The 108,262-nt window shown below is 67.6% G+C and carries 116 protein-coding genes and 2 tRNA genes (2 of these 118 only partly in view); 61 read left to right on the top strand and 57 right to left on the bottom strand.

What is annotated here, in order from left to right; all coding sequences use genetic code 11:
• A protein-coding gene (locus VJ162_RS01770) for a Sir2 family NAD-dependent protein deacetylase (RefSeq protein WP_324661989.1) crosses the window boundary here: on the bottom strand, window positions 1-171 show its start. It extends 603 nt beyond the left edge of the window; 171 of the gene's 774 nt are visible here — the first part of the coding sequence; its start codon is at window positions 169-171; its stop codon lies beyond the left edge, outside the window.
• A gap of 78 nt (window positions 172-249) precedes the next feature.
• On the opposite strand from VJ162_RS01770, the gene VJ162_RS01765 reads away from it, so the two are divergent.
• The 6 genes from VJ162_RS01765 to VJ162_RS01740 all read left to right on the top strand — a co-directional run bounded on the left by VJ162_RS01765 (window position 250) and on the right by VJ162_RS01740 (window position 5,688).
• Window positions 250-534 carry a hypothetical protein gene (locus VJ162_RS01765; RefSeq protein ID WP_324661988.1) on the top strand — a complete coding sequence of 95 codons (285 nt, stop codon included), beginning with the start codon at window positions 250-252 and terminating at the stop codon, window positions 532-534.
• Window positions 535-680: 146 nt separating this feature from the next.
• On the top strand, window positions 681-1,832 hold the full coding sequence (sucC, locus tag VJ162_RS01760; protein ID WP_324661987.1) for an ADP-forming succinate--CoA ligase subunit beta: 1,152 nt from the start codon (window positions 681-683) through the stop codon (window positions 1,830-1,832).
• Window positions 1,832-2,704, top strand: a complete 873-nt coding sequence (sucD, locus tag VJ162_RS01755; protein ID WP_324661986.1) for a succinate--CoA ligase subunit alpha — start codon at window positions 1,832-1,834, stop codon at window positions 2,702-2,704. The genes sucC and sucD overlap by 1 nt, the downstream gene beginning before the upstream one ends.
• Before the next feature lie 346 nt (window positions 2,705-3,050).
• The gene (locus tag VJ162_RS01750) at window positions 3,051-4,046 is read left to right on the top strand and encodes a sensor histidine kinase (RefSeq protein WP_324661985.1); all 996 of its coding nucleotides are present in this window, start codon (window positions 3,051-3,053) and stop codon (window positions 4,044-4,046) included.
• 151 nt (window positions 4,047-4,197) lie between these two features.
• Window positions 4,198-4,434: a transcriptional regulator gene (locus VJ162_RS01745; protein WP_324661984.1), complete on the top strand. Its 237-nt coding sequence runs from the start codon at window positions 4,198-4,200 to the stop codon at window positions 4,432-4,434.
• A gap of 237 nt (window positions 4,435-4,671) precedes the next feature.
• Window positions 4,672-5,688, top strand: a complete 1,017-nt coding sequence (locus VJ162_RS01740) for a sensor histidine kinase (protein WP_324661982.1) — start codon at window positions 4,672-4,674, stop codon at window positions 5,686-5,688.
• Between the two features lie 19 nt (window positions 5,689-5,707).
• On the opposite strand, the gene VJ162_RS01735 is transcribed toward VJ162_RS01740, so the two are convergent.
• Window positions 5,708-6,139, bottom strand: coding sequence for an SRPBCC family protein (locus VJ162_RS01735; protein ID WP_324661981.1), 432 nt, complete (start codon window positions 6,137-6,139; stop codon window positions 5,708-5,710).
• A 60-nt stretch (window positions 6,140-6,199) separates the two neighbouring features.
• On the opposite strand from VJ162_RS01735, the gene VJ162_RS01730 reads away from it, so the two are divergent.
• The 4 genes from VJ162_RS01730 to VJ162_RS01715 are packed head-to-tail and all read left to right on the top strand — an operon-like array spanning window position 6,200 to window position 11,129.
• Window positions 6,200-7,102 (top strand): ABC transporter ATP-binding protein, encoded by a 903-nt coding sequence (locus tag VJ162_RS01730; protein WP_324661980.1) that lies wholly within the window; start codon window positions 6,200-6,202, stop codon window positions 7,100-7,102.
• The gene (locus tag VJ162_RS01725) at window positions 7,103-9,010 is read left to right on the top strand and encodes an ABC transporter permease (protein WP_324661979.1); all 1,908 of its coding nucleotides are present in this window, start codon (window positions 7,103-7,105) and stop codon (window positions 9,008-9,010) included.
• The gene (locus VJ162_RS01720; protein ID WP_324661978.1) at window positions 9,003-10,091 is read left to right on the top strand and encodes an ABC transporter permease; all 1,089 of its coding nucleotides are present in this window, start codon (window positions 9,003-9,005) and stop codon (window positions 10,089-10,091) included. Before VJ162_RS01725 ends, VJ162_RS01720 begins: the two co-directional genes overlap by 8 nt.
• 60 nt (window positions 10,092-10,151) lie before the next feature.
• Window positions 10,152-11,129 carry an aldo/keto reductase gene (locus VJ162_RS01715; RefSeq protein ID WP_324661977.1) on the top strand — a complete coding sequence of 326 codons (978 nt, stop codon included), beginning with the start codon at window positions 10,152-10,154 and terminating at the stop codon, window positions 11,127-11,129.
• A 275-nt stretch (window positions 11,130-11,404) separates the two neighbouring features.
• Here the strand turns inward: VJ162_RS01715 and VJ162_RS01710 are convergent, their stop codons facing one another.
• Genes VJ162_RS01710 through VJ162_RS01700 form a run of 3 tightly spaced genes read right to left on the bottom strand, consistent with a single transcriptional unit; the run spans window position 11,405 to window position 12,491 of the window.
• Window positions 11,405-11,740 carry a hypothetical protein gene (locus VJ162_RS01710; RefSeq protein WP_324661976.1) on the bottom strand — a complete coding sequence of 112 codons (336 nt, stop codon included), beginning with the start codon at window positions 11,738-11,740 and terminating at the stop codon, window positions 11,405-11,407.
• On the bottom strand, window positions 11,737-11,994 hold the full coding sequence (locus tag VJ162_RS01705; RefSeq protein ID WP_324661975.1) for a hypothetical protein: 258 nt from the start codon (window positions 11,992-11,994) through the stop codon (window positions 11,737-11,739). The genes VJ162_RS01710 and VJ162_RS01705 overlap by 4 nt, the downstream gene beginning before the upstream one ends.
• Window positions 11,991-12,491 (bottom strand): macro domain-containing protein, encoded by a 501-nt coding sequence (locus VJ162_RS01700; RefSeq protein ID WP_324661974.1) that lies wholly within the window; start codon window positions 12,489-12,491, stop codon window positions 11,991-11,993. Before VJ162_RS01700 ends, VJ162_RS01705 begins: the two co-directional genes overlap by 4 nt.
• A gap of 94 nt (window positions 12,492-12,585) precedes the next feature.
• Here VJ162_RS01700 and VJ162_RS01695 point away from each other — a divergent pair, with 94 nt between their 5' ends.
• The 6 genes from VJ162_RS01695 (at window position 12,586) to VJ162_RS01670 (ending at window position 18,549) form a co-directional block, all read left to right on the top strand.
• On the top strand, window positions 12,586-13,272 hold the full coding sequence (locus VJ162_RS01695) for a YqjF family protein (protein WP_324661973.1): 687 nt from the start codon (window positions 12,586-12,588) through the stop codon (window positions 13,270-13,272).
• A 40-nt stretch (window positions 13,273-13,312) separates the two neighbouring features.
• Window positions 13,313-14,002 carry a DUF2071 domain-containing protein gene (locus VJ162_RS01690; RefSeq protein WP_324661972.1) on the top strand — a complete coding sequence of 230 codons (690 nt, stop codon included), beginning with the start codon at window positions 13,313-13,315 and terminating at the stop codon, window positions 14,000-14,002.
• Window positions 14,003-14,155: 153 nt separating this feature from the next.
• Complete coding sequence (locus tag VJ162_RS01685; protein ID WP_324661971.1) at window positions 14,156-14,881, top strand: ABC transporter ATP-binding protein; 726 nt, start codon at window positions 14,156-14,158, stop codon at window positions 14,879-14,881.
• A 19-nt stretch (window positions 14,882-14,900) separates the two neighbouring features.
• Window positions 14,901-16,295 (top strand): hypothetical protein, encoded by a 1,395-nt coding sequence (locus VJ162_RS01680; protein ID WP_324661970.1) that lies wholly within the window; start codon window positions 14,901-14,903, stop codon window positions 16,293-16,295.
• A gap of 72 nt (window positions 16,296-16,367) precedes the next feature.
• Window positions 16,368-17,732 (top strand): hybrid sensor histidine kinase/response regulator, encoded by a 1,365-nt coding sequence (locus tag VJ162_RS01675; protein WP_324661969.1) that lies wholly within the window; start codon window positions 16,368-16,370, stop codon window positions 17,730-17,732.
• A gap of 34 nt (window positions 17,733-17,766) precedes the next feature.
• Complete coding sequence (locus VJ162_RS01670) at window positions 17,767-18,549, top strand: HAD-IIA family hydrolase (protein ID WP_324661968.1); 783 nt, start codon at window positions 17,767-17,769, stop codon at window positions 18,547-18,549.
• Here the strand turns inward: VJ162_RS01670 and VJ162_RS01665 are convergent.
• The gene (locus tag VJ162_RS01665; RefSeq protein WP_324661967.1) at window positions 18,536-19,840 is read right to left on the bottom strand and encodes a PQQ-dependent sugar dehydrogenase; all 1,305 of its coding nucleotides are present in this window, start codon (window positions 19,838-19,840) and stop codon (window positions 18,536-18,538) included. The genes VJ162_RS01670 and VJ162_RS01665 overlap by 14 nt on opposite strands.
• Window positions 19,841-19,970: 130 nt before the next feature.
• Here VJ162_RS01665 and VJ162_RS01660 point away from each other — a divergent pair, with 130 nt between their 5' ends.
• On the top strand, window positions 19,971-20,219 hold the full coding sequence (locus tag VJ162_RS01660; RefSeq protein WP_324661966.1) for an MTH865 family protein: 249 nt from the start codon (window positions 19,971-19,973) through the stop codon (window positions 20,217-20,219).
• Here VJ162_RS01660 and VJ162_RS01655 read toward each other — a convergent pair.
• The gene (locus VJ162_RS01655; RefSeq protein ID WP_324661965.1) at window positions 20,212-20,691 is read right to left on the bottom strand and encodes a metal-dependent hydrolase; all 480 of its coding nucleotides are present in this window, start codon (window positions 20,689-20,691) and stop codon (window positions 20,212-20,214) included. The two genes, VJ162_RS01660 and VJ162_RS01655, sit on opposite strands and share 8 nt — an antisense overlap.
• 78 nt (window positions 20,692-20,769) lie before the next feature.
• Between VJ162_RS01655 and VJ162_RS01650 the strand changes: the two genes are divergently transcribed.
• The 5 genes from VJ162_RS01650 (at window position 20,770) to VJ162_RS01630 (ending at window position 26,951) form a co-directional block, all read left to right on the top strand.
• Window positions 20,770-20,922, top strand: a complete 153-nt coding sequence (locus VJ162_RS01650) for a hypothetical protein (protein ID WP_324661964.1) — start codon at window positions 20,770-20,772, stop codon at window positions 20,920-20,922.
• 155 nt (window positions 20,923-21,077) lie between these two features.
• Window positions 21,078-21,767, top strand: coding sequence for a metal-dependent transcriptional regulator (locus VJ162_RS01645; RefSeq protein ID WP_324661963.1), 690 nt, complete (start codon window positions 21,078-21,080; stop codon window positions 21,765-21,767).
• A complete protein-coding gene (locus VJ162_RS01640) occupies window positions 21,764-22,477 on the top strand; it encodes a TMEM165/GDT1 family protein (protein WP_324661962.1) in 714 nt (237 codons plus the stop codon). Before VJ162_RS01645 ends, VJ162_RS01640 begins: the two co-directional genes overlap by 4 nt.
• Before the next feature lie 111 nt (window positions 22,478-22,588).
• Window positions 22,589-25,186 (top strand): heavy metal translocating P-type ATPase, encoded by a 2,598-nt coding sequence (locus VJ162_RS01635; protein WP_324661961.1) that lies wholly within the window; start codon window positions 22,589-22,591, stop codon window positions 25,184-25,186.
• A gap of 46 nt (window positions 25,187-25,232) precedes the next feature.
• Entirely contained in the window at window positions 25,233-26,951 is a 1,719-nt protein-coding gene (locus VJ162_RS01630) for an ABC1 kinase family protein (protein WP_324661960.1), read from the top strand.
• Window position 26,952: 1 nt separating this feature from the next.
• Here VJ162_RS01630 and VJ162_RS01625 read toward each other — a convergent pair whose 3' ends face one another.
• The 3 genes from VJ162_RS01625 to VJ162_RS01615 form a co-directional block, all read right to left on the bottom strand.
• Complete coding sequence (locus VJ162_RS01625) at window positions 26,953-28,479, bottom strand: cryptochrome/photolyase family protein (protein ID WP_324661959.1); 1,527 nt, start codon at window positions 28,477-28,479, stop codon at window positions 26,953-26,955.
• A gap of 172 nt (window positions 28,480-28,651) precedes the next feature.
• On the bottom strand, window positions 28,652-28,954 hold the full coding sequence (locus tag VJ162_RS01620) for a DUF7521 family protein (RefSeq protein ID WP_324661958.1): 303 nt from the start codon (window positions 28,952-28,954) through the stop codon (window positions 28,652-28,654).
• On the bottom strand, window positions 28,951-29,310 hold the full coding sequence (locus VJ162_RS01615; protein ID WP_324661957.1) for a helix-turn-helix domain-containing protein: 360 nt from the start codon (window positions 29,308-29,310) through the stop codon (window positions 28,951-28,953). Before VJ162_RS01615 ends, VJ162_RS01620 begins: the two co-directional genes overlap by 4 nt.
• A gap of 194 nt (window positions 29,311-29,504) precedes the next feature.
• Between VJ162_RS01615 and VJ162_RS01610 the strand changes: the two genes are divergently transcribed.
• Window positions 29,505-30,356: a halocyanin domain-containing protein gene (locus VJ162_RS01610; protein WP_324661956.1), complete on the top strand. Its 852-nt coding sequence runs from the start codon at window positions 29,505-29,507 to the stop codon at window positions 30,354-30,356.
• A 223-nt stretch (window positions 30,357-30,579) separates the two neighbouring features.
• Here VJ162_RS01610 and VJ162_RS01605 read toward each other — a convergent pair.
• The 3 genes from VJ162_RS01605 to VJ162_RS01595 form a co-directional block, all read right to left on the bottom strand.
• Window positions 30,580-30,653 (bottom strand) — tRNA-Arg (locus VJ162_RS01605).
• Between the two features lie 27 nt (window positions 30,654-30,680).
• Window positions 30,681-30,977: a twin-arginine translocase TatA/TatE family subunit gene (tatA, locus tag VJ162_RS01600; RefSeq protein ID WP_324661955.1), complete on the bottom strand. Its 297-nt coding sequence runs from the start codon at window positions 30,975-30,977 to the stop codon at window positions 30,681-30,683.
• 165 nt (window positions 30,978-31,142) lie between these two features.
• The gene (locus VJ162_RS01595) at window positions 31,143-31,379 is read right to left on the bottom strand and encodes a hypothetical protein (protein ID WP_324661954.1); all 237 of its coding nucleotides are present in this window, start codon (window positions 31,377-31,379) and stop codon (window positions 31,143-31,145) included.
• 91 nt (window positions 31,380-31,470) lie between these two features.
• Here VJ162_RS01595 and VJ162_RS01590 point away from each other — a divergent pair, with 91 nt between their 5' ends.
• The 3 genes from VJ162_RS01590 to VJ162_RS01580 are packed head-to-tail and all read left to right on the top strand — an operon-like array spanning window position 31,471 to window position 33,210.
• Entirely contained in the window at window positions 31,471-31,944 is a 474-nt protein-coding gene (locus VJ162_RS01590; RefSeq protein WP_324661953.1) for a redoxin domain-containing protein, read from the top strand.
• A gap of 39 nt (window positions 31,945-31,983) precedes the next feature.
• Window positions 31,984-32,796: an HD domain-containing protein gene (locus VJ162_RS01585; protein WP_324661952.1), complete on the top strand. Its 813-nt coding sequence runs from the start codon at window positions 31,984-31,986 to the stop codon at window positions 32,794-32,796.
• A gap of 57 nt (window positions 32,797-32,853) precedes the next feature.
• Window positions 32,854-33,210, top strand: coding sequence for a hypothetical protein (locus tag VJ162_RS01580; RefSeq protein WP_324661951.1), 357 nt, complete (start codon window positions 32,854-32,856; stop codon window positions 33,208-33,210).
• A 184-nt stretch (window positions 33,211-33,394) separates the two neighbouring features.
• Here VJ162_RS01580 and VJ162_RS01575 read toward each other — a convergent pair.
• The 5 genes from VJ162_RS01575 to VJ162_RS01555 form a co-directional block, all read right to left on the bottom strand.
• Window positions 33,395-33,465: transfer RNA gene (locus VJ162_RS01575), tRNA-Gly, on the bottom strand.
• Window positions 33,466-33,618: 153 nt separating this feature from the next.
• Complete coding sequence (locus VJ162_RS01570; RefSeq protein WP_324661950.1) at window positions 33,619-34,272, bottom strand: class I SAM-dependent methyltransferase; 654 nt, start codon at window positions 34,270-34,272, stop codon at window positions 33,619-33,621.
• Window positions 34,273-34,311: 39 nt separating this feature from the next.
• On the bottom strand, window positions 34,312-34,776 hold the full coding sequence (locus VJ162_RS01565) for a redoxin domain-containing protein (protein ID WP_324661949.1): 465 nt from the start codon (window positions 34,774-34,776) through the stop codon (window positions 34,312-34,314).
• A gap of 41 nt (window positions 34,777-34,817) precedes the next feature.
• Window positions 34,818-35,078 carry a hypothetical protein gene (locus tag VJ162_RS01560; protein WP_324661948.1) on the bottom strand — a complete coding sequence of 87 codons (261 nt, stop codon included), beginning with the start codon at window positions 35,076-35,078 and terminating at the stop codon, window positions 34,818-34,820.
• Between the two features lie 41 nt (window positions 35,079-35,119).
• Window positions 35,120-35,644: a DoxX family protein gene (locus tag VJ162_RS01555; RefSeq protein ID WP_324662963.1), complete on the bottom strand. Its 525-nt coding sequence runs from the start codon at window positions 35,642-35,644 to the stop codon at window positions 35,120-35,122.
• Window positions 35,645-35,888: 244 nt separating this feature from the next.
• Between VJ162_RS01555 and VJ162_RS01550 the strand changes: the two genes are divergently transcribed.
• The 3 genes from VJ162_RS01550 (at window position 35,889) to VJ162_RS01540 (ending at window position 38,863) form a co-directional block, all read left to right on the top strand.
• Window positions 35,889-37,355, top strand: a complete 1,467-nt coding sequence (locus VJ162_RS01550) for an RtcB family protein (RefSeq protein WP_324661947.1) — start codon at window positions 35,889-35,891, stop codon at window positions 37,353-37,355.
• Between the two features lie 184 nt (window positions 37,356-37,539).
• Window positions 37,540-37,950: a universal stress protein gene (locus VJ162_RS01545; RefSeq protein ID WP_324661946.1), complete on the top strand. Its 411-nt coding sequence runs from the start codon at window positions 37,540-37,542 to the stop codon at window positions 37,948-37,950.
• A 115-nt stretch (window positions 37,951-38,065) separates the two neighbouring features.
• Window positions 38,066-38,863 (top strand): RIO1 family regulatory kinase/ATPase domain-containing protein, encoded by a 798-nt coding sequence (locus tag VJ162_RS01540; RefSeq protein ID WP_324661945.1) that lies wholly within the window; start codon window positions 38,066-38,068, stop codon window positions 38,861-38,863.
• A gap of 29 nt (window positions 38,864-38,892) precedes the next feature.
• Here the strand turns inward: VJ162_RS01540 and VJ162_RS01535 are convergent, their stop codons facing one another.
• The 5 genes from VJ162_RS01535 to VJ162_RS01515 all read right to left on the bottom strand — a co-directional run bounded on the left by VJ162_RS01535 (window position 38,893) and on the right by VJ162_RS01515 (window position 42,611).
• A complete protein-coding gene (locus tag VJ162_RS01535; protein ID WP_324661944.1) occupies window positions 38,893-39,444 on the bottom strand; it encodes an FAD-dependent oxidoreductase in 552 nt (183 codons plus the stop codon).
• Between the two features lie 63 nt (window positions 39,445-39,507).
• Complete coding sequence (locus VJ162_RS01530; RefSeq protein ID WP_324661943.1) at window positions 39,508-39,993, bottom strand: SRPBCC family protein; 486 nt, start codon at window positions 39,991-39,993, stop codon at window positions 39,508-39,510.
• Between the two features lie 390 nt (window positions 39,994-40,383).
• Window positions 40,384-41,640, bottom strand: coding sequence for a Glu/Leu/Phe/Val family dehydrogenase (locus tag VJ162_RS01525; RefSeq protein WP_324661942.1), 1,257 nt, complete (start codon window positions 41,638-41,640; stop codon window positions 40,384-40,386).
• A 75-nt stretch (window positions 41,641-41,715) separates the two neighbouring features.
• The gene (locus tag VJ162_RS01520; RefSeq protein ID WP_324661941.1) at window positions 41,716-42,114 is read right to left on the bottom strand and encodes a pyridoxamine 5'-phosphate oxidase family protein; all 399 of its coding nucleotides are present in this window, start codon (window positions 42,112-42,114) and stop codon (window positions 41,716-41,718) included.
• 284 nt (window positions 42,115-42,398) lie between these two features.
• Window positions 42,399-42,611 (bottom strand): hypothetical protein, encoded by a 213-nt coding sequence (locus VJ162_RS01515; protein WP_324661940.1) that lies wholly within the window; start codon window positions 42,609-42,611, stop codon window positions 42,399-42,401.
• Window positions 42,612-42,792: 181 nt separating this feature from the next.
• Between VJ162_RS01515 and VJ162_RS01510 the strand changes: the two genes are divergently transcribed.
• Together VJ162_RS01510 and VJ162_RS01505 are read left to right on the top strand one after the other, a co-directional pair.
• Window positions 42,793-42,945 carry a hypothetical protein gene (locus tag VJ162_RS01510; RefSeq protein WP_324661939.1) on the top strand — a complete coding sequence of 51 codons (153 nt, stop codon included), beginning with the start codon at window positions 42,793-42,795 and terminating at the stop codon, window positions 42,943-42,945.
• A 123-nt stretch (window positions 42,946-43,068) separates the two neighbouring features.
• Entirely contained in the window at window positions 43,069-45,045 is a 1,977-nt protein-coding gene (locus VJ162_RS01505; RefSeq protein WP_324661938.1) for a PKD domain-containing protein, read from the top strand.
• A 28-nt stretch (window positions 45,046-45,073) separates the two neighbouring features.
• Here the strand turns inward: VJ162_RS01505 and VJ162_RS01500 are convergent, their stop codons facing one another.
• The 3 genes from VJ162_RS01500 to VJ162_RS01490 all read right to left on the bottom strand — a co-directional run bounded on the left by VJ162_RS01500 (window position 45,074) and on the right by VJ162_RS01490 (window position 47,981).
• Window positions 45,074-45,952 (bottom strand): class 1 fructose-bisphosphatase, encoded by an 879-nt coding sequence (locus VJ162_RS01500; RefSeq protein ID WP_324661937.1) that lies wholly within the window; start codon window positions 45,950-45,952, stop codon window positions 45,074-45,076.
• 287 nt (window positions 45,953-46,239) lie between these two features.
• On the bottom strand, window positions 46,240-46,527 hold the full coding sequence (locus VJ162_RS01495; RefSeq protein WP_324661936.1) for a PadR family transcriptional regulator: 288 nt from the start codon (window positions 46,525-46,527) through the stop codon (window positions 46,240-46,242).
• Between the two features lie 38 nt (window positions 46,528-46,565).
• Window positions 46,566-47,981, bottom strand: a complete 1,416-nt coding sequence (locus VJ162_RS01490) for an HTTM domain-containing protein (protein ID WP_324661935.1) — start codon at window positions 47,979-47,981, stop codon at window positions 46,566-46,568.
• A gap of 84 nt (window positions 47,982-48,065) precedes the next feature.
• Between VJ162_RS01490 and VJ162_RS01485 the strand changes: the two genes are divergently transcribed.
• From VJ162_RS01485 to VJ162_RS01455, 7 genes are all read left to right on the top strand, one after another.
• Window positions 48,066-48,341 carry a DUF7111 family protein gene (locus tag VJ162_RS01485; protein ID WP_324661934.1) on the top strand — a complete coding sequence of 92 codons (276 nt, stop codon included), beginning with the start codon at window positions 48,066-48,068 and terminating at the stop codon, window positions 48,339-48,341.
• Between the two features lie 67 nt (window positions 48,342-48,408).
• Window positions 48,409-48,831 carry a cobalamin B12-binding domain-containing protein gene (locus VJ162_RS01480; protein WP_324661933.1) on the top strand — a complete coding sequence of 141 codons (423 nt, stop codon included), beginning with the start codon at window positions 48,409-48,411 and terminating at the stop codon, window positions 48,829-48,831.
• Window positions 48,828-49,856 carry a methylmalonyl Co-A mutase-associated GTPase MeaB gene (gene meaB / locus VJ162_RS01475; RefSeq protein WP_324661930.1) on the top strand — a complete coding sequence of 343 codons (1,029 nt, stop codon included), beginning with the start codon at window positions 48,828-48,830 and terminating at the stop codon, window positions 49,854-49,856. The genes VJ162_RS01480 and meaB overlap by 4 nt, the downstream gene beginning before the upstream one ends.
• Window positions 49,857-49,986: 130 nt before the next feature.
• Window positions 49,987-51,051: a PAS domain-containing sensor histidine kinase gene (locus VJ162_RS01470; RefSeq protein ID WP_324661928.1), complete on the top strand. Its 1,065-nt coding sequence runs from the start codon at window positions 49,987-49,989 to the stop codon at window positions 51,049-51,051.
• Window positions 51,052-51,104: 53 nt separating this feature from the next.
• Window positions 51,105-52,043, top strand: coding sequence for an alpha/beta fold hydrolase (locus VJ162_RS01465; protein ID WP_324661927.1), 939 nt, complete (start codon window positions 51,105-51,107; stop codon window positions 52,041-52,043).
• Between the two features lie 171 nt (window positions 52,044-52,214).
• Entirely contained in the window at window positions 52,215-53,180 is a 966-nt protein-coding gene (locus VJ162_RS01460) for a DUF3592 domain-containing protein (RefSeq protein ID WP_324661925.1), read from the top strand.
• A gap of 225 nt (window positions 53,181-53,405) precedes the next feature.
• The gene (locus VJ162_RS01455; RefSeq protein ID WP_324661923.1) at window positions 53,406-53,732 is read left to right on the top strand and encodes a hypothetical protein; all 327 of its coding nucleotides are present in this window, start codon (window positions 53,406-53,408) and stop codon (window positions 53,730-53,732) included.
• Window positions 53,733-53,805: 73 nt separating this feature from the next.
• Here the strand turns inward: VJ162_RS01455 and VJ162_RS01450 are convergent, their stop codons facing one another.
• The 3 genes from VJ162_RS01450 to VJ162_RS01440 all read right to left on the bottom strand — a co-directional run bounded on the left by VJ162_RS01450 (window position 53,806) and on the right by VJ162_RS01440 (window position 55,778).
• Window positions 53,806-54,186, bottom strand: coding sequence for a Zn-ribbon domain-containing OB-fold protein (locus tag VJ162_RS01450; protein ID WP_324661922.1), 381 nt, complete (start codon window positions 54,184-54,186; stop codon window positions 53,806-53,808).
• The gene (locus VJ162_RS01445) at window positions 54,183-55,349 is read right to left on the bottom strand and encodes a thiolase domain-containing protein (RefSeq protein ID WP_324661920.1); all 1,167 of its coding nucleotides are present in this window, start codon (window positions 55,347-55,349) and stop codon (window positions 54,183-54,185) included. Before VJ162_RS01445 ends, VJ162_RS01450 begins: the two co-directional genes overlap by 4 nt.
• Window positions 55,350-55,580: 231 nt before the next feature.
• A complete protein-coding gene (locus VJ162_RS01440; RefSeq protein WP_324661918.1) occupies window positions 55,581-55,778 on the bottom strand; it encodes a DUF5800 family protein in 198 nt (65 codons plus the stop codon).
• A 164-nt stretch (window positions 55,779-55,942) separates the two neighbouring features.
• On the opposite strand from VJ162_RS01440, the gene VJ162_RS01435 reads away from it, so the two are divergent.
• Both VJ162_RS01435 and VJ162_RS01430 read left to right on the top strand, forming a co-directional pair.
• A complete protein-coding gene (locus VJ162_RS01435; protein ID WP_324661916.1) occupies window positions 55,943-57,034 on the top strand; it encodes a polymer-forming cytoskeletal protein in 1,092 nt (363 codons plus the stop codon).
• Between the two features lie 39 nt (window positions 57,035-57,073).
• Window positions 57,074-58,252, top strand: coding sequence for a redox-regulated ATPase YchF (locus VJ162_RS01430; RefSeq protein WP_324661915.1), 1,179 nt, complete (start codon window positions 57,074-57,076; stop codon window positions 58,250-58,252).
• 59 nt (window positions 58,253-58,311) lie between these two features.
• Here the strand turns inward: VJ162_RS01430 and cysK are convergent, their stop codons facing one another.
• The 6 genes from cysK to VJ162_RS01400 form a co-directional block, all read right to left on the bottom strand.
• Complete coding sequence (gene cysK, locus VJ162_RS01425; protein WP_324661914.1) at window positions 58,312-59,241, bottom strand: cysteine synthase A; 930 nt, start codon at window positions 59,239-59,241, stop codon at window positions 58,312-58,314.
• 116 nt (window positions 59,242-59,357) lie between these two features.
• The gene (locus tag VJ162_RS01420; RefSeq protein ID WP_324661913.1) at window positions 59,358-60,701 is read right to left on the bottom strand and encodes a nucleotide sugar dehydrogenase; all 1,344 of its coding nucleotides are present in this window, start codon (window positions 60,699-60,701) and stop codon (window positions 59,358-59,360) included.
• The gene (gene wecB, locus VJ162_RS01415; protein ID WP_324661911.1) at window positions 60,698-61,810 is read right to left on the bottom strand and encodes a non-hydrolyzing UDP-N-acetylglucosamine 2-epimerase; all 1,113 of its coding nucleotides are present in this window, start codon (window positions 61,808-61,810) and stop codon (window positions 60,698-60,700) included. Before wecB ends, VJ162_RS01420 begins: the two co-directional genes overlap by 4 nt.
• Window positions 61,811-62,119: 309 nt before the next feature.
• Window positions 62,120-63,052, bottom strand: coding sequence for a glycosyltransferase family 2 protein (locus VJ162_RS01410; protein WP_324661910.1), 933 nt, complete (start codon window positions 63,050-63,052; stop codon window positions 62,120-62,122).
• 346 nt (window positions 63,053-63,398) lie between these two features.
• Entirely contained in the window at window positions 63,399-64,175 is a 777-nt protein-coding gene (locus VJ162_RS01405) for a glycosyltransferase family 2 protein (RefSeq protein ID WP_324661908.1), read from the bottom strand.
• A gap of 111 nt (window positions 64,176-64,286) precedes the next feature.
• Window positions 64,287-65,420 (bottom strand): hypothetical protein, encoded by a 1,134-nt coding sequence (locus VJ162_RS01400; protein WP_324661906.1) that lies wholly within the window; start codon window positions 65,418-65,420, stop codon window positions 64,287-64,289.
• A gap of 359 nt (window positions 65,421-65,779) precedes the next feature.
• Between VJ162_RS01400 and VJ162_RS01395 the strand changes: the two genes are divergently transcribed.
• The 4 genes from VJ162_RS01395 to VJ162_RS01380 all read left to right on the top strand — a co-directional run bounded on the left by VJ162_RS01395 (window position 65,780) and on the right by VJ162_RS01380 (window position 70,424).
• On the top strand, window positions 65,780-66,919 hold the full coding sequence (locus tag VJ162_RS01395; protein ID WP_324661904.1) for a Gfo/Idh/MocA family protein: 1,140 nt from the start codon (window positions 65,780-65,782) through the stop codon (window positions 66,917-66,919).
• 249 nt (window positions 66,920-67,168) lie between these two features.
• The gene (locus tag VJ162_RS01390) at window positions 67,169-67,981 is read left to right on the top strand and encodes a hypothetical protein (RefSeq protein ID WP_324661903.1); all 813 of its coding nucleotides are present in this window, start codon (window positions 67,169-67,171) and stop codon (window positions 67,979-67,981) included.
• A gap of 8 nt (window positions 67,982-67,989) precedes the next feature.
• On the top strand, window positions 67,990-68,559 hold the full coding sequence (locus VJ162_RS01385; protein WP_324661901.1) for a hypothetical protein: 570 nt from the start codon (window positions 67,990-67,992) through the stop codon (window positions 68,557-68,559).
• On the top strand, window positions 68,559-70,424 hold the full coding sequence (locus VJ162_RS01380; protein WP_324661899.1) for a glycosyl hydrolase family 28-related protein: 1,866 nt from the start codon (window positions 68,559-68,561) through the stop codon (window positions 70,422-70,424). Before VJ162_RS01385 ends, VJ162_RS01380 begins: the two co-directional genes overlap by 1 nt.
• 6 nt (window positions 70,425-70,430) lie before the next feature.
• On the opposite strand, the gene VJ162_RS01375 is transcribed toward VJ162_RS01380, so the two are convergent.
• On the bottom strand, window positions 70,431-71,837 hold the full coding sequence (locus VJ162_RS01375) for a glycosyl hydrolase family 28-related protein (protein WP_324661897.1): 1,407 nt from the start codon (window positions 71,835-71,837) through the stop codon (window positions 70,431-70,433).
• Between the two features lie 383 nt (window positions 71,838-72,220).
• Here VJ162_RS01375 and VJ162_RS01370 point away from each other — a divergent pair, with 383 nt between their 5' ends.
• A complete protein-coding gene (locus VJ162_RS01370; RefSeq protein ID WP_324661896.1) occupies window positions 72,221-73,720 on the top strand; it encodes a lipopolysaccharide biosynthesis protein in 1,500 nt (499 codons plus the stop codon).
• Here the strand turns inward: VJ162_RS01370 and VJ162_RS01365 are convergent.
• Window positions 73,713-74,495, bottom strand: coding sequence for a hypothetical protein (locus tag VJ162_RS01365; RefSeq protein ID WP_324661894.1), 783 nt, complete (start codon window positions 74,493-74,495; stop codon window positions 73,713-73,715). The two genes, VJ162_RS01370 and VJ162_RS01365, sit on opposite strands and share 8 nt — an antisense overlap.
• 213 nt (window positions 74,496-74,708) lie before the next feature.
• Window positions 74,709-75,683 (bottom strand): ATP-grasp domain-containing protein, encoded by a 975-nt coding sequence (locus VJ162_RS01360; protein WP_324661892.1) that lies wholly within the window; start codon window positions 75,681-75,683, stop codon window positions 74,709-74,711.
• A gap of 116 nt (window positions 75,684-75,799) precedes the next feature.
• On the opposite strand from VJ162_RS01360, the gene VJ162_RS01355 reads away from it, so the two are divergent.
• Window positions 75,800-76,483: an HAD family hydrolase gene (locus VJ162_RS01355; protein ID WP_324661891.1), complete on the top strand. Its 684-nt coding sequence runs from the start codon at window positions 75,800-75,802 to the stop codon at window positions 76,481-76,483.
• A gap of 8 nt (window positions 76,484-76,491) precedes the next feature.
• On the opposite strand, the gene VJ162_RS01350 is transcribed toward VJ162_RS01355, so the two are convergent.
• The gene (locus tag VJ162_RS01350; RefSeq protein WP_324661890.1) at window positions 76,492-77,124 is read right to left on the bottom strand and encodes a PIG-L deacetylase family protein; all 633 of its coding nucleotides are present in this window, start codon (window positions 77,122-77,124) and stop codon (window positions 76,492-76,494) included.
• A 161-nt stretch (window positions 77,125-77,285) separates the two neighbouring features.
• A complete protein-coding gene (locus VJ162_RS01345) occupies window positions 77,286-78,458 on the bottom strand; it encodes a glycosyltransferase (RefSeq protein ID WP_324661888.1) in 1,173 nt (390 codons plus the stop codon).
• A 302-nt stretch (window positions 78,459-78,760) separates the two neighbouring features.
• Here VJ162_RS01345 and VJ162_RS01340 point away from each other — a divergent pair, with 302 nt between their 5' ends.
• Window positions 78,761-79,855, top strand: a complete 1,095-nt coding sequence (locus VJ162_RS01340) for a glycosyltransferase family 4 protein (RefSeq protein WP_324661887.1) — start codon at window positions 78,761-78,763, stop codon at window positions 79,853-79,855.
• Window positions 79,856-79,861: 6 nt separating this feature from the next.
• Here VJ162_RS01340 and VJ162_RS01335 read toward each other — a convergent pair whose 3' ends face one another.
• Window positions 79,862-80,797, bottom strand: a complete 936-nt coding sequence (locus tag VJ162_RS01335; RefSeq protein WP_324661885.1) for a glycosyltransferase — start codon at window positions 80,795-80,797, stop codon at window positions 79,862-79,864.
• A gap of 115 nt (window positions 80,798-80,912) precedes the next feature.
• Window positions 80,913-81,320 (bottom strand): hypothetical protein, encoded by a 408-nt coding sequence (locus VJ162_RS01330; RefSeq protein WP_324661884.1) that lies wholly within the window; start codon window positions 81,318-81,320, stop codon window positions 80,913-80,915.
• Window positions 81,321-81,735: 415 nt separating this feature from the next.
• Here VJ162_RS01330 and VJ162_RS01325 point away from each other — a divergent pair, with 415 nt between their 5' ends.
• The 4 genes from VJ162_RS01325 (at window position 81,736) to VJ162_RS01310 (ending at window position 87,280) form a co-directional block, all read left to right on the top strand.
• Window positions 81,736-83,628 (top strand): alginate lyase family protein, encoded by a 1,893-nt coding sequence (locus tag VJ162_RS01325; RefSeq protein WP_324661883.1) that lies wholly within the window; start codon window positions 81,736-81,738, stop codon window positions 83,626-83,628.
• 121 nt (window positions 83,629-83,749) lie between these two features.
• A complete protein-coding gene (locus VJ162_RS01320) occupies window positions 83,750-84,694 on the top strand; it encodes a DUF1616 domain-containing protein (protein ID WP_324661881.1) in 945 nt (314 codons plus the stop codon).
• The gene (locus tag VJ162_RS01315) at window positions 84,695-86,479 is read left to right on the top strand and encodes a hypothetical protein (protein ID WP_324661880.1); all 1,785 of its coding nucleotides are present in this window, start codon (window positions 84,695-84,697) and stop codon (window positions 86,477-86,479) included.
• Between the two features lie 162 nt (window positions 86,480-86,641).
• Complete coding sequence (locus tag VJ162_RS01310) at window positions 86,642-87,280, top strand: NAD(P)-dependent oxidoreductase (protein ID WP_407066831.1); 639 nt, start codon at window positions 86,642-86,644, stop codon at window positions 87,278-87,280.
• 37 nt (window positions 87,281-87,317) lie between these two features.
• On the opposite strand, the gene VJ162_RS01305 is transcribed toward VJ162_RS01310, so the two are convergent.
• Window positions 87,318-88,598 carry a polysaccharide pyruvyl transferase family protein gene (locus VJ162_RS01305; protein WP_324661878.1) on the bottom strand — a complete coding sequence of 427 codons (1,281 nt, stop codon included), beginning with the start codon at window positions 88,596-88,598 and terminating at the stop codon, window positions 87,318-87,320.
• A gap of 305 nt (window positions 88,599-88,903) precedes the next feature.
• Here VJ162_RS01305 and VJ162_RS01300 point away from each other — a divergent pair, with 305 nt between their 5' ends.
• Window positions 88,904-90,187, top strand: a complete 1,284-nt coding sequence (locus tag VJ162_RS01300; RefSeq protein ID WP_324661877.1) for a glycosyltransferase family 4 protein — start codon at window positions 88,904-88,906, stop codon at window positions 90,185-90,187.
• Between the two features lie 85 nt (window positions 90,188-90,272).
• On the opposite strand, the gene VJ162_RS01295 is transcribed toward VJ162_RS01300, so the two are convergent.
• Window positions 90,273-90,842 carry a metal-dependent hydrolase gene (locus VJ162_RS01295; protein ID WP_324661876.1) on the bottom strand — a complete coding sequence of 190 codons (570 nt, stop codon included), beginning with the start codon at window positions 90,840-90,842 and terminating at the stop codon, window positions 90,273-90,275.
• Between the two features lie 256 nt (window positions 90,843-91,098).
• Here VJ162_RS01295 and VJ162_RS01290 point away from each other — a divergent pair, with 256 nt between their 5' ends.
• A complete protein-coding gene (locus VJ162_RS01290) occupies window positions 91,099-92,247 on the top strand; it encodes an FG-GAP repeat domain-containing protein (RefSeq protein WP_324661874.1) in 1,149 nt (382 codons plus the stop codon).
• A 127-nt stretch (window positions 92,248-92,374) separates the two neighbouring features.
• On the opposite strand, the gene VJ162_RS01285 is transcribed toward VJ162_RS01290, so the two are convergent.
• On the bottom strand, window positions 92,375-92,956 hold the full coding sequence (locus tag VJ162_RS01285; protein ID WP_324661872.1) for a hypothetical protein: 582 nt from the start codon (window positions 92,954-92,956) through the stop codon (window positions 92,375-92,377).
• A 298-nt stretch (window positions 92,957-93,254) separates the two neighbouring features.
• Here VJ162_RS01285 and VJ162_RS01280 point away from each other — a divergent pair, with 298 nt between their 5' ends.
• Both VJ162_RS01280 and VJ162_RS01275 read left to right on the top strand, forming a co-directional pair.
• Window positions 93,255-93,851 (top strand): DUF7344 domain-containing protein, encoded by a 597-nt coding sequence (locus VJ162_RS01280; RefSeq protein WP_324661871.1) that lies wholly within the window; start codon window positions 93,255-93,257, stop codon window positions 93,849-93,851.
• A complete protein-coding gene (locus tag VJ162_RS01275; protein WP_324661869.1) occupies window positions 93,848-94,300 on the top strand; it encodes a hypothetical protein in 453 nt (150 codons plus the stop codon). Before VJ162_RS01280 ends, VJ162_RS01275 begins: the two co-directional genes overlap by 4 nt.
• Before the next feature lie 17 nt (window positions 94,301-94,317).
• Here the strand turns inward: VJ162_RS01275 and VJ162_RS01270 are convergent, their stop codons facing one another.
• From VJ162_RS01270 to VJ162_RS01255, 4 genes are all read right to left on the bottom strand, one after another.
• Window positions 94,318-95,172, bottom strand: coding sequence for a UbiA family prenyltransferase (locus VJ162_RS01270; protein WP_324661868.1), 855 nt, complete (start codon window positions 95,170-95,172; stop codon window positions 94,318-94,320).
• Window positions 95,173-95,222: 50 nt separating this feature from the next.
• Window positions 95,223-95,603, bottom strand: coding sequence for a hypothetical protein (locus tag VJ162_RS01265; RefSeq protein ID WP_324661867.1), 381 nt, complete (start codon window positions 95,601-95,603; stop codon window positions 95,223-95,225).
• Between the two features lie 184 nt (window positions 95,604-95,787).
• The gene (locus VJ162_RS01260; protein WP_324661866.1) at window positions 95,788-96,909 is read right to left on the bottom strand and encodes a pyridoxal phosphate-dependent aminotransferase; all 1,122 of its coding nucleotides are present in this window, start codon (window positions 96,907-96,909) and stop codon (window positions 95,788-95,790) included.
• Between the two features lie 72 nt (window positions 96,910-96,981).
• The gene (locus VJ162_RS01255) at window positions 96,982-97,146 is read right to left on the bottom strand and encodes a hypothetical protein (protein WP_324661865.1); all 165 of its coding nucleotides are present in this window, start codon (window positions 97,144-97,146) and stop codon (window positions 96,982-96,984) included.
• Window positions 97,147-97,261: 115 nt separating this feature from the next.
• Between VJ162_RS01255 and VJ162_RS01250 the strand changes: the two genes are divergently transcribed.
• The 3 genes from VJ162_RS01250 to VJ162_RS01240 all read left to right on the top strand — a co-directional run bounded on the left by VJ162_RS01250 (window position 97,262) and on the right by VJ162_RS01240 (window position 98,961).
• Window positions 97,262-97,942 carry a metallophosphoesterase gene (locus VJ162_RS01250; protein ID WP_324661864.1) on the top strand — a complete coding sequence of 227 codons (681 nt, stop codon included), beginning with the start codon at window positions 97,262-97,264 and terminating at the stop codon, window positions 97,940-97,942.
• Window positions 97,943-98,107: 165 nt separating this feature from the next.
• On the top strand, window positions 98,108-98,245 hold the full coding sequence (locus tag VJ162_RS01245; protein WP_324661862.1) for a hypothetical protein: 138 nt from the start codon (window positions 98,108-98,110) through the stop codon (window positions 98,243-98,245).
• A 362-nt stretch (window positions 98,246-98,607) separates the two neighbouring features.
• Entirely contained in the window at window positions 98,608-98,961 is a 354-nt protein-coding gene (locus tag VJ162_RS01240; protein WP_324661861.1) for a P-II family nitrogen regulator, read from the top strand.
• A gap of 29 nt (window positions 98,962-98,990) precedes the next feature.
• Here VJ162_RS01240 and VJ162_RS01235 read toward each other — a convergent pair whose 3' ends face one another.
• A complete protein-coding gene (locus VJ162_RS01235) occupies window positions 98,991-100,250 on the bottom strand; it encodes an NAD(P)/FAD-dependent oxidoreductase (protein ID WP_324661859.1) in 1,260 nt (419 codons plus the stop codon).
• Between the two features lie 82 nt (window positions 100,251-100,332).
• Between VJ162_RS01235 and VJ162_RS01230 the strand changes: the two genes are divergently transcribed.
• Window positions 100,333-101,457, top strand: a complete 1,125-nt coding sequence (locus tag VJ162_RS01230; RefSeq protein WP_324661858.1) for a threonine synthase — start codon at window positions 100,333-100,335, stop codon at window positions 101,455-101,457.
• 6 nt (window positions 101,458-101,463) lie between these two features.
• Here VJ162_RS01230 and VJ162_RS01225 read toward each other — a convergent pair whose 3' ends face one another.
• From VJ162_RS01225 to VJ162_RS01200, 6 genes are read right to left on the bottom strand one after another with little or no spacing between them, the layout of a single operon-like run.
• On the bottom strand, window positions 101,464-102,075 hold the full coding sequence (locus VJ162_RS01225; RefSeq protein WP_324661857.1) for a J domain-containing protein: 612 nt from the start codon (window positions 102,073-102,075) through the stop codon (window positions 101,464-101,466).
• 53 nt (window positions 102,076-102,128) lie between these two features.
• Window positions 102,129-102,887 (bottom strand): proteasome assembly chaperone family protein, encoded by a 759-nt coding sequence (locus VJ162_RS01220; protein ID WP_324661856.1) that lies wholly within the window; start codon window positions 102,885-102,887, stop codon window positions 102,129-102,131.
• A 5-nt stretch (window positions 102,888-102,892) separates the two neighbouring features.
• Window positions 102,893-103,075, bottom strand: a complete 183-nt coding sequence (locus VJ162_RS01215) for an RNA-protein complex protein Nop10 (protein ID WP_324661855.1) — start codon at window positions 103,073-103,075, stop codon at window positions 102,893-102,895.
• The gene (locus VJ162_RS01210; RefSeq protein WP_324661853.1) at window positions 103,072-103,872 is read right to left on the bottom strand and encodes a translation initiation factor IF-2 subunit alpha; all 801 of its coding nucleotides are present in this window, start codon (window positions 103,870-103,872) and stop codon (window positions 103,072-103,074) included. Before VJ162_RS01210 ends, VJ162_RS01215 begins: the two co-directional genes overlap by 4 nt.
• 1 nt (window position 103,873) lies before the next feature.
• Window positions 103,874-104,047, bottom strand: coding sequence for a 30S ribosomal protein S27e (locus tag VJ162_RS01205; protein ID WP_310899394.1), 174 nt, complete (start codon window positions 104,045-104,047; stop codon window positions 103,874-103,876).
• Between the two features lie 2 nt (window positions 104,048-104,049).
• Window positions 104,050-104,328, bottom strand: a complete 279-nt coding sequence (locus tag VJ162_RS01200; RefSeq protein ID WP_324661851.1) for a 50S ribosomal protein L44e — start codon at window positions 104,326-104,328, stop codon at window positions 104,050-104,052.
• Window positions 104,329-104,645: 317 nt separating this feature from the next.
• Here VJ162_RS01200 and VJ162_RS01195 point away from each other — a divergent pair, with 317 nt between their 5' ends.
• A complete protein-coding gene (locus VJ162_RS01195) occupies window positions 104,646-104,906 on the top strand; it encodes an HAH_0734 family protein (RefSeq protein ID WP_324661850.1) in 261 nt (86 codons plus the stop codon).
• Between the two features lie 173 nt (window positions 104,907-105,079).
• On the opposite strand, the gene VJ162_RS01190 is transcribed toward VJ162_RS01195, so the two are convergent.
• Window positions 105,080-107,407, bottom strand: coding sequence for a DUF2298 domain-containing protein (locus tag VJ162_RS01190; protein ID WP_324661848.1), 2,328 nt, complete (start codon window positions 107,405-107,407; stop codon window positions 105,080-105,082).
• 100 nt (window positions 107,408-107,507) lie between these two features.
• Between VJ162_RS01190 and VJ162_RS01185 the strand changes: the two genes are divergently transcribed.
• On the top strand, window positions 107,508-108,262 hold the 5' portion of the coding sequence (locus tag VJ162_RS01185) for a glycosyltransferase (protein ID WP_324661847.1). It continues 13 nt past the right edge of the window; 755 of the gene's 768 nt are visible here — the first part of the coding sequence; its start codon is at window positions 107,508-107,510; its stop codon lies off the right edge, out of view.

Below are 108,262 nucleotides of genomic sequence, written 5' to 3'. Positions count from 1 at the left end.
GTCCAGCCGCCGGCGGTGGAAGGCGTTCGGATCCCACTCGTTCCAGATGCCGTCCTCCCCGCGGAACGAGGGGATGCCCGAGGCCGTCGAGACGCCCGCGCCCGTGAGCGCGACGGTCGTGTCGGCCGCCCGGACCGCGTCGGCGAGCGCGTCGATATCGGTCTCGTCCATGTACCCCCGTACCGATTCAAGCGGTCTGTCTCTGTCGGTGCCGCGTGATTTAAGCCGACAGCGGCCCCGTTCTGTCGTATGTGTTACGACCGGCTCATCAACGATGACGAGGTGGCCGAGACGAGTATGGCCGCGCTCTTCCGGTCCGAACTGCGGTGTGCGCTTCGCAACGGCGCGATGGCGGCCGGCATCGTCCTCGTCGTCCTGCTCGTCGAGGGGACACCGGCATGGCTGGTGCTCGGGAGCGCCGCCGGCGCCCTCGCCCTCGGGGCGCTGTTACATCAGGCCGTCCTGCTCGCCGGCGCGGGCGTCTTGCGGGCCAGAGCGCGCTGGCGTTCGGGCCGGAGACAGCGGGCGGCATAGCCCCCGACAACACTGCCGCCCGCCGGGCAGTTTGCGGAACGTCCGGTTCTGGTCGCTGTTTCTGTACAGATAACCGCCGGTGATACCCGGCTACGTCGTCCGCGAAAGACGGATTTAAACCGTCCCGCCCAGCACGTTCGCATGACATGCGATTGCATGAATACCAGGCGAAACAGGTCTTCGCCGACGCGGGCGTTCCCACACCGGCGTCGACGTTGGCCGAGACAGTCGACGAGGCCGTCGACGCGGCCGAGGACATCGGGTATCCGGTCGCCATCAAGGCACAGGTACACGTCGGCGGCCGCGGGAAGGCCGGCGGGATCAAGCTCGTCGAGGACAAGGCGGAGGCCCGCGAGGCCGCCGATTCCATCCTCGGGATGGATCTCAAGGGCTTTCACGTCTCGAAGGTGCTCGTCGAAGAGGCCGTCGACTTCGTCAACGAGCTGTACGTCGGCGTGACGATGGACCGCGGCGAGGGCCGCCCGGTCGCGATGGTCTCGACGAAAGGCGGCGTCGACATCGAGTCGGTCGCCGAGGAGACCCCCGAGGCCATCGCCCGGGAGCACATCGACCCCGCCTTCGGGATGCACCCGTTCCAGGCCCGGAAAGCCGTCTACGACGCCGGCGTCGATCGCGAGGTCGCAAACGACGTGGCCCGCGTGTTGACGACGCTGTACCAGCTCTGGGACGACCGCGACGGCAGCGACGTCGAGGTCAACCCGCTGATGATTACGAGCGACGGCGACGTGGTCGCGGCCGACGCCGTCATGAACATCGACGGCGACGCCCTGTTCCGCCAGCCCGAACTGCAGGAGATGGGCGAGGAGGCCGAGGAGGGCGACGCGCTCGAACAGAAGGCCGACGAGTACGGCTTCGACTACGTCCGGCTGGACGGCAACGTCGGCATCATCGGCAACGGCGCCGGCCTCGTGATGACGACGCTCGACCTCGTGGACTACTACGGCGGCGAGCCCGCGAACTTCCTAGACGTGGGCGGCGGCGCGAAGGCCGACCGCATCGCCAACGCCCTCGATATGGTGTTCTCGGACGACAACGTCGACTCGGTCGTCTTCAACATCTTCGGCGGCATCACTCGCGGTGACGAGGTGGCAAACGGCATCAACCAGGCATTAGAACAGTTCGACGAGATTCCCAAGCCGGTGACGGTGCGCCTGGCCGGTACCAACGCCGAGGAGGGGATGGAGATTCTGAACGAGGACCTCGTGACGGTCGAGCACACGCTCGAAGACGCCGTCCAGCGAGCGGTCCAGTACGCGGAAGAGGAGGAGGAAGAATAATGTCCGTTCTAGTCGACGAAGACACGCGCGTCGTCGTACAGGGAATCACCGGTGGCGAAGGGAAGTTCCACACCGAGCAGATGCTGGAGTACGGCACCAACGTCGTCGCCGGCGCAGTGCCGGGCCGGGGCGGCCAGGAGGTCGCCGGCGTCCCGGTGTACGACACCGTCCACCAGGCCGCTCGCGAGGAGGACGCCAACGCCTCGGTCGTGTTCGTCCCGCCGGCCTTTGCCGGAGACGCCTGCTTCGAGGCGCTGGACGCCCCCGGACTCGACCTCGTCGTCGCCATCACCGAGGGCATCCCGACCCAGGACATGGCTCGGGTCTACCGCAAACTGCAGGAGACCGACACGCACCTCGTCGGGCCCAACTGCCCGGGCGTCATCACGCCCGGCGTCGCAAAGCTCGGCATCCTGCCCGGCAACATCTTCTCGTCGGGCAACGTCGGCCTCGTGTCACGCTCCGGCACGCTGACCTACCAGGTCGTCGACAACCTGACCGAGCGCGGCCTGGGCCAGTCGACCGCCGTCGGCATCGGCGGCGACCCCATCATCGGGACTGACTTCATCGACGCCTTAGAGCTGTTCGAGGCCGACCCCGACACCCACGTCGTCGCCATGTGTGGCGAGATCGGCGGCGAGGACGAGGAGGAGGCCGCCCGCTACATCGGCGAGCACATGGACACGCCCGTCGTCGGCTTCATCGCCGGCCGGACCGCCCCGCCGGGCAAGCGGATGGGCCACGCCGGCGCCATCGTCTCCGGCTCCGGGACCGGCACCGCCGAATCCAAGATCTCCGCGCTGGAGAACAACGGCGTCGCCGTCGGCGACACGCCGAACGAAGTAGCCGAACACGTCGAAGACCTCCTATAGGTCCGCGGCGACCGTCGGCCGGTTCCATCCGGCCGACAAGCGGAGCCGCGGACGGATTGCTATAACTGTGGAGCGACCATCGGCCGGTTCCATCCGGCCAACAAGCGGAGCCGCGGACGGATTCTTATAGCTCTGTGGCGACCGTCAGCTGGTTCTAGCCGGTCGGCAAGCAGCGCCACAGCCGTACTGCTGTAAAGCGGCGGCGCCCGCTGGTCGGTCAATGCGCGCCGCCGACCGAGGCCGGGCAGAAACGCGGCCACTTTTCAACCGTCCGACACCAGAACCGCCCGATGCCTGAACTGTCCGGCCGACGCCTTCTTTACCTAGGTTTTCGAACTGTAACTGAATGAACGAACCGGCTCCCGAGCGGCGGGTGGTAGTGGCGGAAACAGAACCCGGCGGTAGTACCGGGGTGCCGGCGGCACTGGCCGAGCGGTCGCCTGTCACCGTCGTTACCGTCGACGCCGAGGGCCACCTCGACGAACTGGTCGACGCGGACGCCCTGGTCGTCGTCGACGACCCGCCGGCGACCGACGGCGTGGCGATATTTCGCCGTGTCCGCCGGGCGGACTGGACGCTCCCGGTCGTGCTCGTCAGCGAGGCCGTCGACCCAGACCGGGTCGAAGCGGCACTCTCGGCCGGTGTCACGGAGTACCTCACGGCGTGGACCGAAGACCGCGCCGGGGAGCTGGCCGCCCGAATCGAGGCCCACGTCAGGACACCGGCGCTGGACGGTATCGCCCAGGCCGAGCGCTGGGAGGCCATCGCCAGCTCGCTCGCTCACGACGCGAAAAACCCCCTGAACGTCGTCACCGGCCGGCTGGAACTCCTCGACGTCGAGGACACACACGGCGAGGCCATCAAGCGGTCCGTCAGGCGGGTAGAGGCGCTGCTTTCTGAACTGTCGACCATCGGGAGCGCCGCCGGCACTATCAGCGACACCGAGCCCGTCGACTTAGCCGAGATGGCCAGGCGGACGTGGACCGGTGTCGGTGGCTCGACCGAACGGCTCCGCGTCGAGACCGCTGGGACGGTCCAGGCGGACCCGGAGTGGCTGTGTCTCGTTCTGGAGCGGCTCTTCGAGAACGCTGTGGACCACGCCGGCGACGACGCTACCGTCACCGTGGGTGACACCGGGACGGGATTCTACGTCGCCGACGACGGGCCGGGCATACCCACTGGGGACCGGGAACAGGTTTTCGAGCAGGGATACGGGACAACCCCGGAAGGGGAGGGGTACGGGCTGTTCGTGGCCGAACGCGTCGCAACGGCCCACGGATGGGATATCGTCGCAAGCGAGAGCGAGGCCGGCGGCGCCAGGTTCGACATCGGTCCCCGGTAGGGCCACCGAACCGTGAGACGCGGCGCAGCCGAGCGCGACAATCTGACCGAAATTCGCGCCACAGCGCACAGAACAGGTCGAATCCACGGCTTAGTGTTCGCGTTGTGAACGTTCCGGTGTAGCTATAAGGGCGGAATCTGAATATTCTGCTATGCCCCACACTTGCCGGAACTGCAAACGGACATTCGGGACCGAACTCGAACTCGAACTCCACCTCGACACCTGCTCTGCCGGTCAGCTGTACTGTGACGAGTGTGGCGGCCGGTTCACCGAGCGAGCGGCCACGGAGGACGGGTGGCACTATCGATGCCCGAACGAGGACTGTTCGGGAAGCGGTATCGACGACGACATCCACCAAGTATCCGACGCGCGCGTCGCAAAACAGTAAGACTGAGCCGGCAGTAACACCGAAAATACGTCCCAGCTCTGACCAGTTGGCCAGCGGGTGTAAATACTAGTCTCACAAATTCATCCGGAAGTGATGGACCCAGATCGTCGCTCAGCCCGCTTGCCGGCCGCTATCCGGGGAGTTGGGTGGCTGCTCCTCGTCGTCGGTGTCGGAAACTATTTTTATTTCTCTGATTCGATTCTCCGCGACGTTTTCACAGCCGATTTCGTGGTGAGCATGCTGGCGGTCGTCCCGCTTGCAACGGCGATTATCGTCGGCGGGTTCTGGCTCGATAACTCGGACATCGCCCCGGAGCGCTACCGGCGTATTGGGGGCTGGTTCAGCGGCGGACTTGTCGGGTTCCTGCTTTTGAACGTGGTGATGATTCTGACGTGGCCGACGGGAGAGCTCGGTAACGACCTCAGCTGGGCCATGTTTGCGGCTATTGTCGGCGGCTTTGGCGGCCTCATGATGGGCATCTTTGAGGCGCGTGCGATTACGCGGGCCGTCGAGGCCGAGCAACACCGGCTCCGTCGGGAAGCCCTCAAGCAGCGCAACGAACGCCTCGACGAGTTCGCGGCCGTAGTGGCTCATGACCTCCGGAACCCGCTCAACGTCGCTTCCGGTCGTCTCGAACTCGCACGGATGGACAATGACTCGGTGCACCTGGAGACTGCTATGTCGGCGCTGGACCGGATGGAGACGCTCGTTGACCGGACGCTGACGCTAGCTCGGAGCGGGCACGTCATCAGTGATACGGAGGCCGTCGACCTCGCAGAGCTGGTCGATAGCTGCTGGGAAGCCGTGCCGACGGCGGACGCGACGTTAGAAAACGAGGCGACGGCTGTCATCGACGCCGACCCGGATCGGCTGCGGCACCTGTTTGAGAACCTGTTCCGCAACAGTGTGGAACACGGGTCCACGAGCAGTCAGTCGGAGTCCGAGGACGCCATCGAACGTGGCGGCGCTTATCTGACAATTCGTGTCGGCGAGATGGCCGGGGGGTTCTATGTTGCCGATAACGGCTCCGGAATCCCGCCCGCAAAGCGTGACGCGGTGCTCGATGACGGCTACTCGACCAGGGACGGCAAAGGCGGGCTGGGGCTGGCAATCGTCCAGCGTATCGTGGAAGCCCACGACTGGGAGATCGACGTGACCGAAAGCAGCGAGGGCGGGACACGCTTCGAGATCACGGGAGCGGACAGAATCGACGAAGACGACCACACGGAGCCGACGACCCCGGTACAGTCCTGACGGCGGACACAGTCGCTGTCTACCCATCGCATCGCTGTGCGATAGTGGCAACGCGTCGGCAGGCCCGGGCACACACCGGGGCGTAGGCGGTCGCCAGCGGCGGGATTTCGAATCCGACGACGGAGCCCGGTGGCTGTGCCTCGGCGAAGTGGCCCGTCGCGGGGAGCCGTGCAACGTCCCACGTCCAGCGGTAGGGCGTACACGCCGTCACTTCGAACGGGAGCCACACCATCCCGGCGGCCCGGACCCGGCCAGTCGTCCCGTCATCGATGTATCGACTGTCCGTCTCGACGGCAGTGACTGACGGCCCCCAGTCGGGCCAGCGGTCGGTGTCGGTCAGGACCTCCCAGACGGTATCGACCGACGCAGCGACCTCGCGTCGGACGACCAGTCGCCGCCCGTCCGCTGTGCGTTCGAGTGAGAGGCTGTTCGCGCCCAAGTCAAGCGCCATTATCAGAACGGATAGAACGGCACCAAGGTATAGGTTAGTCCGGGTATAACCGCTGTCCAGATGATAGACGCCCGCGACCTTCGCAAGGAGTACGGCGATTTCGTCGCCGTCGAGGGGAGTACCTTCTCGGTGGACCAGGGGGAGGTGTTCGGGGTCATCGGGCCCAACGGGGCCGGGAAGACGACGACCCTGAAGATGCTCGCCGGCCTGCTCGAACCGACGGGTGGCACCGCCGAGATCGCCGGCCTGGACACCGAGACGGCGGAGATGCGAAAGCAACTGGGCTTTCTCCCCGAGGAGTCGCCGCTGTACGAGGAGATGACCCCCATCTCCTATCTGAAATTCTTCGCGGACCTCTACGACGTGCCCACCGACGTCGCCGAAGAGCGGATGCACGAGACCCTAGACGAGCTCCAGCTCGAACACAAGGAGCGCAAACTGGGCGACATGTCCAAGGGCATGAAACGCAAGGTGGCCATCGCCCGGTCGCTCATCAACGACCCCGACGTGCTCATCTACGACGAGCCCGCAAGCGGGCTGGACCCGCTGACGACGAACTACGTCATCGAGTTCACCGAACAGCTCGCCGAGGAGGGCAAGACAATCGTCTTCTCGGCACACAACCTCTTTCACGTCGAGTCTATCTGTGACCGGGTCGCCATCATGAATGAGGGACAGATCGTCGCTCGGGGCGACCTGGCGCAACTCCAGGCCGAGTACGGCGAGACGCGCTATCACGTCTACACCACCGTCGATGTCCCCGACGCGGTGCGTGAGAACGGGAACTTCCGGACGGAGGTCGGGAGTATGGACGCCGTCGAGGCGACCCGAAGCGCCGCGGAGGACGCCGGCGGACAGGTCGTCGACATCCGCACCGAGGAATCGAGTCTCGAAGAGGTGTTCCTCAACGTCGCCGAGGCGGGGACGCGGGGAACGCGCTACGTCGGGGAGGACGGCGAGTAGATGCAACCCGGGAAGCTGCTGCGGGTCGCGAAGTGGGAAGTGACGAAAAACGCCGGCGGCGTCGACAGGAAGACCATCGTCGTGATGGCGCTTGCAATCCTCGCGATGGGGTCCGTCGCAGCCGTCGCCGTCAGCGGGGGCGGCCCCGGGCTGAACGCGGACATCTACCGCGTCGGCGTCGAGGAGACGAACCCGTACTACGACGTCGCCGCCGACGACCCGAGTTTCCGAATCCAGGAGCCGGACCCCGAGGCGCTCGAACGGGGCGACCAGGACCTCACCTTCTACGGGCCGAACCAACTCAGCCGGCCCCAGACGGAGAAACAGCGGGCGGCGCTGGAATCGCTCCGGAGCAGTACGGAGTCGTACAACGACCGGACGATGGCCCGTGACGACAACCGGACAGCGGCCTTCCCGGTGTCGGTAACGCTGGTCTACCAGGAGCAAAACGGGAGCAGCGCACTCGACACCCGGACCGCCGGCGACCGGAACGGCAGCGGCGGCCAGTCCGACGGCGGTACCGGCACCGACGGGGAAGGTGACGGCGCCGGCGGGTCCGAGACGGCGACCGACAGCGGGAGTGCCGGTGGCGGAGGGAGCGGCGGTGGCGGGGGAGCGGGCGGCGAACAGTCAGCAGCCGGTGGCGGCGGCGCGGACCTCGGCGGCATCGGCGCCCGGCTCACCGGCGACGTCGAGAGCGGGACGCCCGGCGACATCTCGCCGCCGTTCCCCTTCGAGTCGCTGGTGCTCGCTTTCCTCTATATCGTCCCCATGAACTTCGTCATCCAGGCCTACGGCTCCTCGATGCTCTCAGAGCGGCTCAACCGGCGGGGCGAACTGCTGCTCGTGACGCCCGCCTCGCGAGGGGACATCATCGGCGGGAAGACGCTGCCGTACTTCCTGGGCGCGATGGGCGTCGCGACGGCCATCACCGCCCTGTTGCGCTTTTCCGGTATCGCGCCGAGTGGCAGTTTCGTCGCCGTCCTCGCCGTGTTACCGATCGCGCTGCTCTTCCTCTCGGCGACGTTCTGTGGCGCGATGTTTGCGCGGTCGTTCAAGGAACTGACCTTCGTCACCGTCACCATCACGGTGTCGCTGACCTCCTATGCGTTCGTGCCGGCCATCTTCACCGACGTGACGCCGATTGCGCTCATCTCGCCACTGACCCTGGTCGTGATGGACCTCACCGGCCGGGCAATCTCGCTTGGCGAGTTCGCCTTCTCGACGCTGCCGCCGCTTTTCACCGCGCTCGTCCTGTTCGGGCTCGGTGCCGGGCTCTACCGCGAGGAGGACATGTTCACCCAGCGCTCGATTCCGCTGAAGGTGCTCGACGCGCTGGCGGGCCAGATCAAATCCCGCCGGAGCGCCCTGAAGATGAGCGCAATCCTCATCCCCTTCGTCATCGTCGCCGAGCTGGGCGCCATCGCGTTCCTGTTCGTCCTCGATTCGGTGTCGCTGAACGTCTTCGGGACGAACCAGTCGCTGGGTATCGTCCTCGTGCTGGGCGTCGTGGCCATCGTCGAAGAGCTCGGCAAGAGCCTCCACATCTACGCCGGCTACGCCCACGCCCGCTACGAGCGGACGCTGCGGTCGGCTATCGGGCTCGGCGCGCTCTCCGGGCTGGGCTTTTTCCTCGCCGAGAAAGGGCTGCTTATCGTCCGGCTGTCGGACCTGGAGAGTCTGCCCATCGGCGACGCCGCGACCATGGGGGCGACGCCGCCGACCGGCGTCCCGCTGTGGGCCGTGGCCCTGCTGTTCCTCTTTGCGCCGCTGGCCTTACACGCGGTGACGGCGGCCATCTCCTCGGTCGGGGCCCGGCGCGGTCGCTGGGCGTACGTCGCCGCCGTCGGGGTGGCGGTCGTCGTTCACTTCGCCTACAACCTCACGGTGGTGACCAGCCTTGCGTGAGGACCGCCCCTGGTACCGGGACCCCCGAATCGTGGTCGCCCGGCGGGACGTGCGCTCGCTCTCCCGCGAGAAGACCATCGTGCTGGCCCTGCTCATCCAGCTGTTCGTGGCCGGGTTTTCCTCGTTTCTCGTCGTGGGGCTGACCTCCCTGTACGACCCCGGCTCGGTCTCGTCAGGTGAGGTCGAGATGGCCGTCACCGGCGACGCCCGGGACGAGCTGCTGGCGGCCGGCGCCGAACACGAGAGCGCGGCGATGACCGAGTACGACGACACCGGCGAGGCCCGCCTGGCCTTCGAGCAGCGCCGCGTCGACGCCCTGCTGAACGCCAGGTACGTCGAGTCGAGCGACGGGCCGGGACGGAAGATATCCGTCACAGCCCGCATTCCGGAGGGGTCGATTCGCTCGACGCTCATCGTCGTCAACGTCCGGCGGGTGCTTGAGACCCTAGAGCGCCAGGAACGGTTCGAGCGAGCGGGTTCACTCGATGAGAACCCGGTTCCCCTTCCCCCAGAAATCAGCGCCAGCCCCTACTTCGGCTTCACTTACACGGTGTTGATTCCCCTCCTGCTTTTCCTCCCCGCCTTTATCAGCGGGTCGGTGGCGGTCGACACCATCACCGAGGAGATGGAGCGGGGGACGCTGGAACTGCTCCGGGTCGCGCCGGTCAGCCTGCTCGATATCGTCGACGGGAAGGCCCTGGGGATGGCGCTGCTGGCGCCCGTCCAGTCGCTGCTGTGGATACTGTTGCTCTCGGCCAACGGCATCCCCGTGGCGAACGTCGCCGTCGTCCTCCTGTTTGTCACGGCTGTCGCGGCGCTCGTCGTCACCATCGGCGTCGTGCTGGGGGTGGCGACTGGCAAACGCCGCCCCGCGCAGTTGCTGTACTCCGTGCTGACGCTGGTCGTGTTCGGCGCCGCAGTGGTGTTGCCCGAACACCCAGCGACCACTATCGCGAAACTCGCCGTCGACAGCCCGACGCTGTCGACCTACGCGACCGTCGCCGGAACGCTCGTGGTGGCGGTTCTGGGGTACGCCGTCGCCCGGAAATACGTCGGCAGCGTCGACGCCAGCGCGTTCTGAGCGAATACCCCCGGCCGGCGTCGGCGGGTACTTTTTGCCGTCGGCGCCCGCCGTTCCGATATGGAGTACACCACACTCGGTTCGACCGGAATGGAGGTCAGCCGCATCTGTCTGGGCTGTATGAGCTTTGGCTCCTCGGAGTGGCGAGACTGGGTGCTGGACGAGTCCGAGAGCCGCGAGATAATCGAGCGGGCCATCGACCTCGGCATCAACTTCTTCGACACCGCGAACATGTACTCCGTCGGCGAGTCCGAGCGGGTGCTGGGGAACGTGCTTGCGGACTACGACCGCGACAGTCAGGTCGTCGCCACGAAAGGCTACTTCGAGATGGACGAGGGGAACCGCAACTCGGGCGGGCTCTCCCGGAAGACGCTCGAACAGGAGCTGTCGAACTCCCTGGACAGGCTCGGGATGGATACCGTCGACCTCTACCAGATTCACCGCTGGGACTACGACACGCCCATCGAGCAGACCCTCGGCGCGCTCGACGACATCGTCCGCCGTGGCCAGAGCCGCTACGTGGGGGCGTCTTCGATGTGGGCCTACCAGTTCGCCGAGGCGCTGCGGACGAGCGAACTCGAAGGTCTGGAGCGGTTCGAGACGATGCAGAACCACTACAATCTGCTCTATCGGGAGGAAGAGCGCGAGATGCTCCCCCTCTGTGACCGCGAGGGTGTCGGCGTCGTCCCGTGGAGCCCGCTGGCCCGGGGCTATCTCGCCCGCCCACACGAGGAGTTCGAGGCGACGACGCGGGGCCAGACGGACGACTACGCCCGCGAGCATCCCTACTTCGCCGGCGGCGGCCGGGAAATAAACGAGCGTGTCGAGGAGCTCGCGGGGGAGTACGACGCGACCATGGCCCAGATAGCGCTGGCCTGGCTGCTGGACAAGGAGTGGGTCGACGCCCCTATCGTCGGAACGACGAGCGTCAAACACCTCGAAGACGCCGTCGAAGCGCTGGACATCGACCTCGCCGACAGCGACGTCGCGTATCTGGAGGAACCCTACGAGCCGGTGCGAGTGTCAGGGCACGAGTAGGGAGGTGTGACCGGAGGGAACACCTCCAGTAGCGAGCGGCGATAGCCGCGAGCAGTAGCGAGGTTTGCGGGAGCGAAGCGACCGCAAACCTCGAAGCGGAGCGGGGAACGAAGTGACCCGCGGAGCAGTAGCGAGGCCGACCGTCGGAAGCCCTCGACAGAAGCGGGAGCGAAGCGACCGCAAACCTCGAAGCGGAGCGGGGAGCAAAGCGACCCGCGGAGCAGTAGCGAGGCCGACCGTCGGAAGCCCTCGACGGAACAGCGCAGTCGGACCCGTCACGGTACGCCGACGTGTTGGTGGCGCCGGAGGAGATACAGCGGCGCCAGCACGACCGTAAGCGGCGGCAGCAGCATCCAGTAGTACCAGCCCGAGGGCGCCCAGTCGGAGACGGCGGTGACGTACCGCCGGTCGAGGTAGACACAGACCGGCGAGCAGACCGTGAGGACGAACCCGGCAGCGGCAAGCGGCAGGAGCGGCAGCGTCGTGACCGGGTCCGGCGGCAAGAGCGCGGTCGCCGCCGCCTGAGCGACCATCACCACGACGATACCTGCGATGGGGAGCCACCAGCGCGAGGGTGGCAGCGTCCCCTCGCCGCTGGCTGTGCCGGTCACGGTATCCGACCTCCAGCACTCCCCGGCTGGTCGGTGCCAGCCTGCTCGTGGGTGTGGTGGAAAAACCGGATGAGCGGCGTCCCGTCGTCGCCGCTGACCGGCTCCAGACAGACCCGCTGGTAGCGGTCGTTGTCGCGCATGTTCACCAGCAGCCCCTCGTCGTGGACCGACACGGAGTCGAAGTCGGCGCCACAGACCGGGCAGACGACCGGCTCCGCCGAGCCGTCAGCGTCGGCCGCGGGGTCGTCGCTCACGCCCGCACCTCCGTCGCGATCTCTCGCAGCCGCTCGAACTCGTCGTCGTCGTAGGCGATGAGGCACGCGTCCGATAGCGACTCGGGCTCGAAAGCGGCGAGTTCCTCTGAGATGATACGCACCCCCTCGTCGAAGTCGAAGCCGGCGATGCCACAGCCAAGCGCCGGCAGGATGACCGACTCGCAGTTCAGCGCGTCGGCCTCCGCCAGCGCGTTCCGGGTCGCGTCGCGGATGCTCGCCGCCGTCGCCTGGCCGCCCGCGGGCATCGCCGCGGCGTGGACGACGTAGTCGGCGTCGAGTCGGTAGGCGTCCGTCGTCGCGACGCCGCCGAGCTCGACCGGCCCCTTCGCGACGGCCTCGTCGTCGATGCCGGACCCAGCCGCCCGCTTGAGCGCTCCGGCGACGCCCGCCCCCATCCGGAGGCTGGTGTTTGCCGCGTTGACCAGCGCGTCGGCGGACTGGGCGGCGATGTCGCCCTGCATGACGTCGAACTCCATACGTGACGGTGGGACCGACGGCGACATAGGTTTACTGGCGTGTGGTGGCCGTTCTCACGACAGTCCAATAGCCGTCGAGTTCCAAACACACCGTATGGACCTGCTACGGATGGAGTGGCGGGACGTTGGCTTCTGTCACTGGCCGGTCGAGCCGAGCATCGTCGCGGCGACGCTGCCGGACGGGCTGACCGTCGATATCACGGACGGCAAAGCCTGGCTCGGCGTCGTCCCCTTCGAGATGGCCGATATCCGGCCACGGGGGAGTCCCATCGGCCGCGCCTTCGGCGAGTTGAATCTCCGGACGTACGTCACCGACGGTGACACTCCCGGTGTCTACTTCTACAACCTCGACGCCGACGACCGGCTGAGCGTCGCCCTGGCCCGCCGGCTGTTCGAACTGCCGTACTACCGGGCGTCGATGACCGTCCGGCGGACCGACGACGGCGTTCGCTTCCGGAGCCACAGGACCGACGACCGCGCCCCAGCGGCCGACTTCGACGCGACCTACGGTCCCGCCGATGGGGCCGACGTCCACGAGCCGGCGCCCCGGTCGCTCGAGTCGTTCCTGGTCTCGCGCTACCGGTTCTACGTCGCCGACGACGCGGGGACCATCTACTACGCCGACATCGACCACGACCCATGGCCGCTACAGGACGGGACGGCCGAGATCCGGACGAACGACCTCTTCGCAGCCAACGGGTTCGACCGGCCCGCGGGCGACCCGGTAGTGCACTACAGCCCCGGTATCGACGTGACGGCCGGACGGCTGCGGCGGCTGTGACCGACGTGACACTCAAGAGGGCGGAGTCCTGACAGCGGATATGTCGAGGAAGCCGCTCACGGTCCATGTCGCGGACGTCTGTTTCTGTCACTGGCCGGTCGACCCCGATGCCCTGGCGCGGACGCTCCCCGACTGGCTCACCGTCGAGCGGGCGGCCGACGACGCATGGGTGACCGCCATCCACCACACCGTCGCCGGCGTCTCCGCGTTCGGGGTCGACCTGGGGAACCCGGCCGAGTCCGTGACGGTCCGGACCTACGTGCAGGGGCCCGACGGCCAGCGCGGGCTGTACTTCTTCGCGGCCTTCACCACGGACCCGATAGCCAGCGCCGCCGGCCCGCTGTTGCGCCTCAACTACCGCGACGGCCAGGTGACCCGCCGTGACGCCGACGGCGAGGGCCGGTCCGAGCGGACGCTGGACGTCGACGGCCGGCGGGCGCTCACTGTCCGGTACACGCCCGGCGAGGAAGCCGCGACGACGGCGCCGCCGGACTCTATGGCGGCCTTCTTCGTCGAGCGGTTCCGCGTCTTCGCTGAGGGGCCGCTGGGGACCAGAGTCGTCGGACACGTCGGCCACGACCCCTGGGAGCTGGGACCGGTCGAGGCGGCCGTCGAGGGCGACTTGCTGTCGGTACTGGGCCTCCCCGAGCCGGTCGGCGACCCGCTGGTCCACTACAGCCCCGGAAACGAGCTCGGGGTCGCGCCGTTCCGGCCGCTCGCGTTCGACTGAACCTAAACTGACGCCAGTCGCGTGCCCGTTCACCGCCTGTGCCGTCCTGTCCACAGACTGTGGATGGCCTAGCCGGCCGGGCGAGTCCTGCCAGTATCAATCCCGGCAACGGGGCCGAACCAGTAAAGGGAGGACTGGCCGGTAGTTCGAGACATGGCAGCTATCGAGACGACGGGCCTGACCCGGCGCTTCGGCGAGGTGACGGCGCTGTCCGGGCTCACCCTCTCCGTCGATGAGGGTGCCCTCTTTGGCCTGCTTGGGCCCAACGGCTCCGGGAAGACGACGACCATCGAACTGCTGACCGGGCAACGTGAGCCAACGAGCGGGTCGGCCACAGTCGTCGGCCACGACCCGGTCGCGGAGCCGATGGCGGTCAAGCGGGCCATCGGCATCCTGCCGGAGCGGGAGGACCCGCCGAGTTTCCTGACGCCCCGGGAGTATCTCACCTTCGTCGGCGAGGTCCGAGAGATGGACGACGTGGACGAGCGAATCGAGACGTGGGCCGAGCGCCTGGAGTTCGCCGGTGTGCTCGATGCCCTGTCGACTGGGCTGTCGGAGGGGGAGCGCCAGCGGGTGATGCTCGCCGCCGCCTTCCTCCATGACCCCGACCTCGTGTTCATCGACGAGCCGCTGGTCAACCTCGACCCCATCATGCAGGAGCGGGTCAAGTCAGTGCTGGCGGACTACTGCGAGCGGGGCAACACGCTCTTTCTCTCGACACACTACGTCGACGTGGCCGCCGAGCTCTGTACCCACGTCGGCATCGTCGAGGACGGCGAGCTAGTCGCCGAGTGTGACCCCCGCGAGATGAGCGAAGGCGAGTTGCTGGCGTACTTCATCGCCGAGGTGGGCGGCGAGGCCGCGGAGGTACGGGCGTGATGGGGGTGACTGGTCAGACGTGACGGGGGCGCTGTTTCGCTGGATGGTCTGCGAGGAGTGGCGCCTGCACAGCCACCTCTTTGGCGGCGCTCGATTCGGGGCGTTCCCGCTCGTCGTCGCCCTGCTCACGGCCGTCGGCGCGTGGCTGTTGCCGATGACCGGCACGCCGATGGCGACGGTGGCGAGCGGGCTGGTCGCGCTCGTCGCCTTCTTCGGGCTGCAGGTCGGCACCATCGGGCTGGTCGGCCGGGACGCGCTGCGGGACGTGCTGGGCGAGATGACGCTGCTCGTCTTCTCGGCGCGGACGCTCCCGCTGTCGTTCCGGCGGCTGCTCGCTACCTTTCTCCTGAAAGACATCTGTTACTACACCGGGTTCGTGCTGACCCCGGCCGTCGTCGGCTACGGAGTCGTTGCGGTCGCGTCGGGAACGACGCCGGCGAGCGTCGCCGTGTTGTGGGTCGCCGTCGTCGCCGCGTTCGCCTTCGGCGCGTCGCTGTCGCTCGCGCTCGTCGCCGTGGCGACCCGCAGCCGGCTGGCGTTCGTGGGCGCGCTCGCCGCCGGGGCGGTGGTCGTCGTCGGGCTCGGCGTCGATCCGGTCGCGTACACGCCCTACGCGCTCTATGCCGACCCGTCGATTTTCGCGGCCGTCCGCGGCGTCGCCCCGACGCTGGCGCTCGCGGCGGTCGGGGTCGCCCTGTTCCGGCCGGTCGACGACGCCGGCTCGGCCCGCCATCGGGCGACAGAGCGGCTCTTCACCGGCGTCTCGGACCCGCTGACCAGGCAGTCGCTGCTGTCGGTCGCCCGCTCGTCGGGCTCGGTCGGCAAGGTGGTCTTCTCCATGGGCGTGCTGTTTGCCGTCACGGCGCTACTGCTCGGCCGAATCACCGCCGCGACCGGTATCCAGCCACAGCCCGGGGTCGCCTTCGGGACGCTGCTGGGGCTGGGCGCGTTCACCACCTACAGCTGGGTCACCCAGTTCGACTCCCCGCGGGCGTACCTCCGGTATCCCGTTGCCTACGCCGACGTGTTCGCCGGGACCCTGCGGGCGTATCTGGCCCTCTCGCTTTCGGCCGCGGCGGGCTACCTGGCCGTCGCGACGCTGTGGTACCCCGCGGCGGAACTGGCCGTCGGCGCGCTCGTGGTGCCCGGGGTCGCCGTCTACGTCTTCGGCGTTGCGGCCTATCTCACGGGGCTGTCGCCGAACGAGCTGCTGTTCGACACGGCGCTGTTTGCCCTCTTCGGGGCCGCGCTGGCCGCGCTGGCGGTCCCGCTACTGGTCGCGTCGCTCGTCGTCTCGGTCGCCCCGACGGCCGCCGTCGGCGGGGCAGCGGGGCTCGCGACGGGTGCCGGCGCCGTCGGCTGGTGGCTGACCGGGCGGGCCGGGCCGCGATGGGAGGGGCGACTCCGCGGATAATGGTACCGAACAGACAGTTCCCCGTAGGTACAAGTGTGGAAGCGTGTTCGAATACGGTAGACGAGGAGAGCAATGTCTAAGGGAGATATCAGGGCGCTGGTGGTCGACGACAGCGAGTTCTTCGCCGACATGACTGCGGAGACGTTGAGCCAGGAACACGACATGGAGGCGGTCTCGGTCCACAGCGGGACCGAAGCCGCCGAGCGACTGGCCGAAGAGGAGTTCGACTGCGTCGTCAGCGACTACGAGATGCCGGAGATGGACGGACTGGAGCTGCTGTCGGCCGTGCGTGAGGACGACCCGTCGCTTCCTTTTATACTGCTTACCGGGCGGGGCGACGAGGAGACCGCGAGCGAGGCGATAAACGCCGGCGTGGCCGACTACCTGCTGAAACTCGAGGTCGTCGAGGACAAGCAGTACGGCCGGCTGGCAAACCGCATCGAGAGCGTCGTCGAACAGGACCGGACCAGAAAGAAGTTCGAGTCGCTGGTTGCGAACTCGCCGGACGGTATCGCACACCTCACCGGAAAAGGGGTCCTGCTGTCGGCCAACCCGTCGATGGCCGACTGGCTCGGGACGACCCCCGAGGCGCTGTCGGGCGAGCGACTGACCGACGTTATGGACACCGAGACCGCCCGCCGACGGGTCGCCGCGGCCCGAAAGGCGATCGAGGACGGCGAGACGGTCGAGACGACGGATTCGCTGGACGGGCGCCACTACCAGAACCAGTTCGTCCCCGTCGAGAGCCACCGCCAGCGGGCCACCGTCCAGCTCGTCTCCAGAGACGTGACCGAGCAAATCGAGCGCCAGCAGGAGCTGGAACGGCAAAACGAGCGGCTAGAGGAGTTCGCAAGCGTCGTCAGCCACGACCTGCGCAACCCGCTGAACGTCGCCGACAGCGCCCTGGAACTGCTTGACGTGGACGACGATGACGACCTGGTCGGGAAGATAGACCGCTCGCTCGACCGGATGGGCGAGATCATCGAGGACGTGTTGACGTTGGCTCGCGAGGGGCGGGCCGTCGACGAGCCCGAGTGGGTCGATATCGGGACGCTGGCCGAGGCTGCCTGGGCCGACGTGGAGACCGAGGAAGCGACGCTATCGGTGGCGGCGACCGGCGAGATGGAGGCCGACCCGACCCGGGCGCGGGACCTCTTTGCGAACCTCTATCGCAACGCCGTCGAACACAACGACTGCCCCGTGACGGTGACTGTCTGCGATTTCGAGGACGGGTTCTACGTCGCCGACGACGGCTGCGGGGTCAGCGACGGGAGCAGCGTGTTCGAGATGGGGCACTCGACGGCCGACGACGGGATGGGCATCGGGCTGGCCATCGTCGCCCAGATAGCCGACGCCCACGGCTGGCACCTCGAGCTCACCGACAGCGACGCCGGCGGCGCCCGGTTCGAAATCACCGACGTGGCGCGGCGCGAGTGAGGGGCTTTTGACCCCTGACTCCATAGCGGGGGCCATGACAGTCCGGGGCGTCCTGCTGGACCTCGACGGAACGGTGTATCACGAAGACAACCCGCTGCCCGGGGCGCCGGAAGCGGTCGACCGCCTGCGCGAGCGGGACCTCTCTATCCTGTTTTTCTCGAACAATCCGCTCCACGGCGGCGAGGAGTACGTCGAGCGCCTGCAGTCGCTGGGCGTCGATGCCCGGCCCGGGGAGGCCTGCTCCTCGGCCGTGGTCACGCGGGCCTACGTCGACGACCACCACGCCGGCGACGACGTCTTCGTCATCGGCTCGGACTCGATTCGGGACCGTATCGACCGCGGCCAAGCGACCGTCGTCGACGAGCCCCGCGAGGCCGACGTGTTGCTCGCCTCCTGGACCGACGAGTTCCACTACGACGACATGGTCGACGCCCTGCGCGCGCTCGACACCGGCACCGTCTACCTGGGGACGGACCCCGACCCGACCTTCCCCGGGCCGGACGGCCACCCGGTCCCGGGGACCGGCGCCGTGCTCCGGGCCATCACGGGCGTCACGGAGCGCGAGCCGGACCGGGTGCTGGGCAAGCCGTCCGAGGTCGCCATCGAGGCGGCACTCGACCGCCTCGACCACGACCCCGAGGACATCCTCGTCGTCGGTGACCGCCTGGAGACGGACATCATGCTGGGAGAGCGCGCGGGGATGGAGACGGCGCTGGTGATGACCGGCGTCACCGACGACGCCAAGCTCGCCGCCAGCGAGGTGAAACCCGACCACGTGCTGGACTCGCTGGCCGACGTGGACGCTATTCTGGAGTAGCGTCGGTCGCTCGAACCCGGTGGACCGCGCCGCCCGAATCCCCGGTCGAACAGACAAGCAACTCGCCAGCAGGCGTCCGGCCGAACGAGAGCACCCGCGGGCCGATGCCGGAGATGGGAACCGACGACAGCGACCAGCCGTCCTCGCCCTCTGTCGCGACGAACAGCTCCCCCTCCGCGACGTAGTCGGCAAAGACGTACCGCCCCTGCAGGCGCGGGATGTCCCCCCCGTCGTAGACGTGACCGCCGATAACGGAGACGCCGGTGATGCCGTCGCCCTGGTGGGGGTACTCGATGATAGGGTCGACGAGCGGGTCGCCGTCGGGGCCGGTCGTCGGGCACTCCTCGCTTCGGAAACAGTGTGCGCCCTCGCGGACGTTCCACCCGTAGTTGCCGCCCCGCTCGACGACGTTTATCTCCTCGTAGCTGGCCTGACCCACGTCGGCGACAAAGAGGCGCCCGTCCGGGCCAAAGGAGAACCGCCACGGGTTGCGAAAGCCCCAGGCGTAGTGTTCGTCTAGGCCGGGTTCGCCGACCAGCGGGTTGTCCTCGGGGATGCCGTACGGTCGCCCGCCCTCCCCCTCCGAGGTGGTCGCGTCGCTCTCGCCGCCGTCGACGTCGATGCGGAGGAGGCTCCCCAGCAGGTTCTCGGTGACGTCCTGCCCGTTGCCGCCCTCGACCGCGTCGTACCAGTCGTCGACGTGGCCCCGGCCCTGGTCGTTGCCGCCGCCGCCGTCGCCGACGGCGACGTAGAGGTAGCCGTCCGGCCCGAATCCGATGGCACCGGCGTTGTGGTTGGCCTGTGGTTCCGGGATTTCGAGGAGGACGCGCTCGCTTTCCTCGTCGAGCCGACCCCCGGAGAGCTGGAACTCGGAGAGGACGAACGTGTGTGAGTAGTTCGACGGCATCCGCTCGCGCAGGGGCGCGCTGTAGCGGACGTACATCCGGCCCGACCCGTCGGACTCCGGGTGGAGCGCGATGCCGAGCAGCCCCTTCTCGCCGCCCGGCTCGGCCATCCGGTCGGTCAGGTCGGCGGCCACAGCGGGGGACGCCCCGGCGGATTCGACGTACGACACCTGCCCGAACTGGTCGGCGACGAAGTACTCCCCGGGGCTCGGGGCGGTCACGTCGACCGGGGCCCGAAACCCGCTGGCAACCGCGTCTCCGGCCAGTTCAACTCCCCCGAGAGGCCCTGCCGGTGTGCCGGTAGATTCGGACGACGAACAGCCCGCCAGTGCGGCCACGGAGAGGGCCGAACCGGCGAGAAACTGCCTGCGAGTCGGCGTGTACATACCGGTACGTGCGGTGGCGTAGCCTTGAACCACCCGACTCGTGGCGCCGCCGGTCCCGAAATAAACGCTGAACAACGGGAGAGTGTACCCCTGTCGAATTCTTTATTGGCCGGGTTGTGTAACCGACAGTATGGTCGACAAGGCCGAACTCCGCGAGCAGTTCACCGAGGCGTTTCAGGACGCAGATTACCCCATCTCCAGCCCGATGGACCTCGTACCGGCCCTGCCAAGCGGCCCGTCGACGAAGTTCGAGTCGGGGGAGTTCTCGATGACGGCGATGGAGCTGAACACCAAACTCGACGGGGAGTTCCCCTACGAGAGCGTCGACGACTTCGTCGACGACGTGATGGCGTCACTGGAGTCCCAGGACCTCATCTAGCGACGGTCAGCACCGCGACCGTGACGGCGATACCGAGCGCCAGCAGCGCGTAGTTCGCCAGCGTGTTGTCCGCCCGGCAGAGGTCAGCGGTGTAGTGCCGGTCCGAAACCGGCCAGAAGGGCGTGATTCCCATCGGTGTGAGGGCGTCTGCGAGCAGATGTGAGACGATAGCGGCGGTGCCGGCGGCCCCGACGACGGCGAACGCAACGGCCGCCTCGACACCCGCGCTCCGCCCGAGCAGCCAGCCGAGAGCGCCCAGCGTCGCGCCCACCGTGAGGGCGAACCCGAGCGTGTGCGTGCTCCCGCGGTGGGCCACGCCGGGGAGCCGCTGGTCGATATCGGGAAGCGAGGCGAGTGAAAGCGAGACCGCGCCGCCACCGACCGCGAGCGTGGGCCGCCCCAGCAGTAACAGCGCCAGCCCCAGCGGCGCGTAGACGACGAGTGCGGCCCCCTGATGGCCGAGCCGGTACATACCACCCGGTTGGGCTCGACAGCCCCTAACCTGTCGGTCGGTACCGGGGCTTATGTGGCCGGCGCGGCAAGTAGGCCCATGTTACTGCCGACCGTCGTCGAGACCCTCATCGCGACTTTCGGCCCGTTCCTCATCCCGGCGACGCTCTTTGCGCTGGGGGCTGTCGGCTATCTGTTCCTCTATCTGCTGACTCGGGCCCGCCGGGAGACGTACGCCGACGACGGACTCTGATACTGGTGGCAGTACCAAGCAGACGGAATTCGCCACCGCGGATGTCGCTACGAACGTCCGGCAACCAGTATGGGCCGCGACAGCGATAAATGTGGGCCGTTCAATATTTGTTTTGGACCAGTATACTTTTGAGTTAGACTAGTCTAAACCAGTGTATGTTAAGTGCGAAGATGGAGGACTATCTGAAGACGATCTACCGGCTCGAACGGGAAAACGAGCCGCCCGTGGCGACCTCGACTATCGCCGACACGCTGGACGTGACACCGCCGACGGCCACGAGCATGGCGGAGACGCTCGCCGACCGGGAGCTCGTCGAGCGCGAGAAATACAAGGGCGTCACGCTGACACCCGAGGGCGAGAAGGTCGCACTGGAGGTCATCCGCCACCACCGGCTCCTGGAGACCTTTCTCACCGAGGAGCTGGGGTACGACTGGTCGCAGGTCCACGAGGAAGCCGAAATCCTGGAACACCACATCAGCGAGGAGTTCGAGCGCCGCGTCGCCGCCGCCCTGGACGACCCCGACGTCGACCCCCACGGGGACCCGATTCCCAGCGACACGCTGGACCCAATCGACGACATCCCGGCGTCGGCGCTGGCCGACCACGGCGAGGAGAGCCGGCTGCTGGTCGCCCGCGTCCGTGACCGCGACCCCGAGGAGCTGACGTATCTCGACGGCGCGGGCATCCGTCCCGGCGTCGAACTCGTCGTCGAGGAAGTGGCGCCCATCGGGATGGTGACGGTCCGGCTGACCAGCGGCGAGACGGTGGCGCTGCCCGACCACATCGCCGACGCCATCCAGGTCTGCAACCCCGAGGACGCCGTCGAAGAGGTGACCGAGGCGTGAGCGAGGTCACGTGGCTCGGCGTCGTCGCCATCGCCGCTGGCGCACAGCTGGCCGTGCTGCCCGGCGAGAAGGTCCAGTTCATCATCGCGGGCCTTGCCACTCGATACCACCCGGCGATGGTCGTCGCCGCGGCCGGGACCGCCTTCGCCGGCTGGACGGCCCTGGAGATCTGGCTCGGCAGCGCCGTCACCGACCTCCTCCCGGGCATCTACCTCGACGCGATGACCGCCGCACTCTTTGTCTTCTTTGCCTACCTGCTGGTCAGAACCGCACCGCAAGAGGGTGCCCCCAACCAGGAGGCCGCAACGGGCGCCCTGACCGACGGCGGCGAACTCGACGTGTCCGTCCCCTACGTCGACTGGCAGGTCCCGAACAAGCTCGGTGGCTTTCTCCCCATCTTCGCGTTGATGGCCTTCGGCGAGTTCGGCGACAAGACCCAGCTCATCACCATCTCGCTGGCCGCCCAGTACCCCGCCTTCGGGACGGCTATCTGGACCGGCGAGATGCTCGCCATCATCCCGGTGAGCATCGCCAACGCGCTGTTTTTCCACAGGTTCTCTCACCGCTTCGACCTCCGGAAGGCCCACTTCGTCGGCGCCGTCCTGTTCCTCTTTTTCGCCGCCGACTTCGCCCTGAAGGTCGCCTTCGGCGTCTCGGTGTGGGAGACCGTCGTCGCCGCCGTGGCGAACGCGTTGCCGCTTTCGGTTTAGGACCGAACACAGCCACGCGACCTCACTTTCGATTCAAAGATTTCTATCGTCCAGTGTTTACCGAACAGAGGGACAAACCGCATCAACGGGCAGCCCCTACTAGAGGACAAGATGAGCGACCACACTATCCGCCTAGAGCTTACGGGGATGAGCTGTGCGAACTGTTCGGGGACCATCGAGAACCGCGTCGGCGACCTCGACGGCGTCTCGTCGGTCGACGCCAACTACGCGACCGACGAGGGAAGCGTCACCTACGACCCCGACCAGGTCTCGCTCGGCGACATCGTCGCCGCCGTGGAAGACGCCGGCTACGGGGTCGACACCGAGACGACGACAGTCGGCATCACCGACATGTCGTGTGCGAACTGCGCCGAGGCGAACACGGAGGCGCTCGTCGGCGTCGAGGGCGTCGTCTCGGCGGACGTCAACTACGCCACCGACGAGGCTCAGGTCACCTATCTGCCGTCAGTCGCCTCGCTGTCTGACCTCTACGACGCCGTCGAGGACGCCGGCTATTCGCCGGTCCGGGCGGACGCCGACTCGGGTGACGACAGCGGGAGCGGGCAGTCCGCCTCGGAGCGGCGGGACGCCGCCCGGAACGAGGAAGTGCGGAGACAGCTCCGGCTCACGCTCTTTGGGGCCGCGCTCTCGCTGCCCTTGCTCCTCTTTATGGCCGACCACCTGCTGTCGCTGGGACTGTTCGAGGCGGCGATTCTGGGCGTGCCGCTTGGCTGGGTCCAGTTCGCGCTCGCGACGCCGGTCCAGATAGCGCTGGGGAAGCCGTTCTACGAGAACGCCTACAAGGCCCTCGTGAAGAACCGGCGGGCCAACATGGACGTACTGATCGCGCTTGGCTCCTCGACGGCCTACGGCTACTCCGTCGTCGCCCTGCTCGATATCATCGCCAGCACGGGGCTGTACTTCGACACGGCCGCCTTCATCCTCGTCTTTATCACGCTTGGCAACTACCTCGAAGCCCGCTCGAAGTCCCAGGCCGGTGCGGCCATCCGCGAGCTGCTGGAGATGGAGGCCGACACCGCGACGGTCATCAGGGACGGCACCGAGGAAGAGATCCCCCTCGCCGACGTGGCGGTGGGCGACCGGCTGAAGGTCCGCCCCGGTGAGAAGATTCCCACCGACGGCGTCGTCCGGGACGGCGGCAGCGCGGTCGACGAGTCGATGGTCACGGGCGAGTCAGTCCCCGTCGAGAAGAGCGAGGGCGACGAGGTCATCGGCGCCACAGTCAACCAGAACGGTGTCCTCGAAATCGAGGCGACGAAGGTCGGCTCCGAGACCGCGCTCCAGCAGATCGTCGAGCGGGTCAAACAGGCCCAGTCGCGCCAGCCCGACATCCAGAACGTGGCCGACCGCATCTCGGCGTACTTCGTCCCGGCGGTCATCGCGAACGCCCTGCTGTGGGCGGTCGTCTGGGCTCTCGCCCCCGAGGCGCTGGCCGGCTTCGTCGAGGCGCTCCCCGTCTGGGGGCTCGCGGCCGGGGGGCCCGCCGCCGTGGGCGTCGGCGAGTTCGCCGTCGTCGTCTTCGCCTCGGCGGTGCTCATCGCCTGTCCCTGCGCGCTGGGGCTGGCGACCCCCGCCGCGACGATGGTCGGAACGGCCATCGGCGCCCGCAACGGCGTCCTGTTCAAGGGCGGCGACGTGCTCGAAACTGTCCGTGACATCGATACCGTCGTCTTCGACAAGACCGGGACGCTGACCGAGGGCGAGATGGAGCTGACCGACGTCGAGGTCGTCGGTCCGGCGGCCGACGGCGGAGCGCTGGCTGAACGCCCCGAACTCACCGAGGCGTTCGTCCTCGAACTCGCCGCAAGCGCCGAGAGCGGGAGCGAACACCCGCTCGCGAAAGCCATCGTCGAGGGCGCACGCGAGCGCGGCATCGACTTTTCCGACGCCGACACGTTCGAGAACGTCCCCGGCCAGGGCGTCCGGGCGAGGACCGAACACGGCGAGGTGCTGGTCGGGAACCGCAAACTGCTGGAGGAAAACGGCGTCGACACCGAGCCCGCAGAGGAGCAGATGGACGCACTGGAGCGGGAGGGGAAGACGGCGATGCTCGTCGCACTGTCCGCGCCGAGTGGGGATAGCTTCGAGCTGGTCGGCGTCGTCGCCGACGCGGACACCGTCAAGGACAGCGCCAAGCGAGCCGTCTCCGACCTCCGCGAGCGGGGCCTCGACGTCTGGATGATAACCGGCGACAACGGCCGGACCGCCCGCGCGGTCGCCGAACAGGTCGGCATCGACCCCGACAACGTTCAGGCCGAGGTGCTTCCCGAGGAGAAGGCCAAAGCGGTCGAGGGGATTCAGGACGGCGGGAGCCGCGCGATGATGGTCGGCGACGGCGTCAACGACGCGCCCGCGCTGGCGACGGCCACCGTCGGCTGTGCCATCGGTTCGGGCACCGACGTGGCAATCGAGGCCGCCGACGTGACCCTGCTGCGTGACGACCCTGCCGACGTGTTAAAGGCCATCCGCATCTCCGAGGCCAGCCTCCGGAAGATAAAGCAGAACCTGTTCTGGGCGCTGGGGTACAACACGGTGATGATTCCGCTGGCCTCGCTCGGGCTGCTCCAGCCGGCACTCGCGGCCGGAGCGATGGCGCTGTCGTCCGTGTCGGTGCTGGCAAACAGCATCGTCTTCCGTCGCTACACGCCCGAGGAAGACTACGAGCTACTGGGTGCGTTGCGGCCGTAAGCGACCTTCCAGTACGTTCATCTGCCCGGAAGCCTGACACCCGGTAGTGAGTCAGTCACGGGCCAGCGGCGGCGCACGCAGACAGCCCTCGGGCCTGGGTGTCCGCCTGCGGGCGCTGTGGCGCGCCCTCGTCGTCGCCTGGCAGTTCGTTCCGTTCGTCTGGGGCTGGGCCAGGGACCGCAAGCGGTTCCTGTTTTTCGGCCGCTCCCGGGAGGTTACGAGCGACCAGCGCGTCCAGCGGGCGCGGCGGCTCAAGACGACGTTTCTGGACCTGGGTCCGGCCTTCATCAAACTGGGGCAGATGCTGTCGACACGGCCGGACGCGCTCCCGCGAGAGTACATCGAGGTGCTCTCCGAACTCCAGGACAAGGTGCCGCCCGAGCCGTGGGACACGATCGAACCGGTACTCGAAGCGGAACTCGGCGCACCCGTTGCGGAGCGGTTCGACGGCTTCGACACCCAGCCTATCAGCGGCGCCTCGCTCGGGCAGGTGTACGAGGCCGAAATCGACGGGGAGCGGGTCGCGGTGAAGGTGCTGCGGCCGGGTATCCGGGAGCGCGTCGAGTCGGATCTGCGCGTGCTGGAGACGCTGACGCCGCTGCTGGCCCGCGGCGCCGACCCGGCCCAGGCCTACACGCTGGAGAACCTAAGCGAGGAGTTCGCCGCCACGATCCGGGCGGAGATGGACTACGCCCACGAGGCACGAATGCTGCGGGAAATCGGCGCGAGCTTCGCCGACAGGGGGGACGTGGCCATCCCCGAGGTCGTCGAGAGCCACTCGACGGACCGCGTGGTGACGATGACGTATCTCGACGGGGTGAAAATCGACGACGTGGCCCGAATCGACGAGATGGGCGTCGACCGCGGCGAGCTGGTCCAGCGGCTCGAAGAGGTGTACATCCGGATGATAGTCGAGGACGGCCGCTTCCACGCCGACCCCCACCCCGGGAATCTGGCAGTCCAGGAAGACGGGACGCTGGTCTTCTATGACTTCGGGATGACCGGCCGGCTCGGGGCCCGCACCCGCGAGCAGCTGATGGAGTTCTACGTCGGGCTGGCGACCGACGACGTGGACCGCGTGATGGACGCCTTCGTCGCGATGGGGGCGCTGGACCCGGCGGCGGACCGCGAGGTGATGGCCGAGGCATTCGAGATAGTCATCGAGCAGTTCCGCGGCGAGGACATCAGCGAGTACCGCGTCGAACAGCTCGTCGGGCAATTCGAGAGCCAGCTCTACGAGTTCCCGATGCGGCTCCCGCAGGACCTCGCGCTCGTGGTGCGCGTGACCACGGTGCTTGAGGGGGTCTGCCGGACCCTCGATTCCGACTTCGACTTCATCGAGGTGATAACCGACTACGTGATGGCCCAGGGCGGGACCGACGCGGGCGACGCCATCCGCGAGGAGATTCAGGAGACAGTCACCAGCGGCGCCAGGTCGCTGGTGACGACGGCACCGCGTGCGGAGCGGGCCCTCGATATCGCCCAGCGGGGGGAGCTGACACTGGAGACCGTCCTCAGGGACGGCGACGGGCTGGCCCGGCAGATGGCAAAGCGGCTGCTCGTGGGCTTTGTCGCGGCCGCCGGCATCCCCGTGGCGGCCTTCTTTTACGTCGACGCGACGCTTCCCTCGGTCGCCGTGGCGCTGGGCGTGACCGGCCTCTCGCTTTCGGTACTCGTCTGGTCGTTCCGCCGCTCGCGCGGCGACAGTCTCACCACGCCACAGTTCACGCGCCACGAGATGCGCCAGCGGGAGCGAGAGGGGTAGCTCACAGCTCGCCCTCGCGAGCCATCGCCCGAATCTCGTCGGCCCGCTCGCGGATCTCGGTCCACTCCTCGTCGCTTTTGCCGTCTACGTGGCTGTACATCAGCCCCATCCGGTGGTTCGAGCGGAGCGTGTCCTCGTTGCGCTCCAGGAAGTCCCAGTACAGCGCGTTGAACGGACAGGCTCCCTCACCGGTGGTCTTTGTCTTGTAGTACGGACAGCCCGAACAGTAGTCGCTCATCTTGTCGACGTAGTTGGCCGAGGCGGCGTACGGTTTCGTCGCGAAGACGCCGGCGCCGTACAGCCCCATCTCGACGACGTTCGGCGTCGTCACCCAGTGGAAGGCGTCGACGTAGGCCGCGTGGAACCACCGGTTGAGCTGGGCCGGCTCGACGCCGTAGACGAGCCCGAAGTTCGCCAGTAGCATCAGCCGCTCGATGTGGTGGGAGTAGCCACGCTTTCGGACCCCCTCGACCACGTCCGAGAGACAGGCCATGTCGGTGTCGCCGGTCCAGTAGAACTCCGGAAGCGGTTCGGCGGCGCCCAGCTGGTTCGCCGTGGCCAACTCCGGCATCTCGCGGCGGTAGACGTGGCGGAGGAACTCCCGCCAGCCGAGCACCTGTCGGACGAACCCCTCGACGCTGTTGAGCGGCGCCGAACCGTCCTCGTAGGCCGCGATGGCGCGCTCGATTACCTCGTCGGGCGCGAGCAAGCCCAGGTTCAGCGATGTCGACAGCAGGCTGTGGCTCATGGCCCACGCCTCGCCCCGCATGGCGTCCTGATACGGGCCGAAGTCGGCGAGCCGGTAGGTGACAAAGTGGTCAAGCGCCCGCACTGCCTGCCGCCGGGTGACCGGCCAGCGGAACGGTTCGGGATCGGCCCAGTCGCCGCCGTACGGCGGCCCGTCGTAGCCGCCGGCGAACGTCTCAGTGACCCATCTGGCGGTCTCCTCGGTCGTCTCGTCCATCTCGAAGGTGGGCGGGTCGGCCGACTCCCAGTCCTCCGGTGGCGTCTCGCGGTTTTGATCGTCGTAGTTCCACTCCCCGCCGACCGGGTCGCCATCGTCCATCAGGTAGCCCGTCTCGCGCCGCATGAACCGATAGAAGTCCTCGTGGCGATAGCGGCCCTCGCTCGCCCACGCGTCGAACCGGTCTGGCGAACAGAGGAACCGCTCGTCGGGAACGAACTCGACGGTTCCGCCCGCACCAGAGACCAGCGCTTCGATGCGCTCGCGGGCGCCGGCCGTCTGTGGTTCGGTGGTCACCAGCCGGTCGTCGGGATACTCGTCGAAATGGGCGGCGAGCCCGTCCGCGAACGTCTCGACCTGTCGGTAGTGGACGGTTCGGCCCGCCTCCCGCGCCGTGTCCCGGAACTGCCGCATCGCCGCAAACACCAGCGTCAGTTTGTGCGGGTGGTACGGCAGTCTGCGGGCGAACGACTCGGCCTCGATGAGAAGCAGTGGCTCGTCCGGCCGGCGGGCCAGAGGCCCCCGGCGCCGAACGAGGTGGTCGCCCCGGAGCCACACCGTCATCTGTGCCCTCGCATGCGTTCCGTTTCCGGTTCGACCATTATCAACCCACGTCCGAACCACGTAGGTACCGGGACCCGTCAAGAGCTGACGACGGTTTCACGCTGCGTTTTGTCTGCCCGTCACGTGTGCCCGGACCGGGAGAACGGTTGCAGCGACAGTCTGCAAAGCACGGTCACCGGTCGAGCAAGGCGCCGCGGCCGGCGGCGTACAGCGAGTACGCGATGACGGCGAACCCCGCGGCGGTGACAGCGGTCTCGAAAAGCAACGCCGTCGCCACCGAGAACCCGAACAGCTGGTCCGCGACACCGGCCAGCAGCGACCCGGAGGTGACCGTGCCAAAGCCGACAGCGAGGTACGTCAGCGCCCGGGAACCGGTTTTCCTTGCGGCCTTGGCGGCGAAGTAAGTGATGAGGCCGCCAAGCAGTAGCGTCACAGTCTTGAGTCCGATGACGATGGGCGAGATTTGACCGTTCATAGTTCCTCACTAACGCGCGACCACAGGAGCGCTAGCCGCTCGTCTGCTGATTTCCGGGGGCGGAGACACTCGACGTCGAACGCGTCTTCGCCCGTGAGCGGAACGAAGACGCCTGTCGTGTCGCGGACGTACGTGGTCGTATGGTGGCCGTCCGGACGCAGTTCCGTCTCCTCGGCCACCAGCCCCGCTTCGCTCAGTTGCTGGAGCTTGCGGTACGTGCTGGTCTGTGGGAGGTCACACGCCTCCGCGACGGCTCTCGCGGGCAGTGGCTCGTCGACGGCCGCGAGGATATCGCGACAGTCGGGGTCCGCTAACGCCTCGAACAGGGCTTGGTCGTCGGTCTCGTCTCCACTCACGGGGGCCTCCTGTGGGCGGCGGGGACAGTCCGTTTCGCGTGCTATCGGAGGGCACGGGTGTGAATCTACCGGTCACGTAGAGGGACTCCCCGGCTTGTGGTACGTGGATGAGATAGTAAGCACCGTGTCCCGATTTCCAGAATGTGGAAATCGAGGGGTGTTTTAGGCAGTATTCGGCCCTATCTGTCGGCGTGATGCAACGACCCTCCACCCGCCGCACGTTCCTCCTGAGTACAGCGGCGACCGGCGTCGCCGCCACCGCCGGTTGCCTCGCAACCGGAACCTCGGACGAAGACGAGTCGACCCCGACCGGAACGCCGGAGCGGACACCGCCCGAGGACCTCGACGCGTGGCTCGAAGACGCCAACGGCTACGACGGCGACACACGCCGGTTCGGGCCGAGCGAACGGCCGACCGTCGCCGTCGGCGAGGAGACCGACGACGGCATCGCCTTCTCGCCGGTCGTCATCGAGGTCCCGCCGATGACCGAAGTGGAGTGGGACTGGACCGGCCACGGCGGCCAGCACAACGTCGTCGCGCTCGATGGCACCTTCGACAGCGGGAACACGAACGCACAGGCCGGCACGAGCTACGAGTTCTTCTTCAAGGAACCCGGCGAGTACGCCTTCGTCAGCGAACCCGACGACGGGATGCGAGGCGCCGTCGTCGTCGCCGAACCGCCGTCGACCGGGTACGACGCCGTCGACGAGTGGCTGGCCGATGTGAGCAACTTCGACGGGACAGTCACCGACCGAACGGGCAGCGCCACCGCCACCGTCCGCGTCGGCACCGAGGGCAACGGCGGGACGTTTGCCTTCGACCCGCCCGCGCTCCGCGTCACCACTGGGTCGACCGTCCAGTGGGAGTGGACCGGCGAGGGTGGCGGCCACAACGTCACCTTCGAAGACGCCGACATCGGCTCCGGTGGGGCCACCCCGGAGCCGGACACCGCCTTCGAACACACCTTCGAGGAGGCGGGCCAGTACCGCTACTCCTGTCTGCCCCACCAGGGAGTCGGGATGAAAGGCGCTGTCATCGTCGAGTAGACGGCCGCGGCTCGTCCCGGTGCATATTGTGCGCCCGTCCGCTCGTCGCAAAACGGGCGTGGCGGGAGTGAGCGAAACCGGCGGTTTCGCGAACTACGCCACGGCCGCGAACCCACGAAGTGAGGGCGGGCGTGGCGGGATCCGGACCCAAGGCGAGACTCGCTGCGCTCGTCTCGCGTGACTAGAATCCCGCCATGCCGGTTCGCTCTCTGCGGTCGCTGCACGGGCGTGGCGGGATTCGAACCCGCGCTCTAGGGGTTAGGAACCCCTCACCCTCGTCCACTAGGCCACACGCCCGCCGGGATATAAAAGCTGGAAATCCGGTTAGTTGCTGCTGGATTCGGTCGTCGTCTCGTCGGTCGTGACCGAGTCGGTCTCGGAAGCGGTTCCGGCCTCGTCGGCGCTCGACGACTCGCTGGGGGACGCGCCCTCGCGCATCTCCTCGAGCTCCTGCTCGACTTCCTCACGCCCCTTCTGGAACTCGCCCATCGCCTCGCCGGTCGAGCGAGCGAGCTTGGGAATCTTGTTGGCGCCAAACAGGAGCACGGCGATGAGGAGGATAACTAGCAGCTCCACCCCACCGGGAACTCCGGGGAACAGTGGTACGATGGTCCCTGACATTGTGATGGGTACTTACGTGGTTGCTATTATAGTCTTTTTGTCTGGTCCCCCGGTTTCGGAACTGTCTTTTACAGGGGTGAGATCGCCGATATCGGCGTTTCGGGCGAGCAGTTCTATCCCGCGATATCAACCTTTTGTCGGACCTGGTACTGACACCGCACCGCCTCACTGCTGGACGAGCCGGGCGGTGACGTCGTCGAGCCAGTCGGGCACGTCGAGGTCCGCGAGCGTGCCGTCGCGCCAGGTCGTCACGACCTCCGTCGCGCCGTCGCGCGTGAGGTCTATCTGCCACTTGCGACCGTCCTCGGCCGTGATGTTGAAGCGGGCGCCGCCGTTGGCCAGCGTGGAGACGTGTTCGACCGTCACCTCGATGCCGGTGTAGACCTCCATCGTGTCGGGCATGGTGGTCCTATATGCCGGCGGCTATTTAAATGACACCGCGGGCGCAGGCCGGACCACGGCACTCATCCGTCTCGGACCCGGAAGCCGGGGTATGATTGCAGTCGGCGACGAGGCCCCGGATTTTACCGCACCGCTCGCAAACGGCGACGTAGCCGAACTGTCCCTCTCCGACGCCGTCGCAGACGGCCCGGTCGTGCTGGCTTTCTTCCCGGGCGCGTTCACGAGCGTCTGCAGTCACGAGATGGACACCTTCGACGACCGCCTCGACGAGTTCACCGACGCGGGGGTCACCGTCTACGGGGTGAGCATCGACACGCCGTTCGCCCAGAACGCCTTCCGCGAGGAACTCGGGCTCGGCTTTGACCTGATAAGCGACAGCAACCGCGACATCGTCGACGCCTACGACATCTCGATGGACTTCACCGCCCTTGGCGTCCACAACCTCGCAAAGCGGGCGGTGTTCGTCGTCGACGAGGACCGCACCGTGACCTACGCCTGGGCCAGTGACGATCCCGGCGTCGAACCCGACTACGACGAGGTCATCGAGGCCGTCCGAGACGCCTGAAAGCCCGGCTTTTTCTCGCTGGCCACACTTGATGAGGCTATGAGCGAGACCGACGAGGAGACGGGTGGCCGCATCTACGACCCCGGCGCCGACCACGCGTTCCCCGACGAGCGCGTCAACGACGTGCTCGACACGCTGGCCGCCGACGAGGAAGTGCAGGCGTATCTCGAAGCGCAAAACGTCAATCCCGTGGCCCGCAAACGCTACAACGACCACGGGACCAAACACATAAGCATCGTCCGCAACAGGGCGCTGTGTCTCTACGACCTGCTCAAGCGGGGCGGCGTCGAGTTCAACGGCGCGGCCCAGCAGGACCTTGCGGAGGCCGACGAAGCAGTCATCGTCGCGCTCGCGGCGACGCTGCACGACATCGGCCACGTCGTCCACCGCGACGACCACCCCTACTACTCGATTCCGCTGGCCGCCGACCTGCTCGACCGACTGCTCGAAGGGTACTACGACGTCGGCGAGCGCGTCCGGATGAAAGGCGAGGTCCTCCACGCCATCCTCTGTCACCACACCGAGGAGGAACCGCTGACGCTGGAGGCCGGTGTCGTCCGCGTCGCCGACGCCCTGGACATGGAGCGGGGGCGCTCGCGGATCCCCTATGAACACGGCGGCCGCGGCATCAACACCGTCTCCAGCCAGGCCATCGAGACGGTGACGCTCGAACCCGGCGACGACTACCCCGTGCTGGTCGAAATCGAGATGAACAACGCCGCCGGGGTCTACCAGGTCGACAACCTCCTGAAGGCGAAACTCCACGGCTCCGGGCTGGAGGGGATGATCCGCATCGTGGCGCTCAACAGCCACGAAAACGGGGACCGCATCGTCGAGCGGATCGAGCTCTGAGCGGGAGAACGTGTGAGCGACATAACTGTTTAGTACCGCCGAATCCTACCTGTGTGCATGAGTCTCATCCCCCTCGACGAGCCGCGGGGTGACGGGCCGAGCGACGGCCGAGACGGGTCGGATGATACGCCTCTCTTTGACCGGTTGCTGTCCGGGCTACGGGCCGTGGTACTGGCGTTTCCGGGCGGTTCGACGCTGGTGAACGATTCGGCCAGTGACCGGCCCGAGCCGACGGTCGAGGACGCCGACCGCGACGCCGCTCCCGACCGGACCGCGCCGGCCGCGCTTCCCGGCGGGTCAGAGAGCACGGTCGACGTGGTCAGTACCGAGACGGACGACACCCTCACCGTCGAAGCCGTCGACAACCCCGACGCCACCATCAGCTCGGACACCTGGGAACCAATCGAGCGGTAGTCACGACACGTCTTTTTGCCGCCGCCACGTTGTTGTAGTCGCTCCGTACATTTGTTCCTCGCAGGATGTGGCGGCCGGGATTTGAACCACCCGAAGACGGTCGCTGGCTTCGCTCGCGCTGCGTCTTCACTACTTCAAACCCCTTTGTACAGCATTTCCGACTCACGAATTGTTCGTCGGAAAATGCGGCGACCGGGATTTGAACCCGGGCCATGAGCTTGGAAGGCTCAGGTCCTACCACTAGACCACCGCCGCGCTCACTCCGTTCGCGCGGCGAGGTTCGCAGTTCCAAGGGAACTGCTCACCACCGCCGCTCGTCGCGTTGTCGGCGCCGGCCGCAGCTCCCGCAGGGTTGCTCACCACCAGCGCACTCTCGAACGGGTGTGCTCGGAAATAGAGCCAAGGTGATTAAGGACTTTTCCCTTCGGACCGGACGACGGCGTAGCAGTTGCCACTGGAGACCTCGAACGAGACCGTCGCCAGGTCGCTTTGGTTCAGCGTCCGTCGGAACTCCGCCGGGGCGTAGATGTGGTAGAACCGTGGCACCGTCTCGCCGCCGGGCAGCGTCCAGTCGACGGTGGTGTCGAAGCCGGTCTCGGCGTCCTCGGGGGCGTCGAAGCGGTCGTGGGCCGTGCTCCAGACGCTGACCAGCGCGCGGCCGTCGGGGGAGAGCACCCGGGCGAGTTCGTCGAGGCTCGCGCGCCGGTCGGCGGCCGACGGGAGGTGGTGCAGGGTCGCAACGTAGACAGCCAGGTCGATACGGTCGTCGGCCAGGGGCAGGCGGGCGGCGTCCCCGAGTGCGAGCGCGGCGCGGTCACCGACGCGCTCGGCGGCGGCCGAGAGCAGTGCCCGAGAAGCATCCAGCCCGACGACCCGGTCGGCCGCGTCGGCGAGCAAGGCGGCGTGGCGGCCGTTGCCACAGCCGATATCGAGCGCCGTCCCGCCTTCGGGGGCGTCCGCGACGAAGGACTCGACCTCGGGCCAGGCGTACTCGCGGGTCTTCGAGAAGTGGGTGCCGATGCGCTCGTAGGTCTCGCGGACGCCGGCCCGGGAGCGGTCCATGTGACCCCGTGTGCGAGGCGGGCGCTTACCGCTTTCCACTCACAGCCGCGCGACGGCCGACCGGATTGGCGCGATGTCGGGCGCCACCGTGTCGCGGTCCGGCTCGGGGTCCGCCCACGCGAACTCGACGCGACACCGACGGTCGACGAGAAAGGCCGCCCGCCGCGTCGAGCCGTCGGGGCGCTGGACGCCGAACTGACCGTCGACGCCGGGGTGGTCGACCAGCAGCGGGAACGGCAGGTCGAGGTCGGCGGCAAACTGGCGGTGGTCGTCCATACTCCCGGGCGCGACGCCGAGGACGGCGATGGCGTCGGTCAGGTCACCCCAGTCGGTGTCCCGGAGCGCCTCCAGATACGCGGTACAGCGTGGCTCGAAGTCCGCGGTGTAGAAGGCGACTACCACCGGAGCCTGCCGGGCGGCCGCCGAAAGCCGGTAAGCGCCGGTCGTTGCTCCGTCGGTCCCGTCGAGGTCGAAGTCCGGCGCCGGCTCACCCGTTTCGAGCATACCGTCGAAAGACGCTGCCGGGAAAAAAGCCGTTTGCCGTCTCAGTCAGCTATCGTCTCGTGGTCGGCCGCCTCTTTTCGGGGCTCGACCGGCGTCACGAGCTTGTATCCGCCGTAGAGCGCCAGCACGAGCAGCCCGGCCAGCACCAGCCCGGTCCGGAGCGCCGGATCGACCATCGGCGTCGCAACGATTTCGCCGGCATCGTTGGTCACCGGTGCCGCACCGTAGGGCGACCCGACGAGTATCTCGACGAGGCCCAGCCCTGCGATGCCAAGCAACATCAGTCCGCTGCTCAATGCCATTGCCGCTTTGTCGATAGTGTTAGTCATTTTTTGTCACCTCGTTAGCCCAGTAGGTACCGGAGCCGCGGGTGTTGCTTGACGAACTCCAGCCGCTCGATGATGGCGCCGAGACCGTAGTACCGGCCCGCACCGACCACGATGATCGTCACGAACAGCAGCAGCCCCATCAGGTCCGCGTTGACCAGCCCGTGGCCGAACTCAGCGTTCCCGATCCAGAACAGGGCCATGAAGAAGACCCCGCCGGCCGCGGCCAGTCGGGTGAGCACGCCGGCCATCACCGCGAGCCCGATGAGCGTCTCGAACAGCGGGACGCCGGGCTCGATGAGCCACGCTAGGTTGTTCCCCATCCACACCGGAATCGGGCCCAGCGCCGTTCCAGTCATCTGTTTGAGGTAGGCCGTTCCGTAGGTGTAGGACAGCCCGTCCTCGATGAGCTTGGTGACGCCGGCGTGGAAGAACCACCACCCGGTCACAAGCCGCAGGAAGGCCAGCCAGTAGGCCGTCCACGGCCCGTCCAGTGCGAGCTCGAAGTCGTCGGTCAGGGGGTTAGTTGCTTGGTAGGACATCGGTGCCTCACATGAGAACATGTGCGTCCCATCAGTATATACGGAGACGGGGGTTCCCAGAGAGTGAGAACGATTTTGAGGAGGTAAGAACGTTCATGCCGCCGGATTCGTTGTCGACTGACATCGACCTTTGAGCGGCGCTACCGGCGACAGTGGCTACCGAGAGAGCGGGTCGTGGTCGGCGTGTGTCTTCGGGGACCGGACCACCGTGAGGTTCAAACGCCCCTCGGAACTACCACGGGTAATGGCAATCGAGCTTTCGGGCGCCCACACCACGGCGCGCGTGCTGGTCGACGACGAGTCGCTGGTCGAGGAGGGGTGTATGGAGCAGATACAGACGCTCATCGACCACCCGGCGTTCACCGAGCCGGTCCGCATCATGCCCGACACACACTGGGGGGCGGGCGCGCCCATCGGCTTCACGATGCCGCTTGCCGACCGCGTCGTCCCCAACATCGTCGGCGTGGACGTGGGCTGTGGGATGGCGGCCACGAACCTGGGCCAGCGGCTCCCGCTCGACGACGCCGAACGCGAGCGCCGCGTTCGCGAGGCCGTCCCGATGGGCCGGTCGGTCCACGACTACGACGACGCGCCCCATCTGGTCTCGGAGTTCCCGTTCGAGCGGGCCAACGAGGTGTTCAAGCAGTTCGACCGGGCCTTCGCCGAGCGCTTTGGCGAACACATCGACCCCATCGAGTTCGATTTCGACGGCTACGACGCCGACTACTTCGAGTCACTCTGTGACCGCGTGCTGGCCGACCAGCGCCAGGGGATGGACCACATCATCAAGAGCGCCGGCACGCTGGGCGGAGGGAACCACTTCGTGGAGTTTGCGAAGGGCCGGGAGTCGGGCAACTACTGGCTCGTCGTCCACAGCGGCTCCCGGTACCTGGGGATGTCCGTCGCCCAGTACTGGCAGGGAACGGCCACCGACCGGCGGGCCATCGGCGATATCCGCGCCGAGATTCCCGACGAGTACACCGAGTACCTGAAGTTCGACCCCGACACCGTCGAGTCGCGTGAGCTCTACACCTGGGTCACCGGCGGGATGGGCGAATCCTACATCGACAAGGAGCGCCTGCGCCGGGAGCTTTCGGGGAGTGACATCGAGGACGCCTTCGACAGACTCGGTCGCCTTCAGCAGGCAGTGCGGGACGACCTCGGCGAGGACGACCGGGACGAGGACCTCGACTGGCTGGAGGGTCGGGAGGCCCACGGCTACTACGTGGACATGCTGTTTGCCCAGCAGTACGCTCGCTGGAACCGGGAGCTGATGAGCGACGCCATCTGTGACGTACTGGGCGTCGAGCCGGTCGAGCGGTTCCAGTCCATCCATAACTACATCGACTTCAGGGACCTGACGATCCGGAAAGGCGCGACGCCGGCCCGCGAGGGCCAGCAGCTCGTCGTCCCGTTTAACATGGCCGAGGGGTCGGTCATCGCCCGCGGCAAGGGCAACGACGACTGGCACCGGACCGCGCCCCACGGCGCCGGCCGGGTGATGAGCCGCCGGCGGGCCCACGACGTGGTCGACATGGACGAGTTCGCGGCGGCGATGGACGGCATCTACTCCGAATCGGTCGTCGAGGGCGTTCGCGACGAGGCGCCGATGGCCTACAAGGACGCCGAGCGCATCGCCACAGCGCTCGAACCGACAGCCGAGCTGGTCGAGTGGCTCGACCCGGTTCACAACCTGAAATCGACCGACTGAACGGGTCCGGCGGCGCGGCCGCGGTTTCGTGGGCCGGTGAGTGACGAACGCTCTGCACGCTTCCCCACGGCCCCGGATTGGCACGCCAGCCGACAGGCGTGCCGAGGGCCGATGTTCGGATTGGGAACGGGCTCGTTCGACCGCGCGCGACAAGCGATATTTGCGCCCGGCCCGTAGAGCCGATATGACCATCCTGGTCGCCGTCGCCGACGACGAGGCCGCGACCCGCGTCATCGAGACGGCCGTCGCGCTCGGTACGGGACTCGATACGTCGCTTTATGTCGTCCACCTGGTCGACGACGCCGACGCGGACCGGACCGCCGAGCGGATGCGCGACGCGCTCACGGAGCGACTGACCGACGAGCCGGTCGAGGCGACCGTCGCCCTGGAGTACGTGGGCCGCCACGGCCGCCGGTCCGGCGCTCGCATCGCCAGCGAACTGCTCGAAATTGCCGAGGACGTCGACATCACCCACATCGTCATGGGCCACGAGGCGAAGGGGCTGGGCGGTCGGCTGCGCAGCGGCGACGCCGCCTTCGCCGTGGTCAACGAGACGACGGTGCCGGTCACCGTCGTCCCGCCCGTCGAGGACTGAGTCGGCCCGACCCCACGGCGTGGCCGTGTCGCTGTCGGGAGTGTCGCGACAGGTGCCGCGGTGACACGGCCGTGTGGGACACAACATCTATGCGTCGGCCTCGCGTCTTTTGCCCGTGGCGTTCAGACGGCTCCTCCGCGGGACGGTCCCGTGGTCGCAACTGGAGGGCGTCAGCCGGGCGGTGCTGTCCCGGTACGACGAGCCCGCCGGCCGCGTCCGGTTTCTGGAGGCCGACAACTGGCTCTCGACGCCGATGGTCGTCGAGGACCGCTGGTTCGTGAAGGTCGTCACTCCACAGAACTCGCTGGTCCACGCGCTCCTGACAACGGGGCGTAACATCGGCGCCTTCTCGTCGGGGACCGAGGGCTTTTTCGAGCACTTCGGGACGCCCTACGGCATGGCCGAGCACGAGCTGGCGGCGACCGAGCGGATGCGCGAACTCGGCGTCAACGCGCCCGAACCTATCGAGGCGTTCGAGTACGAGGGGCTGGGCGTCATCGTCCTCGAGTATCTCGACGATTTCCGGACCCTCGATGAACTGCCGACCGAGGCAGTCGCCTCACACGCGGAGACCGTCTTCGAGTTCCTCCACCGGATGCACGAGGCCGGACTCGCCCACGGCGACTTCCGCTCGGAGAACGTCCTCGTGGCCGACGACCGGCTCTACTTCATCGACGCGACCAGCGTCCGGGAGGCGGCCATCGACGACGCCCGGGCCTACGACGTGGCCTGTGCGCTCGGCGCGCTGGAGCCACTCGTCGGCGCCCACACCGCCGTCGAGGCGGCCAGAACGTACTACACGACCGAGGAGTTACTGGCCGCAGAGGAGTTTCTGGATTTCGTCAACATCCGCCCGGACCACGACTTCGAGGCCGCCGTCATCCGCGGCGCTATCGAGCGGTCGGCCGATTGAGCGGGCTCGAAAACGGCGGGGCGGTCGGCTTACTCGGCGTCGGCCGGCACGTCGAAGTCGTGGAAGTGCTCGCCTTCCTCCTTCGAGAGGATATCGAGCGCCGCTGCGCCGCCGTCGCCGGCGGAGATGACCGCCTGCCACTCCTGGTCGCGGACCATCGCGCCAGTGGCGTAGGCGTCCTCGACGCTGGTCTCCATCGAGAGGTTCACGTCGACGAGGTCGCCGTCGAAGGCACAGCCCAGTTCCTCGGCCAGCGAGCGGTCGGCACCGGTCGCGAGCACGAGGTAGGTCGCTTCGGCCTCGCCGTCCTCGGTCGTGACGGTAAAGCCGTCGTCGCCCTGCTCGACGCCCGTGACCTCGCTTTCCGTGATGTCGACGCCGAACTCCTCGACCTGCTCGCGGGAGGCCTCGACGAACTCGGTACCGTCCATCGAGTCGATGCCGAGGTAGTTGAACAGGTGGGCCTTGTGCATCCACGTCTCGTCGGTGTCGTAGACGACTGTATCGAGGCCGTTTTTCTCCGTGAACAGTGCCGCGCTGAGGCCGGCGGGACCGCCGCCGACGACTACTACATCAGTCATATAGCATCTGTACTCGGCCGACACTGAAAGGCTTGTCCGAGGCGGCAGTATCAGCGACGCCGTTTAGGCTTCCAAGAGCTCTCTGGTCTTCCGGTGGCGGAATCGAAACATCGGCTCCATCCCGACAAATCCCAGCGGTCCGGCGACCTCGCCGAGGCGTCCGCCGGGCAGTTCGTACACTACCCGGTCGTGGACGACGGTCGCGAGGTCGCCGGCCGCGCGGAACTGATGGGTGTGTTCCCACTCCGGGAAGGGCCCCTCGCGCATCACGTCCCGGAACATCGCCCCGTCCTCGCGCTCCTCGCGGGCGACGATTTCGGAGACCCACCGCTGGCGCGGCCCGACGCCAAAGGGCCGTATCGAGGAGACGACGACCGACCCGGCAGTCAGCTCCGCCGGGTCGGGCTCGCCGTCGGGTCCACGGCTCTCCTCGACGCGGAGGTGCATCCAGTCGGGCGTCAGCGCCACGAGACCGTCGGCCGTCGCGTGAAACTCCCAGACGTCGTCGAGGGGTGCCGACACGCGGACCTCGCGCTCGAAAACGGGCATAGTATTGTGTTGGGCCGAGTAGAACAAAACTCCGGCGGTCGGCTAGTAACTGTCACAGAGTTCGTTCGTGCCGCCAGCAAGGACTCTTACAGCCAGAAAGCCCCCGCGCTCTCGACTCGCGCGGCTCGCTGTGCCCCTCGCCTCCCGCTGGTCGGCTGCGGTGCTTACTTCGCCGTGCTTCGTCGAGAGCACGGCCCCTTTCAGTCCCACCCATGCCGGCTGCCCAACCGGCTATGGGCGGGACTGAAAGGGGCGGCCTGCTAACCGACGGCGGGCGACGCAAGCACTGCAGGGAGCGTAGCGACCGAAGCGCACAGCGAGCCCCCCGAGGTTAGCAGGCCGGGGCTTTCTGGCTCTCAGTACCAGTGTATGTAGAACAAGAAACCGTTACTAGGGCCAGATACCGCTCTCCTCGGCGGCGTCGACGACGCGCTCGATGGCGACGACGTACATCGCGGTCCGGAAGTTCGGCGCGTCGGTGCGCTCGTAGGTGTCGACGAGGTTGTCGAAGGCGTCGGTGATGATGGTCTCCAGTTCGTCGTTGACCCGCTCTTCGGACCAGTAGAAGCGCTGGCGGTTCTGGACCCACTCGAAGTAGGAGACGGTGACGCCGCCGGCGTTGGCGAGGATGTCGGGGAAGACAGCCACGTCGCGGTCGGTCAGTACGTCGTCGGCCCGCGGTGTCAGCGGGCCGTTTGCGGCCTCGACGATGATGTCGGCCTCGACGTCGGGAGCGATGTCGCCGTCGATAGCGTTCTCCAGTGCGGCGGGGACCAGCAGGTCCACGTCCATCGTCAGCAGCGCCTCGTTGGACATCGCGTCGGTCGCGCCCTCGAAGTCCGCCAGCGAGCCCGTCTCGCGCTTGTGGGCCTTCGCGGCCCGGGGGTCGAAGCCGTCGGGGTTGTAGACAGCGCCCGAGGAGTCCGAGGCGGCGACGATGTTCGCACCGAGGTCGTCGATGAGCTTCGCGGCGATAGAGCCCGCGTTACCGTACCCCTGGATGGCGACGGTCGCGTCCTCGATATCTTTCCCCAGATAGTCAAAGGCCTCGCGCGCGGTGAGCATCACCGACCGACCGGTCGCCTCGACCCGGCCCGCGCTCCCGCCGGACTCGGGCGCCTTCCCCGTGATGACGCCCGGCTCCGTGGTGTTTTCCAGCGTCTCGTAGGTGTCCTTTATCCAGTTCATCTCCCGCTGGCCGGTGTTGACGTCGGGCGCGGGGATGTCCTTGTCCTCGCCGATGAGGGGCCGGAGTTCTTTCGCGAACGAGCGGGTGATACGCTCGATTTCGCTCGCGGAGTACTGACGCGGGTCGATGCGGATACCGCCCTTGCCACCGCCGTAGGGGATGCCGACGGCGGCGCACTTGTACACCATCCACCCCGAGAGGGCCTTGACCTCGTCGCGCGATACTTGGGGGTGATAGCGGATACCGCCTTTGTAGGGGCCGCGGTCGCCGTTAAACTGGGAGCGAAAGGCCCGGACAACCTCGATAGAGCCGTCGTCTAGCTCCACCGAGAGGTTCGCCTCCAGCACCCGCTCGGGGTGTTTCAGGCGCTCTAGGACGTCGGTGGGGTATTCGAGGTAGGCGGCTGCGTCGTCGATCTGCTCCTGCAGACTCTCAAACGGGTTTACCTCGTCGGACATACCCTAGCCGTGAGCGAGAACGGACAAAAGGATGCCGCCGGCCATGGGCGTATTCGCCACAGGGGAGCCGGACGCTCACCCCCCGTGGAACACGTCGTCGGCGCGAATCCGGAGGATGACCCGCTCGCTCTCGATGGGCTGGGGGTACTCGTTTTCGCCCATGTAACGGGCCGCGAGTTCGTCGATGTGTTCGCGGGCCCCCTCGGTGGTCACCGCGTCTACCTCGCCGGTGACAGCGAGGAACCGATAGGGGTCATCGGGGTCGGTCATGCTGACCGACACAGTCGGGTCCCGGTCGACGTTTTTGGCCTTCCGCCGGTGGCGCTCGGTGTTGACGAGCAGGCGGTCGCCGTCCGGGTCGTAGTCGACCCACACCGGCGTCGTGTGTGGTCGGCCGTCGGGGAGCATCGTCGTCACGTGCGCGAACGTCGGCTTCTCGAAGAGGTCGTGGTACTGCTCGGGGATCGACGCCATGTGTCAGCCATCGTGAGGGAGGGTGTTAGTTGTATGCCGCCACAATCGACGCCGGCCCGCCGCATCGTCCGCTCGTTCCGCCGTTCGAGCGGCTGAGAGGGGTCGGCGCCCGATACCGCCACATTTCGCTGCGTCCGTGAGAGTGGGGCACCGAAAGTCCCCCTCCGAGCCCGTTGACAGGCTGTGTGCCAGTGTCCGTTGGTGGAGCACAGCTTGTTTACTCGCTTGAATGGGGAAAACATCCGCTCGGTTTGTCTGTACATCTACCGATTACGCACACAAAATCACTCGAGATACCCCAAGTCCCGTAGATTCTCGACTATTTCATCGTCAGTAACTGTCTCGTCAATCGCTTCATCAAGATCGTCTCGGCGCTGTAACAGTACCTGAATCAGTTGCCTCGCATTCCGCGCCTTGTAGATGGTTTCTGAACTATCTACGTCTTCTTCGATACCCGCTAGCAGTTCGTCAATCGTTTTGAGAATTGTTTTTGGCATACCTGTATCACATACCCGGATAGTGCTGGATAATCAATGCCTTTTTGATTTTCCTCAGGAGCGAGTGTTATGTTCCATCTTTAGTAGACTATTCGTCGAGAGCGTGACACTCAGGTAAGAGGCCTCCTCGCGGACAGAAGCGCCCGACAGTGGCTTCCACACCGGACGCGTAGGATGGGGCATGATGCCGCCACTCCGTCGCCGCTGTCCGCAGTGTGGACATCGGGACTGGACGCCCCGCTTCGAGGCGGTCCGTGTCGACGGGACTCACCGCATCGTCTGTCCGGCCTGTGGGCACCGGTTCGAGCCGGTCGAGAAGCCCTGGCTCCGGTGACGGGGGCCGGCTGACCGCCGCGCCGATTGGTGTCGCTCCCGTGAGCAAGTAGCCACCGGAGTGAGTATCACCGGTAGTAACGGGGCCGGGCCATTGATAGTCGCTGCCCGGCAACTGGCGCGTATGCGAAGAGCCAGTGACGAGTGTGTGGCGGCGTCCCCGCGACGGGTTCGCGCCGCCGGCTGGCTCCTCAGTTCGCTCTGCGTGCTCGCGGTGCTGCTCGCTGTCACCGGCCCGGTGATGGCGGCCGGAACACAGCAGTCGGGGGAGAACGACACCGCGCCGCCCACCTGGGAGAACGCGACGAAGGCTGGCCCGGAGGAGATCGAACTCGCGTTCACTGACAACAGCACCATCGAACGGGGGACGGTCTCGGCTGACGACTTCACCCTCAGCGCCGGAAACGTCTCCAACGTCTCGGTCGAATCCACCGGCGAGGGAGCGACCGTGGCGTTGCTCCTCGAAGACCGACTGGACGTGAACAACGTCACGGTCGGGTTCGGCGACGGCGGCGGCATAGCAGACACGGAAGGCAACGAGCTGACGACCGGCACGAAGTCGGTAACCGGGATGGACACCGTCGTCCCGGACTTCGAGCGTTTCGACCTGACGCGCGTGAACGCCTCGGCCGTCGAGCTGCGCGTCGAGTCGAACGAGCCCCTGACCGAGTTGACTGTGGCCGTCACCGGCCCGGCGACGGACGAGCTCACGCGAGCGAATTTCACCGCCGTCGACGCCGCGAACACGACGTTTGTCACCCGGTACACGGTCCCGGAGTACGGGGCCTACAGCTTCGTCTGGGAGCGCGCCGTCGACCGCTACGACAACCAGCGGATCATGTCCCGGATGCGGCAGTTCCGCTACGAGGACTCGGCGCCCGAAATCGTCTTCGACGGCCCGGAGACGACGACAGTGGATACAACGGTCAACTTCAGCGCCGCCGAGACAGTCGACGAGGACGGCATCGAGGGGTACCGGTGGCGTATCGACGGTGGGACCGTACTCTCGGGGGCGTCGGTCCAGGTCGCGTTCGCGACGGCCGGGCGCCACGATATCACGCTGGAAGTGACCGACAGCGAGGGCCACACGGCCGTCGAGAGTAGAGCGATACGGGTGCGCAAGACCGCGGACAGCCCGGTCACCGTCGCGCCGCGCAATCAGACACACGCGAACGCGACCGTCCGGGGGACCGGGCTAGTCCAGCAGGTCCGGGCCGAGAACGGCAGCCTCGCCGGGACCGACAGCGTCACACTCGACCGGCTCAGTGCCGCGTTCCCGGCGAACACGTCGGTGTCGCTCCGGTTCCGGGCGACCGACGGCACCCCGGCGTCGTTCGACGGCCGGTCGCTCGGGCTGTTCAAGATCGGCCACGACGGGCCCGCAAACCGCGTGAGTCTCAGATTCGGCGTCGACAGAGCGACCCTGAACAACTCCGGGCTATCCCCCGGAGACGTGGCCCTGCACCGGAACGCCGACGGCTGGACGGCCCTGCCCACGTCCGTCGTCAGCCGGTCCGACGACCGAGTGGTCTATCAGGCCACGGCGCCGGGGCTCTCACAGTTCGCGGTAGGGTCCGACGCGGCGAGCAACGGTGGGGCCGACACCGACGCCTCGGCTACTGACGCACAGTCGGGCGACGACGGGCCGGCGACGGGCACCGAGCGGTCCGACATCACCGTCACGAACGTGACGGTCAACGAGACAGCGCCGACTGTGGGCGACACCGTCCGCATCGAGGTCACCGCCACGAACCGGGGCGGCGCCAACGGGACGTACCCGTTCAGCGTCCGGCTCAACGACAGTAGTGTCGCCACCCACGAGATATCGGTCCCGGCGGGGACCACGCGGACGGGTAGCTACGAGCAGAACCTCTCGACGGCGGGGGAGCTGTCGGTGGCGGGGACGCCGGTCACGAACGTGACCGAAGCGAGTGGCGGGTCGCTGCTGCCCGCGTCGGTCGCCGGCCCCCTCGCGGGACTGCCGGACCCGCTGGCCCTGTGGCCGGGCGGCATCGTCGGCACGGTTCTGGGCGCCTTCGTCGGGGTCGTCGTGACCGTCTACAGCGTGCTGAAGGCGCTGGCGATATATCTCGGCTACTGAGCCCCCGACAGTACGAAAAGCGGCGCCGTTACCGTGCGACGGACGACTCGATGCGGTCGATGAGCGCGTCGTTACCCAGATACAGTGGCGTCCGCTCGTGGAGCCCGTCGGGCTCGGCGTCCAGCAACGACCCCTCGCCGTCCGAGGAACTCCCGCCGGCCGACTCGACGATGTAGGCCATCGGGTGGCCCTCGAACTGGAGGCGGAGCTTCCCCTCCGGTCGGGACGAGAGAGCGGGATAAGCGAAGACGCCACCGTAGTTCAGGACCTGATTGAGGTCGGCGACCATCGCGCCGCCGTAGCGGAGCTTGAGCTCCTGGCGAATCTCCTCGGCGACCGACTCGAAGGAGTCGGTCCAGGAGTCGACGCCGCCGCCGAAGCCGAAGACGGTGGGGTCCTCGGGGACGGTGACGTCGTTGTCGACGAGACGCTTCTCGCCGTCCTCCAGCAGGTACTCACGGACGCGTCCGTTGCGGGCCACCAGCATCGACGTGACCGGGCCGTAGACGACAAAGCCCGACGCGACGAGGTTCCGGCCGCTCGTGGGCGGGCGCTCCGAGTACACCGAGAAGATGGTCCCCATCCCGCTGTTCGGTTCGAGGTTCGAGGAGCCATCGAGCGGGTCGACGGCCAGGTGGAGCCGCCCGGTGGAGTCGACTACGTCCTCCCGCTCCTCGCTGGCGTAGCTCGCCACACCGTCGATGGCGAGCAGCCGCTGCTGGAACAGCTCGTCCGCTCGCAGGTCCGCGGCGAGTTGCTCGTCGCCGGTCGGGTTTACCTTGTCGCTGTGGCCCCGGTCCGTGGAGATTGCCGTCCGAACGTCGGACGTGGTTTCCGCGATGGTGTCGATGACCTGTGCGACCGTGGTGTCGGCGTTCGTTGCCGAGGCGTCGAGTGATTCGCTCATTGGTTGGTGGGGGCCCCGAAGGGTCGGGTAGGGGTGTAGGGGTGCGTCGTATATCCGTTCAAGCGCCCGGCATAAGTATCTTTACTCTGACAATTACTACGAAGCGAGTAAATATCTACTCCGGGGCCACATCAGTGGGTTACAGCACGTGATTCGTTCGCGTCCGATTGAGAAGTCAGAATTCGTATATTTCGGAGTCCGGCGGTACGCCGCCCCGTTGACGGCGCTAGAGCCTGTAGCTATCGACGCCCGCAGTACAGGGAGTGCCAGTGCAGAGCGCCCGGTCGTCAGCCCTCTCCGAGGCTCTCGCGCATCCACTCGAACTGCTCGCGGAGCCGTTTTTCCCCGGCCTCGGTCAGCGAGTACTTGTCCGCGATGCCGTCGGTCCGCACCGCGACGAATCCGGCGTCTTCCATCGCGTCGAGGGCCCCGTAGAAGCTCTTGGGGTCGATGCGCGTGTCGTAGCGGGATTCGAGCCGCGTCTTCAGCCGCTGGCCGGCCAACTCGCCGTCCTCGGCCGCCGAAAGCAGGACACAGATGTCGCGTCGCCGACCGCTCTGGAGCCACTTCGCCATACGGGCCCCACGGCCGGCCCCGCCTCGGTCTTTTCGACTCACGTTTGCCCGCACCGATAGCTGCCCAGTCGATCGCGTTCGACCGTCTCCGGCCCGTCGAGGTCGGTCCGCTCGGTCACGTGCCAGAGCTCTACCGTCCGCATCCCGGTGTCGTGGCTCCGGTTCCAGCGGGCACAGAGGAACCGGGCCAGCGACTCCCGGAGCCGCGGCTCCCATTTCGCGTCGGCGAAGAACTTCCGCCAGCCGGCGCTGCCGTGGACGGCAGCGACCTCCGGCGGCCGCGACGCGTCGAACGGCTCGCCGGTGATGGCGTCGACGCGCTCGCCGGAAGAGAGCGTGGCCGGCGCGACCAGCCACCACGTCGACAGCGGCGGCGACGGCGCGAACATGTCCCAGGAGCGCTCGGTCACCTGGTCGGGAGTCCCGGCCGGCGCGCCGACCAGCCCGAGCCCGACGGCGTTGACGACTAGCAGGGCCGCGAGACAGCAGGCGGCGAGGCCGCGCGCGCCTCGTTCGAGCGGGGGCACGCGCGCCGTGAGCGGCGTCCGTGGGCGGCGTGGCAGCCGCCAGGGGATGGCCGTTCGGGCCTCGACGCGGTCCCAGACCCGTCCCGGGAGCAACGGGACCAGCGCCACAAGCGACACCAGCGGGAAGACGCCCAGTTGCATCGTCGCCAGCATGCCGGCGTGTACCGCGGCGAAGGCGCCTACCAGCGCCGCCCTGGCGCGACCGCTCAGGCCGACCAGCAGCGGCGACAGGACCAGCAGCGCGAGCCAGCCCCAGGCCGCGAGTCGGAGCGCGGGCGTCCAGCCGGCGACGGCGTTCCCGAGGCCGACGGTGAAGTGGTCGAGCTGGAAGGCATAGCGGACCGCGTCGCCCCGGAGCCAGACGTCTGCGCGAAGTTTCACGGCCGCGTTCGTCGCGTAGACGGCGACGACCTGGGCGAGCAGGCCGGCAGTTGCGAGGCCGACGACGCTGTCGGTGGGTTCGCTGTCGCGGGTCCCGCTATCGACGGCCCACCGGCTCCCAAGCGGGAGCAAACAGCCCCAAAACAGCAGGCGACGGAGGAGCACGTCGCCGCTGTTGAGGACGAGCGGGTTGCGAAGCTGGAGAGAGACCAGCAAAACGAGCGAGACGACGGCGGCCAGACGGGTCCGATAGCCGACAAGCAGCGCCAGCGCGGCGACCGCGGCCAGCGCGAACAGGCCAAGCTGGAACGGGAGCGCACCGGAGAGGGCGTGCAGCGACGCGGTCGCGTACCCGGGATAGAGCGCCGCGAGCAGCGACCGCGGGAGCACGCCGCCGTCGGTGTAGAAGGCCCGGGCGTCGGGGACGCGCCGCGCGAGGTCGGCGAGCACGACGAGCGCCAGCGCGATTCGGAAGGCCGCGAGCGCCCGGCGGTCGACGGCCAGCCGGCGGGCGAGGGCCGCACGCATCGGGCCGCGTTCGGTCACGATACCGGAGCCACAGCGGACGCGACCATAAGTCTTCCACCGCCGACCGACAGCTTTCAAGCGGTTCAGTCCCAACACCGGGCAATGACAGCGACCGAAGCGACGGCCGACGGCATCACGGCAAGGTACACGGAGACCGAAACGGAACGGCTGCTCACCTTCGAGGGCGAGACGGGTACCGCCGCAATCGCCCAGAACGTCGAGGGGTACGCGATGCTGAAGGTCCGGCCGAGTGCCGACGGGGACGAGCTCGAACGCTACTACGGCTTCGACATGGCACTGGATCACGCCGCCGAACTGCTCGGTGTGGCGCCGAACTCGCTGCCGGTTCCCGAGGCCGCGAACGACATGGGAATGTAGTCTGAGTGGAAGGAACGGCTGCCGACGCGGGGCAAGAATCAAACCGGATGGCGTGGTAGCGTTCACCATGAGTGTCGAGCAGGAGCAGGACGAACGCACCATCCGCTGTCTGGTCGCGAAAGTGGGGCTGGACGGGCACGACCGAGGAGCCCACGTCATCGCCCGCGCGCTACGGGACGCCGGCTTCGAGGTCATCTACTCGGGGCTCCACCGGTCACCCGACGAGGTGGTACAGGCCGCCGTCCAGGAGGACGTCGACGTGGTCGGCATCTCCATCCTCTCGGGAGCCCACAAGACGCTGGTGCCGCGGATTCTCGACGGGCTCAAGGAGTACGGCGCCTTCGACGACCGGCTAGTGCTGGTGGGCGGTATCGTCCCCGACGACGACCAGGGCGAGCTGCGCGAGCTGGGCGTCGACGAGATATTCGGTCCGGGCGCGTCGATGGAGGAGATGATACGGTACATCCGCGAGCAGTCCCCCGAGCGATGAGCGAGCTGGTAGCGGACCTGCTCGCCGGCAAGCACAGCGCGCTGGCCCGCGTCATCACGAAGATAGAGAACCGCTCGCCGGGCTACCGCGAGGTCGTCTCCCGGCTCCACGAACACGCCGGGGACGCCGAGGTCATCGGTGTCACGGGCAGTCCCGGCGCCGGCAAATCCACGCTCGTGGACAAGGTGGCCGCCCGCCTGCGCGAGCAGGGCCACACCGTCGGCGTCATCGCCATCGACCCGTCCTCGCCGTATTCGGGCGGCGCGGTACTCGGGGACCGCATCCGGATGGCCTCGAACGCGGGCGACATGGACGTGTTCTTCCGTTCGATGTCCGCGCGGGGCTCGCTGGGCGGGCTGTCGACGGCCACCACGGACGCTGTCACCGCGCTTGACGCCTTCGGGAAGGACTACGTCATCGTCGAGACGGTCGGCGCCGGGCAAAACGAGGTCGACATCGTCCGTACCGCTGATACCGTCGCCGTCCTGGTGCCGCCGGGCAGCGGCGACGACGTGCAGATGCTGAAAGCGGGTATCCTGGAAATCGGCGACGTATTCGTCGTCAACAAGGCCGACCTGGACGGGGCCGACCGCACCGTCCAGCAGCTCCGCGAGATGCTACAGGGCCGGTCCAGCGCCGGTCACCACGGCGCCTCGGGCACCGAGATGGTCGAGGCCGCCGGTGGCAACGGGACGGACGAGGCCGACGGTTGGGAGCCGCCCATCGTCGAAACGGTCGCGAACCGCGCCGAAGGCGTCGAGGCGTTCCTCGGGGCCATCGACGACCACGGCGACTACCTGGACCGAACCGGGGGGCGCAAACAGCAGGCCCGGGACCGCTTCGCGGCCGAGATACGGACGCTGCTGCGCGAGGACGCCAACGGCCTGCTCGCCGACGAACTCGAACGCCAGGGCGGTCTCGACGCGCACGTCGACGCCGTCATGGCCCGCGAATCGGACCCCTACACCGTCGTCGACGAGGTGCTGTCGCCACTGCGGGAGTGCTTGGACGACGAGGGAGCGTAGCCAACTGCACCGGCGGCAGATGCCGCTCAGATGGTCGCCGGACCCCGGTCGCGTTCACACACCAGGTGTCTCGTTGGCGGAATTTGACGATTTCCGGTCTGTTTTAATAACACCTCACATACATGGGACAATGACTTCGCCTTCGTCCACGTCCGGAACGCTGCCCAATATCGTCAGAGAGAGCGAAGGCGCAGTACTCTCGGCGCTAGCGGAGGCCGACATGGGCGTGTTCGTGCTCGGTCCCGACTTCTCCGTGCAGTGGGTGAACGAGACCGCGGGGGAGTATTTCGGCATCGATCCCTCGAAGGCTCTCGGCGCCGACAAGGCGTCACTCATCCAGTCCGAGATCAAGCACATCTTCGAGGAGCCCGAACGGTTCGCCGACACCGTGCTCTCGACCTACGAGGACAACAGCTACGTGGAGGAGTTCGAATGTCACGTCCGCCCTGGCGCGGATCGGCGGGAACGGTGGCTCCGCCACCAGAGCCGCCCGATAGAGACGGGTGCGCTGGCCGGGGGACGCGTCGAGCAGTACACCGATATCTCGGAGCGAAAGGAGCGCAAACGTGAGCTCGAACGCCAGAACGAGAAACTGGAACGGTTCACGTCGGTCGTCAGCCACGACCTGCGGAACCCGCTGCTCGTGGCCGCGGGCCGACTCTCCCTGGCACAGGAGACCGGTGAGAGCGAGCACGTCGCCGAAGCGCTGACAGCCGTCGAACGCGGCCAGTCGCTCATCGACGACCTGTTGACACTCTCCAGACAGGGCGATGTCGTCGGCGAGGTCGAGCCCGTCGACCTCCCGTCGCTCGTCGACGACTGCTGGCAGACCGTCGAGACGCGAACGGCGACACGCACCGTAGCGACCGAACAGACGGTTCGGGCCGACCGGTCGCGCCTCCAGCAGATACTGGAAAACTTCATCCGAAACGCCGTGGAACACGCCGGTCCGGAGGTCGAAATCACTGTCGGCGACCTCGAAGACGGCTTCTACGTGGCGGACGACGGCCCGGGAGTGCCGCCACGGGCGCGGGAGGACGCGTTCACACCGGGGGTCACTACGACGGAGGACGGCACCGGGTTCGGCCTCGCCATCGTCGAGGAGATAGTCACGGCCCACGGCTGGCAGATTCGTCTGACTGACAGCGAGAGCGGCGGCGCTCGCTTCGAGATAACGGGCGTCGAGACCGTCTGACCCCGACCCCGCTCCCCCCACGTATAAACACGTCCCGGCCCCTACAGACGGGTATGAAGCTCCGCAACGCGCTCGGCGCCGCGGTCGGTGCGGTCGGCGCGACGGCGCTCGCCAATCGAGCCCTCAAGTCGCGAGCCGGCGACTTCGAACCGTTCCTCCGTGGCGACCACCGGACCTACCGCTGGCGGGGGTTCGACGTGGCCTACACCGAGGCCGGCGACCCCGAGGACCCGGACCTCGTCTTGTTGCACGGTATCAACGCCGCCGCCTCCAGCCACGAGTTCCACACCGTCTTCGAACGACTGGCCGAAGAGTACCACGTCATCGCGCCGGACCTGCCGGGCTTTGGCCACAGCGACCGACCGCCGCTGCTGTACTCGGCATCGCTCATGACCACGTTCGTCCGTGACTTCCTCGAAGACGAGAGCGAGGACGCGACGGTCGTCGCGTCGTCGCTGACCGGCTCCTACGCCGCCATGGCCGCCCGCGAGGTCGACATCGGGGAACTGGTTCTCATCTGTCCGACTGACTCCTCGATGGGCGACCGGTCGGTCCCGCGGCGGTCACTGGTCCGTGCCCCCGTCATCGGGCAGGCCATCTACAACCTCGTCGGCTCGAAGGCCTCGATTCGGCACTTCCACGCCGACCACGGCTACTACGACATGGCGAACCTCACCGACGACGTGGTCGAGTACGAGTGGCAAAGCGCCCACCAGCCCGGTGCCCGGTTCGCGCCGGCGTCGTTCATCTCGGGCTTTCTCGACCCCGAAGAGGATCTGGGCGACGTGCTTTCGACACTGGACGTACCGGTGACGCTGGTCTGGGGTGAGGACGCCGACATCACGCCGCTTGCCGACGGCCGCGTGCTGGCCGACGAGGCCGACGCGACGCTGGTCGTCTTCGGCGACTCCCTGCTGTTGCCCCACGTCGAACACCCCGAGGAGTTCGTGGACGTGGTGCGGGGCGAGACGGTGACGGTAGAAGTCGAATAGCCCCCGCATGAACGAGGTGACAGCACAGCGTCAGCAAGACGGACTCGAAAGCGGTTTGTCGCGGGTGGTGCCTGATTCGACCCGTCGCGGTGTCGTCCGAGTGCCACCGAAGTTGCTGACACTGAAACTCGGCTGCAGATTTATCAGTAAACGTCCCGATCTCTCGACAAAATGCAGTTTGCCGTGCGTGAAACGACGGTCACACTCACGCCGCTGATGCTGATCGCGATTGTGCTCGGAGTCGGTATCGCCGGCTACGGGGGGTACGACTACGTCCGGCAGACGACCGCCGTTGATGATGCCGTTGCCGTCGAGACGACCGTCACCGACGCGAACATCGAGAGGTCGTCCGGCCGTCGACTCTACTATCGTGTCACCGTCGAGCACACCTACCGGTATCGCGGCACCGAGTACACGAGCAAACAGGTGTTTCCCGGAAGAACCAGCCCGATATACACCGTTCGGGCTGACGCAGAGCGCGTGATCGAGCCGTACGAATCCAACACGACGACGACTGCCTACGTTGATCCAAACGCCCCGGCGAGGGGATTTCTCGAACGGCAAACGACGCTGGCGCCGTTCAGATTCGTGGGCCTCGGTGGCCTCGTGGTCCTTCTGACGACGCTTCACGCCGTCGGTGCGCGTGATCCCGGCCAGAATACGGAGTTGCGCCCAGCGAGCGCACACGAGCCGACGCGCTATGAGACACTGTTTGGAGTCGACCGTGGCACTGTTTGCCGAGTCAGCAAGCGTCTCCTAGTGGTTGCACCGGCTACCCTCTTCGTCTCGCTTGTTGCGACGGTGGCGCTCCTCTATACGGCGGAGGGATCGTCAGTAGGGGCAACTGATCCGGCCGGAATCGCGTTGCTCGTCGCTCTCGTCGCCGGGTTCGCGCTGCTAGTTGCCCTCACACTCTATGGGATATGGTCGTTTACTGAGTACCGGCGACTCCGTGAGCGGATTCCGGAACCGCGACCACCGAGCCCGTTTCGGCACCCCTCCCGGCTCGTTACCATCCTCTACACCAGTGACGGACTCGATGCCTACGGGCGACGGGTGAAACTGACCGGCTTCGCGCTCGCTGTCACCGGGCTCCTCGCGGGAATGTTCGCGTATATCCTCGTCACAGCATCGTAGCCATCGACGTAGATCTGCCGGCCAGTTTGCCCGGCAAACAGCTTAGCTAGCTCTGTGCGGTGCTCACAGCGGCGCTTTCGCCGGCGGCACGCTCTCCTGGGGAGAGTGAGCGATGTGGACAGCGCAGTCACCACACCGGTCGCACTTGTTATCTCCGTCGTATCCGAGACGCGGTGTCCATACTGAGCGACAGAATTTTACGCGGTTGTAGACATGATGTGTGACATGGTCGCCCTCCGGAAGAACAGTCCCACTCCCTCGCTCCCCGAATCGAGTGTCGTCCTCATCGGCCTCGTGCTTGCTATACTCGGCCTCATGTTCCGGGATTCCTTTGGAATCATGTCGGTCCTCGCTGCCCTGGGAATCGGGCTCGTGATAGCTGGAACAGTCTATATCGCTGTCGAAGGTCCCGAGCTAGTCCGACTATCGATGGCGTTTGTCTCGCTCGTCGCGCTGCCACTGCTCTCGTATGGCAGCGTCGTCCGATGGGTGGGCGGAACCATGCTCGGCGGCGTCGTCGTCGGTGCGGTATACACTCGAATCGCGGAGTAAGCGGAGACGTGTCGCCGGTACTGAACCGGGAGAAAGCGACGAACAGGCGCGGGACGGCCCAGACAGCGACCGACTACTGCGGCCGGAAGACGACGGCTCGCTCGCCGGTCGTCTCGCGCTCGCCGACCTCGATACCGACCACATCGTCGATAGCCACGTCGTCGGCGCCACGGACCAGCCCGGTGATGGAGACGGGACCGAAATCGGCGATAGCGGTGACGTAGGGCGCGTCGTTCTCGAACTGGGGCGTAGCCACGGTGATAGTGGTGTGGGTGGCGACCGTCCCGCTGTCTGGCAGTGGCTCGTCGTGCAGTTCGCGGGAGCCACAGTCGGGACAGATGCGGCGGGGCGGGAGCCAGCCGTGGCCCTCGTCGCACTCGACGTAGTAGCCGTTGCCGTCCTCGATACTGTCGAGCCAGTCGTCGTACTCGCCGTTTCGGGTAGTCTCGGTCATTCTTTCACCTCCAGGACGTGGACCGTGGTGGAAGCGACGGTGCCGCCCGCGTTGTGCGCGACGCCGACAGAGCCGTCGGGGACAGCGTCGGCCCGCGGGTGCGAGCCCTCGAGCACCCACGCGATGGTGGCCAACTGGGCGACGCCGGTCGCGCCGACCGGGTGGCCCTTGGCCTTGAGGCCGCCCGAGAGGTTGACCGGCATCTCGCCGTGGCGGGTCGTCTCGCCGTCGGTCGCCGCGTGGATGCCCTCGCCGGGCTCGTACAGCCCGAGCGACTCGATGGCAAGCACCTCCGCGATGGTAAAGCAGTCGTGGACCTCCGCGACGTCCACGTCGTCGGGCCCGATGCCGGCGTCGTCGTAGGCCTCGTCGGCGGCCTTGTCGGCCGCCGGTGTCTGTGCGAGGTGGGGGCGGTCCTGCAGGGCGAGGTTGTCGCCGCCCTGGCCCGTCCCGCTGATAGCGACCGGGGCGTCGAGGTCGTGTTCGTCGGCGTACTCCTCGGTCGTCAGCACCGCCGCGGCGGCGCCGTCGGTGATGGGACAGGAGTCATACAGCCCGAGCGGCGACGCGATGGTCGGCGCTTCGAGCACGTCCTCGACGGTAATCTCCTTTTGAATCTGGGCGTGGTCGTTGACCAGGGCGTGCTCGTGGTTCTTGACGGCGATATGTGCCAGATCCTCGTGGGCGCCGCCGAACTCGTCGAAGTACGCCCGCGCCATCAGGGCGTAGGCGCCGGGGAAGGTCATCCCGGCGCGGATCTCGTAGAGGTCGTCGGCGGCGATGGCCAGGGCGTCTGTCGCCGCGGCGGTACCGATGTTGGTCATCCGCTCGGCCCCGCCGACGACGACGACCTCGCTCTCCCCGTTGCGCAGCGTCTTGACGGCCTCCCGAACGGCGGCGCCGGCGGAGGCGCAGGCGGCCTCCAGCCGCGTCGCGGGCGCGTCGACGCCGATGGCCTCGGCCATCAGCGGCCCCTGGTGGCCCTGGTGTTCGGCGAGTTCGCCCATGAAGTTCCCGTAGTACAGTGCGTCGACGTCGTCGGGGTCGACGCCCGACTGGTCGAGGGCTTCGAGTCCGGCCTCGGCGAAGAGGTCGCGGCCGGTCCGCTCGGGATGTTTCCCGAACTGTGTCACACCGGCTCCCGCGATACGTGGGTCTGTCATTGTCTCCGCGTGCGTTCCGAGTACTTAAAATCTTGCCGCCACTGTGGGTTTTTGCCACGATTTCACGAGGGAATAACCGCAAGACTGCGCCCGATTAGTTGGAGTTTCGATGGATGTCCACGACGGTTTCGGACCGCCGAGGGAACGGGTTCAGACTGGTGGCTGTAACAGACTGAAGTGAGTTGTCACCCCAGCGTGGCGAATCTCTGTCCGAACTTGCCGTCACCAGTATCAGTCGACGATCTCCGCGATGCGGCGCGGTTCGCCCGACAGCGACGGGTCGGGTTCGACGATCTGGAGCACCTCGTGGTCGGTCACGTCGGGGTATGACTTCTGGACGGCGTCCTCGATGAGGGCCTTCTCTAGTCTGAACTCCGTGCCGTCGTAGACGACGTCGACGCCCTGGTCGTCGAACGAGAGAACGGTCATAGCCGTACTACAGGATGTCCGGATAAAAACGTACTCGCTCGCGGGTGATTTGCCAGACCAGCACACGCGACTCGGACCGGTTCGCCGGCCTGCGTCAGACATCCGTCAGACGCCCGTCGTGCGCGGCCTCAGGCTTTAAGACCGTCGAAACACCTATGTGACGTGTGCAATTCGGCACCGACCCGCTCTCCGAACTCTCGATCCCCGACGGCACGACCGTCGAGGAACACGACCTTGTGACCGACGGAGACGTCGTGGTCGGCGGCCAGAGCACAGTCGAGTTCGGCGTCCGCGGCCGGTCGGTCATCGCCGACGAGCGGGTCCGGTTTGGCGGTCACATCGAGGCCGAGGGCGACTGTCGGCTCGACATGTGGTGTGACGTGGCCGACAACGTGCTCGTCGGCGAGGACGCCTACATCGGCGAGCGCGTCCACATCGGCGGCGAGCTCCGCGTCGCGGGCGACCTCGACATCGGCGACGACGTGGACATAGAGGAGGGGTTCGAGGCCAACGGCTGGATCGTCATCCGCAACCCGATGCCGACCGTCGTCTTCCTCTTTGTCTACCTCTCGCAGTTGCTTCGCATCGGCGAGGACGAGGCCGCCGAAGAGGTCCTCTCGGAGATGCTCGGCGACGACGACGAGCACGAGCCACTCTTGATTCCCCGCGGCGCCAGCGTCTCAGACGACGCCTGGCGGGTGTCGACGCCCGCCGTCGTCGGCGACGACTGCCGCCTGCACGGCAACATCCGCGCGGAGTCTCTGGAGGTCGGCCGTGACAACGTCGTCTTCGGCAGCCTGCGGGCCCGCGGGGACATCGTGCTAGGCAGGGGCAGCGAAATAAAGGGCGACGTGACGACCCGGGACGGCGACGTCCGCATCGGCCCCGGGGTGAAGGTGTGGGGCGACATCTCCGCCAACACTGTTGCGCTCCACGAGAACGCAACCATCGACGGGAAGATTCGAGCCAGCGAGGAGATGCGGATGCACACCGACGAGGTGCTCTCCCGCCCCGACGAGGACGCCGAGGCGATGGCGGAGATGGCCGAGGAACTCGAAGCGGACGGGGACACGGAACAAGCTGACACTGACACTACGGAGACGGACAACGCAGACGACGCCGGCGCAACTGGAGACGGCGCCGGCGACGCGGCGACCGACGACGACGCTGACACCGACACAGCGGCCGGAGACACTGCTGATGCCGAGGCGGCTGCCGACGACGCGACCGACGAGGAGCAGGCCCCGGCGGAGTAGACCGAAACCCCCTTTTCGCGGAGTGCGGTAGGTCGTCGCATGCTCTCTATCGCGCTGGCCGGCAAGCCAAACGCCGGGAAGTCTACTCTTTACAAGGCCGCGACCATGGCCGACGTCGACGTCGGGAACTACCCCTTCACGACCATCGACGCCAACCGCGGCGTGAGCCACGTCCGCACGGAGTGTCCCTGTCTCGACCGTGACGAGCGCTGCGGGGGCGACAACTGCCGCGACGGGAAGCGGTACGTCCCCGTCGAGCTCATCGACGTGGCCGGCCTGGTCCCGGGCGCCCACGAGGGCCGCGGGCTGGGCAACCAGTTCCTCGACGAGCTCACGAACGCCGACGTGATTCTGAACGTCGTCGACGCCTCGGGGGGAACCGACGCCGAGGGCGAACCCGTCGAGGTCGGCGAACACGACCCCGTCGAGGACGTGGACTTCGTCGAGGAGGAGATGGACCTCTGGCTCGCCAGCATTGTCTCCCGCAACTGGGAGTCCATCGAACGGCAGTCCCGCTCGCCCGACTTCGCGCTGGACGAGTCACTGGTGGACCTGCTTGCCGGCGTCGGCGCGAGCGAACTCGACGTGGCCCGGACGCTGCGTGAACTGGACTACCCCGAGGACCCCATCGCCTGGACCGACGAGGACCGCGAGGCGCTGGCTCGCGAGATACGCCAGCGCACGAAACCCATCGTCGTCGTGGCCAACAAGGCCGACATCGCGCCGGAGGGGAACGTCGAACGGCTGCGGGAGGCCGCCGACGTGGTCGTCCCGGCCACCGCCGACGGCGAACTCGCCCTCCGCAACGCGGCCGAGGCCGGCGTCGTCGACTACGACCCGGGCGACGCCGACTTCGACATCGTCGGCGACGTGAGCGACCAGCAGCGACAGGGGCTGGACCGGATTCGCGAGGTGATGGCCGACTACGGCGGGACGGGCGTCCAGGGCGCCATGGACACCGCCGTCTACGACCTGCTCGACCACATCACCGCCTACCCCGTCCAGAACGACACGAAGTGGACCGACGGCCAGGGCAACGTCCTCCCGGACGCCCATCTGCTGCCGCGGGGCTCGACGCCGAAGGACCTCGCCTACGCCGTCCACTCGGACATCGGCGACGGCTACACCCACGCCGTCGACGCCCGCGAGGAGCGCCGCATCAGCGACGACACCGAACTCGAAGAGGGCGCCGTCGTCAAGATTATCTCCGACGGGTAGGCGAGCGGGCGTTGTGCGGACCGGTCGGTAGGTCGGCCACGAACCGTCGGCGACGCCCGTTAGCCGGTCTCGTACAGGTCCGTCGAGAGGTATCGATCGCCCGGGTCCGGCAACACGACAGCGACCAGTTCGTCCGGGTTCTCGGTCGCGTAGTCGGCCGCGGCGGCCAGTGCCGCACCAGAGGAGATCCCGACTAGAACCCCTTCGGTACGTCCGAGCTTGCGGGCCGCCGCTTTCGCGTCGGCGCCATCGACTGACCGCACTTCGTCGACCAGTTCGGTGCGGAGCACGTCCGGGAGGAACCCGGGCCCGATACCCTGGATGTCGTGGCTGGCCGAGCGCTGCTCCGAGAGCGTCGGTGACTCGGCGGGCTCGACCGCGATAGCGGTAAACAACGTCTCGCCGCGTTCCTCCTTCATGTACTCGGCGACGCCGGTGATGGTCCCGCCGGTCCCGACGCCCGCGACGACGGCGTCGATTTCCCCGTTTGTCGCCCGCCACAGCTCCGGCCCCGTCGTCTGCCGATGGGCCGCAGGGTTGGCCTCGTTGTCGAACTGACTGGCCAGTATCGCGTTGTCGTGCTCGTCGACGAGCTCCGCTGCACGCTGGTTCGCCCCGCCCATCCCCTCCGCCGCGGGCGTGAGTTCCAGCTCCGCCCCGAGCGCACGGAGAATCGCCCGCCGCTCCTCGGACATCGAGGACGGCATCGTGAGCACGCAGTCGTAGTCCCGGGCGGCACAGACGGCCGCCAGGCCGATACCGGTGTTCCCGCTCGTGGACTCGACGACCATCCCGCCCGGTTCGAGCGCGCCGTCGTCCTCGGCGGTATCGAGAATCTCGCGGGCGATTCGGTCCTTGACCGAATACGGGTTCTGCCCCTCGACCTTCCCGAGGAGGTTATCGGCGAACGAAGAGAGACGGAGCAACGGGGTCTCCCCGATTAACTCACCTATCGACGACGTGACGTCCATCTCCGTGTGTTGTGCCATCGTAGAGAGTTGAGCGACGAGTTGGAAAAAACGGCCGCGCGATTCCCAGCGACTGAAACCCGGAATGGGCTGTCCTCGCTGTGCAGCTGGGGCGGCGAAACCGACCGTAACGCTACTCAGAGCCGTCGCACATCCAGCCCCGCGTCGTGCCAGGACTCGTCTGTCAGGCCACGAGCGTCGACCACGACGTTGTCGTCCATCTGCTCGGCCACAGCGTCGGGGTCCAGCTCGGCGAACTCGTCGTGGTCGGTCATGAACACCAGCGCGTCGGCGCCGTCGAGGGCGGCCGACTCGTCGTGCAGGTCCGCCGTGGCGTCGCTGACGTGTGGGTCGTGGACGCGCACGTCGACGGCCGGTTCGCCGCCGTCGGTGGCCACTTTCGTGGTCGGTTCGGTGACCGCCTCGACGAACCGTTTGGCCGGGCTGTTGCGGGTGTCGGCGACGTTCCCCTTGTAGGCCAGCCCGAAGACGGCGACCCGCTTCCCGGCGAGCGAACCGAGGCCGTCTTCGAGGAGCTCCCGGACGTAGTCGACCATCCCGTCGTTGACCACCCGGGCGCGCTCGATAAGGTCGACGTGGTCGGAGTGGTGCTCCAGGTACAGCGGGTCGACCGGGAGGCAGTGGCCGCCCACGCCGGGCCCCGGATTGAGGATGTCGACCCGCGGGTGTTCGTTGGCGAGTTCGAAGGCCGGCCGCGGGACGACCCCGTGGTCGCGGGCCACCTTCGCGAGTTCGTTCGCGATGGCGATCTCGGCGTCGCGGTGGGTGTTCTGGGCGAGCTTGGCAAACTCCGCCGTCGCGGCGTCGGGCGCGGCGTGAATCTCGCCGTCGACCGCCCCCGCAAAGAGGTCGCGAGCCGCCGCCGTGGCCTCGTCGTCGATGCCGCCGACGATGCGGTCGTTGTGCCGGAGCTCGTCGAGTATCGACCCCGGCAGTACGGTCTCGGGGCAGAACGCGAGGTTGAACGTCTCCCGGAGGAGGTCGCCGTTGCGTTCGAGCGTCTCGGCGACCACGTTCGCGGTCGTCCCCGGGGGCACCGTCGACTCGACGACGACGGTGTCGCCCGGCCGGAGTTTCGGGGCGATACCCTCGGCCGCCGCCCGGACGTACGAGAGGTCGGCAACGTTCCGGTCGTGGTCGAACGGCGTGGGCACGCAGATGAGGTGGTGGTCGCTCTCGGTCGGCCGCTCGCGGAGCCGCAGCGAGCCGGTGTCGAGCGCGCGGTCGACGTAGTCGTTGAGGTCGGCCTCCCGGAAGTCGGCGCCCTCGGCCCGGAGCCGGTCGAGTTTGTCGGGCTGGGTGTCGATACCGTAGACGGTGTGACCGCTGTTGGCAAACAGCGCCGCGGTCGGCAGGCCGACGTAGCCCAGCCCGTGGACGGAGACGGTGGTCATACCGTCTCCGCCGTGGACGGAGTCGGTGGTCGTACCGTCTCCGCCGTGGTCCGAACCGCTCGTCATACCGTGGCCTCCCCCGAGACGGCCGGCACGTCGACCCCGAGCGTCCCGAGGATGCGCTCGGCCGCGTGGCCGTCGCCGAAGGGGGCCTCCCAGTCGCTGGGCCCTCGCTTTACCTCCGCGGCGGCGTCGGCGATGCTCCCCGGCGTCGGGTCGGCGAGCACGTTCGACCCCACAGTCACAGTCTCGGGCCGCTCAGTGCTCTCCCGAATCGTCACGCAGGGCGTCCCCAGCACGCAGGTCTCCTCCTGGACGCCGCCCGAATCCGTAAAGACGACCGCGGCCTCGCTCTCCAGCCGGAGGAAATCCAGGAAGTTCAGCGGCTCGACACAGTCGATGGCGTCGGGGACATCGAGGTCGAAGTCGTCGATTCGCTCCCGTGAGCGCGGGTGAATCGGGTAGACGACCCGGTGACCCCGGTCGTTGGCATACTGTGCGACGCCGTCGAGCAGCCCCTGGAACCGCTCGGGCTCGTCGACGTTGCCCGGGCGGTGGGCGGTCAACAGGGCGAAGGGCGCCCCCTGGAGGTCAAGGTCGGCGAGCACGTCGCTCTTTTCGCGGGCCAGCCTGACGTGCTGGTTCACCGCGTCGACGACGGTGTTTCCGGTCACCTCGATACGGTCCTCGGGAATCGCTTCCGTGCGGAGCCGGTCGGCCGCCTCGTCGGTCGGGGCAAAGAGGTGTTCGGCGGCGTGGTCGACGAGCACCCGGTTGAGTTCCTCGGGCATCTCCCGATTGAAGCTCCGGAGTCCGGCCTCGACGTGGGCCAGGGACGTGTCGCGCTTGCTCGCGACGATGCCGCCCGCAAAGGCCGAGTTCGTGTCGCCCTGGACGATGACGACGTCGGGGGACTCCCGTTTGAACACCTCGCCCAGGCGGGTCACCATCTCGCCCGTCTGGGCCGCGTGGTCGCCCGAACCGACTTCGAGGTTGTACTCCGGCGTCGGCAACTCGAGGTCGTCGAAGAAGACCCCGTCCAGGCGCTCGGAGTAGTGCTGGCCCGTGTGCACCACGCTGTAGTCGACCGCGGCGCGGTCACAGGCCCTGATTATCGGCGCGAGTTTGACGATCTCGGGGCGCGTTCCGAGCACGAAGACGATTCGGGGCGTCATGGGAGAACCAACCCGCCCTTTTTCTATTTGTAATGGACTCTATAGCGGACAGCACCGACACCGGAGAGGAAACCGTCTGATAACACGCCAGTGTGGCACGTAGTACACGGTGACTTCTCGATTTCAGTGACGGCTTAGGATAGTCTACGTACCACTTCGGGTCAGGTTAGGGCAGACCGGGACGGGGACCGATACCGGATAGTGACCCGCTGGACCCGTTGGGCCGCGAGAGCGCACACCGGTGGCCTGTCGGTTCGTACCGGGAGGGGCCGACGACAGACAGGAACTCGCGTCACCGCACCGTCGACGTCACTCGCTGGCCGGGGCCAGGGGACCGATAGCCAGGGCGGCGCCGAGCAGCCCGCTACCGATCAGGAGGAGGACCGTGACCAGCATCGGCACGAGCGCCGACAGCAGCGTGAACCCGGTGATCGAGACGCGAGTGAGCAGCCCCCCCAACAGCAGACAGAGGGAGCCGGGCACACCGAGTACCCGGCCCGGTCGGTCCGAGAGGACGCGGCCGAAGATGTTCGAGACGAGGACGGTCCCGTGGGCGACGGGGTTGTGCGTGTTGGCTTCGGCGACGTCATAGGTCACGTCGACCGGGGTCTCGGCGAAGCTGTAGTTCTCGTCGGCGGCGTGAAACAGGATGTCGAGGCTCGCGTCCATCCCGTCGCTCAGGTCCGCCCGGCAGGCGAGCAACTCGATGGCCTCGGCGTTGTACGCCCGGAAACCGCTCTGGGTGTCGGCGACGCGCTCCGAGGAGTAGCCAAGCCACAGCGCTGCGCCGGTGAGCCCGTTGATAACGCCCAGTCCGACCCGGCGATACAGCGGCATGTCCGTCTCCGCGCCATCGACGAAGCGGCTCCCGATGACGATATCGCCGTCGGAGGAGCGCTGGGCGGCGACGAGGTCCAGCGCGTCGGTCGGGTCGTGCTGTCCGTCGGCGTCGACGACGACGAGGTGGTCTACGCCGTGGTCGTGAGCGGCCGCAAACAGCGTCCCCAGCGCGGCACCGTACCCGCGGTTCTCGTCGTGCTGGAGGACTGTCGCGCCGGCTTCGGTAGCCACTGCCGCCGTTCGGTCGTCGCTCCCGTCGTCGACCACTAGCACGTCGGCCGCCGACTCGCGTGCGGCACGGACGACACCGCCGACAGTGTCGGCCTCGTTGTACGCGGGGATACCGATTACCACGTCGCTCGTCAGCCGGCGTTCGGTCGGGTTGGAAGTTGTCGTACTCATAGCAGTTGCCGTGACGACCGACACCACGGCCGTGGAAGAACTGACAGTTCAGTAAGACATTGTTACGGGCTTCCTGCGGGCTGACCGAGCGTAGCTGACGAGCAGCCGGCGTTTCGACGGCGGTGAGTGGTCGAGTTAGCGGCCTCCAAACTGCGAGCGGTGGGTTCGTTCACAGCGAGACGCGCTCGTGACCGCTCCGCGAGCGGGACCCGTCCCGGGTCAGGTGGCACACAAACGACCACTACCGGGCGGTGAACAGTGCAAAAGAGCCGCGTTCGTTGGGGTGTCTCGCATCCGTCTGGTCCACACACGGTCGCTCGTCGGCCACTGGCGGGGCGGCGGGCGTTCAGACCCCGCCGTCGGCGTTCCCGTCGAACGGGCCCTCCCCGCTGGCCCCGAACAGGTGGCTAGCGTAGCCCCGCACCATCCCGACCACGGCCACGGCCTGGCCGACCGTCCGGAGGGCCGTCGCCGCGGGCGTCGGGCCGGTGTAGTGGCTCGGGACGAGCGCGAACCGCGCCATCCGGCGCGGGACGCTCTCCCCGCGAATCGCGTAGTAGGGGATGGCCTCGCGCCCGTGGCGGTACTGCTTCTCCAGATAGCCGCTAAGCGAGTCGGCGAAGGGGTGGTCGACGACCAGGTCGGGGCTGTACCAGACGGCGTAGCTCTCACAGAGGCGGTCGATCAGCTCCGTCTCCTCGTGACCGTAGGGGAGCCGCTCGTCGAAGCCGCCGATGTCCTCGATGACCTCGCGACGGACCGCCATGTTACAGCCGACCACGGTGTCCGTGTGGTGGCCGTCCTCGCCCTGGTCGTAGGCGCTCGACGAGACTGGCCGGATGTACCACGCGCCCGTGTCGCGAATCCGGCCCGTCACCGCCTCGTGCTCGTCGAGCAGCGCCGCGACGCGCTCGAAGTAGTCCCCCTTCGGGACGGAGTCGTCGTCGAGGAAGACCAGTTTGTCCGCAGTGGCCTCGCGAATCCCCGCGTTGCGGGCCGCCGAGGCGCTGCCGTCGTCGCGCACGATAAGCTCGGCCTCGACCGGCGAGGCCCGCAGCTTCGACTCCCACCCGAAGGTCCTGTCGGCGTCGAGCGTCGGGATGATGACCGCGATGTCCGCCATGGGAGTCCCACCGGGGCCCCGGCGTTTGGTTAGCCACGACCTGAACGCGAGTTGGGTGCCAGCTGGCGACCCGACCGCGTCGCCGCACCACAGCGCAGCGAGGTGGGGCCGCTAGCTCGCCCCTTGCAGGGGGCGGTCGTGTCGGAGTGCCCGTATCTGCTCGACGAGCCCGGTGTCGATCCCACGCTCGCCCCAGTCGCTCTCGCGTGGAATCGTCGCGACGTAGGTGTCGGTCGACCGGAGCAGGTCGGTCAGAATCCGCTCCTCGCGGTCGACGACGCGGTGGAACCGGTCGAGGGCTGACCCGCCCGGAACGAGCGAGTCGTAGGCGGCGAAGGACTCTTCGAGGCGGTGGTTCCACTCGTAGTAGTTGACCGCCCGGAGCGCCGACAGCGCCCTGTCAGCGGCCATCGGTTCGACGGTGACGCTGTCAGCCGTTGGAGCGGCGCGGAGAACGACGACGGCGTCGACGCCGGCCCGCGCTCGCTGCGCCGTGTCCCGGAACAGCGCGTCGAGGTGGACGAAGCTCCGGCCGCTGTCTTCGAGGAACTTCGCGTCGAGGAACCGGAGCCCTCTGTCGAAAACCGACGAGCCGGTGGCGAGCTCCTCGGTGATGTAGCGGCTAACCGCCGCCCGCATCCGGTCTCGCGGGCCATCGTCCCCCAGTTCTATCTCCGGGAACGAGTCGACGTTGTGGGGCTGGAGGTTGACGGCAAGCGGGAACCCGAGCGCCTCCCCGTCGGCCCCGACCCAGAGGCGGTCGTCGGCAAGGTAGTTCCCGCCGGCCCGGAGCAGGGACAGGAGCGTGTTGGTCTTCCCGGCGCCTCGCCAGGCGGGAAACAGGGTGGTGTGTCCGTCGAGTTCGACGCCGGACGCGTGGACGAGCGCCCTGTCCTGTTCGACCATGCGACTCCGTATCGCGAACTCGACTGGGTACATCGCGTAGAACGGCTCCCAGTGGGGGCTCACGTAGAGGTGGTCCCACCCCGGGTCGACGAGCATGAAATCGGACCCCTTTCGGACGACGAACTGGTCACCGGTCCACCCGTAGTGGTCCGTCGGGTCACCCAGGACCACGTCCGGGTCCGGGGCTTCCGTGGTCCGCTCGACGACCATGTCGGGGTCGGGACAGCGGTCGGTCCGGAACGTCGCGTACATCTCCCGGAACTGGGACGTAGAGCGGCCGCCGTCGCCCCTGACTTCGAGGGTGAACTCGCCGAAGAAGTCGAAGTAGCTCGACGCCATCAGTTACCCCTCGGTACGGACGGAAAGCGGGGCTGGCTGTGTCGCTGTGGCTTGTCGCTGAGTTTTGAGAGGACCATAGCGCTATATAGTGACCGGAGTGTGCTACGTCTGCCAATTAGTTATGCTGTGTTGATGGGAGTAAGAGGCCCGTAACTCGTGGCAGACGACCAACTGGCGCCACAGGCGCGTAGCGGTTCGGCAGACGGCGGACAGTGGGTGGGCGTGAACCGGTGACCGTCCGACACTCGGCCGGGACAAGACGGAACGCCGTCAGCCGCCATCGTGGTGACCGATTCGGGCGTATACGGCCCGTAGTAAGCACATACTGAAACCCGGAACCGGTGTCTGTCTATCGGAAGATGGGATACGACATCGGATTTATCGGCACGGGGGCGGACCCGGACGACCCGGACCAGGACGGGTTTGCCATGGCTTACCGGCACGCGGCCGGCTACGAGGCGCTCGGGAACTGCCGGCTGACGGCGTGTGCGGACATCGTCCGCGCGAACGCCGAGCGCTTCGCCGACGAGTACGGCATCGAACACGTCTACGAACAGTACGAACGGATGCTCGCGGAGACACAGCCAGACGTGGTCAGCGTCTGCGTGCCGCCGGGTCTGCACGCGGACATCGTCATCAGCTGTGCCGAGACGGGCGTCCCCGACGCCATCCACTGCGAGAAACCAATGGCCAAGACCTGGGGCGACTGCCGGGAGATGGTCGAGGTCTGCGAGTCCGAGGGGGTACAGCTCACGTTCAACCACCAGAAGCGCTTTGGCGGCCCCGCCCGCGAGGCCAAGCGGCTGCTCGACGATGGCGCCATCGGCGACCTGGAGCGAGTGGAGTTCGGCGAGGAACACCTCTATGACACCGGCACGCACGTCTTCGACATCTGTTCGTACCTGACCGACGACGAACCGGTCGAGTGGGTCATGGGCCAGGTCGACTACCGGGAGGAGAACGTCTGGTTTGGCGCCCACAACGAGAACCACGGGCTGGCGACCTGGACCTACGAGGACGGGACCCGCGGGCTGGCGATGACCGGGCAGGGGAGCGACTACGTCGGCTGTTATCTCCGCCTGCGCGGGAGCGACGGCTGCATCGAACTCGGGGCGGCCGACGGCCCGCCGCTTCGGGTCCGCCGAGGCAACGGGTGGAAGCGGGTCGACACGAACCGGGAGGGCATCCACAGCACGTCGCCGAGCCGACTCGGTCGCGTACGGAACCGACTCGTCGAACGGCTCCCCTTCCTCTCCCCTGACGACGGACCCAGCGCGACCTACACCGAGCGGGCCATCGCCGAGGTCGTCGGGGCCCTGGACGCGGGCCGGCCCCCCGAGATCGGCGGGCGGACCGCGCTGCGATCGACCGAGCTCATCTTCGCGAGCTGGGAGTCGGCGCGCCGCCGTGCCCGCATCGATCTCCCGCTGGACATCGACGACAACCCCCTCGAAAGCATGGTCGAGACTGGCGACCTCACCCCCCGAGCGGCCGACTGACTGTCGGTAGTACCGCCCTACTCCGGCCACAGGCGTTGTGGGCCGGTATCTGGTAACTACGCACCCGGACCTGCGCAGTAGCTGGACTCGGGGGAACCTGTCAACACAGTTTGCCGTTTTGGTAAGCAACTGCGTGTAACAGGTGAGTATCTGACGTTGACTCATGGACTTCTGGCAGTGAAAGGCCCGTACAGGGCCGGCAGCTGGTAATAATAGTTAATTAGGACTGTACTAACCGTGGGTTTGCGAATGGACGACAACAGCGAACGGAAGAAGACGGGGCTTACCGGACTGCTTGAGCGAGGTAATCAACTCCTAACCCGTGATTCGGGAGGGAGTTCGAGCGAGGATGGGCTACTGATGGACCGGCGGACGTATCTGGCGGCTGCGGGTCTGACGACCGCCGGGATAGCCGGGTGTACCGGCCTCGACGGCGGGGGGACCGTTCAGCCGGTGTCGGCCTTTGGCTACGGCGGGGGACAGACGCTACAGCAGACATCGTCGATGACCGTCTCGGAGTCGGAACCCAACGACCGCCAGGGGAGTGCCGACGCCATTTCCCCCGGAGCGACGGTCACCGGGACGCTTTCTGTCAACGACAGCGACTGGTACGTCGCCGACCTGTCGGCCGGTAGCGACATCGCTGTCGAGTTCTCGCGCGAGGCCGCGACCGGCGTCACCGCCGTGATACTGTACAATCCCGACGGGGAGTTCAGCAACCTCAGATACGTCTCGACCGACGACCAAGTCTCGATGGCCCAGACGGTCGAGACGAGCGGGACGTACTTCCTCCAGATCGTCGACACGCAGAACAGCGACGGCGGCTACACGCTGTCCGTCAGCGACGGGACGACGACGCCGACGGAAACCGAGACGGCGACACCCGTCGTGACCGACACCGCGACCCCGACGGAAACCGAGACTACGACGTCGACCCCCGAACGGACCGAGACGGCGACGCCCGTCGTGACCGACACCGCGACCCCGACGGGGACGGCCACCGAAGACGACTACGGCGAACAGGGCTATGGCGACTACGGCTACGGCGGCATCGCGACATAGGAGTATTCATGACTAATAGATACACGACCCCGAACGAAGGCACGCTAGACTGGCACGTCCCGCTGAACGAGAACTTCGAACAGCTCGACCGCGACGTCGAGCACCGCGACGAGGCGTCGAACATCGACCAGTACGAGCCGGTCGCCGGCGCGAAGTTCTTCGCGACCGACTCGGGCGCGATATACAGCGGCGACGGCTCGGCCTGGACGCTCGTCGGCTACGCCACGCGGGCGGTCGGCGGCGACATCGGCCACTACGTCAACTACGCCGACGGACTGTCCGACGAGCCCGTCAACGACTTCCTCTTCGGCGAGGGCGAGGCACTCGAAGTAACTCGACTCGCCTTCCCGGTAAAGGGAGTCCCCAACGACGAGTCGGTCGCCGACGCGGTGTTGCGCGTCTACGAGGGCGACACGCTGCTCGTCGAACTCGAAGGGAACAGCTTCAAGACGGCCGCGGAGGCCGACTCGGCGCCGTGGGTCGCGGAGAGCGGACCGGTCACCGTCACCGTCACCAACCAGTCCGGAGCGTCCATCGCGGGGGTTCCGAAAGTGTGGGCCAACATCCGGAGTAACTGATGGCGACACTCAACGTTCAGGACTACGGCGCGGCAGGCGACGGGGAGACCGACGACACGGCCGCGATAAACGACGCCATCGCCGACGCGGGGACGGGCGACACCGTCCTGATACCGGCGACAGCAGACCACTACCTCGTCAGCTCGGGGAACCGCGCGGCGGTCGATTTCACCGGCGTCGCGGACGACGTGACCATCACCGGCGAGGGGCCGGGGTCGCGCCTCAAGATGGACGACGTGACCGACGGGAAAAACCAGTGGGTCCTCGGCGCGGAGGCCGACAGCGGGACCCTCTCGGGCATCACTGTCAAGCGGCTCACGCTCGACGGGAGTCGCGAGGACAACGGGGACCAGTCCACCAGCGGCTTCAACCTCTATCCGGGCGGGGGCGGCCACGACATCCGCATCGAGGACGTCGTCGCCGAGAACTGCGCCGGCACGGGGATGAGCTTCAGCGGCGTCGGCACGGTGACGCTGCGCCGCATCACCTCGCGTGACAACGGCCAGCACGGGTTCGACCTCTCCGGCGCCGACGAGGACCCGGACTTCGACGCCCGCTCGCTGAAGTCCGTCGACAACGACGGCACCGGCATCGACTTCCACAACGGGAACCACGTCGTCGAGGACCTCTACTGTGACAGCAACCGCAGCGGGACGAAGATGGGAGACACGGGCGGTGACGCGGACAGCGTCGTCCTCCGGAACGCCAACCTCCGGAACGCCCGCGAGAACAGCGGCTTCAGGGAGACGATGCGCGACAACGCCGGCACCGACGTCACGCTCGACAACGTGCAGGTCATCGACGCGGCGCTGCACGGCTTTCGCCTCTCGAACTCGGCGAACTACACCGTCACGGAGATACTCACCGACGGGACGGGCTATGGCCCCCAGAACCGGGCGCCCATCTACGTCACCGACTCGGCGTCCGTCGACGCCGACATCGTCCGGTCACAGAACGGGCGATACGGCCCCGGCGTTCGTGACGACTCGCCGGAGTCAAGCGCCATCGCCGAGTACTACCACTACAACAACCCCGACGGCGCCGTCGACGGCGATGTCGACATCGGGAGCCAGTACAACGAGGAGTCGGAAGAACTCGACGTGCCCGGCCCGAACGACGTGGGCGCGTTCAGCTCGTCTTCGGAGCCAGTCGAGGAAGAGGAGACGGACCTGACCGCGAAACCGGCCACCTACCGGACGAACTTCTCGACCTACGAGACGGGGGCAGTCCCGGGTGACTGGACGCCGGAACACGCCTCCAGCGAGGACGACTGGGCGGCTGTCGCCGAGCAGTCGCCCGCCGGGAGCGCCGTGTTGCGCTTCGATTCGGACACCAGCGACCGCCACGCGCTGTCGTACGACCAAGTCGGAACGGCGGCGGACGCCGAGGTGCTTGGGCTGTTCCGCGTGAGCGACCTCTCACAGAGCCCGACGGCCGGCGGTCGACTCTTCCTCCGCGGTTCGGGGAGTTCGGGCGACGAGAGCGGCTACCTCTTCAACGTCCGGAACAGTCGCTTCGGGGTCTGGAAGTACGACGGCGGGAGCTCCGACCAGATCGTCGAGTGGGGCGAGCCGTCGGACGACCAGTGGTACTTCGCCCGGTTCCGCGCGACGGGCGACCGGCTGCGGGCCCGCGTCTGGCCCGCGGACGCCGACGAGCCAAGCGACTGGGGCGCCGATGTCACCGACGGCTCGCTCACCTCGGGCTGGGTCGGCGTCGGCTCCTACAGCGAGTTCGCCGACGACTGGGGCTACCTCTCGGTCGGCGTCGGCGGGGAGAGCGCTCCGATGCCCGACCTCTCGACGGCAGAGCCCGGGCTCAGCGCCGTCATTCAGACTGTCGACGGCACTATCCAGACCGGGTAGGAACGGTCAGCTCAGCGACCGGCTGAACGCGCCGACCGACGACGCCCCGGGCGTCCCGAAGATGTTGCGACCGGGGTCTACGTTCTCTATCTTGTCGAAGTTGAGCACGCCTGACTCGGCGATGAACGGCCCCTCGTCGTTCTGGAAGTGGTCGAACGTCCCGACGTTCATGACGGCATCGCTGCCGACGTAGATCCCGCCGCCGTTGTCGGTCCCGACGACGACGATGCGGCCTTCCCTCTTTTCGCCGGTGTGAGCGTTGCGGGAGAACACGACGCCGGCCCGGGAGTTGTGTACCTCCGTCTGTCTGACCTCGACGTTGTCGAAGTCACAGGCGATCTCCGTGTTGTCACCGGAGACGCGGATCCCGCTTATCTGTGGCTGCTCGACGAGGACGTTCCGCAAGACGACGTGCTGGGTGTCGGGGACGTCGTCGGTGCCCGTGTGGTTCGAGCGCCAGCCGCGGTTGCGGTCCCGGACCGAGTGGTGGTTGCGGACTTCGAGGCGCCTGACGTGGTGTTTCCACTTGTTCCCCGAGCGGTTGTTCTCGGTGTAGACGTTCTCCAGGCGAGCCGTCCCGCGGCGGTGGTCGATACCCGTCCCGCCGTTGTCGACCGCGCTGATGGACTCGCCGACGAAGCCCGGGTCGACCGCGGTGTCGCCGGCGACGGGGTTGAACCCGTGGCGACCGGCCCGGCGAGCCGTGACGTTGCGGCAGGTGACGCCGCTCTCCTCGAACCGCAGCGCCGTGGCCGAGCAGTTTCGGACGACGCAGTTCTCGAAGGCGATGTCGTGGCCGCCCCCGGCGTCGCCGCGCCGCAGGAGCACGCCGGTGACGGACTCCTCGCCGTCGAGCGCGGCGGCGCCGTCGCCGGGCGGGCGCCCGCCGTCGATAGTGAGGTTGCGAAAGCGAAGCCCCTCGAAGGCCCGCGTGGCCTCCAGTTTCAGCGCCCAGTTCGACGTGTCGGCGTCGTACGACCCCGGGTCGACCTGGAGCGTCTGAGCGCCGGCTTCGGCCCGCTCACCGAGGACGGTAATCCCGCTGAGGTCCGACTCCGTCCCGAGGCGTATCCCCGTCTCCTTGCCGGTCCCGTCGAACGACAGGAGATACGAGTCGGCCGTCGCCGGCAGGAAGACAGTCTGTCCCGACTCAGCGGCCCGAACCGCCGCTGTTATCGCCGCCGAGTCGTCGGTCTCCCCGTCGCCGACGGCCCCGAAATCGCGGACGTCGACCACGTCCTCGCGGTCGGCGAACGCCTCCCGTCCCTCGGTCTGTGTCGGCATAGCGGGGCCGTCGCTGTCGTCGGGCAACGGTGTGTCTTCACGGCCGTCGTCGCGAGAAAAGAGATACCCCAAAAGCCCGACAGAACCGATTCCTGTGGCTGTGGCGATGAGCTGCCGTCGCGTGACCATTGCCTGTGTCCGCGACCGCACAGCGTATAATTATGCCCCGACTACGGCCGACCCAACACTTGGCGGCGTTAATTTTTGCGTGACTCGTGTCTGCCGTCCCGACAGCGTGGCCGCCAGGCTGTCGCGAGCTCTGGCGGCACCCATGGCGTCGTCGCTCGCCGCCGTACTCGGGAAAGACGGGGTGGCCAGCGAGACGAAGTAGCCCGCGAGCGTGTAGAAGCTACATAACAAGGGGACGAGTTCCGCATCGGGTAACCGATGGAGTACGCAACCGAGGTGGGGTGTCTCGATACTGCTGGCTGTAGCATTTCGAAGGGCTTTGCCGCCCCGAGGTGGCGGATAGCTGCTCGAACGGACAGCCGCCAGTACGGGCCGGTGGTAGGATGAGCGGCCGGCTCGACCGACTGCTCGAGTGGATCGTCCCGTCCGGGTCGGTGCTGCAACGGACGGTCAAAAGCGGGATATGGGTCGGCATCACGAAGGTCGCGATGCGCTCGTCACAGCTGATAATGCTTGTCGTCCTCGCCCGGCTGCTGTCGCCGGCGCAGTTCGGGCTGATGGGCATCAGCCTGTTGATGCTCTCGGGGACGCGGAAGTTCTCCCGGTTCGGGCTCGACGCGGCGCTCATCCAGAAAAAAGAGTCAAACGTCGACAGCTATCTCAACACCACCTGGTGTCTGGAGTTCGGACGGGGACTGTTGCTGTTTGGCTTCCTCTTTGCCGCGGCACCGTTTGCCGCGTCCATGTTCGGGGAGCCAGACGCGGCGCCGCTCATCCGCACGCTCGGACTGGTACCGCTGATTCACGGGCTCCGGAATCCCGCCGTCGTCTACTTCGAGAAGGACCTCGCCTTCCACAAGAGCTTCCTGTACAAGGCAAGCGGCGGGCTCACCCAGCTCGTGGTCGGCGTCGGCTACGCGCTGTACTCGCCGACGGTGTGGGCACTGGTGTTCGCGTCGCTGGCGAAGCCGGCGACCAGAACGACCGTCTCTTACTTCCTCGACGACTTCCGACCGCGGCCGTTCCCGAAGCTCGGGGCGGCAAAGGAGCTCATCCAGTTCGGGAAGTGGATGACCGGCAGTTCGATACTGGGGTTTATCTCGAGCGAGGGCGACGACGCCTTCGTCGGCTGGTTCCTCTCGGCGACGGCACTTGGCTTCTACCAGTACGCCTACCGGATGGCCGACATGCCGGCGACGCAGCTCTCGGGCGTGCTCTCGCAGGTGACGTTCCCGGCGTACTCGGCGCTCCAGCGTGACCTCGGCGAGGTCAGACAGGCGGTGATACAGACGACCCGGCTGACCGCCTTCTTCGCGTTCCCGATGGCCTTTGGTATCGCGCTGGTCGCGCCGAGTTTCGTCCCGGTCGTGCTGGGCGAGCAGTGGCTCCCGATGGTGACCGCGATGCAGATACTGGCCTTTTTCGGCCTGTTCCACGCCGTCACGCGCAACTTCGGCGAGCTGTGGAAATCACAGGGCCGCCCGGACTTGCAGGTCAAGCTCGGGCTGGTTCGCATCGCCTGTCTCGCGCTTACTATCTGGCCGGCTGCGACGCTGTGGGGCATCGAAGGGGTCGCGCTGGCGGTCACCGGCATTTACCTGTGCCCGATGCTCCCGCTCGATGTCCACATCACTGCGAAGATGCTGGAGACGACGTCCGGGAGGTTCTACCGCGAGTTCCTCTACCCGCTGGTCGCAGCCGCCACCATGTTCGGGAGCCTCTGGTACGTCCGGTCGATGACGGAGTGGTCGGCGCTTGTCGAACTCGCCGTCCTCATCCCGGCAGGCGCGGTCATCTACGCCGCCCTGTCGCTGTTGCTCGAACGGCAGTTCGAGTGGGGTATCGGGCGGATCTTCGGTATGGTCGTTCGGGGAATCAAGTAAGCGACCGCCGGCCGGGGGTGTCCGGATGCCCGGCGATGTCGGACCCGTCCGACCGGCGGCGGGCGCGTCGTCGCTTCTCCTGCCACTGCTCGTGGCGGGCGAACACGCGGACAGGAATCGAATCCAGCGAGAGGAGCTTCGCGATAGCCAGTCGGTGGCGGCCGTTGAAGTTGAACAGCAGATCCCCCGAGCGGCCGATGGTGACGTCGACCTCGTAGTGTTCCGGCACCGGCAGCGGCCGGCTGTACAGCGGGACGTCGCCCTCTGACTCGCGGAGTTCGCGCTGGGTCCGGTACCCCTTCGTGCGGATGTGTTCGTACAGCGTGTCGACCTGGTCCAGGCGCTCCCGCATCCGCTCCTCGTCGGGGTACTGCCCGACGACGCCCGGGTTGTCCCGAATCCACTGGTACCAGGCAGTGTCGCGCCAGGGGACGCCCTCGCGGAAGTGGGCCGCCATCGCGCGGTACAGCGCGTGGTCTTCGAACCGGCCCCGGACCGGCTCCGCGAACTCGCGCGTGTACCAGATATCGTCGTATATCTCACAGCGGTCCCACTCGCCGCCGACGACGTGTGACCCGTACGACGAGAGGTCGAACTGCGCCCGCAGCGACGGGAGCGCGCAGTATTCGATAGCCGCCGGATCGACGTGGATGACGTCGTAGGGCCCCGGCGCCAGCCGCCCGTACGCCGTCACGTACCGGAGATGGCGGGCCGCGGTCCCGGCGGCGTGTCGGGCGAGTCGCAACCCCTGACGCGGTTTTTCCGTGAGAGACATGCTCGTATGTACGCAGAGACCCCCCAGACCCACTATAGTATAATCTAAATATCCTATATATGCGGACGGAAACCACAGTATACTCCCGAACGGGGAAAGACACTCCCGAACGGAAATCGAGGTTACTGTCGGGAGGCGGGAGTTCGATACCGGAAGCTACTGCGAACCGAACGGTGGCAGAATCGAGTGGCAGACTGTCCCACCCCGACGAGGTCAGGACTCGCCGGCCCGCGAGCGATACTGGTCGCGGTCGACGAAGACGTGGGTGTCGTACCGCAGGAAGTACACCCCCGACTCGTACCCCTCGGGGGCAGAAACCGGCTCGCCGAGGGCGTCACGGATCAGGAGGTCAAGCTCGTTGACGCCCGCCTCGACGGTGAGACACGCCGTCGACGAGAAGCGGGGGTTTATCTCGATAGTGTAGGGCGTCCCGTCGTCGGCGACTATCTGCTGGACGTTCATCGGCCCCGCCGGCGAGAGCGTCGCGGCGATGTCGCGACAGGCCTCGCGGACGGCCGCCTGGTCCCGGGTGACGCCTTTCACCGTCGACCCCTGCTTCTCAATCGCCTCCTTGGGCACGACGCTCAACAGCCGGTCGTCGGCCGTCGAGACGACGCTCGTGGTGAACTCCGTCCCCTCGATGCACTCCTGAAACAACACCTGCTCCGCCGGCCGCTCACTCTCTCGCAGCGACCGCTCCAGGTCGGCGGGCGTCTCGACCCGCTCGACACCGCGGCTCCCGCGGCCCCGCCTGGGCTTCCGGATGAGCGGGTAGGCGTCCTCGGGGACCGCGGCCGCCTCACTCGCGAGCCACGTCCGGGGCAGGTCGTGGCCGGCGGCGGCGAGCGTTCGATGGGTCGCGTACTTGTCGAGCGCGGTCTCGATGACGCCCGGCCGCGGGGCGACGACGGGCACGTCGTCGGGGAGCGCGTCGAGTTCGGACAGCTCCTCGTCGACGGTCGGAACGACGACGTCCACGCCGTAGTCGTCGACGACAGCCCGGAGCCTGGGCCCCCACTCCTCGGCGTCGGCGGGCGGTATCGCCTGCCCGGCGTCGGCGAGATACAGCCCGGCCGCATCGGCGTCCATGTCCACCCCGACGATATCGTGTGTCGTGGTCTCGCACAGCGCCCTGACAGCGCCGGTACCGCTCGCACCGCCGACACCGGTGACGAGAACAGTTGCCATGTGACAGCGTCCGTCAGACGGCCGGTTAGCTATGCCCTTGCTTCGACCGCTCGCCCGGTCGCCCGCAGCCGGCTAGTGGGCGCTTACTTTTCAATCGCGTTCGCGTTCGTCACCGCATGGGTGACAGCCCGGTCCGCGCCGTCGCGTTCGACCTCGACGGCACGCTGTTTGACGACCGGCAGTACGCCAGAGCGGGCCTGGTCAGCGCCGGCGCGGAACTGCAGCGACGGACCGGCGTCGACCTCACCGCGGAGCTGCTTGCGGCCTATTTCAGGGACGGCCACCGAGAGGCGACGTTCGACGTGGTGCTCTCGACCGCCGGCCTCGCCGACGACCACGTCCCGGCGCTCGTCAGTGCCTACCACGACTCGGAGGGGACGCTCGTCCCGTATCCGGACACCGAGAGGACACTCGAAACGCTGGCAGACGACTACCGCCTCGGCGTCATCACCGGCGGGACGAACGGTCGTGAGAAGCTCTCGCGGCTGGGGCTGGACGGCCCCGTCGAGGAGGTCATCGTCACCGCGGAGCGGGCGGACTCGAAGCGGTCACCGGAGCCGTTCGTCGAGATGGCCGAGCGCCTGGGCGTTCCCGAGCGGTCGATGGCGTTCGTCGGCGACCGACCGGGGCTCGATTTCCCCCAGCCCAACCGGCTGGGGATGTCGACGATCCGGGTCATGCGCGGTCAGTACGCGGACGCCCTCGCCCGGGACGGGGCTGTGCCCGACGCCGCCGTCGACTCGCTGGCAGCCGTCCCCGAGGTGCTCGCCCGGTTCGAGGGCCCGTCAGACCGGCTGTGACCACGCTGTCAGTGCATGTCTTTGAAGTTCGACTTGTACATGTTGTTGATACGGATGACCTGAAAGGCCTCGGCGTACGTCGAGTTGGCCTGGCGCCCCCGGAACCGCGCCAGCCCTTTCATCGCCTCGGCTTCGAGGTACTTTTTCTCCTGTTGGGACTTGTGCGAGCGGATGGCCTCTATTTTCCCCTCGATGACGCCTTCGGGGACGGAGTTGTAGTACTGGGGCCCAAAGGAGGACCGCGTCGAGGGCGCCTCGAAGGCGAGCACCTGGTTTACGTCTCTGGACGCCGTGATGGAGGCCTTGGCCGCCCGCCGGTGGTCCTGGTGGGTGTCCTCCTCGGCGTGGATGTACACCCGGTCCGGGTCGATGTCGTCGAGCTTTGTCTCTAGCTCGTCGACTGTCGACTGGTTGTACGGGACCTTCGTGTCCTCGTAGTCCAGAAAGTGGACGTCGTCGACGTTCAGTATCTCCGCCGCACGCTCCGCCTCGGCGCGGCGCTGTTCGCGCTCGGCGACCTTGCCGCCTTTCGTCAGGATGATGAAGCGAACGGCGTCACCGCGGTTCCGATGGACGGCGATCGAGGCGCCGGCCCCGATCTCGATATCATCGGGGTGTGCCCCAATAGCAGCTACGTTCATCGACTGTGACTGCCGATTGAATCCGCTTTGTTAGTATTTATCTAATGGCGGTAATACGTCGTCTTCGGACGCTCTGCTTGGACCGTCAGTTGGTTACCACTCCGACACTGCGATGTCCGCAGGTAGCCAAGCGTCACGGGGCGGCCGGGTTCGAGCGCGGCTCAGTCGTCGGCGACGGCGTCGATGTACGACTCGTACCTGTCGGCGCCGGCGGCCATCGAGAAGTGCTGGGCGCGCTCGCGGCTCCGTTCGGGCGGGGTCGGGTCGTCGAGCGCGGCACAGATCGTCCCGGCCATCCGCTCGGCGTCGCCGACCGGCGTGAGCCGGCCGTAGCGGCCGTCTTCGAGAATCTCCCGCGGTCCGTACTGACAGTCAGTCGAGACGATGGTACAGCCACAGGCGAGCGCCTCGATGAGTACCGTCGGAAGCCCTTCGACTTTCGAGGGCATGGCGAACACCGAGGCCCGGGCCATGTACGCGTAGGGGTTGTCGGTGTAGCCCGTGAACGCCACCGAGTCCGCGACGCCCAGGTCGCCGGCCAGTCCCTCCAGCCGGTCGCGTTCGGTCCCCTTGCCGACGATGACGAGCCGCGTCGCGGGGCGGCGCTCGTGGACCGCCGCGAACGCCCGCAACAGCGTCCCGAAGCCCTTCGAGGCCTTCAGCCGGCCGACGGCGACGATTGGGTCCAGCTCCGGGTCATCCAGCCACTCGTGGTCGACCGGTTCATCGGCGCCAGACCGGATGGCCCCGATGTCGACGGGGTTGTTGAGCACCGTCGTCCCGTCCGGGTCGAGGCCGGTGTGTTCGACCACCGTCTCGGCGACGCCCTCGGAGACGCCGACGACGTCGTCGGCGTACGGGTAGACGCGGGCCGCGAGCGCCGCCGTGACCCGGTCTTTCCGCGTCAGCTGGTGGGTGAAGGGGCTGTGTTCCGTTATCGCGACGTGGACATCGGCCCCTGTCAGCCGGCCCGCGGCGACGGCCGCGAGGTTGGTGTGGGTCCGGCTGGCAAACAGCACGTCAGGCCGGGCCCCATCGAGATACGACACCAGCCGCGGGATCGCGGCGAGAATGCCCGCGGCCGGCACCTCCGGGATGTCTAGTTCGACAGTGTCGACTGCCTCGTCGATGAGCGGGACGAACTCGCCCTCCAGATGGCCGGCGACGAGGTCGACCTCGTGACCCCGGGCCGCGAGGCTGTTGGCGATGTTGACCGTCACCCGCTGTGCGCCCCCGAAGTCCGGCGCGGGCGTGAAGAAAGCGACGTGCCGATTGGGGACCGTCTCCGACCCGTCGGCAGTCGTCGACCTCGCCGTTTCGGCGGTGTCACTCATCGGCTGCCGGCCCCCGCCCGCCGAAGGCGCTCTTCCGGGGACGCGAGCCACCCACTGCCCCGGTACCGTCGTCCCTGGACACTCGTATGCATACTGACGGCTCGGTGCCCGTGCAGCCAAAGTTACACAGCTACTAATCTCGGCGCGGTCACCGGCGGCAAAGCAGACACAGGCGGACACCCCGTATAACCGTGCGTAACAAAGGTCGGCGCCAGCGGACCGACCGACATGTCACAGCTATCCAGCGGCAAACGGCGGCTGTCCCCACAGCCCGCGCCGTCGCGAACGCCCGGGGTCAGAGGATGACCCGGGAGATACTGGCCATCGGGCCGCGGTCGCCGCCCATCACCGGGCCGGGGCTGAAAAACAGGTACATCCAGGCCGGGCTGGAGGCCCACGGGCTCGATGTCACGTGGGTGAACACGCTCGAAACGCATCCGCGGACAGTCCTCGAAATCCTGTCTGAGACACTGTCGTACGACGCGTACCTCCTGAGCGCGTCGACGAAAGTACGCCTGGGCGTGGCGCCGCTGCTGGCGACGAAACTCCGGTCGCCGGACGTCCACGGGGCGCTGTTCCCCGCCGGGGGCGAGTTCGCCGACGAGCTGCGGGCGCTTCCGGGCCCGGTCCGGCGGTTCTACCTGCGGACGTTCTCGGCGTTCGACGGCGTCTACCCCCAGACCGACGGGCTGAGCGACGACCTCCGGGGGCTGCTCGACGACTCGGTCCAGGTCCGGACGGTCCCGAACCTCCGGCCGCTGCCGGAGTCGGGGTCGGCGTCAGAGCGGCCCTCTGGCGCTCTCAGACTGGCGTATGTCGGGCGGATCAAGGAGTCGAAAGGCATCGACGACCTGCTTGCCGCGTACGAACGGGCCAGCGACGCCGGGGCCGACGTAGTCTTAGACATCTACGGTCACTTCCTGCCCGACGACCCCTACGAGGACCGCTTTCTCGACCGGTGCAGCCGGCTGCCCGGCGCCCGGTTCCACGGCAAGCTCCCCAACGAGGCCGTCATCCCGACCTTGCAGGACGCCGACGCGTTCGTGTTCCCGACCGTCTACGACGGTGAGGGGTTCCCCGGGGCCCTGGTCGAGGCCTTCGCCGCCGGCTGTCCCGTGCTCGCGACGGAGTGGAACTTCAACGCCGACATCGTGACCGACGGCGTCGACGGGCGGTTATTTTCTCCCCACGACGTGGCGGCGCTGTCGGACCACATACGGGCACTGGCCGCCGACCCGGCGCTGCTGTCCGACCTGCAGGACGGGGCCCGGGAGACCGGCCGGCAGTACAGCGTTGAGCGGGTCACTGCCAGTATCGTCGAGCATCTCGACGCGAGCGGCTGGGACCTCCCCGAACCGACCGTCGAGCGGTCCGAAGCCGTAGCGACGAAACAGTGAGGGCAGTCAGCCTTTGAGTCCCCGTACCCGCCGACCGAGGTCGTGGGTCCGTTCGCCGCCGAGGGCGGCCAGGAGATACGTCGCGAACTGCGGTTCGTACGGATACGCACGGACCGCGCTGTACAGCAGCGCCCGGGCGCGGTCGTACCGCCCGGCGTGGACGGCGCTCTTGCCGGCCCGGAACGCCGCCCAGGCCCGGAACTTCCGGCGGAACCGGTCGCCGTATTGTGCGGCCAGCGGCTCGAACTCCTCGACGAACAGCTCGTACCCCCGCTGAGTCTTCCCGAAGTCCTCCGTTAGCCGCCCCGGCGAGTCACAGTCGTAGACGACCAGCGGTTCCGGAACCCGGGTGAACGCGGTCTCCCGCGAGAGGTTCACGAACCACTCCAGGTCGGCCCAGCAGGGAAACCGCTCGTCCAGCGGGACCCGCTCGGCGACCTCGGTCGCGACCAGCGCGACGGACATCGAGCCGACGACGTTCGCACACAGCAGCGCCTTCGTCATGTCGCCGTCGACGGGCCGGGGAATCTCGATGCGCTCCTCGTCTGGCAGGACCCGTCTGATACCGCAGTAGGCGACGCCGGCGTCGTCGGCTTCAACGGCGTGGACCTGGCGGGCGACCTTCTTCGGGAGCCACTGGTCGTCGTCGTCGAGGAAGGCGACGTACTCGCCGTCGGCCGCCTCGATACCGGTGTTCCGGGCGGCGTTGGCCCCCCGGTTCGTCCCGTGGCGGACCACGCGATGGTCGGCAAGCGAGCCGAGGTCGATGTCCGCCAGGACCTCCCGCGCCGGCGTCTCCGAGTGGTCGTCCACGACGACCAGCTCGACGTTGTCGTAGGTCTGTTCGCGGACGCTCTCGACGGCGTCTCGGAGGTGGTCGGGTCGGCCGTAGGTCGTGACGACGGCCGTGACGAGCGGGTCGGTCACGGGTCCGTCCCCCATCGGCGATGTCGTTCATCGGTCCTGTCACACACCGTCCGGCGCCCCGCTAATCGGGGTCGAGACGTGGTCGCCATCGGCTGTACTCAGCCGTCCCGGCCCCGTAAGTATGCGACGGCTACGCCGGGGTCGAAACGCCGGCCCTGATTCGGAGGTAGACGAAGTAAGACAGCACCGCGAAACCGGCCCACGTGATGGCGTTGACGACCCGCCACCACCGCGCAGTGACAGTCCGCGGGGCAAACAGTAGCCGGTTGCACAGCAGGCCGATAAACGACACCATGAAATACAGGCGCAGGGACAGCAGGGACAGCGCGAACAGCAGCGCCAGCGTGACGGCCATCCAGAGGGCCTGCCCGTAGACCAGCAGCGTCGGGTCGCCCGCGTCGTCGCCGCCCGGACCGTGGGTGGGGAGGGTGCCTCCGGCGGGCGACTGTCGGGTAGCCCCGCTCTCCTCGCCCGACACCGACTGGACGGCCGCGACACAGCGTGTCCAGAGGGCCGTCACGTAGTTGACTACACTCACTGGCACCCCGCTCCCGTCGAGTCTACTATCTCTCCCATCGCCTGGCTTCTCGTGTGGCCGGTACTCAGTTAGTTACGTACTACGCACGCCTCCGGGTCCGGCCACAGCGCTGACAAGCCGGCCGGCGGGGCGACACCGACCGGTTCATACCGGAGGCTGTAACAAACAGCGGGAATTCGCCGCTCCGGAGTGACGACTATCGTTGCGAAGTACAGCCCCCAGTATCAGGAGCGCCCTAACAAACTGTCGGCAGGCGTATCCCCACGAGCATGGGTGAACTGCGTCCAGCCGCCACGTCGTCGGCCCGACTGCGGGCGACGGTCGGGGCGGCAGTCGGTGGCCGGCAGTCGGACCGAACGGGTGGACTCGCGCGAGCAGCCCCGAACCGAGACAGCCCAACGCGGGGCCCAGAGCGATGAGCGGCGGACAGTCCCGGCTCTCGCAGCTCACGGACGCCGAGACCGCGCCGCTGCTGTACGAGACGGTCCGGAACATGGAGGCCGGCCAGCTGCTGGGCGTCGCCGACCGGACGCTCCGGCAGCTGGTGGTCCCGTCGCTGCCGGTCGACGCCGACCAGTGGTACGAGCGACAGGTCCCGAGCGGGCTGGCGATACGACCCGAGAGTATTCGGGGCAACACGACGACGCTCCGCCGGTGTCTCGAAGCGGCGACCCGCGAGGCCTACCGCGAGCGGGCCGACGAGACCACAGACGGGACGGTAACGTTGCTGGGGCGGTCGCTGTCGGTGGCCGGCGAGGACGGCGTCGGCTGGTTCGACGACGCGGTCCTGGAGCCCCCCGCGATGTGGGCGCTCAAGTTCCACGGCTTCGAGTTCCTGTCGTGGGCGACGCTGGGCTACGACGGCCCGGCGGCGTGTCCGGCGGTCGTCGAGACGCTCGCCGACTGGCTCGCCGACTGGGACGGCGACGAGGCGACGGCTATCGGCGCGCCGGGCTATCTCCGGCGCGCCTGGACGCCCCACGCCGTCTCGCTTCGCGTCCTCAATCTCGCCCGCTTCTGTGCGTGGGTCCGCGACGACACGGCCGTCGAGGCGCTCGCCGCCCGGCTGGTCTACCGGAACGCCGCCTTCCTCGCAAACCACGTCGAACACGACGTGGGCGGCAACCACCTGATAGAGAACGGCGCCGCGCTGGTGCTGGCAGGGGCCCTCTTCGACGGCGAGGGCGAGGCGTGGCTCCAGCAGGGGGTCGACGTACTGGTCGAAGCGAGCGAGCAGTTCCTCGCCGACGGCGGCCACTTCGAGCGCAGCCCGATGTACCACAGTATCGCACTCGTGCGGTATCTGACCGCCGTGGACCTGCTTCGCCGAGAGGGCGAGTCGATACCGCCCGAACTCCGCGAGGTCGCGAGCAGAGCCACGGAGTTCCTCCGGCGACTGCGCCCGCCCGACGGCCGGATACCGCTGCTGAACGACGCGGTGTTCGGGGAGGCCCCGCCGGTTTCGGCCGTGCTCCGGTACGCCGACGCCGTCGGGGTGGACGCGACGGCGCCGGCCGGAACCTCCCTGTCGACCTCGGGCTACTACTGGCTCGGCGACGGCGACGACCGGCTGCTCGTCGACGGCGGCCGGCCCGGGCCGGCCCACCTGCCGGGCCACACCCACAACGACGCGCTCTCGGTGTCGTTCTGGGCCGACGGGCGGCGCCTGCTGACCGACACGGGGACCCCCGCCTACGCCCCGACGAACCGACGCGAGTACGCCCGCAGCGTCGCCGCCCACAACACCGTCCAGTACGGCGACACCGAGCCGATGCCTACGGGCGGGAGCTACCTGCTGGGCCGGCGGGTCGAGCCGTCGGCGACGGTGCGCGAACGCGACGGAGTTACCCTGTTCGACGGGCGCTACAGCCGCGACGCGACGCCACGATACACCCACCGACGCCGCATCTACCACGCCGACGACTGGTGGCTGGTCTGGGACACGGTCGACGCCGACGAGGCGGCGACGATGACGAGCCGGCTCCACGTCGCGCCCGATATCGACCTCGACCACGTCGACGACGGCAGCCAGCCCCGGTTTCACCTGGCCGACGACGGAGCGGCCCTGGCGTCTGTCGTCCCGCTGGGCGCCGAGCGGGCGACCGTCTCGACCAGCCAGTACTTCCCGGCCTTTGGCCGTGCCGAGAGCCGACCGAAGCTGTCGCTGCAGTCCGAGGGGAGCGCGGTGCAGTTCGGCTTCCTCCTCGGGACCGGGACCCCGCGGTCGGTCGCCGTCGACCACGACGGGGCCAGGGTGGCCGGCCTCTCCGTCGACGACGAGTACCGCACGCTCCCGCCCACAGAGTAGCGGCGCCGGGCTGGTGGCGTGTTGGTAACAAGCTCGGAATCAAGCGGTAGGCGGCATTTTCTTATGCCCCTTTCCGCGGTGTGGTCACCCAATGGCTCATGGCCGACGTTGGGGGACCAGAGTGGTATCGACACTCCTCGACCTCGCTGTCGTCTGTGGTATCGCGCTGCTAACGTATGCGGGCTGGCGGCTACAGGTGAACCCGGCGGGGCCGCTTCGCGTCCTCTTGGGGGGCGCGTTCGTCCTCCTGGGACCGGGGTATGCAGTGACCGCGGCGCTGTTCCCCCGCCGGGCGTCGGCCGTCGCTGGCGGCCGGCTTGCGCTTTCGGGGCTCGAACGGTTCGTCTGTACGGTCGGGCTCAGCATCGTCACCGTGCCGTTGCTCGTCCTGTTCCTGAACTACACGCGGTGGGGTATCACCACGTCGTCGGTCGTCCTGACGCTCGTGTGGTTCGTCGTCGCCGTGACGGGACTGGCAGCCGTCCGGCGGCTGCGCGTCCCGCCGGCGGAGCGCTACCGGGTCACGGTCGGGGACGCGCTCGCCGGACGCACCGGCGCGGGGCCGGCAACGGCTGTCATCGGAGTGCTGTTCGTCCTGTCGCTGGCCGTCGCCGGGACGGCGCTGGCGACGACGGACGGCGGCCAGCGCTACACCGAGTTCTACCTCATGGCTCAGGATGACGAGACGGGCGAACTCGTCGCCGACGACTACCCCGAGGCGATCGCACCCGTCGAGGCTGCCCCCATCTACGTCGGCATCGAGAACCGCGAACGACGGCAGATGAACTACACCGTGCTGGTCGAGTTCCACCGGGTCGAAAGCGTCGACGGCGAGCGGACCGTGACTGCCCGCTGGCGGGAGGAGCGCTACGGGACACAGCTCAGGCCCGGTGCGGTAAACGGGACCGGGGTTCGCGTCTCGCCGCCCGACGCAGCCGCCGGCGACCGGCTCCGACTGACGCTCCTCCTCTATCGGGGGTCGCTGGAAGGGAACCCCAGAATCGACGACGCCTACCGGTCCGTCCACGTCTGGATTACCGTCCCGCCAAGCGGGGGTGGCGTGTAAATGTGTCCCGCGACCGACGGAACCGGCGACCGATGGCTCGCCGCGGGCGGGTTCGCGCTCGCCTTCGCGCTCACGGTCGTCCTCGCGCTGACGCCCGAAGCCGCTGGCTACGAGCCCTCCATCTACGGGGCCTACCCGTGGTACTTCTGGGCGCTCGCCGTCGCCGCCCTGCTCGTCGGGAGCGTCGTCGTCGTCCGGAGCGCCCGGGCGGGGACGAACGACTGGCTGTTTGGCCTCCTGCTCGTCCTCACCGTCGTCGGGCTGCTCGTCTTCCTGCCGTACTTCCGCGGATACGTGATGTTCGGCCGGGCAGACGTGCTCTCACACGTCGGGTTCATCCGGGATATCCAGCAGACGGGTCGGGTCAGCCCCGGGAACATCTACCCGAACGTCCACCTGCTGGTCCTGAGCCTGGCGTATGCCACCGGGGTCGACCCGGGGACGATGCTGATGGCGGTCGCGGGCATCGGCTCGCTGTTCAGCCTGCTCTCCTTCGTGGCGCTCGTCAGCGCCGTCTTCGACCGCCGCCGGGCGCTGCTTTCGGTCCCTTTCGCCGTGGCGCTGGTCGCCGCCCAGTCGGTCCCCTACGTGTTCAGCGTCCTGCTGGTTCCCTTTGTCCTCTATCTGTTCGTCATGGAACGGCGGACGCGAGCCGTCCACGTCCGCGCCGCGCTGGGCCTTGCGCTGTTCGGCCTGGTCATCTATCACCCCATCACCGTCCTGTTTCTGGTGTTGGTCCTCGGGGTCTACGGGGTCGCCCGGCTGTTGCACGCCCGGGGCGTCCTGGCGAGCGCCGAGCCAGTGGCCGGTCCGGTGGGCCCGACGCCCGTCTCCCAGCTCCTGGTCGCCGTCTTCGCGGTGTGGTATCTGGACTTCCCCAAGATAGTCGAGCGGTTCGGCATCGTCTTCGAGACGCTCACGTCCCCCGGCGGCGTCGGGTCCTCGGCCGCCACCTACAGCGAGACGGTGGCCGAGTACAGCCCGGCGCTCGTCGATATCGTCCGCATCGCCGCTCTCAGATACGGCGCGTCGGCCATACTGCTCGCTTTCGGCGGCTGTTTCGCACTCGCCGTCCTCGTCGCGACCCTTCGCTCGCGGGCGAGCGGGACCGTCTTCCGGTCGACGTTTGTCGGCGCGCTGGGCCTCTTTACCGCCTTGTCGGCGCTGTTCTTCGTCGTCGACCTGCTCGTGGGCTTCGGCCGTCCGCTGGTGTTCGCGGAGCTGTTCGGGGCGCTACTGGCCGGCTCGTTCGTCTACTTCCTGGCCGAGCGGCTGGAGACCGGGCCGACGGTCTATGGCCTCTTGTACGTCACCATTGCGGTGCTCGTAGCCACCAGCACGATGGGGCTGTACGTCTCACCGCTGACCGTCGGCCAGAACGAGCAGGTCACCGAGGCGGAACTGGAGGGGTCGGAGTGGTACATCGAGAACCGCGACGCGGGGAACGGCCTCGCCGAGTTCGGCACCGAGACCCATCGGTTCCGGGACGCCATCCACGGCCGCGAGACCTACGCCGACGACCAGGTGGTGACCAGCGGCACCGACCGGATTCCGCGTCACTTCGGCTACACCGAAAACGACACGCTCGGCGCCAGCTACGACGGCGACAACTACCTGGTGCTGACGGCGGCCGGGCGCACCTTCTACGGGAGCGTCTACCCGGACTACCGGGAGTTCTGGAAGTACGAACCGTCCGACTTCGATCGCCTCGAACGGGACCCGACGGTGTCGTCAGTGTACGACAACGGGGGGTACGACGTCTACCGCGTGAACGCGACGGGGTGAGGGCGCCGACTCCCGTCGGTCGGGGGTGACATCGATGTCACCTGGTCGGGTCGGTGTTCGCTGAACTATATCACGAGCAGGGGTCAATACCCGATGCAACGACGACAGGTCCGGGTACTCTCGCAGTACCGCCCGCCAGCGATTGCGAACCCAACTACCACAATGAACGTACTGCTACTCGGTGCGAGCGGACGAATCGGACAGCGAACTGCCACTGAGCTCCTCTCCCGCGGGCACGCCGTCACCGGCGTCTCCCGGAGCGGGACAGTCGAGGGTGTCGACGACGACGCGTTCGTCGCCGTCGCGGGGGACGCGACCGACCCCGACGACGTGGCGAAGCTCGCGGCGGGCCACGACGCCGTGGTCTCGGCGCTCGGCCCGAGCGACGGTGACTCGCCAGATGTCCTCACGGCGATGATGGAGGCCGTGGTCGCGGGCCTGCGCCGCGCGGACGTCGACCGGCTCGTCTGGACCGGCGGCGCCGGCGGGCTCAGCGTCGGCCCGGAGACGCTGCTCATCGAGACGGACGACTTCCCCGAGGAGTGGGAACCGGTCGCGCGTGCGGCCATCGAGGCGTACGACATCCTCAGTGAGGCGGAGGACCTAGAGTGGACGTACGTCGCGCCGGCCGCGCTGATCGAACCCGGCGAGCGAACCGGCGAGTACCGGACCGCCGACCGCGAACTCGTGACCGACGAGGAGGGGGACAGCTACATCTCGATGGAGGACTTCGCCGTGGCGCTGGTGGACGAACTCGAAGCGGCAAACGCCGTCCACACCTACCTCGGGACCGGCTACTGACAGCGGCCCGGTTCCTATCGGCCATACAGGTGACTCGTCACGGCCGCGTGTGCGGCGTCCCAGCCGACGCGAACCCGTCGGCGGTCGCGAGCGCGGTCCGGAGGTCGCTGACCAGCGCCTCGCTGCGCATCGTCACGTTGTCGGCGACGTGCTGGGAGAGAGCCGCCCCCTCGTCCAGCGCGTCGTCGGTGACCGATACGAGCGTCTCGACGGTCGCCTCGTCCCACGGAATCGCGTACTCGGCGATGTCGAGCGTCCGGAACGTCCCCGGCGTCTTCGGCCCCCACTCGGACCGGTAGACGCCGATAGTGGGCGTCCCCATAGAGAGGGCGAAGATGGCCGCGTGTAGCCGCATCGTCACGAGCAGGTCCATCCCGGCGTAGTGGGCCCGGAGCGCGTCGGGATCGTAGCTCTCGACGTAGCCCACGCCGATGTCGTCGAGCCGGTCGCGGTGCCGGGCGGCCCACGCCTCGTCTATCTCGGTCTGTATCGTCAGCGTGACCTCGTGGCCCGAGTCGACGAGCCCCGCCAGATACGTCAAGAAGGTCTCCTCCATCCGCGCGCCGGCCGCGTCCAGCTCCCCGGTGTCGCCCAACGTCGAGAACCGCGGGACCGCGGCGATACGGCTCGAATCGCCGTCCGAGGGCTCGCTCGCTTCCGGAGTGCCGTTGAGGAAGGCGGTGTCGACGCCGTTGACGAGCTGTGTCGGGAGGCCAAACTCCGAGAGGTAGTCGAACGTGACCGCGTCCCGCGTCATGACGAACTCGGCGTCCGAAAGGAGGGGAACGACCAGCCGCCTTGCGACCCCCTCCAGCGCGAACGTCGTCTGTGGCAACAGGCCGTAAGGGACGCCGTTGCGGCGCGCGACCTGCAGCGGATACAGCATCGCGAGCAGGTACGGGAGACTGCCGTGGCTCGGCGAGTGGTGGATGGCGTTGCCGCCGTTGAAAAGCAGCGCGTCCCCGTCGGTTATCCGGTCGTACAGCGCCGAGTGGACCGACCGGCCCCCGGCGACGCCGGCCAGGTCGACGCCGTACTGGAACCCGTCGCGCGCCAGCGCGGCGAGCTGGGCCGGCCGGGACTGGCGCTCCGGGTCGTAGGTTATCGGGCCGCCGACGAGGGCCCCCTCCCCGAGCGTGTCGAGTTCCTCGGCCATCCGGCGGTACTCCGGCGACTCCGGGGCGAACCGCGAGACGGCGGTCACGTCGGCTCCGGGGCAGGCCCGGGAAAGCAGCGCGAGTGACCCCTCGTTTATCGCGAAATCCCCCGCGTTGCGACAGCCGTAGGCGTAGGCCAGCGTCAGTGAATCCAGGTCCATCGTGACGAGGGGTTGACGGTCCACCCAGTTTAGTAGCCAATCGGTAACGGGGTGGGGGCGCTCCCTGGCCAGTTCCTGTCCCGACAGTCGGCCCGGAAGGCGGTGCGATTCGACAGAGCGGCCGTTCCGCGGCGCCCGCAGTCGCGGCCAGTGTGCGTATAGAACCCATACTAACGTGGATATCGACGGTGCGTTTCGACGTCAATGGCACGTGTACTGACAGCGGTCGACCGCCCGCCGACGGCGTCGCGCCCGACGGGTGACGGCGAGGGAGTCCCGGCCGACTCGGAGGCGCCGAGGTGACGATGGCCGAGCGAAACAGCTACGTCTTCGTCTCGCAGCGCTATCCCCCGGAAAAAGGCGGGAACGCCTCGCGGATTCGGGACCTCGCGGTCAACGTCGCCGACGAAGCGCGCGTGACCGTGCTGGCGCCGCCGACAGCATACCCGCCGGGGAACTTCGAACGGAGCTGGGCGCGCAGCGAGACAGAGCGCGTGGACGGCGTCGTCGTCCACCGCCTGTGGTCCTGGCAGCCACAGGTCGAGAACCCCGGACTCGTCCGCCGGCTCCCGTACTACCTGCTGTTTGCGCTGCACGCCGCCCTCTGGCTCGTCTGGCACCACCGCTCGACCGATGCGGTGCTCACGTCGACCCCACCAATCACGACCGGTATTCCGGGGCTTGTGGCCGCCGCGCTGGGCACGCCCTGGGTCGTGGACGTGCGGGACCTCTGGATAGACAACTCCGTGGCGCTGGGCTACGTCGAGGCCGACAGCCCGCTGGTCCGGGCGAGTCGGCGGTTTCAGAGCCTCGTCCTGCGGACGGCGGACCGCATCACGGTCACGACCGAGTCGCTGGGGACCGCTATCACCGACACGTACGGCGAGGAGCTAGACGACCGGGTTCGGCACGTCCCCAACGGCGTCGACACCGGTCGGTTCGCACCGCGTGCGGACAGCGCCGAGACGGCGCGAGACGGTGGCGAACAGGACGCGGCGCCGCCGGTCATCGTCTACACCGGCAACCTCGGCAGCGCACAGCCACTGGAACCGTGCATCCGCGCGATGGACGAACTCGACCACGACGCAGTCCTGCGGTTCGTCGGCGACGGCGACGAGCGCTCCCGCCTGGAGGCGCTGACCGAGCGACTCGACCTGAGCGACCGGGTGGAGTTCGTCGGGCTGGTCGACCGCGAGGCGGTGCCGGCCCACATCAACGACGCCGCCATCGGGCTGGCGCCCATCAAGGACACCCCCGAGCTGGCCTACGCGATGCCGACGAAGGCCTACGAGTATCTCGCCTGCGGGGTCCCGGTGGTGGTCACCGGGCGCGGCGAAGTGCGGCGGTTCGTCGAGGCCTCCGGCGGCGGTCGCCACGCCGACGTCGACCCGGAAGCCATCGCCGCGGCGTTCGACGACATGCTCGCCGCGCCCGAGCGCCGCCGGCGACTTGGCGCGGCCGGTCGCGAACACGTGGTCGAACAGTACGGCCGCGCGGGCATCGCCGACCGGCTCGGGGACCTGTTGTCGGGACTCGTCAGCACGGACGAGGCGGACCCACCGCCCCAGCGGTCGGCGGTGCAGTCCTGACTGTCGCCGCCGGGGCGTTCATACCGGGGCTGTGCGTTCGTCAAGATACTCGCGGTAGCGAATCAGTTTGTCACCGCCACCAGTATCAGTCGATATCGTGATTCACGCCGCGCGTGACGTAGCGCCCGACCCCTGCGACGCCCGGGAACCCGTCGGCCCACCAGACGGCGATGACGAGGGCGAGAAGCGCCAGCCGACCGGGACTCGCCAGCAGGAACGCCACCGGTGTGGCGACTACCTCCGAGAGGTTCGCCACCACCGGCTCGGCCCCGTCGTACTCGGGGAGCGGGAGGAGCGGCCACAGGAGGAAAGTAAGCGAGTCGAAGTCTCCGGACGGCAGCTTCGGGATGGTGTCACCGACCAGGTGGCTCCCGTAGCCCACGACGAACGCCAGCGCCGGGCCACTGCGGCCCCGCCGAGTAGCGACGTAGAGTACGACGGCCGACAGCGGGACAGCGGTAACGACCGAGTGCGCCAGGCTGCGCCCTGCGGGCAGGACACCCAGCCCCCACGCCAGCGGTTTGTCGACGAGGTCCGGAAACTGCGTCCCGACCGCCGCGGCGACGGCCACCGCGCCGGTGACCCGGTTGGCGCGCAGCCGCCACAGGAGCGAGACGAGGAGATAGCCGAACGCGAGATGCGTCCACGGCCACATTATCGTCGCCCCCGGCGGACCCCGGCGGTCGACGCGGCGACTCGGTGGACGACCCACAGCTGCTGGCAGGGCATGAGCGGCGGGTGCCGATGCGGACGGTTTGTTACGCAGTCCGGAACCGGCCGACGGGATGCGGTAAACCGCCGCTGGAGGGCCGGCGGCAGGGCTGGGCGCGGGTTCCGGGTTCGCCCCGTGACTGGAGCGGTTAGCTGGTGGTTACTCATACCCCGCCTGGGCAAACCATGGGCCACTACACATGAGCGGGTTCAGCCACGAGCGGATCGACGCGCGGCCGCCCTGTACGAAACTCGGCTTCTGTCTCACGACGGACCTGACGGGCAACGGCCGCGAGGACGTCATCGTCGGCGGCGCCGGCGAGGGGGTCCCCGGCAAGGGTCTCGTCTGGGGCGCCGAGCGACGGGGCGTACCCACTGGCGCGATCCGGTCGGCGGTCGGCATCGAGAAAGCCAACCTCTTCTGGTACGAGAACCCCGGTTTCGAGCGCCACGAGATATCGTTCACGCCGGCCCTGGACGTGGGCGGCGCCGTCGGCGACATCACCGGCACCGGGCGGCCGAACGTCGTTGCCGGCCAGGGTATCAACAACACTGAGCTGTACTGGTTCGAGCCCCGCGCGGACCCGCGCGACCCGTGGGCGCGCCACCTCATCACAGACCGCTTCGAGAAGTACCACGACGTTGCCGTCGCCGACGTGGACGACGACGGCGAGCCGGAAGTCGTCGGACTCTCACAGGAGTCCGAGACCGTCTTCTACTTCGATATCCCGGACGCCCCGCGGCAGTCGCCCTGGGGGGAGGAACACCTCCACATCGTCGACGAGGGCCGGGAAGTCGAGGGCGTCGCGGTCGTCGACATCGACGGCGACGGGCGGACGGAACTGATCGCGGGGCCGAACGTCTACCACCGCGACCCCGACGCCCCGACCGGCTGGCGCCGCGAGGCCATCGTCACCGGCTGGGACAACACGCGGGTCGCCGTCGCCGACGTGGACGACGACGGCGACCTCGAAGTCGTCCTCTCGGAGGGGGATTCGCCCCACCTGGGGACCCACCCCGGGCGGGTCGCCTGGTTTGACCCGCCCGACTGGGAGCAACACACCATCGCTGACGGGCTGTTCTGTCCGCACTCGCTTGCCGTCGAGGACTTCACCGGCGACGGCCGGCCGGATATCTACGTCGCCGAGATGGGGCTGGGCAAGCACAGCGACCCGCGCCACTTCGTCTTCTACAACCGCGGCGGCGAGTTCGAACGCGAGACGGTCGCGACGGGTATCGAGACTCACGAGGCGAAGGTCGTCGACCTGACCGGCAGCGGGCGACCGGACCTGGTCGGGAAGTCCTACGGCCCTGACCACCACGTGGATGTCTGGTTCAACCGGCTCTGATACGGAGTCACCAGATAGCTCGGGTTCGACTATCAGATCCGGAAAACTACGTGTGGCGATACTCGAGCTGTGTCCGACAAGTCGCTCCGAAAAATTTGAAAGTTTAAATCACGGATCCGTAATGAGGTTAGTTGCTCCCGTATGGCCCGTCTGCATCCGTGACGGCAAACGTAATTTCCCCACCCGGTAAGCTAGCCACGTTGCGCGTATCGATCATCACGCCGACTAGAGTTGAGTCTCCCGAGTTGAGACCGCCGCCACTAGCGTTGGTGGTGTCGTATCCACCGAAATCGTCCCAGCTTGGATAAAAACTATCTTCGGGATAGTTCCCACTGTACTCTTCGTAGACTTCTTTGGGAACAAACTGCCATCTGTCTGGGTTGGCCAGTCCGGACTTGTCGATAGTGATATCGAGTTCATTCGGACCGTTGTTCATCATCTCGAACACGCCATCGAAAGTCGTCACGGCGTCCGCGTTCACGCCTTTGCCACCGTTACCGTTGTCACCGAAGCTCAGCACTAACTGCTTGCCGTTGTTTTTGGCGTACGGTGAGTCCGCTTCCAAGCCCAGGTACGCTTGCTGGTCGCCCTCCACGTTAACGTTGACAGTACGCGTCGCCTCGACACTTGCAAACGCACCAGTACCCACTGCAGCGGCCGAGCCAGCCGCGAGCGATCCTGCGCCGATCAGGAATTTGCGTCGTTTCATTGTTGTATCCTGCACGCCCCGTCCAGCAACGCACAGCACGTCGTCGGGGGGCGTACGCAGTCCTGTCTACCCACTGTCACCCCATTGGTATACGCCGGGGCCGAAGCGCAAACCCCGTTTGCGGGCCTGAAAAGGTTCTTTGCGTGACGACACGACTCCTTCAGACTTGTCGATAAGCGGTTACCGAACAGAAGTCGCAGTTAGATGGCGTCTAAGGTAGACGCCCTTTGCACCTAACTAAACCCGTACGACGCAAGCACAGATGCGAGGCACACTGCGGGAGCGGTGGAGGGGAGCCATGAGCGACGGAAAATTCAGAGACACCACCGGTCGACAGCAGCACCGAGCACGCCAATCGCTATCCGAGGCGACAGTTTTCGAGGTACTGAGCAACGGCCGTCGGCGATACGTGTTCCACTATCTCAAACAGGAGGGGCGGCAGGTGTATCTGCGCGAGCTGGCCGAACACGTCGCGGCGTGGGAGAACGACAAACCGATCGAACAGCTGACCTCCGCGGAGGCAAAGCGCGTGAAAACCGCGCTGCACCAGCACCATCTGCCGATGATGGACAGCAACGGGTTCGTCGAGTACGACTCGATGCGGGAGACGGTCACGCTCGACAACAGCGTCGCCGACCTAGAAGTGTATCTCGACGTCGTGCCGGGCATCGATATCCCGTGGAGCCGGTACTACCTCGGTCTCTCGGTCGTGGGCGTGCTCGCGCTCGGGTGTGCACTGGTCGACACGGGTCCGTTCGCGTGGGTTTCGGGGCTCTCTGCGGCGACGTTCATCGCCGTCGTCGTGCTCGTTTCGGCGCTGGTCCACACGTACCTCAACCACACGCGACTTCGGCTCGGCGGGACGGGCCAGCCACCGGAGGTGAGCGAGAGATGAACGTGGTGCGTGCGCTCGCAGTCGCCGGCATCGTCGCTTCGCTCGTGCTGGTGGCACCCCAGACGGGCGCGTTCACGTCGGCGACGGCCGACCGGTCCGTGTCGGCCTCCGTCACTGACGACGAGAGCGCGTATCTCGGTATTCAGCAGTCACCGGTGTCGGTCGCCGGGAACCGGAGCCAGGAGGCGGTCCTTTTGACGGTGACGAACCGCCTTCCGAGGCCTCTGGACCTGAGCGTCCACATTACAGAGCACAATCCAAACAGTGGACCGACGGTAGCGAGGGCCAACGGGTCAGCCAGGCTCGGCGCCGGTGGGGAGTCGACCGTCACCGCCGCGGTCACCTGTGGGAACAGCACCGGTTCCGAGACGGCCACGGTGACCCTCGACGCGTCGGGGGACGGCGTTTCGATGACGGCGAACCGCTCGGTCGCAGTGGACTGCGTCTGAGCGACTGCCCCGCCGGCTCAGGCCAGCGGCCGGAACCACACCGCGGCCACCAGCACGGCGAGGAAGAGATACGAGCCACGGATGAGCAGCATCGTGGCGAGTTCCGCCTCGGCCCGGTAGGCCACGGCGAGGACGGCGCCGAAGACGAGGGCCCCGCCGGCCGCGGTCAGCGGAATCCCGGGCAGCGCCACTGCCAGGGCAACGACGCCGATCATCGCGAGGGCGAACAGCCCGAGCGCGAGCTGTCTGGCCCGCCGGGGGCCCAGAACGACGGCGACGGTCCGCTTGTCGATGGAGCTGTCGTAGTCGAAGTCCGTCTCGTCGTCGATTATCTTGATGCCGGTCAGCAGACACAGGAAGACGCCGGCCAGTCCCAGCACCCGCGGGCCGAAGTCGGTCGCCTGGGCGTAGTAGCCCCCCAGCAGCGCCAGCGCGATACCGCCGGGATACCCCATCGTCGCGCCGACGGGATTGAGGTCGAGCTGTGGCGCGTGCGTGTAGCCGATGACCCAGGTTGGCGCCGTCACCAGCGCCGCGAGCGGGGAGACGAGCAGCCACAGACCGACGGTGCAGGCCAGAAAGCCCGCGGCGCTTCCGAGCAGGGCCCCGTGACAGCCGCCGACCGTCAGCGGGTGGTCGTCGTCCTCGCCACGGACGTGGAAGTCGACGTAGCCGTCTTTCACGTGGGCCGTGTAGACGGCGAAAAACATCGCCAGCACGTGCAGTCCGGCCACTGTGAGGTCGACGCTCCCGGCGAGGACGGCCCCGAACAGCGAGGTGGCAAGCGGGGGCAACATGAAGACCGGGTGGACCTGAGAGGCGAGCGCCTTCCCGGCGCCGACGACGCCGGGTTCGTGTCGGGCCACTGCCATACCGATGCGAGGGACGGCAACGACAAAAAGACTCGTCCGCCAGTGGCCAGTTACTGCCAGTTGTCCCGGTCGAGGACGAACGGCGAGATGTGAGAGGCAAGGTCGCGAGCGGCGCGCTCGGTGGGCGTGTGGAGTTCGCCCGACACCGCGCCCGCCTCGCCGCCGACCCCCTCCGTCTCGGAGACGGGGTCGGTACCGTCGGGGCTGGTTTCGTACCCGCGCCGCGAGCGAACCCGGTCGCGGAGCCGCTGGAGCGTCCGCTGTGAGAGCTGCGCGTCGAGGTGCTGGAGGTCGTACCTGACGATGTAGCCGCGGGTCGCCGCCCGGACGGCGATGACCGGCTGCCCGCGGGCCGCACACCGGTCCCAGATGCGCTGTTGCTCGGCCGTCGTCGTGTACACCGGCACGTTCGGCGGTGCGAGGTGGTCCATTGGACTCCGATAGCGGTCGGAGCGATATCTGTCCTTCGCCTGACAGCGGCTGTTAATGGTGTTTCGGGAGTGGAGTTGGACAGCCCGACGGCACACGCGGCGTCGACTCGTGCTGTGAGTCCGCCGGCCGGGACTGGTCGGTGCCGCCCCGAGGAACCGGCGGCTCAGTGTCCGCAGATTCGGGCTATTCGAGGGCCGCAGTCGCCTCGGCCATGATATCGATGGCCTCACGCAGGGTCTCGGTGTCCGTGGCGTAGGAGATACGGGCATAGCCCGCGCCGTTCTCGCCAAAGGCGTCGCCGGGGACGACGACGACGCCCCGCTCGATGACCTCGTCGACCCACCCCTCGGGCACCTTCGGCATCGCGTAGAAGGCGCCTTTGGGCGTGGGACACTCCAGCCCCATCTCCTCGAAGCCCGACAGGAGGATGTCCCGGCGCTCCTCGAAGGCGTCGCGCATCTCGTCGACGGGGTCCTGTGGACCCGTGAGCGCGGCCTCGGCGGCGTACTGTGCGGGCGCGGAGGCACAGGCCTGTGCGTACTGGTGGACGCGGAGCATCCGCTCGATGCGGTCGGTCGCGCCGGTGACCCAGCCGAGCCGCCAGCCGGTCATCGAGTAGGCCTTCGAGCAGGCGTTGACGACGACGACGTTGCCCGACTCGTCGAACTCCGCGGGCGAGCGGTGCTCGCCGTCGAACACCTGGTGTTCGTACACCTCGTCGGAGATACACAGCACGTCGTGTTCGGCGGCGATGCGGGCGAACTCGCGCATGTCCTCGGGCGACTGGACCGCCCCCGTCGGATTGGCCGGGGAGTTGACGACGAAGGCCGCGGTGTCGTCGGTGATGACGTCCTCGACGGTTTCGGGCGCCATCGTCAGGTCCTCGCGCAGCCCGACCGGCTTCGGCGCCCCGCCGGCCAGGTTAGTCAGCGCGTCGTAGGAGACGAATCCGGGGTCTGGGAAGATCACTTCCTGGCCCTCGTCGACGTGGGCTTCCAGGGCGATGTGGAGCGCCTCGCTCCCGCCGGAGGTGGCGATGACGTCTTCGGGGTCCACGTCGAGGTCGTTGTCCCGCTTGTGTTTCGCGGCGATGGCCTCGCGGAGCTCGCGGGTCCCCTTGTTTGACGTGTAGGCGTCGACGTCGCCGGCCCGTATCGCCTCGACGGCGGCCTCGCGGGCGTGGTCGGGCGTCGGAAAGTCCGGCTGGCCCAGACCGAGGTTGATGGCGTCCTCGCCGGCGGCCTCGAACACTTCGCGGATGCCCGAGATAGACACCGCTTCGACGCGACTGGAGAATCCTGTCATACCTCCTCTGGGGGCGGCCGGGCCGATAATTCTTCCCGATTCGACCGCTCTGTAGCCCGTCTCGCGCCCCAGCTACGCCTCGCGGTTCGCCGTCCGAAGCTGTTCGACGGCGCTCTCCAGCCGTCGCAGCGTCGCGTCGGCGTCCGTGTAGCCGCGGTCGTACTCCTCGTAGGCCGAGTCGGCCTCCGAGAGGAACGCTTCGACTGCCGATTCGAGGTCGTCGGAGCTGTCGCTCATACCAGCCCGGACGCGCTCGCGGTAGAAAACACCCTCACTTCGCCACGGCGTCGCGACCCCAGCGAGCTTGCGAAGTGCGTCATCGGTTTGTACACGGAGCCCGGACGACACGTCGATGGAACTGACCTACGACGGGCGGGGGGTAGTCCTCGGCGACGTGCTGGTCGTCGCGGACCTCCACGTGGGCCGGGGCACCGGCGGGGAACTCGAGTTCCCGGTCGGCTCGGGGAGCGACATGGTCGAGCGGTTCCGGGACCTCCTCAAACGCCACGGCCCCGAGGAGGTCGTACTGGCCGGCGACCTCCTGCACTCCTTCCAGACGGTCCCCAGAACCGTCACAGACACCGTCGATGGACTGCGAGCCGCCTGCCGCGAGGCCGGCGCCCGTCTCGTCGTCACCCCGGGGAACCACGACACGATGCTCGACTCGGTGTGGGACGGCCCCACCGAGCGAGAGTACCGCGTCGGTGACACGCTGGTCCTGCACGGCCACGAACCGCCGGAGGGCGACGCCGACCGCTACGTCGTGGGCCACGACCACCCGACCATCGAGATCGAGGGCCAGCGCCGGCCCTGCTATCTGGTCGGCGAGAGGCAGTATGGCGGCGGCGACGTGGTGATGGTCCCGTCGTTCAACAAACTCAACGCCGGGGTTCGGGTCAATGCGATGTCCGCAGGCGAGTTCCAGTCCCCGCTGGTGACCGACGTGGACCGACTGGCGCCCGTGGTCTGGGACGAGAGCGCGCGTGAGAGTCGAGCGTTCCCGCCGCTTGGGGAGTTTCGGCGGCTGTTGTAACGGTCGCCGGCGTGTCCGGCCGCCGTCGGTAGTGGCATAGCCGACAGTTCTTCGACAGCGGATAGCGCCGCGTCGGTGCTCGACCGGAGCGGTGCCGGAACAGCCCGGGCAGTCACCTGTGACAGGTTCGGTAAGTATTTGGGCTATCGGGGGAGAACAGCGAACATGATTCAGACAGGACCGGCACTCGCGCTTATCGCGACGACACTCGTCTGTATGGTGTTGCTGTATTTCGCGACCATCAAATACGTCTCGGACGTGTTACTCGACGACGACCACGGCGACGGCGACCACGCCGCGTGAGCTATCCCGCGTGACTCCCGGCGGGACCGTCGACTGAGCCCCGCCGGAGACCGCTGCCGAGGCTGCTGAATATTCTAACGGAACGCTGCTGGGATAGCGGCGCTTCTCCAACCGTGTTCAAGGACTGGGCATGCGTATAAGGGTAGTCTTGATTACTTCGGCATCTCACCACTCATTCGAGATGGATACTGCACATATCTCGACAGCAGAGCCAGAACAGGACAGCCTGTCAGTTCGGTCTGTGAGAGAGGCCCCGGCCCCCGATGCCGGCGGTCGACCCGCCGAGACGGATGCTCCGACCTGTCGCCGGCGGGTCGGGCCGAGAGTGCGCGCTGACGGCGGCCACAGTGGAGGCCCGAGCGATGACTGAGTCGGAGATACAGATGGTGGTCGCGATAATCCGACCGGAGAAGCTCGGCGCCGCAAAGCAGGCCCTGGCCAGGGTCAACGCCTCGTCGCTCACCGTCACCAACGTCTCCGGGCGGGGGTCCGAATCGGTCAAGACCGAGCAGTGGCGCGGCGAGGAGTACACCGTCGACCTCATCGACAAGGTGAAAATAGAGTGTGTCGTCGCGGACATCCCGGCCGAGGACGTGACCGAAGCCATCGCCGAGGCGGCAAAGACCGGCAATCCGGGCGACGGGCGGGTCTTTGTCCTACCAGTGGAGGAGGCAGTGCGGATACGGACCGGCGAGCGGGGGCCGGAGGCCGTCTGACCGCCGCGGCGGTGGGGCGACGCGGCGAGCTACTGGCACAGCGCCGCGGCAACCCGCCCGCTCTCCAAGGCGCCCTGTATCGAGGACCAGCGGGTGTAGTCACCGGCCAGGGCAACCGGTCCCGCGGGCGCGTCGGGGTCCGGGACCGATTCGCGGAAGCCGGGGGGCTGGGCGAACTGCGCCAGCGGGACGCGGTCGGTCCGAAGGAGCTCCAGCGCGTCGAAGCCGGCCGACGGGTACCACGAGGCGAGCGCGTCGTACACGTCGGCCGCGAGGTCCTCGTCGTCTGCGTCCTGTGCTCCGAGGAAGGTCGCGCTGTATAGCTCCATCCCCTCGGGGGCGTACTCCGGGGCGACCGCCGACAGCGGCGCGACGGTGTTTGGCCGGTCGTCGGCCGCGTTGAGCACGATGCGTTTACCCATGCTCGGGGCCTTACTCGTCGGCAGCGAGAAGTACTGGGTGACACAGCCAAGCGTCTCCGTCGGGATGGTGTCGACGCCGGTCAGGTCGGCGGCCGTCACGGGGTCCGTCGCCACGACACACGCGTCCGCCGTGACAGTCTCGCCGGCCGTCTCGACGGTCACCGTGTCGTGTCCGGCCGCCGCGTCGACGGTCTCGACGGTGCGGTCCGTCTCGATTGTCGCGCCGGCCGCCGCGGCCCGGTCGGCGAGCTGTTCGGGCATGGCCTGCATGCCGCGAGCGGGGACGAATATCTCGCCCTCCGAGAGCATCTTGTAGGTGTACTCGAAGACGGCGCTGTCGGTCGAGAGCGACCGGTCGAGCGTGATACCGCCGTAGAAGGGGGCGGCAAAGCGCTCGACGAATCGCTTCGAGAACCCCCGGTCGGCCAGGTAGTCGGCGATGGACTCGCCGCCGCCGTCGAGCAGCGCCTCCGGGTCTTTCGCGGTGAGTTCGCGCTGGAGTTTGAACACGCGGAGCTTGTCGGCCGTGCGAACGTCGCGGTTGAATATCGTCTGTGGGGCCGCGGTCGGGTTGCGAAGCGGGTCCGACAGCACCGAGCGGTGGTTCGGGCGGGCGATGGTCGCCCCCGGCGTGAACGGCCGCGGCGAGAGGGCTTCGACGTCGAGTTCGCGCTCGACCGCGGGATACGCCGAGAACAACACCTGAAACCCGCGGTCGAAGGTGTAGCCGTCCTCGTGGGCCGTCCGGACGCGGCCACCGACGCCGTCGCTCGCTTCCAGCAGCGTCACGTCCTGTCCCGACTCGGCGAGGTGGCGGGCCGCGACGAGCCCCGCGAGGCCGCCACCGACGACCACGGCGTCTGTCATGGCCGGGAGTTCGGACGCCCGGGCCAAGAGCGTGCTGGAATATACCGCACGACACTTGTGGGAGCCAGCCCGACGTGGGACTATGCAGACGACAGCGGCGGTTCGTGGCCTCTCCTGTACGGCGTGTGGCGAGTCGGTCGACCCCGGTATCGAGCGCTGTCCCGACTGCGGGGGCGTCCTCGTCGTCGACTTCGACGCCGACGCGGTCGATGGGCCCGCCGACGCCCACCCGTTTCCGCCCGGGACGACCGTCAGCATCGACGAGGGGGCGACGCCGCTCGTGCCCGTCCCCGAGCTGGCCGACGAACTCGGCGTCGGCGGCGTCGCCATCAAAGACGAGGGGCGCAATCCCACGGGGTCGCTCGCCGACCGGAAACTCTCACCGGCCGTCTCGGCCGCCGTCGCGGACGGCGCGGAGCGGGTCGGGACACCCTCGCCGGGCAACGGGGCCCAGTCGGCGGCGGCCTACGCCGCCCGCGCGGGCGTCGACTCGAAGGGGTTTGTCCCCTCGCGGTGTCCGTTCCTCAACAAGGCGATGGTGAACGTCCACGGCGGCGACATGTACGTCGTCGAGGGGCGCTACGCGGACGCCGTCGAGGCATTCGCCGACAGCGACGAACCGCTCACCTCGGTCGCGCCGGGCCACCCGTTCCGTATCGCCGGCGCCAAGGCGCTCGCCCTGGAGTTGCTCGCCGACCGCGAGAGCACACCTGACGCGGTCGTCCATCCGACCGGCCACGGCGAGACGGTTCTCGGGCTCGAACGCGGGTTCGCCCTCGCCGCCGACGCGGGACTCGCCGACGCAGTCCCGCGAATCTACGCCGCACAGCCGGCCGACTGCGCGCCCATCGCCACGGCGGCCGCCGACGGCGAAACCGAGCCGGGACCGGTCGACCACCCCGACACCATCGTCGGCCCGCTGGAAGTACCGGACCCCGCGGCCGGGCGCGCTGCTCTCGACGCTATCGCCGCTACCGGCGGCGACGGCGTCGCAGTCCCCGACAAGGAGATACTGCAGGCCGCTGTCGACGGCTGTGAGATGGGGCCCGAGGTCGGCGCGACCGGCGGCACCGGGATCGCCGGCGTGCGAGCGCTTGCCGACCGGGGCGCCTTCGACGCCGACGAGGAAGTCGTCCTCGTAAACCCCGTCGCCGGCAGCAAGGAGGCCGACCTCCTGCGGTCGCACTTGATGAGCCAGGGGATGTGAGCCGCGTTACCCCGCGTGCTGTTTCGCCAGGGTGTAGGCCTCCCGGACCCGTTTGAACTCCTCCTCGTCGCCGCCGTGGTCCGGGTGGACCTGCTTGACGCGGGCCCGGTAGGCTGATTTTACCTCGTCGACGGTCGCCGTCTCCCGCAGCCCGAGCTCGGCGAAGGCCTTTCGCGTGGGGTCGGCGGCGGGCTGTGGTTCCGGTTCGGGTTCCGGACCGACGGAGACGTCGGGCGTCTCGAAGGGGAGGCGCCGGCCCAGGGCGGCACCCGGCAGTTCGTGTTCGACCAGTACGGGCACCGTCGGCGAGCGCTCGATGCGGTAGAACGCCCGCGCGTCGAAGGTGATGGCGACGCCGCGGTCCGGGAGGTAGAAGGCGACGTCCTGGCCGGCGACCGGATGGTTCTCGGCAAAGGACTCGTCGATGGCCGTCAGGTACTCGCGTATCTCGGCCCGCCGGCGCTCCTCGCCGCCCTCGCGAACCCCGCTGTCCCGTCGCTTCGCGGGAAAGAGCCTGCCGGCAACGAGAAAGAGGACGACGACGACCAGACTGCCGGCTACCCCAAGGAGCAGTCCAAACACCAGCCACGCCGGAACGCCGCCCGGGTCTGCCTGCACGGGCCACCGTTAGGCCCGATGGCCTAAGAATCGTCCGCTTTCAGCGGCCCCGCTCACCCGATGTATCGGAGGTCTTCGTCGGCCGGCGACGGAGCCGACTGCTCTTCCATCTGCTGTATCTTGCGGACGACTTCCTCCATCTCGTCGGCGCGCTCTTCGAGCGGGTCAAAGGGGACCTCGAAGCCGACGACCTCCTGGAGAATCTCCAGGACCGCCTGTGCGCTCTTGGGGTCGACCAGATAGCCGGAGGTCTCGCCCATCAGACACGCGGCGGGGCGGTCGCGGCGCTCGCTCAGGCCCAGAAGCAGTCCGGAGACGCCGACGATGCCGCCGGCGGGTTCGTCCTCGCGGAACTCGACGCCGGCCGCTTCGAGGCGGTCGCCGAAGTCGTCGGTCGTCGTCGCGCCGAGCACGTCGTACTCCTCGATGAGCTCGCCCGTCGGGACCCCGCCCAGGGCGTACACCTCCTCGACGCCGAACTCGTCGCCGATGTCGAGGAAGGCAGTCGTGAGACCGTAGTGGCCCCCGTTGTCCTGGGCCTGGTGGTCGCCGGTGAGCACGAGCATGTCCCGTCCGTCCTCGGGGGTGACGGCGTGGAACTCGGCCGACGCAAGCTGGGTTCGCCCGTCCTCGACGCTGACCTGCGGGGGGAAATGCGTCGAGTACACGCGACGGACGAGCTCGCTGTCGAGCTCTTCGAGCAGGTGCTCGGCGGCGAGCTTGCCGACGTGGCCCACGCCGGGCAGCCCCTCAACCAGCACCGGCTCGTCGAGCGTCGGGTCCGCAAGTACCTCGATATCGAATTCGTCCATACCCCCTATTCCCGGCGTCGGCGCTTAAGAGAACGTCGATACTCGCCGTGGGGGTCAGCCGGGTCGAAGGGTGCCGGGGCGCTGTTTATCGCTTCGGCGCCACAGTCGGGACAGGTCTGCGAAAGGGTGTACACCGGGCGGTCGTGTTCGGCCCGCCAGACCGAACACACCCGGATGTCAGACTTCATTCGTCGTCTTCGTCGCGGTCGCGATGGAACTCGGCGCTGCCGCCCTCGGCCTCGACGACCGTGCGGGCGCGGGCGGCGCTCTCTTCGAGCGCGCCCTCCGCGGTCTTGTAGTCGGGGGCCTGCACCTGGATGCGGTACTCGGGCGAGCCGACGTAGGTGACCTCAAGCTGTATCTCGTCGGGCACTTCGCCGTTCCCCTCGGCGGCTTTCAGCGCGTCTTTGATGACGTCGACCCCCTCGCTGTCGGGACAGGTCAGGTCGACGTATCCCGTGACGTTGACGTAGGGGACCGAGACGTTCGAACGGGCCGTCTCGACGATGGCCTCGGTCTCGTCGGCGTCGAGGTCGGTGTCTTCGAGCGCCGACTCGCCGTGGATAGCGGCGGCCTCGAAGCCGTCGTACAGGGAGCCAAACTCGCTGAGCAGAGCGTTGGCGATGGCGCTGTATGCCTCGTCGGCGATGTCCTCGCCGAAGGCAAGCTCCATCCAGTTGTCGGCCTTCTGCTCGTTTTTCCACTCCTGTATCTTCTCCTTTCGCTGGTGGTCGTTGACGTCCTTGATCGAGAGGTCGATCTGCTGGGCGTCCTCGTCTACGTCGAGCACCTTGGCGACGACCGTCTGGCCGGTGTTGACGTGGTCACGGACGTTCTTAATCCAGCCGCTCGCGACCTCGGAGATGTGACAGAGGCCACGCTTGCCCTCGTACTCCGCCAGGTCGACGAAGACGCCGAAGTCCTCGATCTCGTCGACCTTGCCGACGACGAGTTCGCTCGGTTCCGGCCACCCGCTGTATTTCATGTTACCGGGCCTCGACGACGGCGGTCACTTCGCCCTCGATGTCGGCCTTGCCGCCGGTGGGGCGGGCGAGCGTGTGGCCACACACCGCACAGGCGACCTCGCTCGCGGCCTTCTCGAAGAGAGTCTGTTCGTTCTCGCAGTCCGGACAGGCGACGGTGACGAAACTACCTGCCATAGTTACTCCTGGAACTCCAGTCGGCCGGCGCGCCATCCCTCTCGGAGGTGGGCGCTCCCACACTCGGAACAGCGGTACTTCAGGTCCGTCTTCTTCGTGGGCTTGTCCCCGCCGGGGACCTTCGAGAACTTCCCGTCGTTCCCGATACCGGAGTTGCGCTCCCGCTGGCGGTCAATCCACTTCATGCCGTTCTGTCGGCCGGTCCGAACTTTCTCGACCTCGTGTTCGTGGTGCTCGTTACAGTGCGGACAGTACGTGTTGAAGCGTCGTGGCATCTCCATAGATATCGACCTTACAGGTCGGTTCGATATGGCTGCTTAAAACCCCGACGGTTCGGAGTTTCCACCCTCCGGTCGTGGTGCCCTCATGGGGTCCGACCCGTCTCTCCCGATTCAGTACAGCAGCGGCTCAGCAGTGTTAGAGAGACGGGGTAGGCCAGTCAGCGGTGACCCGCGTGTTGGACACGCGGACTGAAAGGTGCTGTCGGACCGTGCCGTCCACGTGGTACTCTCGCCCCCCGACGTAAAGCCCCTCCGGTCGACGCCCCAGCGTGGGCTCCTTCGAAGTGAATAAGTACGCCGTTTGCCAACTGGGAGGTATGAAGAAGCTCATCATCCGCGGGGACCCCGGCCTCCGGAAGGGCGGCCGCATCGAGTACGACGGCGAAGAGTACGAGGTCTTTGCGGTCGCTCGGCAGGGCGACTGGCACGGCCCCGACCGCGTCCAGCTGTGGTGTACCATCGGGAGCGAGGACGAACAGGAGACCTTCGCGAAACAGGAGTACATTCCGAACCACCTCGACACCGACAACATTGACGCCGAGGCCGTCACCGTCCTGCGCGAGCGGGCGGAAGCGTAATCCGCCGACTCGCTTGCGGCTTTTCACGACGGGCCACACCGCGGCCCTCTCACGGGCGCGGAGCCCAGTCCGAGCCATCGGCTGGACCGTCGGTTCCCCACGACGCGCGGTCACAGCCCTTGTATCGCACTGATACGGGAACTCCCGCTCACGAACACCGTCGACCGGTTCGGCTAGGCCGCCACCAGCGCGCTCTGATTGACGCGGTAGATGACGACCTGACCCGAGCGGTGTACCTCCGTCACGCCGTTTCGCTGGTTGACCGTGATGGTCCCGTAGCGGGCACGTTCGGCCGGCCCGTTGTAGACGTACTCGACGTCATACGTCCGTAGCAGCTCGCGCTGTCGGTCGGGGTCGCCCCGGTAGATGGCCTCGACGTCGTTGACACGCTCGTTGTAGATGCTGTTGTTGCGGTACTGGGCCTCGTGGACCCAGCCGGCCACCGTCGGAATCCCCGTCAGACTCGACGGGGCGCTGGCGCCTTTCCCCTCCGCGGGCACCCAGTAGTAGCCGGCCGGCGCCGCGGTGACGATGTTCGGCCGGCCGTCTATCTCGCGGTCCATCCAGCGGATGGCTTCGGCCTCCCCGGAGTGGGATTCGTCGAGGTACGCGGTCCCGTCGAGGGTCGCCTCTCCGGCGCGGCCGGCGTGGTTGGGCAACGCGATGGCGGCATACACCGAGGTCGAACAGACCAACAGGACGACAAAGACCGTCGTCCCGTTCCTGACAAGCCGGCGGGTCGTCTCGTCGTCCGGGCGCCAGCGCGTCAGCAACCACGCCAGTATCGGCCCGACGGCGGCGGCCCACAGCACCCACACCTGCATGTACGTCTTGAACACCGTGTTCATCCGCCCCACGTTCTCCTTGATGAAGACGAACTCTACGAGGATGACCAGGCCGGCACCCGCGACCAGCAACACCGTCTCGAAGCCGACCGAGCGCTCGCCGCCGTCGGCCAGCGCCGGAAGCGGCCCGGAGCTCGGCCGGCCGGTCGGCGACCGGGCGAACAGCCACGCGCCGACCAGCAGCGGGAGGACGAGCCCGACAGCGGCCACGTCGAGTATCGTCCCGAGTGCCACGCTTCCGAGAAAGCCAAGCCCGACGAAACGCGCCCGTCTGGTGTCGAGTGTCCGGCCGACCTGTGCGTACAGGTACAGGGCAAATGGGACGACGAAGAGCCCGTGAATCCCGACCAGCTCCGCGATGCTGCTGCGGTCGGGGAGATACGTGACCTCGCGGCCGCTGCCGACGCCCAGCCAGAAGGGAAGCGACCACAGCAGGCCCAAGATGGCGACGCCGGCGGCGACGGCGACGGCGAGTCCGATTCGGGACCCCTCGGCGGCCGCCCCGTCCCTCGGGAGCGGGTCACGGAGCGAAGCGGGCAGGAGCGTTCGCGGACTGGCCGGCGCCATAGCGACGGTCACCATGGTGAGCCCGGCGATAGACGGGAACGACCACGTGTTCGTCACCGCCATCAGCCCGCCGACAGCTGGAATCGCCCCAAAGAGGAGTGCCAGCCGCCGCCGGCGCTCCTCGGCCGGCGTCTGGTAGTAGCTGAAACACAGCGCCGCCGTCAGGACGAGAAAGCCCGTACTCATCATGTGAGCGTGGAGGTCCCCGTTGAGCCAGGCAAAGAGCGGGAACTCGTTGACGCTGTACCCCCTCGCGGGCGTGTACGTCGCGAAGTCGGAGGGGTCGTCCGTGATGACGCGGCTGGCGTCCCAATAGTAGAACTCGCCCGGGCCGTTTGCGAGCCCGCTGAGTTCGTAGCCGGCCGCGCCGGCGACCCACCGGGCGACGCCGTCCGGCAACAACCAGAGCAGCGCGCGGGCCGGGGTCGTGAGGTTGCTCGCGACGCCGACGAAAAAGGCCGAGAGCCCGGCGGCGAGGCGGCGGGGGATGTCCCGGGCGGCCGCGACGGCGCCAGCCAGCCCGTAGACACCCGTCACCAGCGTGGCGTAAAAGCCCGCCAGCGCGAGGTTGTAGGCGTACTGGCCGGCCGTCCCGGTCAGCCTGGTGAGAATCGCCGTCAGCAGGTGCCCACCGTAGTAGTAGGCGACCGGCTCGCCGGCGAACCACATGTCCTCCGGTGGGAGGGTATCGGTCCGCAGCAGCGACTGGACCAGCCCGAAATCGAGGAACTTCTCGCCGGCCAGCGGTGAGATGGCCGGGTCGAGTGCGCGGATCCACACCACGAACAGGAAGACGGCGGCGAAGACGGCAGCGACCTCACCGAACGAGCGGAGATCGACCGGTTCGCGGCGATAGGCCACCGCAATCGCGGCAGCGACCAGCGCCGCCACCCCGAGCCAGATGCCGGCCGTTATCGAGAACCGACCGAGGAAGTACGTAGACAGCCACAGCACCACCAGAGCTACGGGTAACCCGAACGCGATACCGCGGTCGGCAAAGCGGGGAAACAGCGCCGACGCGACAGTCGCACCGACGTAGGCCAGGAGAAGATAAAGAGCGAGCCAGAGGGCAACGAGACCGTACTCCATCAAAGGATAAGAGTTGGGGGACACCGTATACGTTTTTTGATTCACCCCGCCCCCACGCGTTCCGAACTGTTTTTACTCGCTGACGGTACAGAGTGATACGATGTCGACGACCGTCGGTGTAGTTGTCCCGGCCTTCCGTCCTGACGTGGAGGAGCTGCGGCGGTACGTGACCGCCATCAAGGAGACGCTGGACCCGGAGACGGTCGTCATCGAACTCGACGCACCCAAGGAGGGCGTCAAAGCACAGCTCAGCGACCTGCCGGCCGTCGTCGAAACCGTGCCGTACCGGCGCGGCAAGGGGGCCGCAATCACGGCCGGGTTCGAGGTCCTGGAGACGGACGTGCTGGCGTTTGCCGACGCCGACGGCTCGACCCCGGCCGACTCGCTGGCCTCGGTGGTCGACCGGGTGAGCTCCGGGACGGCCGACCTCGCCGTCGGGTCGCGCCGTCACCCCGACTCGGAGGTCGCCAGCCACCAGACGCTCGCCCGCCGGTTCCTGGGCGACGGTTTCGCGTGGCTCGCCGGCTCCCTCCTTACGGTTTCGCTGCACGACTACCAGTGCGGCGCAAAGGCCATCAGCGCCGGGGGGTGGGAGCAGGTCCGTTCGCACCTCTACGAGCCCGGCTTCGCCTGGGATGTCGAACTCGCCGCCATTGCGGGCGCGCTCGACCTCCGCGTCGCCGAGGTGCCCATCAGCTGGGAGGACCGCCCCGGCTCGACCGTCTCGCCGGTCCGGGACTCGGTAGCGCTGTTCCGGGCGTTGCTATCTGCCAGGCACCGCGCGAAACAGCTGAGCGACGACCGGCTCCACACGGTCATCGCCGCGGCCCGCGAACAGCCCACCGCCCTCATCGA

The sequence above is a fragment of the Haloarcula sediminis genome, assembly GCF_035656455.1.
GTDB classification, from domain to species: Archaea; Halobacteriota; Halobacteria; order Halobacteriales; family Haloarculaceae; genus Haloarcula; species Haloarcula sediminis.
The sequence above is the reverse complement of the archived record's forward strand: the minus strand, read 5'-3'. Positions and strand labels throughout refer to the sequence as shown.

What these genes read in the sequence shown, in the direction of transcription:
- VJ162_RS01765 (WP_324661988.1), top strand. Translation starts at nt 250, where the DNA reads ATGTGTTACGACCGGCTCATCAACGATGACGAGGTGGCCGAGACGAGT.
- sucC (WP_324661987.1), top strand. Translation starts at nt 681, where the DNA reads ATGCGATTGCATGAATACCAGGCGAAACAGGTCTTCGCCGACGCGGGC.
- sucD (WP_324661986.1), top strand. Translation starts at nt 1,832, where the DNA reads ATGTCCGTTCTAGTCGACGAAGACACGCGCGTCGTCGTACAGGGAATC.
- VJ162_RS01750 (WP_324661985.1), top strand. Translation starts at nt 3,051, where the DNA reads ATGAACGAACCGGCTCCCGAGCGGCGGGTGGTAGTGGCGGAAACAGAA.
- VJ162_RS01745 (WP_324661984.1), top strand. Translation starts at nt 4,198, where the DNA reads ATGCCCCACACTTGCCGGAACTGCAAACGGACATTCGGGACCGAACTC.
- VJ162_RS01740 (WP_324661982.1), top strand. Translation starts at nt 4,672, where the DNA reads ATGCTGGCGGTCGTCCCGCTTGCAACGGCGATTATCGTCGGCGGGTTC.
- VJ162_RS01735 (WP_324661981.1), bottom strand. Translation starts at nt 6,139, where the DNA reads ATGGCGCTTGACTTGGGCGCGAACAGCCTCTCACTCGAACGCACAGCG.
- VJ162_RS01730 (WP_324661980.1), top strand. Translation starts at nt 6,200, where the DNA reads ATGATAGACGCCCGCGACCTTCGCAAGGAGTACGGCGATTTCGTCGCC.
- VJ162_RS01725 (WP_324661979.1), top strand. Translation starts at nt 7,103, where the DNA reads ATGCAACCCGGGAAGCTGCTGCGGGTCGCGAAGTGGGAAGTGACGAAA.
- VJ162_RS01715 (WP_324661977.1), top strand. Translation starts at nt 10,152, where the DNA reads ATGGAGTACACCACACTCGGTTCGACCGGAATGGAGGTCAGCCGCATC.
- VJ162_RS01700 (WP_324661974.1), bottom strand. Translation starts at nt 12,491, where the DNA reads ATGGAGTTCGACGTCATGCAGGGCGACATCGCCGCCCAGTCCGCCGAC.
- VJ162_RS01695 (WP_324661973.1), top strand. Translation starts at nt 12,586, where the DNA reads ATGGACCTGCTACGGATGGAGTGGCGGGACGTTGGCTTCTGTCACTGG.
- VJ162_RS01690 (WP_324661972.1), top strand. Translation starts at nt 13,313, where the DNA reads ATGTCGAGGAAGCCGCTCACGGTCCATGTCGCGGACGTCTGTTTCTGT.
- VJ162_RS01685 (WP_324661971.1), top strand. Translation starts at nt 14,156, where the DNA reads ATGGCAGCTATCGAGACGACGGGCCTGACCCGGCGCTTCGGCGAGGTG.
- VJ162_RS01675 (WP_324661969.1), top strand. Translation starts at nt 16,368, where the DNA reads ATGTCTAAGGGAGATATCAGGGCGCTGGTGGTCGACGACAGCGAGTTC.
- VJ162_RS01670 (WP_324661968.1), top strand. Translation starts at nt 17,767, where the DNA reads ATGACAGTCCGGGGCGTCCTGCTGGACCTCGACGGAACGGTGTATCAC.
- VJ162_RS01665 (WP_324661967.1), bottom strand. Translation starts at nt 19,840, where the DNA reads ATGTACACGCCGACTCGCAGGCAGTTTCTCGCCGGTTCGGCCCTCTCC.
- VJ162_RS01660 (WP_324661966.1), top strand. Translation starts at nt 19,971, where the DNA reads ATGGTCGACAAGGCCGAACTCCGCGAGCAGTTCACCGAGGCGTTTCAG.
- VJ162_RS01655 (WP_324661965.1), bottom strand. Translation starts at nt 20,691, where the DNA reads ATGTACCGGCTCGGCCATCAGGGGGCCGCACTCGTCGTCTACGCGCCG.
- VJ162_RS01650 (WP_324661964.1), top strand. Translation starts at nt 20,770, where the DNA reads ATGTTACTGCCGACCGTCGTCGAGACCCTCATCGCGACTTTCGGCCCG.
- VJ162_RS01645 (WP_324661963.1), top strand. Translation starts at nt 21,078, where the DNA reads ATGTTAAGTGCGAAGATGGAGGACTATCTGAAGACGATCTACCGGCTC.
- VJ162_RS01635 (WP_324661961.1), top strand. Translation starts at nt 22,589, where the DNA reads ATGAGCGACCACACTATCCGCCTAGAGCTTACGGGGATGAGCTGTGCG.
- VJ162_RS01625 (WP_324661959.1), bottom strand. Translation starts at nt 28,479, where the DNA reads ATGACGGTGTGGCTCCGGGGCGACCACCTCGTTCGGCGCCGGGGGCCT.
- VJ162_RS01620 (WP_324661958.1), bottom strand. Translation starts at nt 28,954, where the DNA reads ATGAACGGTCAAATCTCGCCCATCGTCATCGGACTCAAGACTGTGACG.
- VJ162_RS01610 (WP_324661956.1), top strand. Translation starts at nt 29,505, where the DNA reads ATGCAACGACCCTCCACCCGCCGCACGTTCCTCCTGAGTACAGCGGCG.
- tatA (WP_324661955.1), bottom strand. Translation starts at nt 30,977, where the DNA reads ATGTCAGGGACCATCGTACCACTGTTCCCCGGAGTTCCCGGTGGGGTG.
- VJ162_RS01595 (WP_324661954.1), bottom strand. Translation starts at nt 31,379, where the DNA reads ATGCCCGACACGATGGAGGTCTACACCGGCATCGAGGTGACGGTCGAA.
- VJ162_RS01590 (WP_324661953.1), top strand. Translation starts at nt 31,471, where the DNA reads ATGATTGCAGTCGGCGACGAGGCCCCGGATTTTACCGCACCGCTCGCA.
- VJ162_RS01585 (WP_324661952.1), top strand. Translation starts at nt 31,984, where the DNA reads ATGAGCGAGACCGACGAGGAGACGGGTGGCCGCATCTACGACCCCGGC.
- VJ162_RS01580 (WP_324661951.1), top strand. Translation starts at nt 32,854, where the DNA reads ATGAGTCTCATCCCCCTCGACGAGCCGCGGGGTGACGGGCCGAGCGAC.
- VJ162_RS01570 (WP_324661950.1), bottom strand. Translation starts at nt 34,272, where the DNA reads ATGGACCGCTCCCGGGCCGGCGTCCGCGAGACCTACGAGCGCATCGGC.
- VJ162_RS01565 (WP_324661949.1), bottom strand. Translation starts at nt 34,776, where the DNA reads ATGCTCGAAACGGGTGAGCCGGCGCCGGACTTCGACCTCGACGGGACC.
- VJ162_RS01560 (WP_324661948.1), bottom strand. Translation starts at nt 35,078, where the DNA reads ATGGCATTGAGCAGCGGACTGATGTTGCTTGGCATCGCAGGGCTGGGC.
- VJ162_RS01555 (WP_324662963.1), bottom strand. Translation starts at nt 35,644, where the DNA reads ATGTCCTACCAAGCAACTAACCCCCTGACCGACGACTTCGAGCTCGCA.
- VJ162_RS01550 (WP_324661947.1), top strand. Translation starts at nt 35,889, where the DNA reads ATGGCAATCGAGCTTTCGGGCGCCCACACCACGGCGCGCGTGCTGGTC.
- VJ162_RS01545 (WP_324661946.1), top strand. Translation starts at nt 37,540, where the DNA reads ATGACCATCCTGGTCGCCGTCGCCGACGACGAGGCCGCGACCCGCGTC.
- VJ162_RS01535 (WP_324661944.1), bottom strand. Translation starts at nt 39,444, where the DNA reads ATGACTGATGTAGTAGTCGTCGGCGGCGGTCCCGCCGGCCTCAGCGCG.
- VJ162_RS01530 (WP_324661943.1), bottom strand. Translation starts at nt 39,993, where the DNA reads ATGCCCGTTTTCGAGCGCGAGGTCCGCGTGTCGGCACCCCTCGACGAC.
- VJ162_RS01525 (WP_324661942.1), bottom strand. Translation starts at nt 41,640, where the DNA reads ATGTCCGACGAGGTAAACCCGTTTGAGAGTCTGCAGGAGCAGATCGAC.
- VJ162_RS01520 (WP_324661941.1), bottom strand. Translation starts at nt 42,114, where the DNA reads ATGGCGTCGATCCCCGAGCAGTACCACGACCTCTTCGAGAAGCCGACG.
- VJ162_RS01515 (WP_324661940.1), bottom strand. Translation starts at nt 42,611, where the DNA reads ATGCCAAAAACAATTCTCAAAACGATTGACGAACTGCTAGCGGGTATC.
- VJ162_RS01510 (WP_324661939.1), top strand. Translation starts at nt 42,793, where the DNA reads ATGATGCCGCCACTCCGTCGCCGCTGTCCGCAGTGTGGACATCGGGAC.
- VJ162_RS01505 (WP_324661938.1), top strand. Translation starts at nt 43,069, where the DNA reads ATGCGAAGAGCCAGTGACGAGTGTGTGGCGGCGTCCCCGCGACGGGTT.
- VJ162_RS01500 (WP_324661937.1), bottom strand. Translation starts at nt 45,952, where the DNA reads ATGAGCGAATCACTCGACGCCTCGGCAACGAACGCCGACACCACGGTC.
- VJ162_RS01495 (WP_324661936.1), bottom strand. Translation starts at nt 46,527, where the DNA reads ATGGCGAAGTGGCTCCAGAGCGGTCGGCGACGCGACATCTGTGTCCTG.
- VJ162_RS01485 (WP_324661934.1), top strand. Translation starts at nt 48,066, where the DNA reads ATGACAGCGACCGAAGCGACGGCCGACGGCATCACGGCAAGGTACACG.
- VJ162_RS01480 (WP_324661933.1), top strand. Translation starts at nt 48,409, where the DNA reads ATGAGTGTCGAGCAGGAGCAGGACGAACGCACCATCCGCTGTCTGGTC.
- meaB (WP_324661930.1), top strand. Translation starts at nt 48,828, where the DNA reads ATGAGCGAGCTGGTAGCGGACCTGCTCGCCGGCAAGCACAGCGCGCTG.
- VJ162_RS01470 (WP_324661928.1), top strand. Translation starts at nt 49,987, where the DNA reads ATGACTTCGCCTTCGTCCACGTCCGGAACGCTGCCCAATATCGTCAGA.
- VJ162_RS01465 (WP_324661927.1), top strand. Translation starts at nt 51,105, where the DNA reads ATGAAGCTCCGCAACGCGCTCGGCGCCGCGGTCGGTGCGGTCGGCGCG.
- VJ162_RS01460 (WP_324661925.1), top strand. Translation starts at nt 52,215, where the DNA reads ATGCAGTTTGCCGTGCGTGAAACGACGGTCACACTCACGCCGCTGATG.
- VJ162_RS01455 (WP_324661923.1), top strand. Translation starts at nt 53,406, where the DNA reads ATGGTCGCCCTCCGGAAGAACAGTCCCACTCCCTCGCTCCCCGAATCG.
- VJ162_RS01450 (WP_324661922.1), bottom strand. Translation starts at nt 54,186, where the DNA reads ATGACCGAGACTACCCGAAACGGCGAGTACGACGACTGGCTCGACAGT.
- VJ162_RS01445 (WP_324661920.1), bottom strand. Translation starts at nt 55,349, where the DNA reads ATGACAGACCCACGTATCGCGGGAGCCGGTGTGACACAGTTCGGGAAA.
- VJ162_RS01440 (WP_324661918.1), bottom strand. Translation starts at nt 55,778, where the DNA reads ATGACCGTTCTCTCGTTCGACGACCAGGGCGTCGACGTCGTCTACGAC.
- VJ162_RS01430 (WP_324661915.1), top strand. Translation starts at nt 57,074, where the DNA reads ATGCTCTCTATCGCGCTGGCCGGCAAGCCAAACGCCGGGAAGTCTACT.
- cysK (WP_324661914.1), bottom strand. Translation starts at nt 59,241, where the DNA reads ATGGCACAACACACGGAGATGGACGTCACGTCGTCGATAGGTGAGTTA.
- VJ162_RS01420 (WP_324661913.1), bottom strand. Translation starts at nt 60,701, where the DNA reads ATGACGAGCGGTTCGGACCACGGCGGAGACGGTACGACCACCGACTCC.
- wecB (WP_324661911.1), bottom strand. Translation starts at nt 61,810, where the DNA reads ATGACGCCCCGAATCGTCTTCGTGCTCGGAACGCGCCCCGAGATCGTC.
- VJ162_RS01410 (WP_324661910.1), bottom strand. Translation starts at nt 63,052, where the DNA reads ATGAGTACGACAACTTCCAACCCGACCGAACGCCGGCTGACGAGCGAC.
- VJ162_RS01405 (WP_324661908.1), bottom strand. Translation starts at nt 64,175, where the DNA reads ATGGCGGACATCGCGGTCATCATCCCGACGCTCGACGCCGACAGGACC.
- VJ162_RS01400 (WP_324661906.1), bottom strand. Translation starts at nt 65,420, where the DNA reads ATGGCGTCGAGCTACTTCGACTTCTTCGGCGAGTTCACCCTCGAAGTC.
- VJ162_RS01395 (WP_324661904.1), top strand. Translation starts at nt 65,780, where the DNA reads ATGGGATACGACATCGGATTTATCGGCACGGGGGCGGACCCGGACGAC.
- VJ162_RS01390 (WP_324661903.1), top strand. Translation starts at nt 67,169, where the DNA reads ATGGACGACAACAGCGAACGGAAGAAGACGGGGCTTACCGGACTGCTT.
- VJ162_RS01385 (WP_324661901.1), top strand. Translation starts at nt 67,990, where the DNA reads ATGACTAATAGATACACGACCCCGAACGAAGGCACGCTAGACTGGCAC.
- VJ162_RS01380 (WP_324661899.1), top strand. Translation starts at nt 68,559, where the DNA reads ATGGCGACACTCAACGTTCAGGACTACGGCGCGGCAGGCGACGGGGAG.
- VJ162_RS01375 (WP_324661897.1), bottom strand. Translation starts at nt 71,837, where the DNA reads ATGGTCACGCGACGGCAGCTCATCGCCACAGCCACAGGAATCGGTTCT.
- VJ162_RS01370 (WP_324661896.1), top strand. Translation starts at nt 72,221, where the DNA reads ATGAGCGGCCGGCTCGACCGACTGCTCGAGTGGATCGTCCCGTCCGGG.
- VJ162_RS01365 (WP_324661894.1), bottom strand. Translation starts at nt 74,495, where the DNA reads ATGTCTCTCACGGAAAAACCGCGTCAGGGGTTGCGACTCGCCCGACAC.
- VJ162_RS01360 (WP_324661892.1), bottom strand. Translation starts at nt 75,683, where the DNA reads ATGGCAACTGTTCTCGTCACCGGTGTCGGCGGTGCGAGCGGTACCGGC.
- VJ162_RS01355 (WP_324661891.1), top strand. Translation starts at nt 75,800, where the DNA reads ATGGGTGACAGCCCGGTCCGCGCCGTCGCGTTCGACCTCGACGGCACG.
- VJ162_RS01350 (WP_324661890.1), bottom strand. Translation starts at nt 77,124, where the DNA reads ATGAACGTAGCTGCTATTGGGGCACACCCCGATGATATCGAGATCGGG.
- VJ162_RS01345 (WP_324661888.1), bottom strand. Translation starts at nt 78,458, where the DNA reads ATGAGTGACACCGCCGAAACGGCGAGGTCGACGACTGCCGACGGGTCG.
- VJ162_RS01340 (WP_324661887.1), top strand. Translation starts at nt 78,761, where the DNA reads ATGACCCGGGAGATACTGGCCATCGGGCCGCGGTCGCCGCCCATCACC.
- VJ162_RS01335 (WP_324661885.1), bottom strand. Translation starts at nt 80,797, where the DNA reads ATGGGGGACGGACCCGTGACCGACCCGCTCGTCACGGCCGTCGTCACG.
- VJ162_RS01325 (WP_324661883.1), top strand. Translation starts at nt 81,736, where the DNA reads ATGAGCGGCGGACAGTCCCGGCTCTCGCAGCTCACGGACGCCGAGACC.
- VJ162_RS01315 (WP_324661880.1), top strand. Translation starts at nt 84,695, where the DNA reads ATGTGTCCCGCGACCGACGGAACCGGCGACCGATGGCTCGCCGCGGGC.
- VJ162_RS01310 (WP_407066831.1), top strand. Translation starts at nt 86,642, where the DNA reads ATGAACGTACTGCTACTCGGTGCGAGCGGACGAATCGGACAGCGAACT.
- VJ162_RS01305 (WP_324661878.1), bottom strand. Translation starts at nt 88,598, where the DNA reads ATGGACCTGGATTCACTGACGCTGGCCTACGCCTACGGCTGTCGCAAC.
- VJ162_RS01300 (WP_324661877.1), top strand. Translation starts at nt 88,904, where the DNA reads ATGGCCGAGCGAAACAGCTACGTCTTCGTCTCGCAGCGCTATCCCCCG.
- VJ162_RS01295 (WP_324661876.1), bottom strand. Translation starts at nt 90,842, where the DNA reads ATGTGGCCGTGGACGCATCTCGCGTTCGGCTATCTCCTCGTCTCGCTC.
- VJ162_RS01290 (WP_324661874.1), top strand. Translation starts at nt 91,099, where the DNA reads ATGAGCGGGTTCAGCCACGAGCGGATCGACGCGCGGCCGCCCTGTACG.
- VJ162_RS01285 (WP_324661872.1), bottom strand. Translation starts at nt 92,956, where the DNA reads ATGAAACGACGCAAATTCCTGATCGGCGCAGGATCGCTCGCGGCTGGC.
- VJ162_RS01280 (WP_324661871.1), top strand. Translation starts at nt 93,255, where the DNA reads ATGAGCGACGGAAAATTCAGAGACACCACCGGTCGACAGCAGCACCGA.
- VJ162_RS01275 (WP_324661869.1), top strand. Translation starts at nt 93,848, where the DNA reads ATGAACGTGGTGCGTGCGCTCGCAGTCGCCGGCATCGTCGCTTCGCTC.
- VJ162_RS01270 (WP_324661868.1), bottom strand. Translation starts at nt 95,172, where the DNA reads ATGGCAGTGGCCCGACACGAACCCGGCGTCGTCGGCGCCGGGAAGGCG.
- VJ162_RS01265 (WP_324661867.1), bottom strand. Translation starts at nt 95,603, where the DNA reads ATGGACCACCTCGCACCGCCGAACGTGCCGGTGTACACGACGACGGCC.
- VJ162_RS01260 (WP_324661866.1), bottom strand. Translation starts at nt 96,909, where the DNA reads ATGACAGGATTCTCCAGTCGCGTCGAAGCGGTGTCTATCTCGGGCATC.
- VJ162_RS01255 (WP_324661865.1), bottom strand. Translation starts at nt 97,146, where the DNA reads ATGAGCGACAGCTCCGACGACCTCGAATCGGCAGTCGAAGCGTTCCTC.
- VJ162_RS01250 (WP_324661864.1), top strand. Translation starts at nt 97,262, where the DNA reads ATGGAACTGACCTACGACGGGCGGGGGGTAGTCCTCGGCGACGTGCTG.
- VJ162_RS01245 (WP_324661862.1), top strand. Translation starts at nt 98,108, where the DNA reads ATGATTCAGACAGGACCGGCACTCGCGCTTATCGCGACGACACTCGTC.
- VJ162_RS01240 (WP_324661861.1), top strand. Translation starts at nt 98,608, where the DNA reads ATGACTGAGTCGGAGATACAGATGGTGGTCGCGATAATCCGACCGGAG.
- VJ162_RS01235 (WP_324661859.1), bottom strand. Translation starts at nt 100,250, where the DNA reads ATGACAGACGCCGTGGTCGTCGGTGGCGGCCTCGCGGGGCTCGTCGCG.
- VJ162_RS01230 (WP_324661858.1), top strand. Translation starts at nt 100,333, where the DNA reads ATGCAGACGACAGCGGCGGTTCGTGGCCTCTCCTGTACGGCGTGTGGC.
- VJ162_RS01220 (WP_324661856.1), bottom strand. Translation starts at nt 102,887, where the DNA reads ATGGACGAATTCGATATCGAGGTACTTGCGGACCCGACGCTCGACGAG.
- VJ162_RS01215 (WP_324661855.1), bottom strand. Translation starts at nt 103,075, where the DNA reads ATGAAGTCTGACATCCGGGTGTGTTCGGTCTGGCGGGCCGAACACGAC.
- VJ162_RS01210 (WP_324661853.1), bottom strand. Translation starts at nt 103,872, where the DNA reads ATGAAATACAGCGGGTGGCCGGAACCGAGCGAACTCGTCGTCGGCAAG.
- VJ162_RS01205 (WP_310899394.1), bottom strand. Translation starts at nt 104,047, where the DNA reads ATGGCAGGTAGTTTCGTCACCGTCGCCTGTCCGGACTGCGAGAACGAA.
- VJ162_RS01200 (WP_324661851.1), bottom strand. Translation starts at nt 104,328, where the DNA reads ATGGAGATGCCACGACGCTTCAACACGTACTGTCCGCACTGTAACGAG.
- VJ162_RS01195 (WP_324661850.1), top strand. Translation starts at nt 104,646, where the DNA reads ATGAAGAAGCTCATCATCCGCGGGGACCCCGGCCTCCGGAAGGGCGGC.
- VJ162_RS01190 (WP_324661848.1), bottom strand. Translation starts at nt 107,407, where the DNA reads ATGGAGTACGGTCTCGTTGCCCTCTGGCTCGCTCTTTATCTTCTCCTG.